The organism is Kitasatospora sp. CM 4170, assembly GCF_032110285.1.
GTDB lineage: Bacteria > Actinomycetota > Actinomycetes > Streptomycetales > Streptomycetaceae > Kitasatospora > Kitasatospora aburaviensis.
Genome location: NZ_CP134877.1, coordinates 508,800 through 620,895, shown reverse-complemented (window position 1 = coordinate 620,895; position 112,096 = coordinate 508,800). Strand labels below are relative to the sequence as shown.

Here is a 112,096-nt window from a genome sequence, read left to right as displayed (position 1 = left end):
GTCCGGGCCCGGCCCGGACACCCCCGGCGGCCGTCAGCGCCCGGGCCCGTGCGGGGTCAGTTCGGTGAGGGCCCGGTCGAGCGCGTCCGCGAAGAAGTCGGCGGCCGGGCGGTCGATGCAGAGCGGCGGCTTGATCTTCAGGACGTTCAGGTGGTCCCCGGTGGGCTGGACGACGACGCCGAGTTCGAGCATCCGGTCGCAGAGCTCCGCGGTCTCCTCGGGGGCCGGTTCGAGGGTGTCGCGGTCGCGGACGAGCTCCACCCCGAGGTAGAGGCCGGAGCCGTGCACCGCCCCGACGAGGGCGTGCCGGTCCGCGAGGGCGCGCAGCCGGTCCCGCAGGTGGCCGCCGACCCGGACGGCGTTGCCCTGGAGGTCCTCGTCGCGCAGGACGTCGAGGACGGTGAGCCCGGCGACGCTGGAGACCGGGCTGCCGCCGGTGGAGGAGAAGAAGTAGCCCTGGTCGCGGTAGCGGTCGGCGACGGCCCGCGAGGTGATCACGGCGCCGAGCGGGTGCCCGTTGCCCATCGCCTTGGCCACCGTGACGATGTCCGGGACGACGTCCTGCTGCTCGAAACCCCAGAACCAGGCGCCCAGGCGGCCGTAGCCGACCTGGATCTCGTCCGCGATCGCCAGGCCGCCGTGGCGCCGCACCGCCGCGTACACCTGCCGGAGGTAGCCGTCGGGCAGCGCGACCGCCCCGGCGTTGCCGTAGAAGGACTCGGAGACGAAGGCGCCGGCGGGGCGGCCGGAGGCGGCGAGCTCGTCGACGGTCCGGACGGCGTCGGCCGCGTAGCCGGCCGCGTCCGCGCCGCGCAGCCGCCCCCGGTACGGGTTCGGCGAGTCGACCGTGTGCACCCAACCCGGGCGGCTGCTCAGCGCGTTGGGGTTGTCGGCGATCGAGGTGGAGACGGCGTCGGAGGCGTACGTCCAGCCGTGGTAGGCCTCGTGCAGGGCGACCACGTCGTGGTGGCCGGTGGCGCCGATGGCCAGGCGGAGGGCCAGATCGACCGCCTCGGAGCCCGAGTTGACCAGGAACACGGTGTCGAGCGGGGCGGGCAGGAGGGAGGCCAGGCGCTCGGTGAACTCCACCACCGAGGCGTAGTGGAAGCGCGAGTTGGTGTTCAGCCGTCGCAGCTGCCGGGCGACGGCGCGCTCCACGCGCGGGTGTGCGTGGCCGAGGGGCGTCACGTTGTTGACCATGTCGAGGTAGGCCCGGCCGTCCGTGGACACCAGGTGGTGCCGCCAGCCGCGCTCGATCCGCGGCGGCTCGTCGTAGTAGTGCTCCTGCACGGTGGCGAACGAGGCGCCCCGCCGCTGGAGGAGCTCGGCGGGCGAGGTGGTGGCGCCGGTGGCGGGCAGGCCGAGCAGCCCGGCGGGGTCGGCGGTCAGCGCGAGCCACCCCGCCGCGTACTCGGGCCGGACCAGGGCCGGCACCTCGGGGCTGCGCCGGCGCCGGAGGGCGAGGCGGAGCCGGGTGCCGGCCGGCAGCGACGCCAGCAGGTCGCCGGCGTTCAGCGGAGAGCCCGCGGCCGTGGCGGGGGCGGCGGGCGTGGCGAGGGCGGCCGGTGTCGCGGGGGCGTTGGGCGTGGCGGAGCCGGCCGTGTCCGGGGCGTGGGACGTGGCGGTCCAGGACAGGTCGAGCAGGTGGAGGCCGCAGGTGAGGACCACACGGCCCGGGGCGGCGGCGACCAGCTCGCCGTCGCGGGGCGCCCGCAGCTCGGCCGGCGCGCCGAGCCAGAGGTCGATCCCGGTGGCCACGGTGGCGGGCGACTCGGCGGCCAGTGTGGTGGCGGCGGTGAGCCGGGGCTGGCCGTAGCGGGTGGCCACGGCGGCGCTGCCGCGTGCCAGCAGCGCGGCCGCGAGGCGGTCCTCGGCGCCCGGTTCCAGCCAGGCGCCGTGGTCCATCGCGTCGGACTCGGTCGACAGGTCGAGCAGCGCGATGCCGGCGGGGGCCAGGCCGGCGACGACCGGTCGGCCCACCGGCAGCGAGGGCGCCGGCCGCACGGGGAGGCCGAGGGTGTCGCAGATCAGGGCCGACATCACCGCGGACGGCACGGCGACGGCCTGCTCGAAGATCCGCCACTCACCCTCCAGGGCCGTGACGGCGTAGGCGTTGTCGGCGTCGACGGCCGCCTGCTGACGCCCGCTGACGACGAGTGCGGCGGCCCGGAGCACGACCAGCGGCCACAGGGCCGCCGCCTCGTCGGCGGAGAGCGGACGGACGGCGTGGAAGGCACGCACCGCGGGCAGGACGTGGTACGGCTCCGCGCCGGGGTGGCGCAGCACGGAGGAGAGGCAGACGGCCAGTTCCGCCACGGCCCAGCCGGTCGTGAGGTCGCCGAAGTCGATGATCCCGTCGGGGAGACCGAGCGGGCTGTCGGGGGAGCGGACGAGGTTGTCGTCGGTGAGGTCGAGGTGCACTGCCTGGCGGGGCAGAGCGTCGGCCACCGCACTGAGCTCCGCCCAGGCCGCGGCCGTGGCGGCCTCGACGGCGGCGCGCCGCTCCGGCTCGGCGACGTGGTGCGCCAGGTCTGCGACCACGCGGTCCGCGTGCTGCGGGTCCCACTGCAGCACGCGGTCCAGGCCGGGGTGGCGGAAGTCGCGCAGTGCGGCGCTGACCCGTCCGGCGATGGTGCCCATGGCCGCCACCGTGCGCGGAGGGAGGTGGTGCGGCCCCGAGAGGGCGCCGCCGGGCAGGTAACGCAGCAGCCGAGCGGTGACCCGACCGTCCGTGGTGGGGACGGTCACGCCGCGGCGGTCGCCGGCGTGGTCGCGCAGCACGGTCGCCACCCGCAGCTCCGGGTGGGCGGCGGCGATGAGGTCGGCTGCGGTGTCCTGGGCCTCGATCTCGGTGGGGCCGAACGCCGGGTTGGCGATCTTGAGCACGGCCGCGGGAGCGCCGCCGTCCTGGTGGCGGAGGAGGAAGTTGGTGTCCTGCTGGCTGCCGAGGGACTCCGCGCGGACGGTGAGGCCGAAGGCCTCGGCGGCGATGCGGCGGGCGTCCTCCTCGGCGATCCGCGGGGCCGGGAGGGCCTTGCGGGCGAAGAAGTCGACGCCGGCGGGGTGTGGGTGGGGGTGCTCGTGGGACATGCTGAGGGTCCTTGTCCGGGGCAGGCGCGGCGGCGGGCAGCGGGCGGAGGCGCGGCAGGTCGGCGTGCGGTGGGGGCGGCACGCCGGAGGCAGTGGCGGGGCGGGGTGGGGCGGACGAGGGCGGGGCCGTCAGCCGACGTCAGCCGACGTCCCACAGGAAGCGGTGCGTGTGGATCCCGAAGTAGGGGAAGTTCTCGACGGCCGTCACGCCCTCGACGGGGCGTACCACGTCGTTGATGAAGTCGAGCAGCTCGGCCGGGCTGGGGCAGACGACCTCGGTGAACAGGTCGAAGGTGCCCGAGGTCAGCACGGCGTAGACGACCTCCCCGTGGCGCGAGAGCGCATCGGCCACCGCACGCGGATCGCCGTCGACGCGGACGCCGAGCAGCGCCATCGCCTGGCCTCCCATCGCCATCGGGTCGGTGACCCCGACGACCTGGACCACCTTGGCGTCGATCAGCCGCTGCAGCCGCTGCCGGGCGGCCGAGGGCGACAGTCCGACCCTCGGCCCGAGGTCGGCGTACGGGATGCGGCCGTCGGCCTGGAGCTCGCGCAGGATCGCCCGGTCGATCTCGTCCACGGCCCTCACCGCCCCACGGGCCGGTCGGAGCGGCGGAGGGCGGCTGCCGCGGCGGCGGGCGACAGCAGGGGGAGGGATCGGTCCATGGCGAGTCCTTCGACGCGGTCCGGTTCGGCCTGGCTCGACTCTACGATCGATTCGAGCGTGATCGCAACGCTCAACGCTCGAATCGATCGCGACCCCGCGCACAACGAGGCCCTCCGCGGGCCGCCGCGCGCAGCAGGAGCAATGGTGAGAACGGGGTGGCGGCCGCCGGACAGCGCGTCGTGTCCGAGCGGTGTCAGCCCAGCTCGGCCTTCAGCCAGTGCCGGACCTCGGGGGTCACCGGGTCGGTGATGTCGGTGAAGTCGTCGTGCTTGGTGAGGAACTTGGCGACGTACGGGCAGATCGGCACGAGGTGGCGGCCGGTGGCACGCACGTCGGTCAGGGCCTCCCGGACCAGCACGGAGGCGAGACCGCGGCCCGCGTACTCCTCGTCGACCACGGTGTGGAAGAACACCCGCTGCGTTCCGTGGTCGCGGTACTCGGTGAACCCGGCGAGCTTCCCGTCGACGAGGATCTCGTACCGGTTGCGCTCCTCGGCGGGCTGGACGACGGGGGTGGCGGACGGCTGGGTCATGGTGGACCTTCCGGAAGTCTCGGGGCGCGGGGCTCGCGCACAAAGCGGCGTACTGCCGCCCATCATGCCCGAGCCCCGGCCGTGATGATCATCGACCGAAGGTCCCGTGGGTCCGCCGGGGGTCAGCCGGCCTTGGGCGGTCCGCTCTTCGTGTCGTCCGCCCCGCGGACGACGCCGAACCGCTCGTGGTGCACGTCCCCGCGCCGGGCGACGACGCGGTAGCTGAACTCGCTGCGGGCGGAGCCGACGGCCGCGCGCACGCCGAAGCCGGTCGGGGTCCGGTCCGCCACGTAGAGGCCGCTGCCGGCCTCGTACTCCGTCAGGAAGACGTGGTACGCGCCGTCCGCGGTGGCCGCGACGAAGTCCGGATGAAGCGTGACCTGGGCGCGGCCGTCCACGAGGCGACCGAAGCCGAAGTCCTCGAACCAGCTCTCCGGGGCCTCCACGGCGTACCACAAACGGTGCGTCCCGTCGTCCATCCGGAAGGCCGCGGCCTTGGTGCCCGTCACCTGGAAGTCCCCTTCCACGTGCACCTTGCCGGCGAAGCGGCCGGCGTAACCGCTGTTGGAGCGGGCCCAGAGGGCGTACGCACTCTGGCCGTTGTGGGCCTCGGCGATGATGCCGTTGCCGTTGACGGTGGTGGAGACCCCGAAGACGCCGGCGTTGCCCGTCCCGTTCCCGGTGCCCCTCACACCGTCACCTTCGCCGCCGCCCTCGCAGGTGCCGACCACGCCTCCGGAGGTGCCGCCGAACCGGGCGCCCAGCGGGAACGCCCCGGGCTCGGTCTCGAAGCCGGTCTCCGCCGGCCCGACGGCCTTCCAGTGACTGCCGTCCACCATGATCGACCTCCGTGCTGCCGGGTTGCGGTTCGGTCCGGGCGGACCGGGGAGCCGGGGGTACGCCACGGCCCCGCAGTCCGGGACCAGGTATAGCCCGAGTCCCGGTCGGGCCCATGACGGACGCGCGGTGCTCGACCTGATCGGCGTAGCCGACGTCCTACCACCCCGCCGCCCCGCGCAGGCGATGCCGGCGCCCGCCCCCGCCTGAGTAGGCGTACTCATGACAGCCGCCGTAACGGGAAGGGAGAATGCGGCCATGAAGATGATCAAGGGGGCGGGGATCCGGGTCGGGGTGCCGGCGGCGGTGGCGGCGATCGCGGTGCTGGTGGCCGGGTGCGGGACGCAGCGGGCGGGTGAGGTCGCCGGTGGGGGCGGGCCGGCGCGTACCGCGGCCGCGGCGCCGAGTACGCCGCTCGACCCGCCGTGTCCGGGCGAGACGCCCACGCCGACGCCGACGCGCACCTCCACCGGCTCCGCTCCGAACCCGGCACTCGGCGACCACTACGCCGAGAACAACGGATTCAAGGTCCCCCTCCCACTGCACGGCCAGCACCGCTGCGACGGGCTCGCGGCCGCGGCGCGCATCAAGAGCGCGCTCGAACCGCTCCGTCAGCGCGGCGACTTCACCCCCGAGAGCAGTCGCAACGCGCTCACGGCCCTCGGCTATGCCGCCGCGAAGGTGCAGGTGTACCAGAACGGGTCCACCGGGATCTCCTTCCTCGTCGACGCCTCACCGCTCTGCCTGGAGGGAAGGATGGACACGGCCGTCACCAAGGCGGAGCCCTTCGGCGGCTATCCCGACCACACGGGCTGCGACGTCCCCAGGGGCGGTCACTGACACCGTGTCACCCGGGGACGGCCGACGGCCGGCGTGCTCGTGGAACACGGGCTTCGCGGCAGGCTCGTGATGGCGGCGGCCGCTCCGGCCCGCACGCGGCGCGGGAGGCCGGTGAGCGCTACTCGCGCTCGGGGGCGAAGGGGCCCTCGTCGACGAAACGGCGCAGCTGACGGGCGAAGGCCCGGGCGTCCTCCGGCGGCCAGGAGGCGAGCGAGGCCTCGATGCCGTTGGCCAGCCGCTGCCTGGTGGCCGACACGACGCCGCGGCCCTCCTCGGTGAGTGCGAGCAGGGTCGCGCGGCCGTCGGCGGGGTCGGGCTGGCGCTGGAGCAGGGCGGCCCGCTCCAGCCGGTCGGCGCGGCGGGTCACCGTGGTGCGGTCCAGCCCGATCTCGCGGCCGAGGTCGGCCGCGCTGCACGCCCCGGTCCGGGCCAGGCCGCTGAGGACGGGGTAGGTGAGCTCGTCGACCGCCTCCCCGAGCCCGTCGGTCAGCCGGGTATAGAGGTGTGCGCGGGTGCTGCGCCTCAGGAGCAGGCCCAGTGCTTCGGCGATGTCGTGTCCGGTCGAGTTCTCCACCCCTCCAGATTAGCGTGCGCGGTGCACGCTTCTCCTGTCCGCACGGAGGTCTACCTCTTCGGCGAGTTCGCCTCCGACAGCCGCTTCCGTCGGATCGAGGGGACCAACCTCGTGCTCTGGCTGCGCTTCTCCCGCGTCCATCTCGCTGGCCTGTTCCCGTACCTGCCGCAGAAATCCGGCTATGACAAACGCCTGCGGGCGGCGCTGCTTCTGGTCAAGCGCGCGATCCGCGAACTCGCCCGGGACAGCGACTTCTGGACCGACACCGTGTGGATCACGGACTCCACGCCTGTGCCCTGTGGCGTTCGTTGATCCGTTTGTGACGACAGGCCTTGAGACCCTCTTGACGGCACTCTACGTGAAGTTCGACGACGAGATCGGCGGGACGCGTTGGATGGGCCGGCCACCTCGGCTCGGCGACTCCGAACTCGTCTGCCTGGCGGTGGCCCAGGCCTTGCTGGGCCACCGCTCGGAAGCCCGCCGTCCCGTCCCACCGTGCGCCGTTCCGACCCGGCCGGTTGGGCCGGCTACGGATACTGCGCCTCGCACTCCTGGTTCTTCTGGGGCCTGCGCCTGTACCTGATCTGCAGGGCCACAGAAGCGGCGAGCCGCGGCTCAAGAAGGTCCGCCAGCTGATCGAGTCGGTCAACGACACCCTCAAAGGCCAGCTCGACCTGGAACAACACGGCGGACGGACCATCGAAGGCGTCGCGATCCGGGTCGCCCGGCGAATCCTCGCCCTGGCAACCGGCATCTGGCACAACAACCGCATCGGTGCACCAGACACCCGGTCTCTGATCGCCTACGACCACTGATCACATCGGACTTACTCGTCCTAGGCGCCCGCTCCGTCCCGGTACGGGGCCAGGAACGCGGTCAGGGCGGCCAGCATCGCCTTCGGGGCCTCCTCGGCCGGGTAGTGGCCGCAGTCGGGGAGGACGAGGCCCTGCACGTCGTCGGCGGCGAGCTTCATCGTCTCGCTGACGGAGGCGCCCAGGTTCTCCGCCCCTCCGATCGCCAGGACGGGCAGGGTCAGCCGTCGGGTCCTGCGCTCCTGGTTCTGAGCGACGGTGGTGTCGAGTGCGCGGTAGAACTCGAAGCTGGCCCGCAGGGCTTCCGGGTCGGCGGCGAGGGTGTCGACGTAGTGCTGGACGGCGTAGTCGGGCAGTGCCTTCGCGGACTTCGAGGCGAACTGGCTGCCGAAGTAGACGTGTTCGCGTCCGCTGACCAACTGTTCGTTGACGTCGGCGAGGCGGTTGAAGGCGAAGTGCCAGAGGCGGTCGTTGGCCTCCCGGCTGCCGAGGAGTGGCGGTGAGGCGGACAGCCCGGGGATCGCGGCCTCGGCGACGGCCAGGCGGTCGAGCCGGTCAGGGTGGTCCGCAGCCAGGGCGTAACCGGTCCACATCCCGACGTCGTGGCCGACCAGGGCGAACCGCCGGTGCCCGAGCGCGTCCATCAGCGCCACCAGGTCGCGGGCGAGCGTGCCGGTGTCATACCCGCCCGGGGGCTTGTCGGACAGTCCGACGCCGCGCGGGTCGACTGCGACGACCTGGAAGTTCAGTGCGAGCGCCGGCATCAGGAGGCGCCAGGCGTACCACGTCTGGGGCCAGCCGGCGACCAGCAGCAGAGCAGGCCCTTCGCCGCCGGTGACGGCGTGCAGGCGCAGTTCGCCGGTGTCGACGTAACGGCTGGTGAACGTGTCGGCGAAGCCGGCCGGGAGGTTCGGCGCTTGGGAGACGGAACCGCGGCCTTCGGGCGTGGGTGGGTGGGTCGGCGGCAGACTCATGATCATCCTTCGGAGGCGCAGGGTTGACGGTTCCCCCGAGACGGCGGGAACCGCCCTGGTCCGGCTGGCGGCTGACGGCCGGGGTCAACACGCTAGCCATCTTGGACCGACCGGTCAAAGATGAACTGACCGATCGGTCCAAGATGCGGATAGGCTCGTCGCGAAGACGTGGGACAGCAGAGAAGCAGGAGAGGTGCACACCGTGTCCGGCCGGAAGCAGTTCGATATCAGCGCGGCACTGGACCAGGCCATGCAGGTGTTCTGGCAGCGCGGGTACGCCGACACCTCACTCGATGCCCTCGGTTCGGCCACCGGCCTGGGCCGCGGCTCGCTCTACGGCGCCTTCGGCAACAAGGACGCCCTGTTCGGCCAGTGCCTCGACCGCTACGCGTCGATCTACGGCGCGCAGCACGAGCAGGCCCTCGCTGCGCACCCCGGTGATCCGGTGCGCGCGGTCGAGGCGTTCTTCGGCGTCGTCCTGGACCGCATCGCCGACCCGTCGGTCCCCTCGGGGTGCCTCATCGCCCAGTCCGCCGCACAGTCGTCGACACTGAAGGACGAGAACAGCGCACAGGTGCGCGGCCTGCTCGACGTACAGCGCCAACGGGTGCGGACGGCTCTGGCGGACTCCTCGGCCGACACCCGGACGCTCGACGAGCTCGCCGTATTCGTCGTCGCCGTCAACCAGTCGCTGGCCGTACTCAGCCGCGCCGGCACCCCCGACACCGAACTGCGCTCCGTGGCCCGACTCGCCTGCGCGACAGTGGCCGACACCCTCACCCGGGCAGCGCCCGAGGACCTCACCCGCGGCTGACTCGACTCCACGGTCGACGCCGTCCCGGGCGAGGTCGACCTCGTCTCCTGACGCAGCTCCACCGGTGCTGTGACCGTATGGGTTCGCCGGGTTCGCTCCTTGGCCGCCGTGGGCGGATCAGTGATCCGTATCGAGGAGTGGGCCGACCCTGGTGATGACTCCGATTCACCAGTCCGGTCGATCGGTAGGCTGCCACGAGACTTCAAGATCCCGATGGGTGATCCCTTCGGCCCTGAGACGCAGAGCGACCTGTGATGGACGCGGGAGAAGCGCGGCCAGCGGGCTTCCGAGCGGTGGCCCAGCAAGGCCTGGGCCACCGCCAGGCAGACGAGTTCGGAGTCGCCGAGCCGAGGTGGCCGGCCCATCCAACGCGTCCCGCCGATCTCGTCGTCGATCTTCACGTAGAGTGCCGTCAAGAGGGTCTCAAGGCCTGTCGTCACAAACGGATCAACGAGGCCCTCGCCGCTTTCCCGGGCAAGACATCGGACTTACTCGTCCAGGCTCACGCCCCGGCCTACGCCTCGGCCCGCGCGCCGCCGTTCCTCCAGCGCCTGCCAGACGTGGTCCCGCAGGAACGGTGCCTCGGTGAAGCGGATGCCGGTGGCGTCGCGCAGCGCGTTGGCGAAGGCGGGCGGCACCGGGTTGAAGGGGCTCTCGGACATCGACTTGGCGCCGAGCGGGCCGATGGCGTCCGAGGTCTCCGAGAAGTGGACCTCGGTGCGCGGCACATCGGCGTAGGCGGGCAGCCGGTAGCGGCGGAAGGCGGCCGTGGTGACCTCGCCCCGCTCGTCGAGCAGCACCCGTTCGAACAGGGTGGCGCCGAGGGCCTGGGCGACGCCGCCCTCGACCTGGCCGCGGCACTGGAGCGGGTTCATGACCTTGCCCGCGTCGGCGCCGTGGACGCTGCGCAGGATCCGGATCTCCCCGGTGCCCGGGTCGACGGCGATCCGGAACCACTGGGAGTTGAAGGCCACCGACCGCGGCGAGCCGCCGAAGTGGCCGTCGGCTCTGAGCTCGACGCCCCGGCCGCGCGCGGCCTCGTGGATCTCCTTGAGCGTGACCACCCGGCCGTCGCACTCCACCGCGTCGGCGGTGAGCCGCAGCAGGCTGCGCGGGGTGCGGGCGTACTCGGCGGTGAAGGTGAGGATCTGCTCGGCGAGCGCGTTGGCCGCCTTCATCACGGCCTTGCCCGCGACGACCGTGCCGGCGGAGCCGAAGGCGCCGGTGTCGTGGCGCACGACGTCGGTGTCGGACTGCCGGATGCCGATCCGGTCGACGGTGGTGCCGAGGGCGCCCGCGGTGATCTGCTTGTGGACGGTGGTGGTGCCGTTGCCGAACTCCGCGGTGCCGACGGCGATGTCGTACGTGCCGTCCTCCAGCAGCTTCACCGTGGCGTCGGCGATGTGGCCGCCGGGCGGGCCGCAGGCGATGGCCGCCATCGCGAACCCCTGGCCCACCAGCCAGCCCTCGGGGGCGAGTTCGGCGCTGGTGTCGTCCGCGAGCGCGTTCCGGACGACGCCGAGGCACTGGTCGAGGCCGTAGCTGGCGATGTGCAGGTCCTCCTCCTCGCCGAGCGGGCCCTCCATGTGCTCGCCGGGGCCGATGATGTTCCGTTCGCGCAGCACGAGCGGGTCGATGCCCAGGCGCCGGGCGAGCTCGTCCATCGCCGACTCCACCGCGAAGGTGACCTGGCCGAGGCCGTAGCCGCGGAACGCGCCCGCCGGGACGGCGTTGGTGTAGACGGAGTACGCGTCGACCTTCTTGTGCGGGGCGCGGTAGACGCCCATCGACTCGCCGATGCTGTGGAACATCACCGCCGGGCCGTGGTTGCCGTACGCACCGGTGTTGGCGACGACGCGGAACTGCAGGGCCGTCAGCGTGCCGTCGCGCTTGGCGCCGAGCTTCACGGTGATCGTGAACGGGTGCCGGGTGGTGGCGCCGTAGAACTGCTCGGCGCGGGTGAACTCCAGCTTCACCGGCCGGTGCAGCCGCATCGCCGCGAGGACCACGATGTCCTCGGTGAGCATCTCCTGCTTGCCGCCGAAGCCGCCGCCGACCCGGCCCGCGACCACCCGGACCTTCTCCATCGGCAGGCCGTACAGGTCGCACAGCGCCCGCCGGGTGAGGAACGGCACCTGGGTGGAGGAGCGGACGACGATCCGCTCCCCGGCCGCGCCCTCGCTCCCTGCAGTCCCTCTACTCCCGTCGCGCTGCTCGCCCGGCTCGCCCGGCTCACCCGGTTCACTCGGCTCGAAGTAGGCGACGCAGCCGTGCGTCTCCAGGCTGGCGTGCTGCACCCGCTGGGTCCGGAACGTCTCCTCGTAGACCACGTCCGCCTCGCGCCAGCCCTGGTCGACGTCGCCCAGCTCGCCGTGGGCCTCGCCGCAGACGTTGTTCTCCGGGCGGGCGATCCGCGACTCGGGCCCCTTGGGGTGGATCACCGGGGCGCCCGGCGCCATCGCCTCCTCCGGGTCCAGGACGTACGGCAGCTCCTCGTGCGCGACGGCGATCCGGCGGCAGCCCTCCTCCGCCGCGCCCTCGCTCTCGGCGACCACCGCGGCGACCCGCTGGCCCACGAACCGGACCACGTCGTCCAGCACCCGGGTGTCGTCCGGGCCCTCGGTGGGGTGCTCGTGCCGGGCCGAGGAGTAGAGCCTGTCCGGCGCGTCGTGGTGGGTGAACACCGCGACCACACCGGGCACCCGCAGCGCGGCCGAGGTGTCGATCGAGACGATCCGGGCGTGCGGGTGCGGGGAGCGCAGCAGCTTCATGTGCAGCAGCCCCTCGACGTCGACGTCGAAGGTGTAGCGGGCGGTGCCGGTGACGACCTGCGGCCCGGCGGGCGCGCCGAGGCTGCGGCCGACCGCCTGTCCGGCGCACGGCCGCTCGGTGTGCCTGACCCCGCGGACGGCGTCCTCGATCGCGCGGTAGCCGGTGCAGCGGCACAGGTTGCCCTTCAGGGCCCGGGGCAGGTCGGCGCGCTTCTCCTCGTCGAAGGCCTCGGCGGAGGTGGTCATCAGGAAGCCGGCCGTGCAGAAGCCGCACTGGAAGCCCTGGGCGTCCAGGAACCGCTGCTGCATCGGGTGCAGCTCGCCGTCCTCGGCCAGCCCCTCCACGGTGGTGACCGAGCGGCCCTCGGCGCGCAGTGCCGGGTAGAGGCAGCTGTGCACCGGGTCGCCGTCGACCTGGACGGTGCAGGCGCCGCAGTCGCCCGCGTCGCAGCCCTTCTTGACGCCGAACCAGCCCTGCTCGCGCAGGTAGGTGCGCAGGCACTGCCCCGCTCGGGGCGCGCTGTCGTGGTCCTCGCCGTTGACCCGGATGGAGAAGCTCATCGTCCGGTCTCCTCGATCAGTTCGCGGCGGATCTCCTCGGCGAAGCGGTACGTCATGTGGCGCCGCCAGGCGGGGAGTCCGTGGATGTCGTCGAAGTACTCCGCGGGCCCGATCGCGTGGTCGAGGGCCTCGCGCACCGCCTCGGCGTTCGGCGGGACGGCGAAGCGCAGCTGGATCGGCCGCACGGTGGAGGCGGTGACGGTGAGAGCCAGTTCGCCGTCGATGGGGTCGCGTGCCCCGATCAGCAGGGCGCCGGAGCGGCCGAGCCCGTAGAGCGAGGCCTGCCGGAAGGCCGTCCGGCTCGCCAGCGCCCGGACGGGCAGGGTGATCGAGCGCAGCAGCTCGCCGGGCTGCAGGTCCTTGACGCCGGCGCCGACGACGAAGTCCTTCACCGGGACCTCGCGCACCTCCCCGGCCTGGGACAGCAGGGTGCACGTCCCGTCCAGGGCCGCGGTCAGCGAGATCATCGGCCCGGCGGGGAGCCCGTTGCAGAGATTGCCGCCGACGGTGGCCATGTTCCAGATCTTCCAGGAGGCCAGGAACGCCCGGCAGCACTGCTCGAACAGCGGTGCCGCCGGCCGGTCGACGGCCTCGGCGAGGCGGGAGAGCTGGGCGATGGTGCAGGTCGCGGCGATCTCCAGGTCGCCCGCGGCGGTCACCCGGACCGGCTCCCAGCCCATCCGGCTCAGGTCGAGCAGCCGGCGGATGTGCGGCTGGGGCTCGGAGAACAGGTACGTCCCGCCGCCCAGCCAGGCGTCGCCGGGCCGCCAGCTGTCGCGGCGCCGTGCGTCGCGCATCTCCACCACCGTGTTCAGGTCCACCTGCCACCACCGTCCTCGCCCGTTCAGTAGGGCGATTGAAGCAATGTGGGCGGGCGGGAACGAGTGGTTCCGCCTACCAGGTGTGAGCACGGTGGTTGGTGAATTCACCAGGCGCTCAACCTCGCAGATGCGACGGTATTACGAGTAGTGCCATTGCGTATGCGAGGAGCGACGTTCCGATCAAGGTGTGAGGACGGTTTGTGCCGGGTGTTGCGCGGAATGGAGAACGATCAAGCCATTCTGTCGCCCGGCACCGTGTGCACCGGGTGACCGTGATCGGTCACCGGCAGCGACCGGCCTCGTCCCCTCGATCCGGTCGCACGAATCGACCGATCCGCCCGGATCTTCACAACCCCTCCACAGAAGCTTCGTCAGTGCCCCACCTGCTGGCGGGCGGTCGGCCCGAGGTGGCCGCCCGCGGATGACCTCCGCACAGTCTGTGACGCCTGTTGCGCAATGTGACTGGAGGGGCTGGTGTGGTGGCTGAAATCCCTTCTGGCCAGGACGTGCCGGCTCTGCCAGTGTTGCGCCGCGCCGCCGAACAGCCTGGTGGGCTCGGCGGTGGGCGGCTTGGGAGGCGGGACGCCTCCGGATTCGGGTCCGCGTTCATGACCCGCACTGCGTCGACCGCGATCCCCGCCGCCATCGGACAGTTCTCCCTGGGGAAGAAGGCAATGGAACTCAAGAAATTCGTGGTCGCCGCTGCTCTCGGCGCCACCGTGCTCACCGCCGTGCCCGCACTGGTCGCTCCGCAGGAGGCGGCCGCCGGTTGCTGGGGCGATTCCTACTCCGACTGCACCCCCGACGACCCGGGCCCGGGCGATGGCGGTGGCGGCGACTGGGGTGGCGGTGGCGGTGGCGGTGACTGGGGTGGCGGCGGCGGTGGTGGCGGTGGTGGCGGCACCTACGGGCTCCCCAACGTCAGCGAGGGAGAGATCGGTGACTACCTCGCGGGCTCGGTCACCATCGTGGGGCGCCGCGAGGGGATCCAGTTTTACCCCGACGACCCGAGGCGGGAGACCGAGTTCTGGGGCGACGGCATCCAGCGCGGCGGAGGTGGCGGTGGCGGCGTGTCGGCGGGTGCCGTCGTCCACAGCCAGGGCCAGAAGTGGAACGAGCGGCAGAACTGCCTCAAGAACCCGGGCGAGGTGCCGACCAAGATCACCCAGGGCGTCAACTACCAGGTGTCCTTCAAGGCCAGCGCGAACCTCTCGGCCAAGGCGTCGGAGGTGCTCAGCGGCACCCTCAACGCCGAACTCAACTCTTCGATCACCCGCTCCTACAACTATGAGGTCACGATCAACCCGGGGCAGACCTGGGCGCTGAACGTGGAGTACCAGACCGTGACCTACGCGATCACGACGGCGAACTGGCTCGGCATGTACACCACCGACTATGTGAACGTCACCGGGCCGACCGGCACCGTGTTGTTCACCACCTGCAATTGATGCCCGACCGTCCCGTCACGACGGCGGTGCGACGGGTGCTTCCCGTCGCACCGCCGCTCGACGCCGTGGCCATCCCACCCGTCGACCGCCGCCAGGCACTCGACGCGCTCGCCGAACTGGCGACCGCCGCCCGCACGCACCTGGACGACCCCGACCTCTTCCACCGCCCCCGATGGCGACCCAAACTCCACCTGAAGCGCATCGCCGGAATCGACCCGGCGCAGCTGGCCGAGCAACTCGCCACCGCTGCCGAGAACCGCACCACGACCGGTCTCCTCGCCGTCCACTCGGTCCGCGCCGAGCTGCTCGAACACCCCGGCCGACGGCCCTGTTTCACCCCGGAGGCACTCGCCGAGCTGCACCGGCTGCTGATCGCGGGGGACCCCAACATCACCGCCCCGGGCGGGTTCCGCCGCGCGGCCTCCACCGTCACCTGGCCCGACGGCCGGGTCTTCGCGATTGCGACCGCGGCCGGTGCGCAGCTGCGGGAGCGGATCGAGTACTGGCACCACTGGGGTACCCGCACCACCGCGCCCCCGCTGGACGCCGCCGCGCTGGCCACGGCGGGGCTGCTGACGATCCATCCGTTCCCGGACGCCAACGGCCGCATCGCCCGCCTGCTCGGCCAGTGCGACCTGGTGGCGGCGGGCCTGCTGCCCGGCCTGCTGCTCGATCTGGACGGCTGGACCGAAGCGCACCACACCGAGCACGACCCGGCCCTGGTCGCCGCCGCCGACGGCGACCTCATGGCCTGGGGAGTCATGTTCGCCCGCGCGGTGACCGACACCGCCCGGCACCGCACCGGCACCGTCACGGCCTACGGCCGACTACTCGACGCCGCCCTCGCACAGGCCGCCGACGACCCCGCCGCCGTGGCCGTCCTCACCCAACTCCGCGCCGCCCCGGCGCTCTCGGCCGCCTGGCTGCGCGACCGCATCCCGCACGAGCCGCAGCCGGCGCTGAACCGCCTGCGCGCAGCGGGCGTCCTCACCGACCACCCCCGCCTCCCGGGAGCGCTGATCCACCCGCAGCTCATCGAGCTGCTCGACACCCCCTACCGGCCCGACCCGTGCCTCACGGGCTGAGCGTCGCTCCGGCACGGCGGAACGAATCGAGGGCGGAGACACCGCCGGTGTGCCTGCCCACGTTGAAGGGGGCTTGCGCCCCGACGCGAAACGGCCGCTCCCGGGGGCGGGAGCGGCCGTGCGGTAGAGCGGTGGAGCAGTGGGTGCGGCTCAGGCGGCCTGCTGCTCCTTGGCGGCGAAGCGGGCGGCGATGGCCCGGATGCGGCAGTAGACCGCCGCCGGGTCGTCCGTGTAGCGCCAGGGCAGCGCGCCGACGTAGCCGTCGACCAGCTTGAACTGGGCGAGCGCCTCGGCCGGCCGGTCGGTCATGGTGTAGCACCAGGCGAGCAGGTGGCGGATCTCCGCGGCCCGGGGGTGGTCCGCCGGGGCCGCGTCGACGGCGCGGCGGGCCGCGTCCACGGCCGACCGCGCGTACGGGGCGGACCAGTAGGCGCTCTCGTCGTCGTCGGGCTCGTGCTCGAAGAGCGCGACCAGCCGCATGCCGGCGAGCAGGGTGCCCTCCGGGGCGTCGGTGGCGGCGCGGTCGGCGAAGGCGTTGGCCTCCTCCTCGGAGCCGTGCCACTTGGCGGACTTGTACTGCACGGCGGCGTAGTGCGCCGGGTAGAGGTGCGGGTCGCGGGCGGTGAGCCCGGCCCAGACCTTGTCGAACTCCGCCGGCGGGTAGTTGAGGCCGAGGGCGATCCAGAGCTCGGTGGTCCACGGCAGCGGGTCTTCCGGAGCGAGCTCCTGCGCCTCGCGGGCGGCGGTGCGGGCCTCGGTGAGCATGCGGTGGAAGCCGCCGGCCTGCTCGTCGCTGGTGTGTTCGGCGTACGCGGCGCCGCGCAGGCGCCAGGCCAGCTTCACCAGCGCTTCGGCGTGGACGAGCGCGGCGTCCGGGTCGCCCGGCCGTTCGGCCCGCCAGGCCCGGAGCCAGTCGTCCTCCTCGGCGGCGACGTCGGCGAGTTCCCCGACGATGCGGTAGCGCCGGTCCCGGTCGCGGCCGGCCGCGGCGAGCTGGTCCGCGCAGGCGCGCCAGTCGCCGCCGGTGGCGGCGGTGCGCAGGGCGTCGAGCTCGGGGGAGGCACAGGCCCGGTCGGTCTTCTGCTGCTCCTCGGGCAGCATGCCGTGCTCGGTGACGACGCGCTCGTGCCAGGAGTCGAGTTCGGCCTGCTTCCCGGCCGTGTAGCGGTTGAGGGCCCAGGTGAGCAGCTTGAGTGCGCCGACGACGACGGCGCCGACGAGGATGACGATGACGGGGGCTGACATGGTGAAACCTTGTGGATCTCGGAGGGGGCCGGGTCAGGGGGTGGTGACGGTGGCCGTGGTGGCGGGGAGTCCGGCCTCGGCGAGCAGGGCGCGGACGGCGGCGGTGTCCGGGGTGTCGGAGCAGGCCGCGTCGAGGGAGGCCGTGAGCCGGTCGCCCAGGCCGTCGGGCAGCCGCAGGTGGGCCGGCCCGGACCAGGAGAGCTCCCAGCGGGTCAGGCCGGCGTCGACGAGGGCGAGTACGGCGAGCCGGGAGAGGGCGCCGCGCAGGACCGGTCGGGCCAGTTCGCGGGCGGCCCGGCCGGTCGCGGCGCGGGCCTCGTCGCTGAGCGGCAGCCGCTCGACGAGCTCCCGGGTGCGGCCGGAGTCGATCGCGTCCAGCGCGCCGCCGATGGTGGGCGGCAGGCCGAGGGCGGTCAGGGCCTCGCCCAGCGGGCGGGTGGACTCGCGGCAGTCGGCGAGCAGTGAGCGGTGCACCAGCTCCGGCCAGTCGACGCGCTCCTTGCGGGCCGCCTCGGGGACGAGGCTGACGACCTCCAGCGCGGCGAGGACCTGCTCGGCGTCGCGCAGCAGACCGAGGGCGGGGGCGGTGCTCCCGGCGCCCCGGCCGTCGTCGGGCAGCGCCTCGACGGCGGCGACCCGGCGGTCGATCGGCGGGTGCGAGTCGTACGGGTCGGGCTCGGTCTCGGGCAGTTCGAGGGCCAGGGCGTCGAGTTCCTTGCGGCGCTCGGGGTCCGCGAGCAGGTGGGCGAAGCCGCCGTACAGCTGCCCGGCCGGCGGCAGGAGGCCGGCCTCCCAGCCGAGGGTCGCGTAGTTGCCGAGGTAGAAGTCCTGCGCGGCGTCGAGCACGGGGATGCGGCGCAGCGCGGAGGCGGTGGCGTCGCGTCCGGCCAGCCGGGCGGCGACCAGGTCGGCGGCGTACTCCTGACGGCGTCCGACCGCCTCGGAGACGCGGAAGTAGAGCTTGCCGTACTGGGTGAAGATCTTGGCGAGCACCCGGTCGACACCGCCGGTGGCCTCCTCGGAGGAGGGCTTGCGGCCCTTGGCGAGCCGCTTGTCGGCCTTGGCCTGGAGCTTGGCGGCCTCCTTGGCCTTGTGCGCGTCGGCCCGCTGGTGCAGGCCGCCGACGGTGCGCAGGAGGGCGGTGCGACCGGCCAGGGTGACGCCGGCCAGGCGGACGTCCTGGTTGCTGTAGTGCCCGAACTCGTGGGCCAGCACGGACTCCAGCTCGGCTTCGGTGAGGCCGATCAGCAGGGGGACGCCGATCACCAGGTGCCGCTTGCCGGGCAGCAGGCCGAGGAGCCGGGTCTCCTCCCGCACGCCGGCGTTGACCTCGGGGATCAGCCGGATCTCGGCCGGGCCGCGGACGCCGGTGCGCTCGGAGATGCGGTCGACGACGGCCCACAGCGCCGGCTGCTCCTCGCGGGTGACCGGCAGTCCGGGCAGCTCGCCGTCGTCCTCGCGGTGGCGGGTGAGGAAGACGACCCGGACGACGGGGTAGGCGATGACGGCGCTGACGGCCCAGATCTTCACCAGCGCCGGGCGCAGTTCGCCCGAGGCCAGGTAGAGGCTGACGTCGACGGCGATCAGTGCGGCGACGATGCCGAGGGCGAGCAGGTAGAAGCCGGCGAGCATGGCGACGGCCGTCAGGGCCCTGACGGATGTGCTCATGCCGGAGGAGGGCCTGCCGACGGCAGGCTGGGACGCGCCCATGCGGGTTCCTTCATCGGGGGAGCGCCACTGGGGGAGGTGACGCCGGGGAACGGAGGTGCTGCTGAACGTGTGTTCGGCAGGTGAGCATGGTAGCTGCCGGGGGTGACGTTCCCCCACCTGTTTCCCGTCCGTGACCTGCGGCTTTCGACCCGGGCCCCCGCCGACCCGGGCCCCCGCCGACCCGGGCCCCCGCCGGGCCGGGCGCCGCCGACCGCCGGAGCCGGCCCGGCGCGGCGGGAGCCGGCTCCGGCCGCGCGGCGGCGCCCCGCTGCCCGCCCCGATGTCAGGTGTCAGCGCTGCGGGCCGGGCGGGGTCGTGGCCGGCGGGGTGGTGGCCGGCGGGGTGGTGGCGGTCTCGCCGGGGTTGCCCGGCTCGGGCTTCGGCGGGGCCGGGTCGGGGATGTAGGCCATCGGCAGGGGCTGCTTGGGCGCGCCGCGCAGGGCCTGGTTCATGGCGTCCCGCCAGATCGGCCCGGGGCCGTCGGCGCCGAACACCTCGTCGTGGTGCTTCCCGTTGATGGTGATGTCGCGCATCTCGACGCCGCCGTCGGGGCCGCCGAGCCAGACGGCGGTGGCGAGCTGCGGCGTGTAGCCGCTGAACCAGGCCGCCTTCTTGTGGTCCGAGGTGCCGGTCTTGCCGGCGATCTGCCGGTTGCCCTCCAGGTTGAGCGCGGCGCCGGTGCCGTTCTCGGCGGTCACGCCGTTCAGGATGGTGTTCATCGCCTGCGCCGTGGAGTCGGAGAACGCCTGCTGGCAGTGGCCGGCCGGGACGGGGACGTCCTTGCCGTCCACCGTGGTGATCCTGTTGATGGCGATCGGGGTGCAGTACTTGCCGCGCGCGGCGAAGGTCGCGTAGACGTTCGCCATGGTCAGGGGGCTCAACTCCTCGACGCCGAGGGCCATCGCGGGGACCTCCTCCAGCGGCTTGCCACTGGCCTTGGCGGTGATGCCGAGCTTGTTGGCCATCTGCTTGACGGAGCAGAGGCCGATCTCCTGCTCCATCTGCACGAAGTAGGTGTTGACCGAGAGGGCCATCGCCTTCTTGAGCTGGTACGGGCCCTTCTCGTTCGCGGATTCGTTGGGCACCACCGTCTTGGGCCGGGCCTCGTTCTTCCAGGTCCCGCCGCAGGTCTTCATCGTCGGGTATTCGAGCCGGTTCGGCGACGAGTACTCCTGGGTCGCCGGCAGGCCCGCCTCCAGCGCCGCAGCCGCGACGACGGGCTTGAAGGTCGAACCGGGCTGGAAGCCGTTGCCACCGCCCATCGCCTTGTCGACGTTGAGGTTGACCATGGTCTGCTTCTTGGCCGTCTCCACGCCGTACGGGCGGGTCTGGGCCATCGCCAGGATCTTGCCGGTGCCCGGCTCCATCATGGTCGCCGCGGCCGAGACCGGGTCGGTGACCCGCACGTTGCCGCTGACCGCGTTCTGTGCGGCGGCCTGCTTGTCCGGATCCAGGGTGGTGTAGATGTTCAGGCCGCCCTGGACCCAGAACGCCTTCCGCTCGGCGGCGGTCTTGCCGAAGACCGGGTCGTGCTTGACCACCTCGCGGACGTAGTCGCAGAAGAAGCCCGTGCCGGCGTTGGCGGTGATGCAGCCGTTCTGCGGCGCCTGGTACCTCAGGCCCAGCGGTGCCTCCTTCGCCTCCTTGGCCTGGTCCGCGGTGATGTGCCCGGCTTCGAGCATCTTGTCGATCACCACGTTGCGGCGGATCTGCGCCGCCTGCGGGTGCAGCTTCGGGTCGTACGCCGTGGGGTTCTGCACCAGACCGGCGACGGTGGCGGCCTCGGCGATGGTCAGGTCCTTGTTGGACTTGCTGAAGTACCGCTGGGAGGCGGCCTCCACGCCGTAGGCGCCGTTGCCGTAGAAGGTGATGTTCAGGTAGTTGGTGAGGATCTGCTCCTTGCTCAGTTCCTCCTCCAGTTTGATCGCGATCTTCAGCTCCTGGACCTTGCGGCCCAGGGTCTTGCGCTGGGCCTCGCGCACGGCGTCCGCGTCGTCGCCGGCCTTCTCGACGTTGACGTTCTTCACGTACTGCTGGGTCAGCGTCGAGGCGCCCTGCGAGGTGGTGCCGCTCTCCGCGTTCTTGCCGAGGGCGCGCAGGATGCCCTTGAGGTCGACGGCGCCGTGCTCGTAGAAGCGGGCGTCCTCGATGTCCACCTGCGCCTTGCGCATGTAGGGCGACATCTGGTCGGCGGCGAGAACGGTGCGGTCGCGCTCGTAGACCTTGCGATCAGCCCGCCCTTCGCGTCGAAGATCTGGGTCGCCTGGGTGAGCGGCGGGGTCTTGAAGTCGTCGGGGATGTTCTCGAAGCCCTCCGCCGTGTCCATGGCGGCCAGCCCGAGTGCACCGGCCGCGGGCAGGGCGATGCCTGCCAGCAGTGCGCCGGATACCACGCTGACGCCCAGGAAGGTCGCACCGTGGCGTGCCAGTCGAAGCGGCGACGTGCGAGCCGGGGGGAGGGCTGCGCCGGCCGCGTCGGCGGTGTCATCGGTGGAATGCGCTGTCGGCGGGATATGTGAGGCCATGTTCGAATGCTAGACCCCGAATTCCGGGCAGCGAACGAATTGCCGCCCGCCAATGTAGCGACCCTGTAACAGGTTCAGAAGGCTTGCCCTGAAGGGGTTGAGCGTATACGTACTCAATCACCGAAAGTGTCCTGAGTATTGGCTGTCGAAGAACCCTCATTGATGGAGTGTGCTCGAATCGACCATTTCCGGCGGGTGCTCCGCCCGCCGCCCGGCGGGTGCATGTCGCCCCTGCTCCGCACCTGTGCATCCGCGGCTCCGCGTCCGACGCCCCTCCCGTCGTGTGGCCCTGACACCCGTATAGATGCTGCGAGTGGGTCGAAATGTTGCGTGCACATCGCACCCGGTTGTGGAGCGGCCGGCCTCGGTTGCTGCGGAGGGTGCTGCGCCGCCCGCCCGGTCGGCCGGAGCCTCAAGTCGCGGGCCGCCGGGGTTCTTGCCGGTGCCTTGTGCGGCCCGCTCAACTAACCGGATTCCTATCCGGTAGTGCTAGCGTGTCCACCGATTCGGATAGCTATCCGATTTGGTCGGCACGGTTGTGGGAGGTCGAGGCTGTGGAGCAGCGGGCAGTGGTGACGGCGGGAACCGGCGGCATCGGGTTGGAGACCGCGCTGGGGCTGGCGGCGCGCGGGTTCGCCGTGACGGTGGTGGGTCGTGACGCGAGGCGCGGTGCCGGCGCGGTCGAGCGGATCGCGGCGGTGTCGACCGGGGGTGCACCCCGGTTCGTGGCGGCCGACCTGGCGTCGCTCGGCGAGGTGCGGGCGCTCGCCGTCCGGCTGGCGGCGGAGGGGCCGCTGCAGGTGCTGGTCAACAACGTCGGCGCGATGTTCGCCGAGCGGCGGCGGACGGTGGACGGGATCGAGGCGACCTTCGCGGTCAACCACCTGTCGCCGTACCTGCTGACCGAACTGCTGCTGGACCGGCTCCGGGCGGGCGGGCCGAGCCGGATCGTGAACGTCAGTTCCGCCGCCAGCACGCTCGCCAAGCGCACCTTCGCGGCCGTCGAACCGCCCGGCGGCTACTACGGCTTCCACTGGTACGGTCGCGCCAAGCTCGCGAACCTCGCCTACACCCTCGACCTGGCGGAGCGGCTGCGCGACAGCGGCGTGAGTGTCTTCGCGGCCGACCCGGGCGGCGCCGCGACCGACATGACCAACGGAACCATGACCTCGCCCAGGATCGTCTCCCCGCCCCTGCGCCTGCTCTGGCCGCTGGTGCGCCGGAGGTTCGAGCGCTCCACCGCCGGTCCCGCCTCCGAGGCCGCGCGGTCGTCCATCGCCGCCGCCACCGACCCCTCGCTCCACGGGCGGACCGGCCTGCTCATCGGCCCGCAGGGCCGGCCCGTCCCGGCCTTCCGCGGCGCGACCGACCCGAGGATCGTCTCCGACGTCCTCCGGCTCAGCCGGCAGCTCGCGGACCGGTGGGCGAGCGTGTGACGGGGGCGTCCGAAGCCATCGCGGTCCGGTCTTCCGCCCTGCTGCGAGGCGCTCGGGGGACCGCCGTCAGCGCGGCGGGCGCAGCCCCTCCAGCAGGATGCCGAGGTAGAGCTCCCGGCGGGCTTCGTCGCAGTCGCCGGAGCGCAGCGCGTGCTCGATGCCGCAGAGCAGCCGGCGCACGTCGCCGGGCCCGAGGTCCGGCCGGACGGCGCCGGTCAGGAGGGCGCGGTCGAGCAGCTGCGCCACGGCCCGGTCCAGCTCGGCCTTCAGGGCCGCCGTCTCCGGCTCGGCGTCACTGGCCGACTCCAGCACGGAGGCGAAGCCGGTGTCCTCCAGCGCTCGGGCGAGGGTGAACCGCAACAGCCGGTGCAGGCCGGCCAGGGCGTCCTCGTCCTCGGCCGCGGCCCGGGCCTCGGCCAGCAGCTCCCGGAACCGCTCGGCCGACAGCGCGGCCATCAGCGCGAGGCGGTTGGGGAAGTGCCGGTACACGGTCCCCACGCCCACTCCGGCGAGCCGGGCGATGGCGTTCAGCTGGAGCGAGTCGTCGCCGGCGGCCAACTGCTCGCGGGCGACCTGCAGCACCCGGGCGCGGTTGCGCGCGGCATCCGCCCTCAGTGCTGGCACCTGCTCGGCCTTCGACGTCATCGGCCCAGCATAATCGGCGCCTGCCCCCGCCCGGCCGTGAGCAACCGCACCCACCGGATCCTCCCCCTCCACCCCCTTCACGGCACCCCGGGACGCCGAGCGGGACCGCTTCACACCGGAGCCCGGGGCGGACCGGGGACGGCCCGGGGAGGGCCTGAGGGTAGCCCGGCGGCGACCCCGGCAGCCGCCCGACGCGCGCCGCGGCGCCGACGCCCGTGGGGCGCCGGCGCCGCCGCGAGGGCCCGGCCGGTCGGGTGCTTAATACAGGTGCTAGTGGACGTGGGGCTGCAGGACCGGGCCCCGGACGGCGCCCAGGTCGATCGCCTCGGTGAGCGCGTCGACGTTGGCCAGGAAGAAGCCGTTGCGCAGGCCGAGCAGCCGGTCGCGGACGTCCTGGCAGAAGGTGCGGCCGGGTTCGGGGTCGAGCAAGGACGCGTCGCCGCCCTCGAAGGCGGCGGCGGACGCCTCGATGGTGCCGAACAGCTCCTCGTTGGCGGTGGCGGTGAGGTCGGCCAGCGCCCGGCGGTACTCCCCGGTGCCGGTGAGCCCGGGAGCGAGGCGGCCGACCGTCTCGAACTCGTCCCAGGCCCAGTTGAGTTCGTGCGACAGCCCTTCGTCGCCCACCCAGTGGCCCGAGACGGCCTTCAGTCGGTGGTAGTAGTCGTTGAGCCGCGGGTCGAGGAAGTCGTAGTCCGGGCGGGTGACGTCGCCGCGCAGCCGGCCCTCCAGCTTGAGCCGGTCCCGGATCGGTGTTCCGCCGTAGGGCAGCATGCGGCAGAACGTCGCGGCCGCCGAGCCGTCGCCGACGATCTGGCGCAGGAAGCCGACGTTGGCCCGTACCGACTCGAAGGTGCTGGACGGGTCGAACAACATGAAGCCGTACGAGAAGAGCAGGCCGACGTCCTTGAGCACCCGGACGCCGGTGAGGTTCTGCTCGACCGTCATCTGTTTGAACAGGATCTCCAGCCCGGACTCGACGCCCGACTCGATGCCCATGTAGACGAGGAAGAGCCCGGCCTCCCGCAGCGCGGCGAACAGCTCGGGCTCCACGTACTCCGCCCGGCAGCTGATCTTCCAGATGGTCCGCTCGGCGAGGCCCGTGTCGTGCAGCCGTCCGGCGAGCTCGTCGACCCACTTGCGTCCGGCCCGGCCCCACAGCGGGAAGTCGTCGTCCTGGAAGAGGAACACCCGGACGCCCTGCTCGCGGTGGAGGAGCCCCATCTCCTCGACGACCGTCTCGGCCTTGCGGACCCGGACGACCTTGCCGGGGGCCGTGCGGTAGAAGGTGTGGATCGAGCAGAACGAGCAGCGGCGGGCACAGCCCCGGCTGGCCAGCAGCGGGGCGGTCGGGAAGCCGACGATGGTCTCCGGCGCGTGCGGCCGGTAGGGGAACGGCAGCGTGTCGAGGTCCTGGACGAGCGCGCGGGGCGGGCTCTCGGCCACCGCGCCGTCGCGCACGAACGCGAGACCGGGGGTGGAACGCCAGTCCGCGCCCTCGGCGAGACGGTCGACCAGCTCGGCCAGGGTGTGCTCGCCCTCGTAGCGGGCTACGGAGTCGAGCTCCGGCATCTGGGGCAGCAGCTCGTCGTGGCACAGGCTCGCGTAGTGGCCACCGATGGTGAAGTGGCTGGTCACGCCGGCCCGGCGGAGCTCGGCGGCGACCTCGCGGAACTGCGGCAGGAAGAACTGGAAGATCAGCGAGAAGCCGACGACCAGCGGCTGCGCCGCGGCCAGGCGGGCCGCGATCCGCTGCGGCCCCTCGCGGACGTCGATCAGGTCGACCGTGCGGCCGCGTTCCTGGAGGACGGCGGCCAGGTAGCCCATCCCGAGGTTGCCCTGGTCCTGGTAGCCGATCAGGACGACGTCGGGACCGGCGGACCGGTCGGGCCCGTGCAGCGGCCCGGCCGGTGCCGGCTCCGGGAGGACCCGTGAACTAGCCATTGGCGTCGGAGATGATCCGGGAGGCCCGGGCGGCGCCGTCCGCGATCGCCTGGTGGACCGCCGCGGAGGCCTCCAGCCGCGCCGCGATCAGGTCGTTGCGGACCTTCGGGGAGAGCTTGTCGAGGATGTACTCCATGTCGATCGGGTCGAAGATGGGGTGGCGGTGCCAGGCCAGCAGCGCGGGTAGGTCCTGGCCGGGCGGAGGGGTGGGGGCGTTCATGGCGACTCCTTGGGTCGGGTACGCACCAAGGTAGGTCACGGACGGTCGCCGGAAGTTGACGTGTGGTCACCTCCGGCGTGTCCGTGCCCCGGTCGTCGGCGGCCCGGCGCCGGTCGGCGGAACCGACCGGCCTCCGGTCAGCCGTCGTCCCCGGACCGCTGCACCGGGACGGACCGGCCCCGGTCGTGCTGCAGCGCGCGCAGGTCGGCGAACATCCCCGGAGCTGCGGCCAGCTCGTCGAAGCCGCCCTCCTGGATCACCCGGCCGTGGTCGAGCACCACGATGCGGTGCGCGACCCGGGTGTTCTCCAGGTTGTGGGTGACCAGCACGGTGGCGCAGTTCCTGGCGATCTCGGCGAGCCCGGTGAAGATCCGGTGCTCGGCGCGCGGGTCCATCGCGCTGGTGGGCTCGTCGAGGATCAACAGCGTGCCGCTGCGCGCCCGGTGGAAGGCGGCGGCGGTGACCACCCGCTGCCACTGGCCCTCGCTGATCTCGGCGCCGCCCCAGAACTCCTTGGCCAGCAGGGTGCCCAGGCCGTCGTCCAGCTCGGCGATCACCTCGTCGGCGCCGGTGGCGGCAGCGGCTTCCAGGACGGCCTCGTCGCCCTGCCCGCAGGGCTGTCCCAGGGTGATGTTCTGCCGCACGGTCAGCGGCCAGTGCGAGAAGTCCTGCTGCACCAGTGCGGTCTGCCGCCACAGCAGGTCCGGGTCCATCGCGCGGGTGGAGACGCCGTCCCAGGTCACCTCCCCGCCGTCGGGCAGGGTGAGGCCGCACAGCAACTTCATCAGCGTGGACTTCGCCGCCCCGTTGACCCCGACCACCGCGACGATCTCACCCCGGCGGACGCGGAAGTCCACCCCGCGCAGGGCGACCCGGTCCGAGTTCGGGTAGGCGAAGGTGACGCCCTTCGCCTCGATCACCGACGTGGCCGGCGGCGGTGCGGCGACGCCCCGGTCGAGGCGCTGCGCACGGGCCATCCCGGTGAACTTCTGCCAGTCCCCGACGTACAGCCCGGTGCGGTGGACGGCCGCCGAGTAGTTCGCGGCCGCGTGCAGGTCGGCGGCGGCCGAGCGCAGCGCGATGACCGCCGTACCCGCCGAGGCGAGGGTGACGTGGCCGTCGGCGAGGAGCCAGGCCAGGCCGCCCCAGACCAGGAACGCCCCGGCGCCGGACGCGACCGCCCCGTACAGGCCGAGCACCGCGCTGCGCTGCGCGGCGGTGTCCGTGGCGTCGGTGACCTTGGCGGCGGCCCGCCGGTAGATCCCCAGCAGGAACGGAGCGAGGGTGTTGGAGCGGACCTCGGCCGCCGAGCGGCGGTCGCACAGGTACCAGCGCAGGACGTTGGCCGCACGGGTCGCGCCGAAGGTCGCCATCATCGCCCGGTAGAAGGCGTTGGCCGCCGCCGTGCGTGCGAGGGCCTGCGGGATCACCGCGACCACGAGCAGCGGGAACAGCACGGGGTGGATCGTGGCGATCACGATGCCGGCCGCCGTCAGGTTGGCGGTGTAGCCGATGACGTCACGGGTCTGCGAGAGCAGGTCCCGGGTGGCGCCTGCGCCCCGGTCGCCGGCGTCCCAGGCGGCCTGGAACCTCGGGTTGTCGTAGGCGACGACCTCGGCGCGGGTGGCGGCGTCGATCAGCTCCAGCTCGGCGGCGCGCGCGATCTTGGGGCCGATCCGTTCGGCGGCCCACTCGCTCGCGATGCGCAGCAGGGCGGCCGTCCCGGACATCGCGGCGAGGAAGGCCACGGAGGGGATCGAGCGGTTGAGGCGGTCGGCCACGGAGCCGGTGCCGGCCACCAGCTGGGTGATCATGCCGGTGGTGGCCAGCAGCCCGAACGCCTGGGCCGCGGCCGACGCCACCGCGCAGCCGAGCAGCACGGCCAGGGCGCGCCGGTCGGCCTGCCGTCCGAGGCGCAGTGCCAGGGCCAGGAGCCTGGGGAGGGCGCGGGCGGTGGCCCGCAGGGTGGTCTTGCTGCCGTCGATGATCTCGGCGTCGCTGCCCGGGGGCTGCCACTCCATCATCGCGGAGTCGTCCGCGCCGTCCGTGCTGTCCGTGTTGGCGGCGGTGGCGGAGGTGTTGGCGGTGGCGGAGGTGTTGGCGGCGGCGGTGTTCAAGCGGCGACCTCCCCGGCGAGTGACCGCCCACGAGGTGCGCGAGAGGGTGAACTAGGTTGATTTGCAAGGGAGTTGGTGATGCTCCGAGGGTCTTCCATGGCGCTGCATCCTGCCCCTGTTCGATCGGGGCGTTCAACCCGGGCGGTTCCGGGCGAGCCTCGGCCGAAGGGTGGGTTTTCGATTCCGGGCGACTTCCGATCGCCGGTTGCCGGGCGGCGGTGGCTACGGCGGGCGAGCGGCTCGCGGGCGCTCCCCGGGGTGGCGCGAGGCCGTCCCCGCCCCCGAGGCGGGGATTCCCTCATCAGAAGGACCGACCGGCGCGGCGGCTGGCGAATGCCGCAGCTGCGGAATCAGAGGTGTGCTCCCCGCAGCTCACTCCGCCTCGCCCCCGTGCTCGCCGGCCCCCGACCCGCCGGTCCCCAGCTCGCCGGTCCCCAACTCCCGCAGCCGCTCGGCCGCGTGCGAGGCGGCCTCCCGTGCTCGGGCCGCCTCGCCGTCGGCCGTACGGACCTCCGCCCGGGCGGTCCGTACCTGCTCCTCGGTCCGCGCGAGGTCCTCTCGTGCACGCGCGTCACCTTCCTGCGCGGCGGCGAGCGCTGCCCGGGCCCGATCCGCCCTCTCCTCGGCCTGCTCCCGGGCCGATTCGGCGGCGCCCAGGGCGCGCCCGGCCGCATCGCGGCGGTCGGCCGCCTCGCGTACGGCCTGCTCCGTCCCGGCCACGTCCTGGCGGGCCTGCTCCAGTGCCCGCTCGTGCGCCCGAGCCTGCTCGCGCCGTCGCTCCTGCCGGGCCCCCGACTGCTTCCCCGTACCGGCCGGTGCGGCCGCCCTCCTTCCGCCCCTCGGCGCTCCGGCGGGGGTGTCCGCAGCCTCGCCCTCCGGCTCCCCGACCGCAGCCCCGGGCCAGAGCACCGGCTCCAGCGGAGCGGTCAGCCGGCCCTGGGCCAGTGCCCGTGCGGCGTTCGGGTCCGCGAGCGCGGCGCTCAGCGTCCGCTCCAGATCGGTGACGGCCTCGGCCCCCAGCGGGTGGCCGGCCCGAGCTGCCTCTCCCCGGGCCTGCTCGGTCAGCGCCCGCACCAGCTGCCGGCGCTGGTCGGTGAGGGCGCGAAGCTGTTCGCCGGCGAGGTGTTCCTGGGCGTCCCGCAGCGCCTGTCCCAGCTCCAGCAGCTGCTCCACCAGGTCGCCGTGGTGGTGGACGAGGAGGTTGGCGGCCCACGCGGCCAGGGTCGGCCGCCGCAGCGCCCGCACCTGCTTAGCGATCTGGGGGTCGGCCTTCCTGAGCCGGTCGGCGTGGCCGTTGCGGGCGGAGGTGAACTCACCGGGGGCGAGGGTGTAGAGCTCGTCCGCGATCCGGTCGAGGTCGGGAGTGCTGGCCATCGTCTCGCTTCCGCGTCAGGCACGGCGCCGGACGGGCCGCAGCGCGGCAGCGTCCGACTGGCCCGTACCGCCAGCCTCGCCGCGGCGACGCCACCCCGCACGCGCTGCTGGGCCGACCGACGCCGTCACGGGGCGCGCTCGGAGGCGACGACGGCGCCCTGAGCGGCTCCTGGCGCCGGCCGCCGGCCCGAACCCGGCTGCCCGCAGCGACTGTCCGCCACCACGGCGGGCGGGTTGCATCCGCCGAGCCCCGCGCGACAGGATCGGCCGGTGTTCGAACTCCTCCCCGGCGTCGGGGTCGTCCTGCCCGGCCGCGCGGGCGTGTTGCGCTTCGGCCTGGACGACCGGGCCACCGGCCGTGCCCTGGTCGCGCTGGACGACGCCCGAGCGGTCCCGATGCTGGACGCCACCTGGACCCACACCGCCCGCCACGCCGACGTCGAGCTGACGGCCTGCTCGAACGAGATCGACTGGGTGGCCCCCGAGCCCACCGAACTCGTCCTGCGCACCGTCGTGCTGAGCCGCGCCCGGCCGGCCTCCTGCGGGCCGGGTGTCACCCCGGTCGTCCTCGACGGCATCGACCTGTTCGGCCACCCCGCCGCCGACCTTCTGGAGGCCTTGGACCACAACCTGCCCCCGGGCCTCTGGCTCGAACTCCCACCCCGCCGTGGCTACCTGACGGCCCTCCGCCTCCGCGCCGCCGAGTGACCAGCGCGACCGGCCGGGCCGCGTGCTCTGAAGGCCGCGTCATCGGCGGCCGTAGTCGCCGAATCCCTCCTGGAGGTGGGTGAGGGCCGTCTCGCCGTAGCGGTGGGTGTCCTCGGCGAGCCGGGCGATGTCGTGGTCGCCCGCGAGGATCCGCCGTCTGACGTAGTCGATCAGTGTGCGGTGGACGCCGATGAGAGCGGCGGCGGTGACGGCCGGGCGGGGATCGTCGGCCGACGCGCGCGTTTCCGCCACGAGGAGTCGCGCCAGTGACTCGGTGTAGCGCGCGAGGATCTGCTGCTCGCGGGCGAGCAGGGCCGGGCTGCTGCCGATCATGTGCGACACGGCGAGAAGCTGCTTCGCGCTGCCCTGGTCGCGGGCGGCGAGGAGGCCGCGCGGGGTCAGGACGAAGCGGCCGAAGGCCGCGAGGACCGACTCGCCGGGGCCGCGGTCGTGAACAGCCTGCAGGAGCTCGGTCTCGAAGCGTTCAAGGCCGCTGTAGACGAGGTCTTCCTTGGTCGGGAAGTAGTTGAAGACAGTCCCCGCGGAGACGTCGGCGGCCTTGGCGACCTCGGTCACGCTGACCTGTTCGAACCCGCGCTCGGCGAACAGCCTGCGGGCGGTGTCGGTGATCAGCCGGCGGGTCCGCTGCTTCTTCCGCTCCCGCAGACCGGCTTCCTCTTCCGCATCGGACATATCAGGAATCCTAGCGCGACGTTTCATGTCGCTTGAAATTTGGGGTCGATGTAAAATTGTGGGCACAGCAGAATTTCGGAGGAGGCGACTCCCGTGACCACGTCGAACACTGAGGCTGTAGCCCCCCGGGCGCAGGTGCTGACGCGTGAGATCATCACGCTCGCCGCCGTGGTCGTGCTCGGCTCGATCATGACGATCCTGGACGCGACGATCGTGAACGTCGCCCTGCCCACGCTGGGGCGCGACTTCCACGCCTCGATCACCACGATCCAGTGGGTGTCGACCGTCTATCTGCTCGCCTTCGCGAGCGTGATCCCGCTGACCGGCTGGGCGAGCGAGCGTATCGGTACCAAGCCGCTCTGGATCGCCTCGCTCGCCGTCTTCATGGCGGGGTCGTTGCTGGCCGGGCTCTCCTGGTCGATCGGCGCGCTGATAGCGTTCCGGGTGCTCCAGGGCCTGGGCGGTGGGATGATCATGCCGCTCGGGCAGACCATCCTGGCCCGGGCGGCCGGCCCGCAGCGGATGGGGCGGGTGATGAGCATCGTCGGTGTGCCGATGCTGCTGGCCCCGATCTTCGGACCGGTCATCGGTGGTGCGATCGTCGGTAACGCCAGCTGGCGCTGGATCTTCTTCATCAACCTCCCGGTGGGCGCCCTCGCCCTCGCGCTCGCGGTGCGACTGCTGCCCTCCTCGCCGCGGCGCGGCGGAGGGCGGCTCGACGCGCTCGGTCTGGTGCTGCTCTCCGGGGGCGTCGCGACCTTCCTCTACGGGCTCGCCGAGGTCGGACGGGCCGGGACGCCCACGGCGGCCGGTCCGCTCGGCGCGCTCCTGCTCGGCCTCGCGCTGGTGGTCGTGTTCGTGGTTCACGCCCTGCGCGCGCCGAATCCGCTGATCGACGTCCGTCTGTTCGCCCGGCGTGGATTCGGTGCGGCGGCGGCGACCAACCTGGTGCTCGGTACGGCCCTCTTCGGCGTCGCGTTGCTGCTGCCGCTCTACTTCCAGCTCGTGCGCGGCCTGACTCCGCTGGAGACCGGCCTGCTGCTGATCCCCCAGGGGTTCGGGGCCCTGTGCGCCATCGGCGTCGCGGGTGCCATGACCGACAGGTTCGGCGCTCGGCGGGTCGTCCCCGTCGGCGTGCTGCTCGCGCTCGCCGGCACCGTCGCGTACGGCGGGATCGGTGCCCACGACCCGTACTGGTACCTCGGCGGTGCGCTCTTCCTCGTCGGCGCGGGTCTGGGGGCGACGATCACCCCGTCGATGGCCGCGGCCTTCGAGGGGCTCTCCCGTCGGGAGGTGCCGCAGGCGACGAGCGCGCTCAACGTGGTCCAGCGCATCGCCGGTTCGCTCGGCACCGCCCTGCTCGCGGTCGTCCTCCAGCGGTCCATCACGGCGGAGATTCCGGGACTGCACGGTGGCCTCGGCCAGGCCGCGGCACGTGTCGCCGCCGACCCGGCGCGCACGCAGCCGGCACTGGCGCACGCCTTCGGCGCCACCTTCTGGGTCGCCCTCGTGTTCACCGCGGCCGCTCTGGTGCCCGCACTCATGCTGCCGAAGCGGCAGCGGGCGGCACGGCCGCCGCACGGGGCGCCGGCGCCGGTCGCCGATCGGCACGGGTGACTCGACGGCTCCGGCCCGTTCGAGGCCTGCGCCCGGTGGTGACCGCGGACGGCCCGGGACCGCCGGGCGATCAGCCGGCGACGGCTGGGGCTCGGCGGTGGCTCCGGTTCAGTTCGCGGCGGGTCGGCTGGCCGGCTGGAAGCGGAAGGAGACGGCCTCCATCAGCGGCTTGCGCCGGGTCTTCTGGACGGCGGCGATCCGCCACCGGCCGTCGGCCTGGCGCACCACCGTGTACGTGGCGAGCTTGCCGAGCCTGCCCTGCCGGCCGTCCTTGCCACCCTTGCCGCCCTTGCCGTTCTGCTCCGCGGCGCCACCCTTGCGGACGTCGCCGCGGGTGACGACCACGGCCGCGTCGGTGCCGTAGAAGCGCAGGTCGGTGATGTCGAGGATCAGCCGGGTGTCCTTGAGGAAGCTGCCGAACAGGGCCTGGTGGGCGCGGCCGATCTCCTCGCCGCCGTGGTAGACGGTGCCGACGTAGGTGACGTCGGTGGCGTCCGCTGTGAAGCAGGCGCCGTACGCGGTGCCGTCGCCGTCGGCCCAGGCGGCGGCGCTGCGCTGCAGCAGGGCGCGGATCGCGGCGGCGTCGGTGGCCCCGGTGGTGGTGACGGTGCTCATGGTCTCCCCTTCCATGATAACTTCGTCGAAGAAGTTGCTTCGTTAAAGATTTCTCTTCGTTGAGGAAGAGATTAGGGAGTGGGGGAGCCCGTGTCAACGCCCGCCTTGCGATCGGATGCGAGCGAGGTCTACCGCCGGTACCTGAGCGCCGTGATGCTGCACGGCCATGCCAGCGCCAAGGCCTGCGAGCTCGGCGCCACCGACCTCTATGCGCTGAACATCCTTCAGCTCACCGGCCCGATGACCCCCGGTGAGCTGGGCACCCGCACCGGCCTCACCACCGGGCCGACCACCCGCCTCATCGACCGCCTGGAACAGGCCGGCTACGTACGCCGGGCCGCCGACCCCGGCGACCGGCGCAAGGTGATCGTCGAACCGATCGGCGAGCCCGCCGACCTCGACCGGGTCATGGCCCCGGCGCGGCAGCGGATCGGCGAGCTCCTGGGCGGCTACTCGCCCGAGCAGCTCGAAGTCCTCTTCGACTACTTCGCCCGTGCCACCGACGCCTACCAGGAGGCCGCCGACCAGCTGCGCGCCAAGAGCGCGGACTGACACGCGGGCGCAACGGGGTCGCGGGCCCCTCGCCCGGTTGCGAGGGGCCCGCGGGCCTGTGGGGCGGGGTGGGCCGTCGCCCCGGCGCTCAGAGGGGATCGAGGAGCATCAGGACCTCGTCCCGGGTGTCGCCGGGTGCGAGGCGGAGTGCCCCGGGCCAGCGACCGACCTCACGCCATCCGAGCCGGCTGTAGAAGCCCTCCAGCCCCTCGCCTCCCCGGGCCGCGAGACGGAGCTGTTCGAGCCCGAGTTCGTCGCGGGCGATCCTCCGCAGCTCACGCATCAGGGCGGAGCCGACGCCTCGTCCGCGGAAGTCCGGGTGGGTCTGGAGGTGGTTGACCGTTCCCCAGTGCCCGACGAGCCGGAAGGGGTCGCGGTTGAGGACGACCCATCCGGCCAGCACACCGTCGAATCCCGCGGTGAGGAGCCGGCAGTGCTGCGGGTGGAGACGGTCGACGAGCCCGTCCGTGACCGGCGCGACGTCGTCGACCCGGACGGGCGGGAAGGGGAAGCCGGCGGCACCGCCCGCGTTGGTGACGGCGATCCAACAGTCGGTCAGCCGGCGCCGGAGTTCGGGAGTGACCTCGGTGGCCCCGCTGAGCTGGGCGAGGGTGGGCGTGCTTCCGTGCGTCATGGAGACGAGCATGTCAGTGGGGCCCGGCGCGGGCGGTGCTCGCGTCGAACCCTCGGGCGCGCGTCAATGTGCGATGCGGGCCTCGATGCCGTCGAGGAGGAGGTCGAGGCCGGCCCGGAAGGTCTGGTCGGCGTCCAGGTGGGGGCCGTCGCGAACGACCCTCGCCAGCGCGGGGAACCGGCCCGTTGCGAAGGTCCGCTCCAGGTAGGGCCCGAAGGTGGCCTGCCACTGCCTCTTGTCCATCCCGGTGGCCCGCTCGGCGCGCCGCTCGGTGATCTCCCGGCGTACCGCGCCGATCACGTACGCGTTGACCGCGGCGATCGCCGGCACGGCGGCGTCCAGGTCGACGCCGCCCATCGCGGCCACCACGGCTTCGCCGCTCGCCAGCGTGTGCGGCCCGAGCTGCGGCCGCCCGCCGATCAGGTCGGCGAACCATTCGTGCCGGTGAACGGCGTGTCGGGTGGCTTCGGCAAGGGAGCACAGCGCCTCCCGCCAGCCGTCTCCGGTCGGCCGGATCTCGGCATGGACCGCATCGACCATCAGGTCGAGCAACTCGTCCTTGGTGGCGATGTAGCCGTACAGCCGCATCGGCCCGACGTTCAGCGCGGCGGCGACCTTGCGCAGTGACACCGCCTCCAGGCCGTCGGCGTCGGCCAGCCGGATCGACGCTCGTACGATCCCATCCCGGCTCAGCGGGGCCGGCGACGGTCGATCCAGCGGCTCCGGCCGCTCCCACACCAACATGCCGCCGACAATACATCGTCAGTGATACGGTGCCATCAGGGAATACAGTGTATCGGTCGATACGGTGAATCGGGGGGAAGTCGTGACCATGAACATCGCCATCGTCGGAGCCGGCCTGGGCGGCCTGGCGCTCGCCCGCGTGCTGCACGTGAACGGCATCGACGCCGTCGTCTACGAACGTGAACCGTCGCACGGCGCGCGCAGCCAGGGCGGCATGCTCGATCTGCACTCCGGGACCGGGCAGCGGGCGATGCGCGCGGCCGGCCTGATCGACGGGTTCCACGCGATCGCCCGTCGCGCAGGCCAGGACCTGCGCCTCCTGGAGCCGGACGGCACCCTGCTGCTGCAGGAGGACACGCCCGACGACGCCCCGCTCGACCGGCCCGAGGTCGACCGTGCCGATCTGCGCAACCTGCTGCTGGACTCGCTTCCCGAGCAGGCGGTGCGCTGGGGGCACGCGTTCGAAGCCGCCGACAACGGCCTGCTGCACTTCGCGGACGGCAGCAGTGCGACGTACGACCTCCTGGTCGGCGCCGACGGCGCGAACTCCCGCGTCCGCGGGCTGCTCACCGACGCCCGACCGGTGCACACCGGCCAGAACGTCGTCGAGCTCGGCATCGCCGACATCGACCGCACCCACCCCGACCTCGCGGCGACGGTCGGGCGCGGCAACTACTGGGTGCTCGGCAACGGACAGTCCCTGTCGGCGCAGCGGAACGGCGACGGCTGCGTACGCATCTACCTCAGCTTCCACCACACCGCCGAGGACTGGTTCGCCACCAGCGGGATCCCGTTCGACGACCCGGCCGGCGCCCGGGAGCGGCTGATCGAGCTGTTCCACGGCTGGGACTCGCAGGTCACCGCACTGATCGCAGCCGGTGACGACACGATCCTGCCGCGGCCGATCACCACGCTCCCGGTCGGCCTGACCTGGCGGTCGACGCCGGGCGTCACACTGCTCGGCGATGCCGCACACCTGATGCCGCCGGTCGGACAGGGTGCCAACATGGCGCTGCTCGACGGCGCCCTGCTCGGCCTCGCGCTGGCCGCGCACCCGGACGACTGCCCCGCCGCCGTCGAGGAATACGAACGCGAGATGTTCGAACGCACCGGCGCAGCCGCCCGGCAGTCCGCCTTCGTCCAGGAGGTCCTGGCCTCGCCGGACGCGGGCCGGAGAATGCTCGCCTTCTTCCAACCCGCCTGACGGCAACCGCTTGCGACGAGGCAGCCGGCCCGGGGCCCCCGACCGGCTCCCGGAGCTCACTCCGACCAGCCCGATGCAGGCCCGGTGCGCGCCCGGTGCGGGCCCGGTATGGGCTCCGGGACGCGTTCCGCTCAGATCGCCGGGGCAGTCGCCAGGGCTCGGGTGGTGGCGGAGAGGAGAGCTTCGCGAGGCACGCGCGCCGCGGTGGCCAGGGCGCGGCCCACCGGATAGGCGTGCGCGGCCATCGGGAGGAGGCCGGGGCGACCGCTGAGCACCACGTCGACGGAGCCCGGGCCGCCCCCTGCCTCCCCGGTGCGATCCGTCCGCCGCAGGACTTGGCGGGCGACTGCTTCCGCGCTGTCGTAAAGGGTGGTCCCGGCGGGCAGGCTCTGCAGAATCTGCTGAGCCACCAGGGGGTAGTGCGTGCACCCCAGCACCACGGCGTCGCAGTTCCGGGGGGTCCGCTCGGCTGCATCGGCGATCGCTTCCGCTGCGGCGGCCGTGTCACCGTGGTCGATCGCTTCGGCCAGGCCGGGACAGGCGACGCGCGCGACGGGCACGCCGCTCGCGAAGTCCGCGATCAGGCGCTCCTGGTACGCACTCGCCGTGGTCCGGACGGTCGCCCACACGGCGAGGCTCTGGCCGGTCGCCGCGGCCGGCTTCACGGCGGGGACGGTTCCGATCACGGGAATGCGGGGCTCGAAGGTCGCGCGCAGGGCGTCGATCGCGGTGACGGTCGCGGTGTTGCAGGGGACGACGATGGCCTCCGCGCCGCGTTCGGCGGCCAGGTGGGCGGCAGTGAGCAGGCGGTCCGTGACGAAGGAGGCGGACTTCGGCCCCCAGGGAGCGCCCTCGGGATCCAGCAGCAGAAGCAGATCGAGTTCCGGGGCGAGGTGCCGAAGCCAGCCGGCGGTCGAGAGGAGTCCGAATCCGGAGTCGATCAATGCCACTGTCATGCGGTCAACGTACCAGTCGGGTCTCGGCGCAGACCGTGCCGAGAATCTGCACCGGCCCCTCGTCAAGGCCGGGCGGGATCGTCGGGCTGCCCTCGATCTGCCGGCGCCCCGCAGGGCGGGTCGGTAGCAGGCGAAGCGAGGGCCCGGACGCCGGCCCGCCCGTCTCTTGGACTTCCACAAGTTCGTCACAAGAACACCGGCCCCCTCCCCTTGACGACCTCGCCCCTGGAAGCATCGTTGCCGGGCATCGGGGAGGTGCCCGGGGCGTGATCGAGGGGGGTTGCGATGAACGCGCTGATCAAGGACGCCAGGCCGCCCGGCGGATTCCGACGGATCGCCGGACCGGCCGTCCGCGTGCTGACCCAGGCCCTGGTCCTGCTGGCCGGGCTGGCCGCCACCGTGCTCGGCTTCACCTGGTTCGTCGACGCCTACGACGCGGTGGGCGCCTACCGGCACGCCCCGGTGTGCGGCACGGCGGCGGCCACGCCCGGCACGGACTGCCTCCTGCACGAGACCGGGAAGGTGACGGCGCGTGCCGTCCACAACAGCGACGACGGCACCAGTTACGAGCTGACCGTGGCGCGCGAGACGGCCCCCGAGCGCGGCTACATGGTCGGCGAGGCCTTCTACGACGACGCGCACGTCGGCGTGGACGTGGACCTGGCGCTCTTCCGGGGGCGGGTGGCCGAACTCTCCTACCAGGGGCACCGTGCGGAGAACACGATCACGCCGTGGAAGACCGCTGCGGAGGTGGCCCTGCTGGCCGGCCTGGGATCGGCCCTCACCGCCCAGGGTCTGACCTGGTGGCGTACCGGCCCGCAAGGGCTCCCCTTCGGCGTCGCCGTCTACACCGCCTTCTTCGCGTTCCTCGTCGGCCTCTTCCTCCTGCTGACGCAGTGGCCGCTCGCCGTCACCCTGGGCCTCCCCGTCGTCGGGTGGCTGGGCGTGACCGCCGCGAGCGTGGCGGGTTCCCTGGAGGACGCCTGACGCGCGCGGTCCCGGCCTCGACTCCGGGGGGCCTCCGGAAAGGGCGTGCTGCGATGCGGGATGCGAAGTTCGTACAAGGAGCGTGCCCATTCCGGACTGCCCGTCGGGTGGTCGATGCATCTCCGGCCGATGGCCTGTGTCGATCCTCAGGATGGTTCGTGGAGCGTCGCATACTCGGGGCAGCTGACGCGTGAACCCCGGCGACTACTGCATCCGGTCGACCGAAACGCCCTGTTCGGAGCCCCACCGGAGGAACCATGCCCACGACCGAGAACGGACCGCCCGTTGAACAAGTCGTTGCAGCGCCGACCTATATGGCGGACATTCGCTTCTTCTTCCGGCCCCAAGACGTGGAGCACATGGCCGCCAAGGGGGGAATCGAGCTCGGCACCTACGAGGGGGTGAAGGAGAATGCGCTCGCGATTGTCGCACACACCACTCCGCCGAACGGGGACATGCCCCCGGACGCGGAGGGGAAGTGGAGCGCCGAACGCTTGCAGACCTTCCGGAACTGGATCATCAACGGATACCCGGTCGGCGCGGCCACGCCGGTCGAGCCACCGCCGGCCGCGCAGCCCCCGATCCGGTTGCGCAAGGACATCACGACGCTGAGCGACGCCGAGTTCGACAAGCTGACGGCAGCGTTCAACGGCCTGATGGCCCGCGACCCGGGGGACCCGAACAGCTACTTCGCCCTGGCCGGGCAGCACGGGCTCCCGAAGAAGAAGTGCGCGCACCTCGAGGACCGCTTCAACCCCTGGCACCGCAAGTACCTGCGCGTCTTCGAGGACGCGCTGCGCTCCGTCCCCGGATGTGAGGAGGTGACGCTTCCCTACTGGGACATCGCGACCGCGCTGCCGGTCCGGCTGCAGAACCCGCCTCTCGACAAGTACGTCCTGCCGGCCGATCCCGGCGCCGCCGCGCATCCTCCCGTGACCGGATTCTTCCCGTACACGACCGAGCGCTTCCCGGCCGCCGACATCGCCCGGAACGTGACGGAATTCGGGGTCCTCGTTCAGGTCACCACGTCGCTGAATCAGTCGCTGTGGGGCTCCTTCAATGTGGGCGGCTACCAGAAGTTCTCGATCCAGGCCCACGACAACGGTCACGGATCGATCGGGCCGACGATGGGAAACCAGCGTGTCTCGGCCTTCGACCCGGTGTTCTGGTTCTTCCACTGCAACATCGACCGCCTCTGGCTGAGCTGGCAGACACGCGTCGGCGCGACCACGATCGCCGGATTCAAAACCACGCTGGGGGAGGGCGCCGGCTGGTTCACGGGCCCGCTGCGCAATCAACTCGATCCGTTCGGCGTGACCGTCGACCAGGTGATCGAGCCCCAGGCCTCGTACGACCGACTGGAACTCGTCAGCCCGGTGGAGGGCGCGATGGAGAATCTGACCGGAAACATCGACGCCGCCCGCACCTTCGCGTTCCGCAGCGACAGCCCGGTCTCGGTGCGGGTCAAGGGGATCGACCGGCTGAACATCCCGGGGTCGTTCATCGTGAGCCTGCTCGCCGACGGTGAGCCGGTCGCGAAGCAGTTCTTCTTCCAGTCCGACGAACCTCGGACCTGCGAGGGCTGCGTGAACCACGGCCTCGTCAACATCGACTTCCGGATGAGTCAGCAAAAGCTTCTCGACCGGACGCTGACCGTCCGTATCGACGTGCCCGGGCACACCGGGGAGATCGGTACGGCCTTCCCGCTCTCACGGGCGGGCAATCCCACCATCAACGCGCGGCTCCTGGTGCAGGAAGCCTAGCGGTCCCTCCGGAGGTACTCCCTCGGCACACCCGCCGCCGGGGTCGCCCGCGTGAGATGCGCGGCGGCCCCGGCGGCGGCGTTCGCCCGGAGATCGCCGGCCCGGCTCGTCGGGGGCTGCCGTCACAGGTTCAGCAGCAGGTCGCGGACCGCCGCCGGCCGGGACAGGAACGGGTGGTGGCCGGCGTCGAGCTCGACGACGCCGGCGGCCCGGCGGGCGAACTCGCGTTGCAGCCGCGGCGGGGTGCCCCGGTCCCGAGCGCAGACCAGGTACGTCGACGGCACCTGCTGCCAGGCGGCGGCCCGGACCGGCTGCCCGGTCACCCGCACACTCTGCCGGGCGAGGTGGTCCGCCGCCCGGGCCCGGACCTCGGGGTCGCAGTCGTGGAGGAACGTGTCCACGAGCAGGTCCGGGCGGACACCGAAGGTACCCGCGTCGGGGTCGACGTCGAGGAACGGGGCCGGGCTGCCGTCCCCGAACTCCGACAGGCTCTGTCCGACCTCGGGCAGGTAGCTGGAGATCAGCAGCAGGTGGCGCACGGACCCGATTCCCGCGGCGGCCTCGGCGGTGACGATCCCGCCGTAGCTGTGGGCGACCACGACGGTCGGCTCGTCGCTCGTCCGAAGCACTCGGCGCACCGCGGCGACGTCCTCGGGCAGCCCCGGACCGTCGAGGCCGCCGGGAAGGCCCGCCTCGCCGCAGCTCGGCAGCGCCGGGGTCACGCTCGGCACCCCCCGCTCCTGCAGCAGCTCGGCAGTGCGGTGCCACCACCACGAACCGTCCCGCACGCACGCCCCGTGCACGAACACGACCCTCATCGCCACCTCCACGCACCCGCCGATCGTGCCGCCGTCGACGACCCCGGCCCGCCACCCATGGTCGCCGAACCCGCGGCAGCCCGCGCGGAGTGTGGGGGGCGTTCCGTGCGTGGGACGTGAACCCACGGTGAGGCGGCCGGGCCCGGGGGTGTGTCAGAACCTCCAGGGGACCGGGCGGGACGTCGATCAAGCGGGGCGCCCGGGAGTCCACGGCTCCGCCGTGACGGAGGCGCCGGCTGCGCGCAGGTCCTCGGCATGCCGTCGCGCGGCATCCTCCTCGATCCCCGCGAAGAGCAGCACCGGAGGCGCGCCGGTCACAGTCTGTTTCGCGCGCCACAGCCCGACGCTGGTCATCGTGCGGAACCTCTTCGCGACCTCCAGCGGGCTCGGGCCCACGTCGAGGAGGAACACGTCGTAGGGGATGTCGTCGCAGACCAGTGTGAGGTAGGTGGTCACCTGCTCGCGCCCTGGATGCCCTCGTACCGGACGCCGGCAAGGGGGCCGCGCTTGGTCACCGCCGGGACACCCGGTGGCAGGGCGGCGTCCACGCAGGCGAGCTCCGTGGCGGTGAACTCGTGGAGGTCGGATTCGTCCGGCTCGTCGATCGCGAACCATGGGTGCTCGGGCATGGGTGAGGAGCCTAGGCTCGATGCCCGTCGCGGACCACCGGATTTCACAGGACCCCGCGTGTGCGGAAGTGCCGTGGCGTGCCGGATGGTCCGAAACGGTCCTGGTGCAAAGGTTTGTGTGATGGCGTCCTTGGGAAATCAGGCGCCGGAGTTGTCGACGAAGCCCACGATGTCGAGGTATTCGATCGTGGGCGGGGCGCCATAAACCCCCGTCACCTTGTCGATGAGCTCCTGCGTGAAGAAGGAGCGGCCCTTCTCCTCGTCGTCCCACACGTAGAAGTTCCTTGCCTGAACGCCGTCTTCGCCGAGCATGAAGCTCTTGAAGCGAAGGCCGGCCATGCCTTCGAACGGGCCGCGGAGTTCGCCGGCGATCTTTGCGAGATTTGAACGATCGAACTTGTCGGTCTGCGTGAAGGTCACGAGCACGCCGATCATCGGGCCTCCTGCCGATTGGGTGGAGCAGTGGTCGATCGAGTGATGCTAGCGACGGAGCCTAGTGCACGCCGCCGGGAATTCTCGTCGTTGGGCCGTGAGTCGGCGATGCGGGTCGGGAGCGCGTCAATATGTGCATGCATGGACGCCTGCTCGAATGGGTGGGTGATTTGACGTCCGTCATTCTGGCCGATTCTCGCGGCTCCACCGATCTGGCACGTATCGAGCCGTGACCTCGCGTTTCGGCATGGCCGCTGACCTGCCCGGATGTGGCTACAGAGGACTTGAGTCGAACGACTGTTCGAACTACCGTGGAGTGGTGACCTCCGCTGTTCCTTTCTCCCGTGCCGCTCGCCCCGGGGTGGCCCCCGGTGATGCCGAGCGTGCTCCGCGTGAGCTGATGACGCTGCCCGGCGCCTCCCGGGACGTGCGCCGGTGGCGCCTGGTGGAGATCCGGCTCGGCGGGCGGTGGCGGCCCGGGATGCTGACCGTGTGGCGCCGGCCGCCCGGCAGTGCGGTGTGGGTGGTGCACGTTCGCTGGGCCGAGGGCGGGGCCGCTCCGGGGGAGGAGGGCTGGGGCTGGTTCCTGTTCGACCCGCAGCGGATCCGCCCGATGCCCGAGCCCGCCGGCCCGGCGCCGACCGCCGCGCCCTATTCCGGTGCCTGGCAGGACGCGGTCGTGGTGCCCCGCGAACTCGCCGGTACGGCCGATCCGGACGGTGCCGACCGGTGCTGGCGCCTGGCCTGGCTCCGCATCGACGGCGGATGGCGTTCGGCTGTGGTCACGGCCCGGCGCCGCCCGGGGCCGGGACTGCCGTGGATCGCGGACGCCCGCTGGGGTGAGGACAAGTCGACGGCCTGGGTGATCACCGACCCCGCCGTCCTCAGGCCGCTCCGGCCGGCCGCCGACTGAGCGGGGCCGCTCGGCCGCCGGTGCCCGGACTCCACGCGCACGCCGCCGGTCCGCGCTCCCGCGGGTCGTGGCCGACGGGTGCGGTCCTGCCCTACGCCGTGGCCGCTTCGCCGGCCGGAGCCGGGCGGGCGCTCGGAGTGGCCGCCCCGGGGTGGGCCGGCGGGGCGGCCGGGAGGTGGTCGGCGGCCTCGGTCGCGGTGTAGGAGGACGCGAAGGTGAACGCGCGGGGGGAGGGCCCGTACGCCCGCAGGTCCGCCAGGCGGTCCATGGCCTCGTCGAGGCTCGGGCGGTGGCCGGCGGGGACCCACCAGAGGACCATGTGGGCTGCGACGTGCCGGGCGAACCATTCACGGCGTCGCCGCAGCGCCTCAAGGTGCCCGCTGCGGTAGGCGAAGTCCCACAGGGCTTCCTGGCTCTCCCACACCGACATGTTGACGATGACGTCCTCGCCCGCCGGGCGCAGGCCGGTGGCGTCCCCGGCGCCGTCCTCCACGAGGCGCCAGACGAAGCCCGGGGCGCCGTCCGCGGCGGCGTTGACCGGGTCCAGCAGCTCGACGAACGGCGCGATCCGGGGGTCGTCCATCGGGTGGAGGAGTGTGGCGACGTTGAGTTGGGCGAGGTGGAAGGCGTGCGGGGATGAGGTCATGGCGTCATCCCAGCACGGTCCGCGTTTCTATGTCAATCAATGTTGTTTTTAGACGCCTCGACAATCACGCAGCACTCGCCCGGCCGGGCGTCCATGCGGGCGCGAACCGGCCCGTCCGTGCCGAGCAGCCCCTCCAGCAGCGCGAGGTTCATGCCGCACACGAGCGGCGGGAAGCGCTCGGCGACGGCGTGGAACGGGCAGTTGCGCATCCGGACGACGCGTCCGGCCGCTCGGGGCGTCCCCTCCGCCGTCGGCCCCGCGTCACCGTCGTCATCGGCGCCCTCGGTGGCTTCCAGGTGCGGTTCGTAACCGCGGGCGGCCAGCAGCCCGATCGCCTCGTCGAGGTCGCCGCAGGGCGCTGCGGAGCCGCGCAGCGCCTCGCCCCGGCGGCGCGCGGCCGCGCAGAGCCCGACGTCCAGCCCGGCCTGCTCGGCGGCCTCGGCGAGCAGCTCGGCGGCGGTGCGGTAGTCGCGGGCGGGCAGTGACACCGACCGTTCGGCCGGCGACCGCGTGTACACCTTGGCGGGGCGGCCCGCCCCAGGCCCCGAGCGGCCCGTCAGGCGGCGGCTGGCGACGTCCAGCAACCCGGCCTCGGCCAGCCTGTCCAGGTGGTGCGCGGCCAGCGTGCGCGCCACCCCCGTCGCCTCGGCGGCCTCGTTGCGGCTCACCTCCCGGGCCTGCGCCGCCACGTACTCGTACAGGCGGCGCCGCACCGGATCCTGCAGCACCGCGATCGCGTCGATGTCCTCCATCGGGCCATTCTAGGAACAACGCAGGTTGGAGTTAGAAGGCCCGGCCCCGGTCGCCCCGCCCCGGCCGCCGTGCGCGTTCCGGCCCCGGTCGGCGCGGGGTTCGGAGGTTCGGTTTTCCGAACCCACAGGTCGGGGGCCTGCACGATCGATTCTCCCCCCGCCCGTGTCCAGGATGAAGCACATGGCTGAAACGACGACCGCGACAACTGCCGAGACAACGACCGCGATGACTGCCGCGACAACGGCGACGACCAGGACAGCGACCACCCCCGCCGCCGGGGCGGTACCGGCGCGGGCCGTCGACCTGCACCGCGACCACGGCCGCGGCGCCACCGCCGTCCGCGCGCTGCGCGGGGTGTCGGTGGCGTTCGCACCCGGCACCTTCACCGCGGTGATGGGGCCCTCCGGCTCCGGCAAGACGACCCTGCTGCACTGCCTCGCCGGCCTGGACCGCCCCACCCGTGGCAGCGTCCACTGGGGCGACACGGAGATCTCCCGACTGCCCGAACGCCGACTGGCGCCGCTGCGTCGCCGGCGCATCGGCTTCGTCTTCCAGGCGTTCAACCTGATGCCCGGGATGACCGTCGAGCAGAACGTCGAGCTGCCGCTCCGGCTGGCCGGCTCCCGCCCGGAGCGCGGGGCCGTTCGTACGGCGCTCGCCGAGGTGGGGCTGGCCGGGCGCGAACGGCGCCGCCCCGCGGAGCTGTCCGGTGGCCAGCAACAGCGGGTCGCGATCGCCCGCGCCCTGGTCACCCGGCCGGACGTGCTGTTCGCGGACGAGCCCACCGGGGCCCTCGACCGTGCCACCGGGCACGAAGTCCTCGCCCTCCTCCGCGCCGGGGTCGACCGCAGCGGACAGACCTGCGTCATGGTCACCCACGACCCGGTCGCGGCCGGGTACGCGGACCGCGTCCTGCTGCTGGCGGACGGGCTGCTGGTGGAGGAGCTGGAGCGGCCGACGGCGGCGCTGGTCGCGGACCGGCTCGGCCGGCTGGGCACGACCGGCGGACCGTTCCCGGCGAGCCGGACGGAGGTGTGAGCGCCGTGCCGCCGATCCCCGCCGTCGCACTCGGTCAACTGCGCCGCCGCCCCGCCGCCTTCGCCGGGCTCGCGGCCGCGCAGCTGCTCGCCCTCGCCACCGTCACCCTCTTCGGCTCGCTGCTCGCCGCCGACCTCACCGCTCCGGCCGGGACGCCCCGGGCCGCCTCCGGGCCGGGTGTGGCCGTCGTCGCGGCCGGGTTCGGCGAGATCGCCGTCCTGGTCGCCTTCTTCGTGGTGGCCAACGCGCTGGGCTTCGCCCTGCGCCAGCAGCACCGCGAGTTGGCGCTCCTGCGCGCCGCCGCCGCCACGCCACGGCAGATCCGGCGGCTGGTGCGCGGCGAGGTGCTGGCGACCACCCTGCTGGTCGCCCTCCCCGGCTGGGCGCTCGGGCACTTGGCCGCCGGGCGCTTCCTCACCGCACTGCAGCGGCGCGACATGGCCGCGCCCACCCTCGCTGTGCCGGGCTCACCGCTGCCGGGGCTGGCCGCACTCGCGGCGGCCCTGCTGGTCGGCCTGGCCGCGTCCGCGGTCGGGGCACGGCGGATCAGCCGCACGACCCCGGCCGCCGCCCTCACCGGGAGCGCCGCCGACCCCGGTCGGACGGGCGCGGTACGCCTGCTCGCCGGCGTGGCCGTCCTGGTCGGCGGCGGACTGCTGCTGCGACTCGCCGCGACCCGCCCCGCCGACCAGCTGGACAAGGCCGGGCAGGCGGCCCTGCTCGGCTCACTGGTCCTGCTGGTCGCCGTCGCGCTGCTCGGCCCGCTCGCCGCCCGGGCCCTGGTGGCCGGACTCGGCGCACCCCTCCGTGCGGCCGCGCCGCGCACCGGCTGGCTGGCCGACGCCAACCTGCGTGGCCACGCCCACCGGCTGGCTTCCGCGGTGGTGCCGGTGGCGCTGCTGACCGGGCTGTCCGGCACCATGACGATCATGACGACGACCGCCGAGCGCGCCGCCGAACGCGCCACCGCACACGCCGCGGAGCTCTCCGCCGAGCTCTCGACCGGGCTCACCACCGGTCCCGCGGCCTCCAGCGTGACGTCCGCCAGCGACATCTGGCTGCGCCAGGCCGAACTGGCCATGCTGGTCTGCTTCGCGACCGTGGCCACCGTCAACACCCTGGTGGCCCTCACCGTCGACCGCCGCCGCGAGTTCGCGCTGCTGCGGCTGGCCGGGGCGACCCGGCACCGGTTGCTGGCCGTGCTCGGCGTCGAGGCGGTACTCACCGCGGCGGTCGGGGTGCTGCTCGGCGCGGGCGTCGCCGCCGCGGCCTCGGCCGCCTTCAGCACGGCGGTCACCGGCACGATGGCGCCGGCCGTCCCGGCGGCCGCCTGCGGCTGGATCGCCGGCGGGGCGCTCGTGCTCACCCTGCCCGGAATCCTCGTGCCCGCCCTCTGGGCGACCACCGGCCCGGCAGCTGCCCTGGTGGCAGGGGGCGGGCGTGACTGACCGGCACCTGCCGGGGGCCGCCGGCGCCGCGGCGCCGGCGGCCGGGCGGCCGTACTTCTCGGTCCGCGGCGGCGAGCTGCTGTTCGCCGTCGCGGGCCTCCCGCCGGCCCTGGTCGGCGGCCTCTACGCCCTCGCCGTCCTGTACGCCGGCACGCTGCTCTCCCTCACCGTCCTCGGGCTGCCGTTCGTCGCCCTGGGCCTCACCGCCGCGCGCGGTCTCGGGGGGCTGCACCGCCGGCTGACGACCCGACTGCTCGGCGCCGTCGTCGAGCCACCCCGCCCACGGCACCGGCCGCTCGGCGCGCTCGCCCGCCTGCGCACCGCCCTGAGCGACACGGTGGCCTGGCGGGCCCTGCTCTACCTGCTGCTGCGCCTGCCGCTCGGGGTGCTGGGCTTCGCCGCCGCCGTCCTGCTGCCGCTCGGCTGCTGCTGGCTGCTGGGATTCCCGCTCTGGGCCCGGCTGCTGGAGCCGGGCCGGTCCGCCGACCGGCTGGACGTCGTCGCCGTCCTGCTCGGTGTCGCGCTGGCCGCCGCCGTTCCCGGCGCGATCCGCACGGCGAGCGCGGCCGAACGCCGCCTTGCCCGCGGACTGCTCGGCCCGGCCCGCACCGAGCAGCGGGTCACCCAGCTCGAACACGCCCGCGCCACACTCTCGGCCGCCAACACCGACCGGCTCCGCCGCCTGGAACGGGACCTGCACGACGGCACCCAGGCCCGGCTGGTGGCCCTCGCCATCACGCTCTCCCTGGCCGACGACGCCCTCGACCCCCCGGCGGCCGCCGCCCCCGACGCCGACCGGCTGCGCACCCTGCTCGACCGCGCCCGCACCCAGACCGACGAGACCATCGTCGAACTGCGCCGCCTCACCCGCGGCATCCACCCGGTCGCACTCGACGGCGGTCTCGCCCAGGCGCTTCCCGGCCTCGCCGACACCGCCCCGGTACCGGTCGCCGTCCGCCTCGACCTGCGGGAACGGCCCGACCCGGCGATCGAGGAGGCCGTCTACTACTGCGCCGCCGAGCTGATCACCAACGTCGCCAAGCACAGCGGCGCCCGCACCGCCGAGCTGACGGTGACCGCCGAGGCGGGGCGGCTGCGGCTCACGGTCCGCGACGACGGACGCGGCGGCGCCGCCGCGCTCGCCGCACCCGGCGCCCGCGCCGGGCAGGGCGGAGCCGCCCACGCCGGGGCGGACGGCGGCACGGGCCTCGCCGGCCTGCGCGAACGGCTGACCGCCGTCGACGGCTCCCTGCACATCGCAAGCCCGCAGGGCGGGCCCACCGTGGTCACCGCCGAACTACCGGTCTCACTCTGAGGCCGCCTCAGCTTCCGCTCTCGGCCAGGTAGGTGAGTACCGCCTTCACCCGGCGGTTGTCCCCGCCGTCCGCTGCCAGATCGAACTTGGTGAAGACGGCGGCGACGTGCTTCTCCACCGCCCGCTCCGACACCACCAGGCGGCCGGCGATGGCGCGGTTGGAGTGGCCCTGCGCCATCAGCTCCAGCACCTCGCGCTCCCGGGGGGTCAGCGCGTCCACCCGGCTGCGCCGGCCGCCGCCCATCAACCGGGTGACCACCTCCGGATCCAGCGCGGTCCCGCCCGCCGCCACCCGGCGCAGCGCCTCCACGAACTCCGAGGTGCGGGCCACCCGTTCCTTCAGCAGGTACCCGACGCCCGCCGCGCCGCCGGCCAGCAGCCGGGCCGCCCAGACGGTCTCGACGTACTGGGAGAACACCAGGATGCCGACCTCCGGCACGGTGGAGCGCAGCTCGACGGCGGCACGGATGCCCTCGTCCGTGTGGGTGGGCGGCATCCGGATGTCGACCACGGCCACGTCGGGCCGCGTCTCGCCGACCGCGGCCAGTAGTTCGGGTGCCGTGCCGCAGGTCGCCACGACGGTGCAGCCGCGGGCGGTGAGCAGCTCGACCAGGCCGTCCCGAAGGATCACGGAGTCTTCGGCCAGGACGACGCGCAGCGGGGAGTCGATCATGCACTCATTATTCGGTGGAGCGGCTCGGCCCCTGCAACCGGCTGCCCGGCCGGTCGCCGCCCGCCCCACCGGCGGGGCGACGGCCGGCCCGGCCCGTCGAGGGCGGCCGTCGCCCCGTGCTCCGCCCGGCCCGTGCTCCGCTCGGCCCGGACGGCCGCGGCCGGAGCCGGGAGCCGCCGGGCCGGGCGGAGTCGTCGTACGGCAGCGCCACCCTGCCTATCGGCACTGGCCGGATCGGGGTGCCCTGGTGGTGTTGCCGCTCTGGTGCAGCTCCGGTTCGTTGCCCTCGCACCGCAGGGGGCCGCTGACCGTGTTGGCCTGGAGCGTGGGGACGGCGTCGGTGGGGAGCAGGCCGCTGCCGCTGTTGTCGGTGATCCGGACGGGCGCCGTGACGGTGTTGCCCGAGATCCTGACGCCTCCGGTGTTGGCGTCGACGGTGAGCGGGCCGTGGATCTCGTTGCCGGCGCAGTCGTCGGTGTCGGCCGGGGCCGACCCGATGCGCACGTAGCCGGTGCTGCCCCGGACGGTGACGGCTCCCTGGACGGTGGCTCCGCAGACGGCGAGCGCCAGCGCGCCGTCCGAGGAGACCGGCCCGCGCAGGTCGGCGTCGGAGACGGCCAGGGCTCCGCCCGGGCGGACGGTGACCGGGCCGTCCTGGCTGCCGCCGGCCGCGATGCACAGCGCGCGGTCGGCCTCGACGGTCAGCGGTCCGTGGTGCGCGCCGGTCAGGCACGGCTCGCTGAACCCGACCGTGACGGCCAACGGCGTTGCGCCGCCCGGAGCGTGGCCCGGGTCGCCACCGTAGGTGGCGGTGATCGGGTGGGCGCCGGGCCGGAGGGCGGCGGTGGTGAAGCTCGCCCGGCCGTCGGTCAGCGGCACGGTGGCCAGCGCCGTCGTGCCGTCGGAGAAGGTGACCGTCCCGGACGGGGCGGGGGCCGTGGAGTTGGCGGGGGCGGCCGTTGCGGTGAGGGTGACGGGGTGTCCGAACAGCGGCACCGCCGTGTCGGCGGCCAGCGTGACGGTGGTGTCGTAGCGGAAGGAGACGACAGCCCGCCCGTCGCCGTGGTTGACGCCCTGGAGGAGCGAGACGTCGGTCGCGGTGGGCGCGGCGAAGCTGCTGCCGCCGCCCCCGCCCGCGCCGTAGAGGTTGCCGGGGTTGCCGCCGCCCGACCCGCCGGCGCCGCCGAACCAGCCGCCGCCCCCGCCGCCGCCGCCGTTGCCGCCGCGGGCGCCGTTGCCGCCGGAGCCGCCGCTGCCGGGGTTGTACAGGCCGGTCCAGTTGTCGTAGTCGCCGCCGGGGGTGCCCGGGCCGCCGAGCGCGGAGTTGGGGCTGCCGGTGCCGGGGGCGGTCCGGGTACCGCCGCCGCCGGCCACGCCGGAGCCGGTGGGGCCGCCGCCCTGGCCGCCGGACTCACCGACCGGACCGCCGCCGTCGCCGCCGTGCAGCAGGGGCCCGCCGTTGCCCGCGCCGCCACCGCCGCCCGCGACCAGCACCCGGTCGGCGCCACCGAAGGCGCCGGTGCGGACGTCGGAGCCGCCGCCGCCGGAGCCGCCCCCGCCGTGCGCACCGCCGCCGCCCGTACCGTGGCCGTAGCCGCCGGGGCGGGCGAACTCGCCGTGCCGCGAGCTGCCGGGGACGCCGGCGGCCCCCAGCGTGATCTGCAGGGTCTGACCGGGGACGACGGCCAGGGTCGCCCGGGGCTCGCCGCCGAGGCCGCCGGGCGCGCCGGCGTTCGGCGGGTTGGGGGAGACGAAGCCGGCCGCGCCGCCGCCCTCGGCTCCGAACAGGTCGACGGTGACGGCGGTGACGCCGTCCGGGACGGTGAAGGTGTCCGTGCCGGTGGTGGTGTAGGTGCAGGTGGGCGCGGCGGTGGTGAGGACCCCGCCGGCGCCGCAGGGCGACGCGCCGGTGGCCGAGGAGGAGTCGGTGGCCGGGGCGGGGGACCCGGTGACGGCCGAGTCGGCGGCCGAGGCCGGGGACGCGGCGGCGGGCACCAGGGCGGCGGCGAGCAGGCCGGTCGCACCGGCCAGCACCGTGAGGGTGGATCTTTTCATGGAGGTGTTGGTGCCTCTCCGGGCCGGGTGCGCCGGCCCGTGCGGGTGACGGTGGATCAGACGCCGTCGTTGGCGCAGAGCGCCCAGGCGTCGGAGTGGTTGCCGGACGACCCGGCGCCGCCGGTGTGGGTGTAGGCGGTCCAGTACGACGCGGTGGTGGTGCCGTCGGCGACCGGGTTGCCGTCCGCGTCGCTGGGGTAGCTGCCGTTGAGGTGGTCGCCGCCGGAGCCCGGGCCGGTGAAGTCGGTGCCGGTCACGTCGCCGCTGCTGATGGCCGCGCCGCCGCTGACCAGCTTGCCGTCGTTGCCGCCGCAGCCGACCGTCACCGTCTGGCCGCTGGTCGCCGTGTTCGGGCCGCTCGCCTCGCTGTTGCGGACGGTGACGGTGGCCCCGCCGACGTTGATGCCGGCGCCGCTGCAGACGGCGTAGGCGTAGGTCTCGTTGGTGGCGCCGCCGCCACCGCCGATGGCGAGCCAGTGCGTCACGTCGGTGCCGACGACCCCGGTCGAGCCGAGGTACTTGGTGGAGCCGTCGGAGCTGGGCCCGGTGCCGTTGACGTGGTTGCCGTTGGACGAGCTGCCGGTACCGATGGCCTGGTTGATGCCGCCCCCGGAGATCAGGCCGCCGGCGCAGTCGGCGTGCGTGGAGATCTCGGAGAACGTGGAGCCGGGGCCGGCCGTGGCGCCGGGCGTCTTCACCGTCACGCCGACGGTGTTGGCGTACGCGGTACCGGGCACCGCAATCGCCAGGACGGCGCCGACCGCGAGCGCCTTCACTGCGGCGGCACGCCGCACAAAGCCCTTGAACATCGACAACTTCCCTTCCGGTGGCAACGCGGCGACGACCGAGGCCGACGTTGCCGGGGATTCGGAGGATTCGGAGGATCGGGGGAGAGGAGCGCTGACATCCTGATCGCCGACCTGTGGGTAGACCACTGGTGATCCACACGGGTCGGCGACTCCTCGACTGGCTGGTCGCACAGTCGCCGACTCATCCCCGGAAGGGCCCTCCGACGCTCCGGTGAGTGTTCCCGCCCGGTCCGGTGAGCGGTCCGGGGCCGATGGTGTTGCGGGGCCGATGGTGTTGCGGGGCTCAGCGGAGCGGCAGGGTCAGGTCGGAGGGGTCCGCCGCGGTGGAGGTGAAGGTCACGGTGCTGCCGAGGGGGGTGGTGCCGCCGTAGAGGGCGTCGCGGGTGCCGAGGACCAGGGCGAGGCGGTGGCCGGCCGGGACGTCGTAGGCGGTGGCGAAGAGGGTGACGTCGAGTGGGAACGGCCGGCCCGGGGTGCGTCCGGTCCAGCTCTGCGGGCCGTGGGAGATCAGCCGGCCGACGCCGAGCGCGTCCACGTCGTACAGGTAGGCGACCGCCGTGCCGTCGGGGCTGGACGCCGTGACCGAGGTGTGCAGCCGGGCGGCGCCCCGTACCGCGAGGCCCTGCGGGTACGGCTGCGACTGCCGGACGGCGGCGGCCGGGCGGGCGAGCAACGGGACGACCACGGTCGGCGGCCGGTGCAGGTTCTGGTCGAGCGCGCCGGACAGCAGAGTGACCCCGGCGTTCGCACCGGACGGCAGGTCGCCGAGCACGGTCGTCCGCCATTCGCCGGCGGCCTCGCCGCCGAGGGTGTCGGCGCCGACGGCCAGGTGGTCGGTGCGGGTGGCGACGGACTGCCAGTCGGGATGGCTCTCGTGGCGACCGGTGGGGCGGACCTCCAGGTCGACCGGTCGGCGCTGGTCGGCCGGGGCCCCCTTGAGGTACTGGTCGAGCCAGGAACGGGCGCTGTCCCAGGCCGCGTTGGGGAGGCCGAGCAGACCGGTGAACTCCTGGCTCGCGTGGTCGCCCGGGCGCAGCTCCAGGCGCTTGGGCACGGTCAGCCGCTGGTAGAAGTCGATGATCTGGCCGGGGTTGAAGAAGCTGTCGCCCCAGGCGTTGGCCAGCAGGACGGCGGTGCCGTTGGCGTTGATCCGGTCCAGGTAGCGGGCCGGGGAGCGGGTGTCGGCCCAGCGGACGACGTCGGGCAGGTCGCGGTTGTCGAAGAGGTCGTCCAGCACCCGGGCGAACTCGGGGCTCCTGCGGCCGGTCGGGGCCTGGATCCCGGCGAGCACGGCGGCCGCCTGGAGGTGCCGGGTCTGCCCGCTGTACAGCGAGTCGGTCAGGTCGGCCCAGCCGCTGAGCGAGGCGACGGCCCTGATCCGCGGGTCGAAGGCGGCGCCGAGCAGGGTGAGTCCGCCGCCCAGGGAGAGGCCGACCATGCCGACGCGCTGCGGGTCGGCGGGGGTCCGGGCGAGCGCCCAGTCGATCACCGCGGAGATGTCGGCCACGTCCTTCGGCCCGGCCACGTCCACCTCGCCGCCGGAGGCCCAGAAGCCGCGCACGGTGTAGGTGACGACGACGTACCCGGCCTCGGCGAGCGCGTGGCCCTGGGCGACGTACTCCAGGTCGTTCTGCCCCCAGCTGGCGGGCTGCACCACCAGCGGGTAGCGCCCCTGCGGATCGGCGCCCGGGGTGCCGGGGGGCGGGGTGAAGACGTCGGCCTTGAGGACGACGCCGTCCTTCGCCGGGATGTCGGCCAGCCGGAACCCCGCGACGCCCTGCGCGGACTGCACCGGTCCGGCGGGCGCGGCGGCCGCGGCGGCCGCGGGCCGGGCGACGGCGCCCGCGCCGAGGGCGACCGCCGCAGCGAGCACCACGCTCACCGTCCGCTGTGCGCTGCTCCGCCTGGACCGTTCCATCGCTGCTCCCCTGCGTTCGAACCGCTCGGCGTTCGAACCACGTGACTCTCGTACCGCTCGACTGCGGGATCGTAGCGATCTGACGGGTCTTCAGGGGAGGCGATGACCAGCCAAATTACTGGCCGGTAGTGTCGGTGGAGGGGCGTCGGCCCCGGTCGGGGAATCCGGGTCGATGGGACTCCGGCTGGTGGCGACTCACGTTTCAAGGTGCTGCGTTCGCCCGTGGCTGCAGGGCACCAGGGGGTGCAGGGACCCCGGACCGGTCTCGGGGACGCGGATGAGCGTCGTGCAGGGCCCGCCGTCTCCGCTGTAGTTGCTGCATCCGCAGCGGGGGTACGGCGGGAAGGGCAGCTTGGCGTTGCACGGGTTCCCGAACCAGCCCGAGTCGGGGACCGGCTCCACCTTCGATCGCGTCAGGATCGCCGCGGCTTCGCACCGTGCGGTGATGATCAGGCGCGCGGCCTCCTCCCACGCCTGCGACTGCTCCTCGGTGAGGACATCCTGATGGGGAACGTCTGACATGTCGTCACTCCTCCGGACTGGGACGGCTGGGCCAGTCATATCCGAAGCCCGAGCGCCGTGTCCGGTGCGGCGCGCGCACGTTCCTCCGTATGCCGAGTTCCGGCCGGGCGGTTCGTTGCCGGTTCCGTCGCTCGGGTGCCGCACCTCCCCGGGACCTCGGCGGCCGGGCACGACGAGGCCCCGGCCGGCACCCGTGGTGCGGGCCGGGGCCTCGGGGTGCGGTGGTCAGCTGAGGGTGCGGAGCGCGGCGGCGTCGTAGGGGAGCAGGTCGGCGAGACGGCCGGCGAGGACCTTGGCGGCCCACTGCGGGTCCTGCAGCAGGGCGCGGCCGACGGCGACCAGGTCGAACTCGTCGCGCTCCAACCGGTCGAGCAGGTTGTCGATGCTCTGAACCTGGGCGCCCTCGCCCATGAAGGCGCGGACGAGGTCGCCGTCGAGGCCGACCGAGCCGACGGTGATGGCGGGGCGGCCGGTGAGCTTCCTGGTCCAGCCGGCCAGGTTGAGGTCCGAGCCGTCGAACTCCGGCTGCCAGTAGCGGCGGGTGGAGGCGTGGAAGGCGTCGACGCCGGCTGCGGCGAGCGGCGCGAGGATCGCCTCCAGCTCCTGAGGCGTCTCGGCGAGCCGGGCGTCGTAGTTCTCCGCCTTCCACTGCGAGTAGCGGAAGATCACCGGGAATTCGGGGGAGACGGCCTCGCGCACCGCGGCGACGAGCTCGGCCGTGAACCTCGTCCGGGCGACCGGGTCGCCGCCGTAGGCGTCGGTGCGGCGGTTGGTGCCCGCCCACAGGAACTGGTCGAGCAGGTAGCCGTGGGCGCCGTGCAGCTCGACGCCGTCGAAGCCGATCCGCTCGGCGGCCGCGGCCGCCTCGGCGAACGCGCCGATGACGGCGTCCAGGTCGGTCCGGGTCATCGCGCGCCCCGTCCCCTCGGTGCCGTCCAGCCTCACTCCGGACGGGCCGACGGCGGGGGCGTCGGCGACCGGCGGGTCGCCCTGCTTGCGCACCATGCCGATGTGCCAGAGCTGCGGAACGATGGTGCCGCCCGCCGCGTGGACGTCCTCGGCCACACGGGCCCACCCGGCCAGCTGCTCCTCGCCGTGGAACCGCGGGACGTCGTCGTGCTGGCCTGCGGACTCGTGGCCGACGTACGTCCCCTCGGTGACGATCAGGCCGACGCCCGCGGCGGCGCGGCGGGCGTAGTACGAGCGCACGTCCTCGCCGGGCACGCCGCCCGGCGAGAACCTGCGGGTCATCGGCGCCATCACGATGCGGTTGGGCACGGTCAGCCCGTTGATCGTGACGGGCCGGGACAGGATCTCGGCCGCGCGGGAGGCGGCGGGGACGGCGGAGGTGACGGGCTCGGTGACGGTCATGGGCTTCCTCGCGGGTGCCGGCGGTGTCCGCCGGGGCGGAAACGGTTGCCCGTGCCAACCGCCTCGACGTCATCCGCATTTCACCGGCCGCGCGAACCCCGCTGTGATCCGCGCCACTGCGCAGGGCGCGGTGATCGCCCTCCGCTGAACCGGCGACGCGCTCACGGCGTTGCGTTCACGGCAGGGCGTTCACGGCAGGGCGTTCACGGCAGGGCGTTCACGGCAGGGCGCTCACGGCGTTGCGGTCGGCTCCGGCCGGTCGGTGATGATCTCCTCCATGGCGATGAGGTCGCCGTACCCGACGCACCCGAGCTCCTCCCTGCCCGGGGCGCGTGGCGCCCCGAGGACGAGGGCCAGATCTCGGAGGCGCTGGCCGACCACGGGGACGGTGGGCTACCCGGCGCTGGCCAGCCGGGTGCTGGATTGCCACGTGCTGTGCCCGGCTTCGAGTTCCAGCTGGGAGCCGGTGAAGTCGGCACGCAGGCGGCGGTCGTGGGTGACGATGACCACCGCGCCCGGGTAGTCGGTGAGCGCTGCCTGGAGGTGTTCGACCAGGGCGGGTGAGAGGTGGTTGGTGGGCTCGTCCAGCAGCAGCAGGTCGACCGGTCCGCTGACCAGGCGGGCCAGTTCGATGCGTCGCTGCTGCCCGTAGGACAGGGCGCCGACCGTGAGCCGCAGATCCGACGGGTTGAAGAGACCGAGTGCGAGGAGCGCGTCGGCGTGGTCGTCCGGGGCCCCGGTGCGTCCGTGGGCGAAGGCCTGGAGCACGGTCAGGTCCGGAGCCCACGCGGTGGTGTCCTGCCGCAGGTGGCCGACGCGGCCCCGGGTGCGGACCGTGCCCTCGTCGGGCTGGAGTTCGCCGGCGAGGAGCCGCATGAGGGTGGTCTTGCCCGCGCCGTTGGGGCCGGTGACGAGCAGCCGCTCGCCGGCTGCGATGCGCAGGGAGGGGAGGTGGAGCCGGTCCGCGACGCGGATGCCGGTGAGTTCGGCCGCAGGCTGAACGGCCTGCACCGCGTGCCCGGCCTGCACTGGCCGCACCGCCTGCCCGGGCTGCCCGGCCTGTGCGGCCCGTGCAGGCCGGGCAGCGTCGACGGCGACCGTGCCGCCGAGGTCGGGAGTGAAGACGAGGGGTTCGGGCGGCGGGGCCACCGGGCTGGAGGTGAGCCGTTCGACGCGTTCCTTGGCATTGCGGACGCGGCTCATCGCACCGTGGCCGCGGCCGCGGCTGCGGAAGCCGCCGTGGCCGAACACGGACAGGGGCAGCTTGCGCGGGATTCGGTCGAGGCGGGCGACGTTGGTGGCGGCCAGCCTGCTGTTGCGGGCGAGTTCGGCGCGCCAGTCCTCGTACGCGCGCACGCGGTACCGGTGTTCGGCGGCCTTGGCGGCGAGGTACCCGGCGTAGCCGTCGCCGTGGCGGGTGACCTTGCCCTCGGCGACCTCCAGGATGGCCGTGGTGACGCGTTCGAGGAAGACCCGGTCGTGGGTGACGGCGAGCACGGTGCCCCGGTGCGCGCGCAGATGCTCCTCCAGCCAGACCAGTGCCTGGTCGTCGAGGTCGTTGGTCGGCTCGTCCAGGAGCAGCAGTTCGGGTTGCGAGGCGAGGGTGGCGGCCAGCGCCAGCCGTGACCGTTCGCCACCGGAGAGCGTGCCGAGGGCCCGGGTCCGGTCCAGGCCGGGCAGGCCGAGGCCGTGCAGCGCGACGTCCACACGGGCGTCCGCCTCGTAGCCGGCGCGGGACTCGTAGCGGGCGACCAGTTCCGCGTAGGCGTCCAGGGCCGCGGCGAGCTCCTCCGGCGCGAGGCCGCCGAGCGCGGCCTCGGCCCTGCGCATGCGTGCCTCCAGGTCGCGCAGGTCGGCGAGCGCGAGGTCGATCGCGCTCTGCACGGTGGCGTGCGGCGGAAGTGCCAGGGCCTGGGCGAGGTAGCCGACGCCTCCGGGTGCGATCGCGGTGACCTCGCCGTGGTCGGGCCGGTCGGCGCCGGCGACGAGCCGGAGCAGGGTGGACTTTCCCGCGCCGTTGTCGCCGATGATCCCGGCCTTCTCGCCGGGCTTGACGGTGAAGGACACGGCGTCGAGGACGGTGCGGTCGTCGTAGCGGCGGGTGACGTTCTGCACGGACAGTTGTGAGCGGAGCATGGGTGAGTCCCCCTGTTCTCGGCGTGGACGCCGGTGGTTTCGGGTGGTCAGGGCCTGTGCGTTCGGCGCGTCTTCCGCTGAACGGGGGCGCGCCGGGCGCCGGGACTGCACGACTGTCTGGCTGACGGGAACGGCCGGGGTGCGTATGGGTGGGCCTCCTTGAGCGGACCGGTGGGTACGGTGAGACGAACCGTCTCGTCTCGTGTTGCTCAACTCTGCAGCACGCGCCGCCTCACGTCAAGACGAACCGTTCCGTCTCGCGAAGCCACTGTGCGGCGGGCGCGGTGATCGCGCGTCGCACCGTCAGGTTGGTCGGCGACCGGATGCCGCCGCGGATGCCGGCATCCGGTCGGTGCCGCGCTTGGTGGCGCTTCGTCAGGAGACGGTGGTCTGACGGTGGGCCGGTGTCGAAGGCCCGTCCCCGACGCCAGCTGCTTCAAGCCGATGACATAGGCTGCCGAACGGCTGTGCGACCCGCACGGTGAGCCGAGAGACCCGATGGAACAGGAGCCGATGTCACCCCAACGAGACGCCGGACTGCCGGGGGCCGTCCCCGGCGCGACGGCTGGGCCCCGGGTCGGCGGCACCTGGTCCTCCGCCCTCTCGTCCGAGGAGTTCGCGGCGATCAAGGGCGTCGGGTTCGATCCGGTCGGGCAGGTGTTCGGCGCGGCCGTCTTCAGCATCGGGTACACCGGCGTTTGGGGCTGCCCGGGCGCGTGGTCGGCCACGGACGGCCGGAAGGCGCCGTCCTCGCCGTGGGACTCGTCCTACTCGCTGCTGGTGAAGACGCTGTACGCGGCGCGCACGCTGGCGCTGACGCGCGCGGTCGCCGAGTGCCGCGCGCTCGGCGGCGACGGCATCGTCGGGGTCGAGCTGCGGGTCGCGGAATTCCCGGCCGGGGGGATGGAGTTCACTGCGCGCGGCACCGCTGTCCGGGCCCGCTCGCGGATCCGCCCGCGCCGGCCCTTCACCGCGCACCTGGCCGGCCAGGACTTCGCCAAGCTCATCCACACCGGATGGGTCCCGGCCGGACTCGCCTTCGGCATCGCCGTCGAGACCCGGCACGACGACTGGCGCAGCCCCGGCCGGATCCGCTGGACCGCCCCGAACCAGGAGGTCGACGGCTACACCCAGCTGATCAACCAAGCCCGCCACAACGCCCGGGACCGGCTGGCCCTCGACGCGGCCAAGCACGGCGGTGACGGAGTAGTGGTGGACGACGTCGAGTTGACGGTGAGTCAGAATGAGTGTCCGGCATCCGTGGGCTCGCGCGACGTCATCGCGGAGGCGGTCTTCGTCGGCACCTCCATCACCCGGTTCGGCCGCTCCGGGCGGCCCGCCGGGCCCAGGCCACTGACCATCATGAGACTGGAGCGCGAGTACTGACATGACCGATCGAACGGGGTGGGAACCGGCCGGGGAAGCCGCGCGGCCGGCTGCGGAGGACGTGTCGAAGGACCTGCCGCAGGACGCGATGCGGCGGCTCGCGCAGCTCCAACCGGGGGAGAAGGGCTCGCTCTTCACCTCGGACCTGACGGTGAACGAGTTCCTGCTGGTGCGCGAGGCCGGCTTCCGCCCGCTCGGCCTCGTCCTCGGCTCCTCGGTCTACCACGTCGGCATCCAGCTCGGCCGGTGGTCGAAGAACCAGGAGCTGACCAAGCTCTCACAGGCCATGTACCACGCGCGCGAGCTGGCGATGAGCCGGATGGAGGCCGAGGCGAGCGCCTTGGGCGCGGACGGGATCGTGGGGGTGCGGCTGGACATCGAGTTCAAGGAGTTCGGCCAGGACATCGCCGAGTTCATCGCGGTCGGTACGGCGGTGAAGGCGGACGGCGCAGACCCGGGAACGGGCGGGACCTGGCGCAACAACAAGGGCAAGCCGTTCACCTCGGACCTGTCCGGCCAGGACTTCTGGACCCTGATCCGGGCCGGATACGCACCGCTGGACCTGGTCATGGGGTCGTGCGTCTACCACGTGGCACACCAGCGCTTCACCCAGGCGCTGGGCAACGCGGGCCGCAACGTCGAGATCGAGGTCTTCACCCAGGCGCTCTACGACGCGCGCGAGCTGGCGATGAGCCGCATGCAGGCGGAGGGGAAGGCCCTGGAGGCCGAGGGCATCGTGGCCGTCCGGCTGCAGCAGCACTCGCACACCTGGGGGTCGCACACCACCGAGTTCTTCGCACTCGGGACGGCGGTGCGCCCGCTTCGCGACGACCACGTCATCGACCGACCGACCATGGTGCTGAGCCTCGATGCCTGACATGGAAGTGGAACTGCTGGCCGCGGCGCTGCGCCAGGACAGCGCGGACCTGAACCTCTACGCCGAGGTGCTGTCGGCGAACCTGGTGGACTCGCTGCCACCCGGCGCCGTGCGGATCAAGCGCAGGCGTTCCGTCACGGACCGGCTGGCCGGGCGCGAGGGTTCGGTCGCCGAACTGGACGTCACGCTCGGGGAGCAGCGGCTCTCGCTGCGGATGGAGGGGGGCCGGGTCGCCGGGGAGATCTGCCACGAGGTGCGGGGCATCGTGCTCTCGCGGCGCCGAGCGGACCTGGGGGAGTGGATCGAGGCTCTGGCCCGGTCCCTGGCCGAGGCCGCTGCCACCAACGCCCGTGCCCGCGAGGCCGTCAGGCGCTTCCTGGCCTGACCACCGCCGACCGGCCCCTCGCGGCGCAGCCGGCCGGGGTGGCCGTCCCGGCTCGGGTTCTGCCTCACTTCCGTGGAGGGGCTGACTGAGCCGGGGCGGTCACTTCACTGAGGGGCCGACCCCGCACTTCGGGGCGGGAAGATGATCACGGGGAGGGGGGAACACACGCTCGAAGTACCATCCCTGCAAGGTTCTTCGGCCGATACGTCCCAACCCACCGTGGCGTGGTCGGGCGGAGACATCCCTGTAGAGAGGACGGAGGGCAAAGGGCGATGAGTGTGACTGAGAGTTGGTCGCGTGTGATGACTCTTCTTCGGGAGCACGCACCGGCCGATCACGCAGATCTGCCGGGGCCCGCTACGGAGCAGATGCTCGCGGCAGCCGAGGAACGGATGGGGATCTCCCTGCATGGGGACCTGCGGACGTGGCTGTTGCAGAACAATCTGGATCTGCCAGAGGGAGACGTCGACGACGAAGTGGCATGCTGCGGCTTCGACGGGTTCCCCGACGAGGGAAGCTTCTTTCTGGGCATCCGGGCGATGGAGAGGCTCCACGCGAACCGCTCCACGTCCTGCGGATTCGACCCTCCGGACCAGCCGGACTCCCCGTTCTGGCGGAATGAGTGGATCCCGTTCCTGTCGGACCAGGACGGCTGGAGGGGAAAGTTCGTCGATGTGCGGGACGGGCGCGTCGGCAGCTGGTTCGTGGGTGACCCCACGGTCACGGGCGAGTACGAATCGATGGCCCAGTATTTCGACTCCGTGGCGGAGACGCTGACGAGGATCGCCGATGGAAGCTCACCGGTCTGTCGGTTCACCGAAGGTCGACTTGTCTGGTCGTGAGACGGCTCCCAACTGGATGACGGCCATTACCAATCCGTCCTCACCCCGGAACGGCAATGGGATTCAGCAGCATTGACGTTCCAAGGTGAGGATGTCTGCGGCGATGAAGGTCATCCGGTTGGGGCTGCAGCGGGCCCGGCGGAGGATCTGCCAGGACTTGAGTCGCGCGATGCTTCGTTCGACCGGTGCTCGTGCCGCTGACAGGGCTCGGTTGATCGCCCGCTGGGTTGTGGTGAGGTCTTGGCCGGGAAGACGTCTGATGGGTGTGGTCACCCAGGGGCCGGCCCGGATGTAGGCACGGTCGGCGAGCACGGGAACGCCCTGGCGTTCGCATTCAGGGCAGTGGACCAGAACGGCCTTGAGCCGAAGGTGCTCCGTCTCGGTGAGGGTCTCCGGTCGGCGGAGGATCCATCCAGCGACGACCCGGGGTGACGGTGGCCGAGCCGTGACGGGCCCTGGCGAGAGCCGCTTCTCCCGGAAATGGGCGCGAACCCGCTGGTAACTGCCCTGATAGCCGAGCGGCACGATCTCCTCCCACACTCTCCAGGCGTTCGTGCAGCCTTGGTTCCAGCGGTCATCCAGGTAGGGCTTGAAGGCGTCGAGTTTGGATGGTCGGCCCTGCCACTGCCCCTGGAACAGGTCCTCCGGGGAGGCTGCGTCGGCGAGGAGCTTGACGGTGCGCATCACGTTGTCGCCGCTGCGCCTGGACGACGTCCAGGCACATCTCACGGGGGAGGACGAGCTGCTGGTCCGCTGGCTCAATCCGCCCAGGGCTCCACGGTCAGCGCCAGCGGCGCCGCACCGTCGTTCGTGACCAGCAACCGCGCGGTTCCCCCGACGAACATCTCCAGCACCTCGCCCTGCCTCTGCGGGCGATCTTTCAGGCACACCGTCCAGAGGTGCACATGACCTGCCGTCACACGGGCTCGGATCCGCCGGCGCTCGATCCGTACCACTCGCTTGAGTCAGCCCTTCTGATTCACCGCCCGGGAACGTTCGCTGCGCCGGTCTGGGGTTGGGTGACCGCTCAGGAGGAATTGGCGGTCGCCCAGGAGCGGAAGAGGGTGAGGGCCTCGGTGAGGTTGCCGGGGCCGCACGCGGCGTGAAACACCTTCTCTGCGGTCCACACCCAAACCCAGTCGTGCGTGCCGCGGTTGACGTTCTGGCGGGGGCACTCCCTGTCTTCCAGGTCCGTTTCCTCCAGGTCGATGGTGACGCTCCAGCCGGGGTTGTCGAGCGTCGCGATCTTCACGCCCCATTCGTGTTCCCAGTCGTCGTTGCACTGCGCGGCGTACCAGTCCTGCAGCCAGTCGAGGACGTGCTCCGAATCACTCATGGCAGGAGATGCTAGGCGAGCCGCCGATCGGGGCGAGGACGCGGCTGGTCCGACTGTTCGGAAGGAAGCGACGGCTGAGCCGGTACGAGCCCCGGAATCCGCACCGCCGGGCTCCGCCCCACCTCGGCCCTTCGTATGCGCTCACACACAGTAACCCTCGCAGTCGCGCACAGCCGGTACGATGCGCGCCGAACGAGTGGAGGAAGCTGCGGTGTACTGGGTCGGACTGTTGCTGTGCGTGCTGCTCGGCGGCGAACTCGGCGCGATCGTCGCCGGCATCTTCGCCTCCGACGTCGGCTGGAGCGTCTCACTGATCGTGATCGGCGCCAACCTCGCGCCGTGGACCGCGATGGCCGGTTTCGCTCTCCTGTTGCGCGGCCGTCGCCGTCCGCGCGCTCTGGCCGAGAAGCCGGAACCGCCCCGCCTGGAGCCCGCCATGGCCCGCATCGAGGCTTCCCGGGCCGTCGGCGAGGGGCCGGAGATACCGCTGCGCCTCGACCTCACCGTCGCCCCGACCGGCCGCTCCGCCTACCGCGCCCACGCCACCGCGGTGGTGAACCTGATGGACCTCGACCACTTCCGCGTCGGCCGCACCATCGTGGTCGACCACGACCCCGCCCGCCTCTGGGACGTCCGCGTCCACCGTCAACAGGGTGGCGGGTCCTCCGGACGGACCTCGCTCGCCAAGATCGACACTGCCCCGCCGGAGACCCGCCAGAGCGCTCCCGCCCGCCCGACCACGGCTGCCAACCTCACCCGCCGCGGAGGCGCCCTCCGCCCCGGCCTCCTCGCCGCCGCCGTGGGCGCCCTGCTCTCCGTCCTGCCGTTCCACACCTTCTACTGACCTCCCCGGCCGCGGCAGGCCGCACGTCGAGACCTCGGCATTCCGTGCCGGACCACCGGCGTGACGCCGCGCGCGGCGTCGTCGTCCGTAGCCTGCAAAGGCAGCCAGTGCCGGCCTCGCCGTACTGCTCCACGAACGGCCCGAACTGGTCACCGAGACGACCGCGCGCACCGCCCTGCTGGTCAACCGCCGCCTGCGCGGTGGCTTCCCCCGCGGCCAACTGCTCGCCGCGCTGCTCGCCGATCCGGGCTCCGCGCTGGCCGAGCGCCTGCTCGCCGCCACCGATCCGGGCGTGCGGCGGTTCACCCTGGACGCCACCGCGCACCGCGTGCGGCTGCGCGAACTCGCCATCCTCGCCGAGACCGACCGCGACCGCTCGGTCCGCACCCACGCCGCCGAAGCCGCGGCCCGGCAGGCGGTCTGGACCCACCAGATCGACCTACTGCACCGCCTCGCCCGCAGTCGCCACCCGGAGGTCCGCGCCGCCGGCCTGACCGGTCTGATGCGCACCGGCTCGCCGCAGGACGGACTACCGTTCCTCGACGACTCCTCCTCACTGCTCCGGGCGCTGGCCCGGGACGCGGCCCGCCGCACCGGCGTCGACGCCCTCGCCCACTACCGCACCGCCGTCCGGGAGACCAAGCCCCCCGTCGGCGCGATCGACGGACTCGCCGAGACCGGCACCCGCGCCGACGGCGCCCTGCTCACCGGCCTGCTGGACCACCCCACCCCGCAGATCCGCGTCCACGCGCTCCGCGCCCTGCGCGGCCTCGGCGCGCTACCCGTGGCCCGAGCCACGGACCTGCTGCGGGACGACTCGGCCGCGGTGGTCCGGGAAGTCGCCACCGCGCTTCTCCCCCACGCCGAGCACCTGCCCGTCGACCTGCTCTGGGACCTGCTCGCCGACCCCCGCCGGCCCGCGCTGCGCCACGCCGGCTACCGGCTGCTGGCCCGCCGCGACCGCGCCACCGCCCTGCGCGCCGCGCTCCTGCTCACCGGTGACCCGAACCCGCGCCTCGCGGTACGCGGCAGGGCCGACGCCACCGGCCGGATCCGCGCCCTTGCCCGGGAGCCCTGGCACACCCGCCCGGTCCCGTCCCTCGGGGCCGATCCCGCCCAGGCGGCCGACCTCCTCGCCCTCGCCCGGCAACACCGCGCCGAACTCACCGACGAGGTGGTCCACCGTCTGGCCGACGCCGTCGACGGGCCCCCGGCGACCCGCTGACCCCACCCGGCGGCCGCTCGGCCCCGCGGATCCCCGATGCGGCTGGCGGGTGCCTTCCCGACGGGTCGCCGGGCGAGGGAGGCCCGGGTGGGGCGGACCACCTTGGTGGACGTAGCGCCCGTCTGATCAATGATCACCTCGATGCTCCCGCCGGTCGGCCGAGCGACCGGCAGGCGGGGGTCCGACTGTGGCGGCGGCCGGGCCATGGGGCAGGATGGCAGTCCGTTCGGAATGCGTACATTCGCTCCAACGTGGCTGCGCACAAACACGACCTGACAGGCGACAAGGTGACCACACAGCACATACGGCGGCCGGCGCCGGCCCATTCCCTCGCCCTCCACGCAGCGGGGGCGGGACGGTGACCCGGGACCTGGTCCTGCACGACTGGGTGGTGGCCGGCATCGCGCTGGCCTCCGGCTGTGTGGCCGGTCTCGTGCTGCGGGCTCTGATGAAGTGGCTGGGCAAGCACGCGAGCAGGACCAAGTGGAGCGGGGACGACATCATCGTCGACGCGCTGCGCACCATCGTCCCCTGGGCGGCCGTGATCGCCGGGGCCGCGGTGGCCGCTTCGGCCCTGCCGCTCACCGCACGGATGGGGGGTCTGGTCGACCAGTCGCTGACGGCCGTGCTCATCGTCATCGCGACGCTCAGCGCGGCCCGGGTGGTGGCCGGGCTGGTGCAGTCGGTGGCCGCGTCCCGGACGGGCGTCGCGGCGTCCGCGACCATCTTCGTCAACATCACCCGGATCGTGGTGCTGGCGATGGGCGTCCTCGTAGCCCTGGAGACGCTCGGGGTGTCCATCGCCCCGCTGGTCACCGCCCTCGGAGTGGGCGGTCTCGCGGTCGCGCTGGCCTTGCAGGACACCCTTGCCAACCTCTTCGCGGGTGTTCACATCCTCGCCTCGAAGACGGTCCAGCCGGGCGACTACATCCGGCTCACCAGCGGGGAGGAGGGGTACGTCGTCGACATCAACTGGCGCAACAGCGTGGTGCGCAACCTGTCGAACAACCTGGTGATCATCCCCAACGGCCGTCTGGCACGGACGAACATGACCAACTACTCCCAGCCCGAGCAGAAGCTGTCGATCCTGGTCCAGGTCGGGGTCGGCTACGACAGCGACCTGGAGCACGTGGAGAAGGTCACCCTCGACGTCGTCGACAGCGTGATGGCCGACATCAGCGGTGGGGTGCCCGACCACGAGGCGGCCGTCCGCTTCCACACCTTCGCGGACTCCAGGATCAACTTCACCGTGATCCTGGGCGTCGGCGAGTTCAGCGACCAGTACCGGATCAAGCACGAGTTCATCAAGCGCCTGCACCAGCGGTACCGGACGGAGGGCATCTCGATCCCCGCGCCCACGCGCACGGTCACGCTCCAGCAGGACGGGCCGGACGCACCGTCGTCCCTCCCCCCGGTGCCGCACCAGTGGGACGCGTCGTCCGAAGCGCTGGCGGACCGGCGGTAGCCGCCGCCGGGGCTGGGCGGTCTCCTGGTTCCCCCTGCTGCCGGACCCGGTTGCGGCCCGGGTCCGGCACCGGGCCGGCACGCTGCCGGCGCCGGTCCGGTACGAGGCCGCAGTCGAGCCTTGCGGCGCAGGGTGGGCATGACGGAGGATCAGACCGACCCGCCATGATCGACTTCTGATCGGTCACGGCGTTCAGCCGATTCTCTTCCAACCGGGGGTACCGATGACCACGCACGCAGACCGGCAGCACGACGGTGGCATCGAGGATGCCGGCCGCCGGCCCGGCCGCCGGGCGCTGCTCGCCGGCATGACCGGCGCGGGGGCACTCGCGGGCGGCATCGCCCTCGGCACCCGCACCGCCTCGGCGGCGCCCGCGGCGGTCACCGCCGGCCCGGCCGACTACGTGGTCGACGTCATCGCCAACGGCGCCGACGCGACCGGCCGCACGCCCAGCGACGACGCGTTCCGCAAGGCCGCCCTGCAGCTGCTCGGGGGCGCCCCCAAGACCGGCTACTCGCCCAAGAAGGTGCTGCTCGTCCCGCCGGGCACGTACCTGCTGACCCAGCCCGACTCGCTGCTGCCGATCACCCACGGCACCGACAACCCGGGCGTGATCGACGGCATCTCCATCAGCGGGTACGGCAAGCGGCTCTCGCGCATCGTCTACGCGCCGACCACCCCGAACACGGTCTTCTGGACCAACGACGACCGCTACAAGAACATCCGTTTCAGTGGCCTGACGTTCGAGGGCCGCGACGCCACCGCTACCTTCAACCTCGCGCTCTCCTCCAAGGGCAAGGGCGTCCAGGACACCTGGTACACCGACGTCGAGTGGCACGGCACCTGGAAGGCCGGCATCGTCCTGGACGGCCCTGCCGGCACCTCCAACCTCAACAGCGAGATGGGCTGGGACCACTGTCAGATCAGCGGCTCCTACGCCGACGCCTTCCTGGTGATGGGCGGCAAGCCGGCCGAGGGCCAGCAGGACCAGTTCCTCAACTACTGGTTCCGTGACTGCAAGGTCGAGTTCCAGTCCGGGATCTTCGTGCGCAACGAGCGCGGCGGGTCGATGAACTTCATCGGCGGCTCGTACATCCTCGTGGACGAGGAATCGACCGGCACCTTCTTCAAGCTCAACGCCAACAGCCCGCGGAACGACTCGGTGATGCGGCTGTACGCGCAGGGCATCCGCTTCGAGGTGCGCGGCAAGGACCACAAGGTGATCGACTCGGCCTGGTACAAGGGCACCATCACCTTCGTCTCCTGTGACGACACGGCGAACTCCTTCAAGCCCTTCGCCCCCGGCGCCACCCCGCACGTCTACCGCTTCAACGCCGTCAACCCCTCGCGCGGGCCGATGATCCGTTACCAGGACTGCGCCCTGCTCGGCTCCCACCACGTGACGACGGCCACCGTCACCACGGCCGGCAAGGTGCTCTACGACGGCTGCCGTTTCGCCGACATGACCACCGCCGCCACCGCCCTGCGCTGGACCGGCCCCACCCCCTGGTACGAGTTCCGCGACTGCCTCGGCGAGGGCGTCCGCATCCCCGACGTCAAGGCGGCCCAGTAACCGCTCGGCCCGGCACTCACGGCCAAGGGCGTTGACGGTGACGCGCAGGCCGCAGCAGCTCGCTGCGGCCTGCGCCGCGGAGGAGCAAACGAGAGCCGGCCGGGTACGCAACGCCTTGGGGGAGCGCGGAGCGGCGGCCGGCGCCGTCGGCCCACCGCGCTCACGCGCGAACCAGGGTGCGCGGATCAGGGGGCTCGCCGTCCCAGCCGTGCGTGGAGAAGCCGCATCCTCCGGACAGGTAGAGCGGCCTGGCCCGGTTCGAAGGTGCGGCAGCAGCCGACGGCGCAGGCGGCGGCCCGGTCAGTCGAGATCGTTCTTGTGGACGACGCCGCCCTTGACGATGAGGCGCAGGTTGCGTTCGGGTTCGGCGAGGACGGACAGGTCGGTGGTCGGGTCGCCGTCGACGACCAGGAGGTCGGCCCAGGCTCCCGGCGTGACGACGCCGAGCGGCGCCGCTCGGTAGGGGTCGCGGCGGCCGGACAGACGGAAGAGCTCCGCGTTGCCGGAGGTGGCCAACTTCAGGGTCTCGACCGGGCTGAGGTACTTGCCGAGCCGGACGAGCATCCGGATCTGCCGGTCGGCCTGCGTCGGATCGAACACCAGGTCGGTCCCGAAGGCGAGTCGCACGCCGTGCCGGAGTGCCCAGCCGAAGGTGCGGGCGACGCCCTCGCACACCTCGCGGTTCTTGTGGGCGCTGTCCGGGGAGGCGTAGTGGTGGTCGTCGACCTCGAACGGCTGCGTGCTCAGCCACACGCCCCTCTCCGCGAGGTGGCGGACGGTGTCCTCGTCGACCAGGTGCCCGTGCTCGATGCAGCGCACCCCGGCGTCCACCGCGCGGCGCACGCCCTCGGAGGTGTAGACGTGCGCGGTCACGTAGGTGCCCCAGTCGGCGGCCGCGGCCACGGCGGCCTCCAGTTCCGCGGTGGTGAACTGCAGCACGTCCAGCGGGTCGAACTCGGAGACGACGCCGCCGCCGGCCATCAGCTTGATCTGCGCCGCGCCCTTCCTCAACTGCTCGCGCACCGCCGCGAGCACCCGTTCCGGCCCGTCGGCCACCCGGGTGAACCCGATCTGTTCGGTGCGGGCCTGCGGACCGCCGAACGCGGTCGGGGTGTCGTGGACGGCCCCGAAGTCGCCGTGCCCGGAGGTCTGGGAGACGGCGGCCTGGCTCGGGTAGATCCGCGGGCCCGGGAACAGTCCCCGGTCGAGGACCCGCCGCAGCGGCTCGGTGTCGCCGGCCATGTCCCGGACCGTGGTGAAGCCGCGCATCAGCATGTCACGGGCCGAGGCCAGAGCCTGGTAGTAGACGGTGCCGGTCGGTGCGAGCTGGAGGTCCGCCATGGTGCCGCCGACCGCGAACAGGTGGACGTGCGCGTCGGTGAGCCCCGGCATGAGCGTGCCGCCCCCGCCGTCCAGGACCGTCGTTCCCCGGGCGCTGCGCGGGGGCGGGGCACCCAGCACCACCTCCGCGATCCTGTCCCGCTCGACACGGACGTGTCCCGGCACCGCCTCGTCCCCGATCCCGTCGAAGACGCGCACGTTGGTCACCAGCAGCCCGGCTCCGGGGTGGTCGACATCCATGCCGCCATCCTCGACCGGCCGAGCGGCCCTCACCAGGGGGCACACGGGAGCCGAACGGGGCCACACCCCGGTGGAGCAGCGTCCGTGGAACTCCTGCGGGCTGCCGTCCGCACGGGCTGCCGAGAAGGCCGCCACTGCACGGGTCCTGCCGTGCACGGATCCTGCCGCTGCACGGATCCTGCCACTGGAGGCGGTCCGCCGCCTGCCGGGTGACATGGGAAGATCGTCACCGATGTGCGAGGCGTGCGGGTGCCGCTTGAAACGCGCCGCTGAAAGCGCGCTCCTTGAGGCGCGTTCGTTCAAGCGAGCCCCGTTCGCAGCGCGTTCTGCTCTGCGCCGTCCGCGCTCCGGTGTCAGGTGCACGAGGGATGGGGGCTTTGGGATGTGGCACAGCGCTTCCGCCGCCGACGCGGCGGCGGCGGACAGGTTCGAGTGGTTCGCCGACATCGTCGCCAGCTCCCTGATCCCCGTCTGGATGCGCAGCGACCATGCGGCCGACTTCGAGGCCGACGTTTCCGTGCTCGACCTCGGCGCGGTGCAGGTGTCGAGGTTCTCCCACGTGCCCCTCGACTCGAAGCGCACTGCCGCGCACATCAGGCAGGGGGATCCGGAGCAGTACCAGCTGGCCCTGGTGACCGGGAACCCGATGTGGATCTCTCAGCAGGGCAATGACTCGGGCCTGATCGCCGGCGACCTCGTGCTCTGGGACAGCTCCCGTCCCCAGGTGGCCGGTTGTGGCGACGAGGGCGGCCGGTCGAACTCCGTCATCCTGCACCTGCCCCGGACGGCCCTGCCCCTGCCGCCCAAGCAGATGGACCGCCTGCTCGCCACGCGCATCCCCGCGCAGACGGGCCTGGGCGCGATCCTCGCCGGCTACCTCACCACGCTGACCACCCACGGCCCCGACTGCCGGTCCGAGGACCTGGTCCGGATGGGGCGGATCGCCCTCGACCTGACCGCCGCCTGCCTCGCCGATCGGCTCGGCACCCCTGGCGACCTGCCGGCCGAGACGCGGGCGCAGGCCATGCGGGAGCGGATCGACGCCTTCATCGACGACAACCTCACCGACCCGGGGCTGACCCCGTCCGCGATCGCCGCCCACCACGGCCTCTCGCTGCGGACCCTGTACGAGCTCTTCCGCGACCGGGACGAAAGCGTCGCGGCGACCGTCCGCCGGCGCCGGCTCGAACGGTGCCGCACCGATCTCGCCCGTCCCGAGCTGCGCGGCCACCCGGTCCAGGCGATCGCCGCCCGCTGGGGCTTCACCAGCGCCTCCGGCTTCAGCCGGACCTTCCGCGAGGTCTACGGCCTCACCCCCACCGAGTACCGCGACCATGCCCTGCACGGTCTGCCGGACGACCGGTCCTGCCTCGCCGCACGCAATGCCGAGGAATCCCGCACGCTTCGGATACCCCGGCAGGTCAAGCGCTCGTAGGCTCCTGCCCCGCAGGCATCGGACGTGATCGGCGAGGGCGAGGGACTCCTCCGGAGCACAGCAGAAGGCGTCGACCGGCCGTCTCCGGGGCAACGCGCAGGAAGGCCCTGAGGGAGTGACACGTCCGGCCCACTCAAGGCCGCGACCGACCTGGCGCCGAGCAGAGTGCCGAAGCCCTTCGGATGATCCACTACGCTGATCCGCCGAGACCGGGTCCAGGGCGGCCGGTGCCGGGCTTCCACGGAGCCGGCGGTGCTGCCGCCGGGCAGGGCGCGGACGAGCGAACGCAGTCAGGTAGGAACGGGGGGCAGTTGTGGCGGGGTATACGGTCAGACCGGACGAGTTGGACGGTGCGGGCAAGGCGGGCAAGGAGGTCGCCGGGCAGATGCGCGGGGAGCTTCCGGCGTACACGCAGGAGCACTACTCGGACCCGAAGAGTGCGGACGCCCCGAGCAACGGGTTGTACGGCTGGAAGATCGGCAGCGCCGCCGACCGTTGCTGGGACGTCTGGCACACCCACCTGAACAACCTGGCCGGCCAGCTGGAGGGCGCGGCGGGCAACCTGATCACCACCGCCGAGAACTATCGCAAGGCCGAGCAGACCGGCGTGCTCCGGCTCGACGGCACGCCCGGGGGTGCGCAGTGAGCGAGGACGTGTACTGGAACAAGCTGCGTTCCGCCGACGTCAGCCACCTGCACGCCGCGGCCGACCGATGGGAGTCCGTCGCGCAGAAGCTCACCCACCATGCCGCCGACTGGCGGGTCAAGACTCATCAGCGGGTGCTCAACTCCGGCTGGACCGGCGACGCCGCCGCCGCGGCCGAGGCGCAACTGGGCGTGCTGGAAAGTCAGTTGAAGAACTGCCAGCAGGAGATCGAGAGCATCCGTCTGCGGTTCCGCGATGCCGCCGACGACCTCCTGCTCCTGAAGGCGGACCAGGCGGCGCTGAAGCACGACTGCGAGGCCCAGGGCTTCTGGCTGTACGAGCCGGACGGCCGGCTGCCGCAGGTCCGCATCAAGATGGAGGACGAGGCGAGCGGCTCCCCGGGCATGGTCGGCAACGACCCGGAGTTCCAGCGGCAACTGAGCGCTCTGAAGGCCAAGCGCCCGGAGATCGAGCAGAAGATCAAGGACTTCGACGAGCGGATCCGGAACTTCGACGAGCTCTGGGCGGGCAGCATCAACCACCTCGCCGACGTGGGCCAGAAGGACACGGTCGACGAACAGACCGCCGCGGACGACCTCCTCCACAGCCAGTGGAACAGCGTCATCCCGGCCGACATCCAGGACAACAAGGACCCGAAGGCCTCCGCCGACTGGTGGAACTCGCTGCCCGAGAGCACCCGACAGCAGCTGCTCAAGGACTTCCCGGGCGTGATCGGCAACACCGACGGCATCCCGGCACAGGACCGGGACGCCGCGAACCGGCTCTATCTCCCGCAACTGCGTGATCAGATGGCCACCCAGCTGGCCGGCGGGCAGCCCGACCCCGGGGTGACGCAGACCAAGCTGGACGGGCTGAACGCCCTGCAGAAGCAGCTCGACGCGCCGTCCAACCCGCCGATGATGCTGCTCGGGGTGGGGGGCAGGGGCCCGATCGTGTCCTACGGGAACCCTGACCAGGCGACGAACATCGCCAGCTACGTCCCGTCCAAGGGCGGACTGGACGAGACCTTCGTCAACGGCGACCTCGGCTACGGTCGCCAGCTCGCGGTGGCCGCCCACCAGGCCGACCCCAAGACGTCCACCGCCACCGTGGTCTGGATGAACTACGACGCGCCGCCCCGGGTGGCCGGCACCTCGATCTCGATGACCGGCGGGTCCGGTGGGGGCGACGACGGCAGCCAGCCGTTCAGCCAGTTCCAGAACGGCCTGAAGGTCACCCACGACGGCCGGCAGCCCAACCTCACGGCGATCGGCACCGGCTACCACAACGGCACGCTGATGGGCGCCACCCAGGGCACCAACTGGTCGGGCAACACCGTGGTGACCGGTGACAGCGGCTGGTCGGAGGACATGGACGTGAAGAACGTCGCGCTGCGCACCGCCGGCGACGCCGACCTCAGCGATCCCGCCACCCTCAAGGCCACCGCCAACGTGGTCACCGGGCACGGCGACCGCAACAAGCCGATGGCGCCGAGGTGAGCGGGGGTCGGGCCGTGCCCGGGGAGAATCAGGGGGTCGCGGACCAGGCGGGTGCCGCGAACCGCTGCGAGGCGCTGCTCCAGCACACTCTGGAGGCGGTACGGCCCGCGTTGACCTGGCAGCACGGTGTCCCGACCGCCGGCGAGGTGATGCTCGCCCACGGGACGACGGACGGCTCGGCCCGGTGGTACGTCAGCCGGAACCGCAACATCCTGACGGTGGTCTCGCCGGCCCGGCGCGGAGCCCTGCTCGGCGTGGTCGAGCGGCACTGGCGGCGCAGCGGACACATCATCAGTTCGGTCAACGCCGACCACGAGATGCCCGGGCTCTACGCCACCACCGTCGACGGCTACCGCCTGGGGCTGGACTTCGGAACCGCGGGCAACGCCTATGTGACGGCCACCTCGCCTCCGGTCGCCCGGACCGAGCGGATCAGCCATCCACCGGGGACTCCGGGCATCGCCCGGTACCCGGGCGGCCACGCGGACCTGGCGCCGCTGCCCTCGGCGTTCTGCCCGTTCTGGTCGGACCGCGACGGCGGCTGAGGTGGGCCCGGCGCCCGGCCGGGAACCACCATGGGCCGCGGACCTTGCGCGGTGCACCGGTTGCCCTCCCGCGCCGCACCCACCGCGGCCCCGGCCCACCTCGCGGTGGGCCGGGGCCGGGTGGTGTGCGTCAGGTGAGGGCCGGGGCTCAGCCCTCCTGGGAGGCGTCGGACGCGTCCCAGGGCTCCGGGCCGCGCGGGTCGCAGTCGATCCGGATCTCCAGGCAGTGCACCTCCTCCACGTTCTGCGCGTGGTCGTCCGAGCGGTACTCGACCTCGTGGCGGCCGTCGCCGCTCACCGTGAAGGGCCCGGTGTAGCGCGTCCACTCGCCGCCGTCGACCCGGTAGTCGGTCATCGCGACGCCGCTGATGTCGTCGGTGGCGTCGAGGGTGACCTGGACGTCGGAGTGGTAGACACCGTGCCGGTCGGGCTGCGGGTGGGTGCGCGCGGTGGTGACCGGCGGCTGGGTGTCGAGCGGCAGCTCCATCGCGGCCTCTTCGAGGTCGACCTCGTTCTCCTCGGTCGGGGCCGGAACCCCGGTCGCACCCGAGTGGGCGATCGAGCCGCCGCGCAGCTGGATGCTGCCCCAGTCGTCGTGACCGTTCAGCGCGGTCTGGAACCCGTCGTTGTTGGTGTCGAACGCGACGGTGTTCTGGTTGATCATGCCGTCACAGTTCCAGTCGACCTGGGCGGCGCTGGCCTGGACGGTGACGAAGCGGGAGCCCTGCTTGGTGTTCGGGCACCAGTGGGTGACGTCGTAGCCGGCGGTGCTGGCGGGGAACTGGCGCTCGTTCAGCGTCGGTTCGTTCAGCGAGCCCACCGCCCGCGAGTAGTCCATCACGCCGGTGGTGGTGCCGATCGACAGGCCGCCCATCTGGTAGGAGTAGTTCATCACGCTGAAGTACTGCGGCTGGTGGTTGGGCGTGTCGGCGTTACCGGCGTGCTTCAGGCCCAGGTCGTGCCCCAGCTCGTGCATCAGCGTGCCGGCCTGCTGGTTGGTGCTGCCGACCCGGTTGTCGAAGCTGCCCAGGCTGACGATGAAGTCGCTGCCCGGCACGCCGGCGGCGACGCCGGAGTAGGTGACGCCGGGCTGGAGGTTGTGCGCCGCGATGGCGTAGTGGAAGATCGAGCTCCGCCCGGTGCTGATGAAGCCGCCCGTGGCCGTCTTGATCTTGGTGAACTCGTCCCAGAGGTAGCGGCCGTTGGAGTCCACCGTCCCGAGGTTGGCCACCTCGGTCTGCTTCTTCGCCTTGCTGAGCGTGCCCCAGGTGGTGTTCTTGGTGTAGTCGAGGATGCTGTCCGGCCCCGCGTCGACGTGCAGGTTGATCCCGGTGGTGGGGCTGTGCCGGTTGAACGGGGAGTTCTTGAAGGCGTCGACGACCTTCCGGATCGCGTCGTTGGTGAGCGCGTGGTTGTGGGTGTCGTCGGCCATCCAGTCGACCTGGACGAAGATGTCCGGCTTGTTCACGTCGGCGCCCATCGCCTTGAGGTCGATGAACTGGTCGGGGCTGCCGTCGCTGGGCTTGATCGTGACGCCGTTGCGCTTCCAGTCGTCCGGGATCCCGTCGCAGGTGGTGGAGTTGCAGTCGACGGTGAAGACGACGGGGGTGAACGAGTCGGTGCCCCCGGTGTGGCTCGCCACGTAGCCCATGGGCGCGGTCTCGGTGAAGGTGTTCGGCTCGTCGAGCGGGGCGGGGACGTTCCAGCCGAGCGTGATCACGGTGCCCTGGCTCTCACCGCTCACCTGGTAGCTGACGGTCCCCGACGCGCCGTTGGAGCCCTCGCACACGCCGACGTTGAACTGCCCGGTTCCGCCGAGGGCGGCGAGGCGCGCCGGCGGGTTGGTGTAGGCGCACCCGTTGGTGACCTGGAGGTTGGCGAAGGTCAGGTCGCGGTCGCTGCTGTTGACGAGGTTCACCCCGAGCACGCCGCCCGCCCGGCGCGCGGCCGCGGCGGGGGTGATGGCGGCGACGAGGGTGAGCAGGGCGAGGGCCAGTACGAACAGTGGCGCCAGGCCGCGGTGCCGGGTGATCCGCGGGAGCGCGGCGACACCGGGGGAATGATCTGTGGTCATGCGGTCACGCTAAGTGCCCGCCCGCCGCGAACCTGTCATGACCCGTCGAACAGTCACCCCGTCGGAGGCGCACCGGTCACACTGCCGGCGCCCGACCGGTTCGCCGAGCGGGGCTACCCCCGCGGTACGGCGAAGTGGGTCAGCCGGGCCGTCCCCGGACGCAGCTGCGGCCAGGGCTCGGCCGTCGCGAGCACCGCGATCGCGCTGGTGGGGAACTTCTCCCGGATCCGGTCGAGGTCCGCGTCACGGGTCGCGGCGCCGGGGGCCGCGGGATCGCGGTCGGCCAGCGCCAGCACCAGCTCCGCCAGGACGGGCTGGTGCCCGACCAGCAGGACCGTCCCCACCGTGGGGGACACCTCGCGCACCACGTCGACCAGGCCGTCCGCGTCGGCCTCGTACACCCGGGGGTCGTGGACGACCGGCGGCACCTCCGGCCACTCGGCGGAGGCCAGCTCCCAGGTTGCGGCGGCCCGGCGGGCGGGTGAGCAGATCGCCCGGTCCGGCACCAGCCCGTGTTCGCGCAGCCAGCGCCCCGCCGCCGGCGCGTCCCGGAGGCCGCGCGCCGCCAGCGGCCGCCGCAGGTCGGGGACGTCGGGCCACGCGGACTTCGCGTGCCGCACCACGATCAGCCGCCACATGTCCGTGCCCCCCGTCGCCATACCCCTGCCCCCGTCGTCCCGGTGATGCCCACCCGACCAGTAGGCCACCGCGAGCGCCGGGCGCGCCAGCACGGCGGTCTGCTTGTCACCCGGAGGAGGCGCGGGCGGTCGTGGGGCGCAGCCGGCGGCCCGGACGGTGCCTGCCGGGCCGGTCGTCGACCGGCCCGGCAGTGATCGGGGCCCGTGCTCCGGACTCGGGCCGGATTCATGCTGGACTCAGGCTCCAAGCTGGACTCAGGCCCGTTCCCGGTGCGTGCCCGCGGTCAGGGCCCAGATGACGAAGACGTCGATGGCGATCATGATGATGGACCAGAACGGGTAGTAGGGCAGCCACAGGAAGTTGGCGATCATGTTGAGACCCGCGGCGATGACACCGAGGATCCGTGCCCACACCGCCCCGGTGAAGAGCATGAAGCCCGCCACCACGATGATGAGACCCAGGATCAGGTGCACCCAGCCCCAGCCGGTGACGTCGAACTTGTAGACGTAGTTGCCGGTGATGACGTAACGGTCGTCGTTGACGATGGCGCCGATCCCCTGGAGGACGGCCATCGCCCCGCCGAAGATCATCAGGCAGGCTGCGAAGGCGGTCCAGCCGGTCGCGAACGGCTTCCGGCTGACACCCGCCGATCCACTGCTGACGTTGCTGGCCATGCTCTGGCTCCCTCGGAGAGATGCGTCGCCCGTTTCCGGGCCACCCGGTCGGAGGCCTCCCTCACCAAAGTGCCACGACCGCGATACGGCTGCTACTCGGAGTTCGCAGCCCCGGCTCGTCGCCCCCACAGGGGGTGGCCCACCGGGGCCGTCCGCCGGGGTCGTCCGCCGGGCCGTCCACCCGGGCGGCTCACTGTCCGTGCGGCCCCTGCGGCGGTTGCCTACGGTCGGACACGGCGCCCCGCACGGACGTTCCCCGCCTCGTACGAGGCGCGCACTCCCGGCCTCGCACGCACGAGGCACGGACTCCCGGCCTCGCACGAGGCACGGACTCCCCGCCTCGTGCGAGGCACGGATTCCCCGCCTCCTGCGAGGCACTCACCGAGCATGACGACACCTGGAGATGACCGGACATGCCCACTACCTCCGAGACCCCCGTCCTCGACACCCTCATGGCCATGACCGCCGACTCGATCGAGCGGTGCGGCATGGCCCCCGACATGCTGATCCTCACCCGGATCGCCGCGCTGGCGGCGATGGACGCCCCGGCCGTGTCCTACCTCGCGCACGTCGAACCGGCGATGAGGGAGCACATGACCGCCAGCCAGCTGCAGGACGTGCTGGTCGCCATCGCGCCGATCGTCGGCACCGCCCGGGTGATGTCGGCCGCGACCCACATCACCGAGGCACTCGGTGTCGCCATCGCCGTGGCCGAGGCCGAGGTCCAGAACGGCATGTAGAACGCCGCCACCCGGTCCGGCGCGACCCGGTCCGGCGCCTCCCGGGCGCGTGAAGCCCAGGGGCGCGCCGGACCGCTGTCGCGCGCCGGACCGCCCGTGGCGAGCGGTCCTCCGCCACATCCTCGGATTCCGACGGCTCCGGGGCTCATTCCGGCTGCGCTCCGAGCCGCTCCGCCAGGAAGGCGATGATCTCGTCCCGGGCCCGCACGGTGGGGTGGCCGTCCTGGTCGACGAGGTGCGCCGTGACGACGCTGTGGGCGCAACCGACGACGTCACGGAAGAAGGGCGGCGGGTCCGTGTTCGCCGCATCGGCGTCGATGACCCGACCGTCGAAGGCGTCCCCGAGCAGCGCCCGGTAGGCCGCGAACCGCCGGCCGGTGCACCACCTGTCGCCGGCGAAGCGGTAGGCGAGAACCTTCAGCCCGTCCCGTGCCACGCGCTCGGCCACGGCAGCCGCGTCCTCGTCGCTGATCTCCAGACCGCCGGGGTCGTCGAGCGGCAGCGACGGATGGTTGACCACCGGTGCGACGACGGCGGGTTCGAGCGCCATCGTCAGCGCGAAGTTGCCGGTGAAGCAGAGACCGACGGCGCCGACGCCCGGCCCGCCGCACTCGGCGTGCGCCAGGCGGGCGAGGCCACGCAGCCACGCCACGACGGGGCTGGTGCCACCGCCGGCGAACGCCCGGAACTCGGCGCTGACGCAAGCGCGTCGAGCGATGCTCCCGCCCGCCTCGGCCTCCGGATAGGCGCCGTCGACGCCGAACAGGGAGGGCAGGTACACGGAGAAGCCGGCGTCACGCACCCAGCGCGCGAACCGCGCGACGTCGGGGCTGATGCCCGGCATCTCGGGCATCAGGACGACCGCCGGACCCGACCCGGCGACGTACACGGTCTTGTCGACGCCGTCGATGCCGACCGATCTCGGGGAGAAGTCGTCCAGGGCGTCGCGCTGTCCTCGCATGAGTGTCATGACCGAGATGGTGCCGAGTGGCCCGCCCCTGCGAGAAGCGGCGGCATCGCCAGGTGTCCCGGTAATATCGCCATCCGTCCAGAGGCGCCGGAGGAGCCGTATGAGCCCGCTGCGAGTCGGCGTCCTCGCCTACCCCGGCTGCTTCGCGTCGGAGGTGTACGGCGTCCCCGACCTCCTCGTGATGGCGACTCACGTCGCCGCGGCGCAGGGGGCGGTCCAGCCGTCCTACGAGACGTCGGTCGTCTCGCCCCGGCGGCGGGTGATCGCGTCCGGCGGCTCGGCCCTCGACGTCTCGGCGGTCCGCCCGGTGGACGTCCTGATCGTGCCGGGCTTCGAACTCTCCCCGACGCTCGACCTCGACGCGACGCTCGCGGACCTGCGACCGGAAGTGGCCTCGATCCGGTCGCAGGCGGACTCGGGAACCGCGGTCGTGTCGATCTGCGTGGGCGCCTTCCTGGTCGCCGAGGCCGGGCTGCTCGACGGGCGCGAAGCGACCACGTCCTGGCTGTTCGCCGATCGGTTCGCCCGCCGCTACGCCGACGTCCGCCTGCGCCGCGAGAGCCTGGTCGTGACCGACCGGGGGGTGACGACCACGGCGGCCTTCAGCGCCATGTACGACTTCGCGCTGCAGTTCGTCCGGGAGCACGACGGTCCCCGCATCGCCCGCAGTACCGCGCGGATCGCCCTGGTCGACGACGCGCGCTCCACGCAGACGCCCTACGTCGACCCGGCGCTCATGCCCACCGTGGGCAGGGAGTTCTCACTCGGCGTCAAGCGGTGGCTCGACCAGAACCTCGGCGCCCGCTACGACCTGCCCGCCCTCGCCCGGGAGTTCCACGTGAGCACCCGAACCATGCTCCGCCGCTTCGCGGCCGAGGCCGGCGAGACGCCACTCGCGTACCTGCAGGCGGTCCGGGTGCGCCGCGCCCGGCACCTGCTGGAGACGACCGACCGGACCGTCGCCGGCATCGCCGCGGACGTCGGGTACCGCGACCCCGGGACGTTCAGCGGAATCTTCGCCCGACACACGGGCCGGCGGCCGGGGGAGTACCGGGCGCAGTTCCGCCGTCGCTGAGCCGACCCGGCTCCTGCACGGTCGAAGTGAATTCGCCGAAGAATTCGTTGCGAATTGCGTCCGGACGTGATCTGCGGTCATCCGAATCTCCTCCGTCGAGGCGAGGGACACATTCACCGCGGGAAAGTCAACATTTACTTTCGCGGAATAGGCCTGCATAGTGTCGGGGCGAACCACGAAGGGGGATCTTCCTTGTCGCAGATCAGTGACGACGCCGCACAGCAGGTGGAACTGGAGCGGGCGCAGGTTTCCGTCATCGGCGAGCTGTTCGACGAGCGGCTCGCCGGGGCGCGGGCGCAGCTGGGGCGGGTGCTCGCGTCGCGGGCGGACAGCGCGGGCGAGGTGTACGAACGGGAGGTGGCCGCCGGGCGGCTGGCGGGGGAGGTGCGTCGGCTGGAGGGCGCCGAGGGCGGGCTGGTCTTCGGCCGGATCGACCTGGCGGACGGGACGGAGCTGCGGATCGGGCGGCTGGGCCTGCAGCGGGACGAGGACGAGCTGCCGGTGCTGGTGGACTGGCGGGCGGAGGCGGCCCGGCCCTTCTACGAGGCGACGCCGGTCCACCCGATGGGGCTGCGCCGCCGCCGTCACTTGAGCATGACGGGCCGCACGGTGGTCGGGGTGAGCGACGAACTGCTGGACGGCTCCGCTCCCAGGACCGGAGACGTCGTCGGTGACGGCCCGCTCGCGGCGGCGCTCCAGGCACGGCGGACGGGGCGGATGGGGACGGCGGTCGCGACGCTCCAGGCGGAGCAGGACGCGATCGTCCGGTCGCCGCACCGCGGGGTGACGGTGGTGCAGGGCGGTCCGGGTACCGGAAAGACGGTGGTGGCGCTGCACCGGGCCGCGTACGTGCTGTACGCGTTCCCGAGGGCGGCCGAGCGCGGGGTGCTGGTGCTGGGGCCGAACGCGCGGTTCCTCGACTACATCTCCCAGGTGCTGCCCTCGCTCGGGGAGAACGACGTCGTCCTGGCGACGTGCGAGGAGCTGGCCGGTGTCGTGCCGGGCGCCGTGGACGGCTTCGATGCCGCCCGCCTCAAGGGCGGTGCGGTCCTGGCGGACGCCCTGGCCGAGGTGATCCGCTCGCAGCAGGCCCCGGGCGGGGAGTTCACGGTCCGGGTCGGGCAGGAGTGGGTCCGCCTGGAGGAGTGGGAGGTCGCCGAGGCGCGGAAGGCGGCGCAGGCGAGCGGTCTCGCACACAACCCGGCGCGCCGGCTGTTCCGGGAGTCGCTGGTCGACGCCCTGACGGACGCGCTGGCGCGCGGCATGGCCGAGACGCTGGAGCGCATCGACGCCGAGGTCGCGCAGCTCACCGGGGTCGACCTCGACCGTCTGGCGGCACGGGACCTGCGCAACCTCGGCATCGACGACGCGCCCGCCACGGGGGCCGAGGAGTTCGACGCCGACGCCGTCCGCGCCGCCCTCCTCGACGACCCGCACGTCGACCGGGCCGTCGAGGACCACTGGCCGCGGCTCGTGCCCGGAGACGTCGTCAGCGCCCTGCTGTCCGACGCCGATGCGCTGGCCGTCCACCTGCCGCAACTCACCGCCGACGAGCTGGCCCTGGTGCTGCGTACGCCCGGTGCGCCGTGGTCCGACGCCGACGTGCCGCTCCTCGACGAGGCGGCGAGCCTGGTCGACGGCCCGCCCGAGCAGGTCTTCGGACACGTCGTCGTCGACGAGGCGCAGGAGCTGACCGCCATGCAGTGGCGGATGATCGTGCGCCGGTGTCCCGGCAGGTCGATGACACTGGTCGGCGACTTCGCCCAGGCGGGCCCGGCCACGGCCGCGCGGGACTGGAACGAGGCGCTCGCCCCGCACGTCGGCCGGCGCTTCGACCTGCGGACGCTGACCGTCAGCTACCGGACCACGCAGGAGATCCTGGCCACCACCGGGGAACTGCTGAGCCGGATCGCCCCGGGTCAGCCGCCGGTCCGCTCGATCCGGCACGGTGACGCGCCCCGCGCCGTCGCGACGGCGCCGGAGCGGCTCGTCCCCGATCTCGTCCGGGAGCTCCGGGCGCAGGCCGCCGCACACCCGGGCGAGTTGCTCGGGGTGGTCTGCGCGGACGGCAGGACGGAGGAGCTGGCGGCCGCGGGGGTCGAACGGTACGCCCGGCTGGTGCCGGCCTCCGAGGCGCGCGGTCTGGAGTTCGACGAGGCCGTGGTGGTCGACCCGGAGGGGATCGTCGCGGCCCGCCCCGCCGGCGAACGAGATCTCTACGTCGCCCTCACCCGCGCCACCAAGCGCCTGTGCACGGTCACCGTCCACACCGTCCACCCGGCCGGCGTGTAGCAGCGCAGGGCTTTGCGCAGGAAGTCGGCCCGCCCGACTTCCTGCGCAGCGCTCATCGTGCCCGGGGGCGAGTGGCGGTCCGGTCCAGGTGGGCTTCGATCAGCAAGGCGGCCCCGATTTCCTTCCCCTTCCTCCACTGCCCGACCTGGCCCTTCCCGACCCGGCCCTTCCCGGGTCGGGTCGGGAAGGCCGAGGGTGGGACGGACGTCACGGACGTCACCAGTGCATCAGCGCGGCCTCGCCGGCTCCCCAGGCGGAGTAGATGCGCGCCCGCAGGAGGTAGTTGCGCCCCTTGAAGAGCTTGACGCCCAGCTGGGCATTGCGGTCCTCGCCGCTGTCGTCCTCGGCGGTGACGTACCGCAGCTCGCCGTTGACCCGCTCGAACAGGGCCATCACCACGTCGGTGTCCCCGAAGGTGCCGATGACGTACTTGCGGGTCTCGGCCGGTGCGATCGCGAAATCGACCTGGCCACCGACCCGCGTCGGCAGCGGGACGGATTCGTGGGGCTTGAGGAGGTGGGGCTGCGCCACGAGCGCCGGGTACCAGGCCAGAACCTCCTCCTTGTCGGTCGCCGACAGGGACAGCGGCTCGGGAATGCCCTGCAGACGGAGTTGCTTCGGCCGCCGGATCCATCCGGGCGCGATCGGGTACTCCATGACCGAGTCCTTGTCGAACATCGAGCCCTCGACCTCGGCCGGGTCCAGCTTGCGGATGATGTTGAAGAAGGTCGTGGCGCGGTCCCACCTGTTGGGGGGCTGGGCGAGGGCCGCGTAGACCACCTCGTCGTTCCAGTCGATGCCGGCGTTCGGGTTCTGGTGCTCGTGCTCGAAGCCCAGGACGTGCCCGAGCTCGTGCAGGGCGGTGGCGTGGCCGGAGGCGTCGGTCAGGTCCCAGCCGTAGCTGGTGGTGGGCTCGCGGCGCGGGACCTGCAGCACGTCCCGGCCCACGGCCGACTCCGACTTGTCCCCCTTGAAACTGATCCGGACCTCGGCCTCCGAGCGGTCGTCCACCTCCCGGAAGTCCAGGCCGATGCCGAGATCCTTCCACTCCGTGAAGGCGTTGCGAACGGCGTCCGGCTGGCCGGGCGGGCGATCGGGGCCGCCGGTGTCGAGGAAGCAGTAGTGCAGGACGGTTCCGTTCAGCCACTTCTTCTGAACGGTGCGTAGCGCGCTGGCGCGAGCCGGCGCCAGGCCTAACCGGGGAGCGGGCGTTGCGGACGGTTTTACGGAACAGTACTGCGGCGCCGGGTAGGCCGCCGCCTTCTTGCCACCAGCCATGAGGGGACCCTCCCATCTGCGAACCACCGCACGAACGCGGGCGGTTGAGGTCGCTGAGCTGGCTGTCGGGCCTTTGGGAAGTCTTTCCATCATCGTCTCGCCGCCCGGGCTCTACCACAACCCTCGGTCGGCGTCCAGATGGGGCGAAGAGCCGGAATGCGGAGCCGGCGGCCGCCGTGACACCCCATCGGGCACGCTCCGAAGTCGAGCGACTACGCGCGACGCCGTGTCACCACTCCACTCCGGTGGGTGGTTGCGGCTCGGGTTGCCGGCGAGGGGCCGGAAGCGCGCGGAGGTCCGTCCGGGGCGGCAGGGGCCCGGTCGGTCCGACGTGCTGTCAGCCGCCGCTCGGGGATGCGGGTTCCCACGGCTGGAACCACGGGTCGGGCCACGCCTCGGCCGTGGCGAGCAGCGGGTAGAGGGTCGCGCCGTCGATGCTCTCCCGGATGACGTCGGCGTGGCCCCCGTGCCGTGCGATCTCCTCGATCAGGTGCAGCAGGACCCAGCGGACCGACCATTCCTTCACCTCGGCCGGAAACCAGGGCAGACCCTGCGGCACCGGTACGGCCTGCCCGAGGTCGGGGATGCCCGCGATCACCGCGTCGGTCCGCTCGGCGGCCTCCGCGTGCGCTGCCAGGACCGCCGCCAAGGTCTCGTCGGGGCCGAGCCGGAACTCGTCGGAGTCCGACTCGTCCGCCTTCCGCTGTGGCCCGCGCTGCTGCTGGAGGATGAGGTCGGTCCAGAAGGCCTCGCATCGTGCGGCGTGTTTGATCAGACCGCCGATGGTCAGCTCGCTGGCGGAGGCCGCCGTGCGCGCCTGCTCATCGGTCAGGCCGTACGCGGTGACGCGCAGCGCGCGCCGCTGGTGGGCGAGGTAGGCGGTCAGTGCCGTGCGCTCATCGGCGACGGGCGGGGCGAATCCCGGCATGGCTGGACCCTCTCGGCGTGCAAGGTCTTGCAGCAAGTTTCAGTGGACTCTACTGCCGTCCGCTGCTCCCCGGAACCGCGGGCTCGCGTCGGATCGGACCGCCGCACGGCCGGAGCGCCCGCGGTCCGGGCAGGTGGGAGGGTGCGGTCGTGGTCGGTGTCGCAGCCGGGGCCCCGCACCTTCGTGGCAGAACGGTTTTGCCTGCAGAGCTCGCCAGGCTGTACTGTTGCTCATGCCGACGCGGGGTGGAGCAGCTCGGTAGCTCGCTGGGCTCATAACCCAGAGGTCGCAGGTTCAAATCCTGTCCCCGCTACGAGAAGAACGGCCCGGAACGAACTGTTCCGGGCCGTTCTGTTTGCGCGCGCGGGGTCCGCATTCGGGAGCCCCGGTGGCTTCGGGTTCCGATCACCGACGCGTCGCGGTCAGCTGCGGCTCGACGGCATTCCATGCGAAACCCAGCCGCACCGCGTTGAAGCCGTTCTCCGCCAGGAACCGGGCGTCCCTTTCGCTGAATCCTCCCGCCGCGGGTCAGTGCGGCGGTTTCTTGTAGGCCGTATTCACGCCGTGACGCACCTGCCCGGCGCTGCTCGGGGCCGAGAATCCGCCCTGGTCACTGGAAGACGGCGACCGGGTGGATGTCCAGGGCGCCGTCGTCGGCGTTCCAGCCCTTGATCTTTCCCAGGCAGCTGCCAGAGAACTCGGTGCCGGGAGTGTTCTGGCGCAGGCCCGAGTTGGCGCAGGCCAGGCGGATGCGGGCGGAGGGGACGGCGGAGCCGGCGCCGGCGTAGGAGGCGATGAAGACGGTGGTGCCGCTCGGGTCCTCGGAGGTCCGGGCGGCCAGCCGGAACCTTCCCTTGATCAGCACGTAGTCCTCGACGTGGCTCAGCAGGGTGCTCTTGGGCAGCGGGTCGGACTGGCCGAGGTCGCTCAGCAGTTTGACGAGCGCCGCGTTCTTGCGCAGGGTGCCGGTCTTGAGGTTGGCGTGGACGATGCCGTTGCCCTTTTCGATCGCGTCGACGAGGACTCCGATCACCTCGATGGGGGTGTGGGTCCGGACGTAGTTGGTGATCAGCTGTTCCCCCCGGGTCTTCTCGAAGCCGAGCGTGCCGTCCGGGGTGGCGGCGCTGACCGTGTAGCTGCCATTGGTCTGGTGCTCGACCGCCTGGACGAGGGCCGCGGAGTGACGGCCCATCTGATAGCTGTCGGTGATGGTGCAGTCGTCCAGGTAGACGCAGATGCCCTGGGTGAGGTCCAGGCCGGTGATCCGTTGGGCGCGCAGTTCCAGGGAGCAGTACACGACGAGGAAGACCAGGCTCGCCACGGCGGCCGCCCAGGCGGACAGGGGGAGCCACCACTCGTCGAACCAGAGCTTGGACATGGCCGTCGCTTCCTTGTCGCAGGGGCGGTCAGGAGAGGATGCGCCTGCAGCCGGCGACGGTCTGGAGGACGGTCTCCAGGACCTCGGGCGGGGGCAGGAGCGCGCGGGTCCGGTTGGCCGTGGCGGGTACGGGCAGGTTCTGGGCCTCCAGGAACGTCCGGAGCGGGTCCTGGCCGTGGGCGTCCTGCCCCACGTGGAAGCCGAGCTCGGTCGCCCGTTCGCGCAGCTCGGGGTCGGACTCGATGAGGTCGGCCAGTTTGTCGGCCCGGGGCTTCAACGCGATGATGCGCGGCTCGGTCAGGAACGTGCTGTCCGGGTAGAGCAGGACGCGCGTGGTGTCGGGTCCGCCCTTCGCCGCCTTGTGGCGGAGCTGGTAGGCGAGGTACTGGTGCTCGTAGACCACCGGCGTGGGCGCGGCGTCCTCGCCGTTGACGAAGGAGTCGAATCGGTCGCTGGCCGGGCGTCCCTGGGCTTCCAGCAGTGGTTTGACGGCCTCGCCCACGGCGGCGGCGGACTCGTCGTCCAGCGCCCGGTCGCCGTGCCGGGTGAAGGCGACCTGGCTGACGTAGGTCTCCGCGGAGTTCGAGTCGCAGTACGGGGAGGTGTAGGCGGCGACGACGTTGTCGTTGTTGATCCTGCCCGGATCGATGCCGAGGTCGTTCCAGGTCGTGCTGGTGCGGGCGAGGTCCAGGAACTTGGCCAAGTCGAGGTCGTAGTACAGGGTGGCGGCGGAGGACGTGCCCTGGGGTGCCGCAACCCCCTTGCGCACCAGGGCCTCGGCATAGGGCCGGTAGGTCGCGATGACGAGCGGGCTGGTGAACGGCAGCTTGATCCTGGCGTACGCGTGCGCCTCTTCCCGGCGGTACTTGATGGTGTCGGCCGTCGCCTGCCCGGACGGGAAGACGAAGTCGTACGGATCGAGGTCGCCCTCCGCGACCTGGCGCGACCCGGCGACGTCCACCGTGACCTTGATCCGGTGGCTCATCAGGATCCGCTGGACCTCCGGATCGGTGAAGAGGTCGGCCTTGGAGGCCACGCGCCCCCTCAGTTCGACCACGGGTAGCCCCGGGAACGGGAGGTTACCGGTGAGGGCGAGTCCCGTGGTGGCGAGCACGAGTACGGCGAAGGGGATGGCGACGATCTGCCGGAACCGCCGCCGGGCCAGGAAGAACGGGCGCTTGCCCGCGATTCTGAGTGGAGGCTCTTCGAACGCATTGGCGGGAACCACGTATGACAGGGTGTCAGGAACGCGGCGAGCGGGCGAGACTGCCGACAGGTGTTCACCAACCAGTTGCGGTTCCGTTACTCCTCGCCGCGAGGGCGGGCCGCGCCGGTGGTTCGCCCTTTGGTCAGGAGGCGCCGGGCGCTGACCACCCGGCGGCGCCCGGCGCGGCTGGGCGCGCGGATCCTACGAGTCGTCGAGCGGCCCGATCAGCGCGTCGACGGCCAGTGCCCCCAGCGCCCAGACTGCTGCGAACAGCACGGCGCAGGCCACCGCCGAGATGGTGAACTGCCCCGCGACGCTTCGTGCGAACCGCTTCATGGTCCCCGCCCCTCCCCGTCGGACGCTCCAGGTCCACGATAGCGCCAGCGCGCGCCGGGGACTGCGCTCGACCGGCAGGAGCACGGGCGCTCGGCACGGAGGAGGAGTTCGCGGGCGCCGGTCGCGCCGGGGTCGAGCAGTCTGGCGTACCGGTTGAGGGCCGCCGCGGCGACCACACCGCCGGGACGGACGACGCGGCGGGCCTCCTGCCAGGCGCGTGCCCGGTCGGCGGCGTCCGGCAGGTGGTAGAGCGGACCGAGGAGCAGGACCGCATCGAACGAGCAGTCCCCCTGGGTGAGTTGCCGCGCGTCGCCGGCGGTGGCGGTCAGACCCTGGTCGCGGGCCTGGCGGACGTGCTGTTCCACCGCGTCGACGACGGCCACGTGGTAACCGCCGTCGGTGAGCCACCGGGCCTGCCCCCGGCCCGCCGCCGACGTCCAGGACCGCTGCGGGTGGGGGCGGGAGGTGGGCGCGCAGGATCTCCCGGGTGCGAAGCAGTTCGAGGGCCCCGATCGTGCGGCCGGAGGTGAGGCGGCCGGCCTCGTCACCGCCCGCGTAGAACGCGGCGAGGCCGAGAAGCGGCGCGTCGGTCGGTCGGTCGGCCGCGCGGCGCGTCGGCCGGTACGTCGGCCGGCACGTCGGATCGATGCGGCGTCATCGGCGTCCCTTCGTGGCACTCTCGGTCGCGGACGGGGGATCCGCCGGTCCGGCGACGCGTGGGACCCGACCCCGGGCGCCCCGTCCCGTCGCGTCCTGTCCCGTCCTGTCTCGTCCCGTCGAAGGCATACCCCGCCGTACCGCTCGGGAGTCGGCGGCTCGGGCCACCGGCTCAGGTCACCGCCTCACCCGGGCGGGTCAGGTTGGTGCCGCTGCGGGGGTCGAAGACGTGGATGCGGGACGTGTTGATCCACAGGTCCTGCCGGGCCCCCTCGGTGGCGCGGGTCGCGGTGTTCAGGCGGGCGACCAGGCGGTGCTCGCCCATGCCGGTGTCCGCCCGGCCGGAGTCCGCGGCGATCTCGGCGAGCTCCTCGGAGTGTGCCGGGCCCCCGGTCTCGGTGAAGTGCACGTACACGTCGGAGCCGACGGACTCACGGACGTCGACGGTGACGGTACAGACGGGACTGTCGCCGTGATCGTCGACGAGAGCGGCGTCCTCGAAGTCCTCCGGGCGGATGCCCACGATGACGTCGCGCGGCGTGTTCGCCTGCTCCAGGGCGCGGCGCGTGCGGTCGTCGACCGGAAGGTCGCCGAGGGAGGTGCGCAGGGAGCTCTGTTCCAGCGTGGCGGCGAGGAAGTTCATGCCGGGCGAACCGATGAAACCGGCGACGAAGAGGTTCACCGGTGCGTCGTAGAGGTGCTGCGGCGAGCCGACCTGCTGGACGACGCCGGAGCGCATGACGACGACGCGGTCGCCGAGGGTCATCGCCTCGACCTGGTCGTGGGTGACGTAGACCGTGGTGGTGCCCAGGCGTCGCTGGAGCGCGGCGATCTGGGTGCGCATCTGGACCCGGAGCTTGGCGTCGAGGTTGGACAGCGGCTCGTCCATCAGGAACGCCTTGGGGTCCCGGACGATGGCGCGGCCCATCGCGACCCGCTGGCGCTGGCCGCCGGAGAGGTTGGCCGGCCGGCGTTCGAGGTGCTGGGTCAGGTCGAGGATGCGGGCGGCCTCCTCGACCTTGGCCGCGATGGTGGCCTTGTCCACCTTGGCGAGGCGCAGCGCGAAGCCCATGTTGTCGCGGACGCTCATGTGCGGGTAGAGCGCGTAGCTCTGGAACACCATGGCGATGTCGCGGTCCTTGGGGGCACGGTCGTTGACGACCTGTCCGCCGATGCTCAGGGTGCCCTCGGTGATGTCCTCCAGGCCCGCGATCATGTTGAGGGTGGTGGACTTGCCGCAGCCGGAGGGGCCGACGAGGATGACGAACTCGCCGTCGGCGATGGTGAGGTTGAAGTCGCGGACGGCGAGCGCGCCGTCGGGGTAGCGCTTGGTGATGCCGTCGAGGACGATCTCGGCCACGGTTCGCCTTCCTGGTCCCGCCCGGTTGTGGGCGGTCTCATCCCTTGACTGCGCCGGCGGTGAGGCCGGCGACGATGCGGCGCTGGAACAGCAGGACGAAGATCACGATGGGGATCGTGATGACCACCGCCGCGGCGGCGATGGATCCGGTCGGCTGCTGGAACTGCGAGCTGCCGGTGAAGAAGGCGATGGCCGCCGGTACCGTCCTGGCCGAGGTGGTCGAGGTCAGGGAGATGGCGAACAGGAAGTCGTTCCAGCAGAAGATGAAGACCAGGATGCCCGTGGTGAACACGCCGGGCGCGGCCAGCGGGGCGATGACCAGGCGGAAGGCCTGCCACGGGGTGGCGCCGTCCACCTTGGCCGCCTTCTCCAGGTCCCACGGGATCTCGCGGAAGAACGCCGACAGCGTGTAGATCGCCAGCGGCAGCGAGAAGGTCATGTACGGGATGATCAGACCGACCCAGGTGTCGAAGATGCCCAGTGCGCGCTCGATGTTGAACAGCGGTGAGACCAGCGAGATCGGTGGGAACATGGCGATCAGCAGCGAGACGCCGATCAGCAGCCGCTTGCCGGGGAACCGCAACCGCGCCACGGCGTAGGCGGCCATCGTGCCGAGGACGACGGCGATGGTGGTGGCGATCACCGAGATGCCGATCGAGTTGACCAGCGCGCGGGTGAACTCGGAGGTCTGGAAGATGCCCCGGTAGTTCTCCCACGTCCACTCGCGCGGGATGAAGTCACCGTCGGTGAGGGTGCTCGGGTCCTTGAACGAGAGCGCCACGATCCACCACACCGGGAACAGTGCGTACAGGATGACGATCAGGTTGGCGACGCCCCAGCTGGTCAGGGTACGGGTGCGGCTGCTCATCGGCGCTCCGGCTCGCCACCCGGCGCGGCGGCGCCGAAGACCTTGATGAAGACGAAGGCGATGACCGCCACACAGAGGAAGATCAGCACCGAGATCGCCGACCCGATGCCCAGGTTCAGGGCGGTGAACAGGTTGTCGTAGCCGAGGATGGACACCGATCCGGTGTCGTTGGCACCGCCGGTCAGCACGTAGATGTTGTCGAAGATGCGGAACGCGTCCAGGGTGCGGAACAGCAGGGCCACCAGGATCGCCGGCTTCATCAGCGGCAGGACCACCAGCCGCAGCCGTTGCCAGAACGTCGCGCCGTCCACCATCGCCGCCCGGACGGTCTCCTCCGGCACCAGGGCCAGGCCCGCGAGCAGCAGCAGGGCCATGAACGGCGTGGTCTTCCACACCTCGGCCAGGATGATCAGGCCGATCGCCTGCCACTGGTCGGTCAGCGGGGCGCTGCCCTCCGGCAGGAGCGCGGCGAGGTAGCCGACGCCGGGCGTCCAGGCGTACTGCCAGGAGTAGGCGGCGACCACGGTGACGATGCCGTACGGGATCAGGACCGCGGTGCGGACGGTGCCGCGGCCGAACACCGCGCGGTGCATCACCAGGGCGAGGGCCATGCCGAGCACCAGCTCGATCGCCACCGAGACCACGGTGATCAGCACGGTGACCCAGAGCGCCTGCCACCAGAACGGAGAGGTGAGGACCGCGCCGTAGTTGGCGAGTCCCACCCAGTGCGCCTGCTGCGGGAACCGCAGGTCGTAGCGCTGCAGCGAGAGGTAGATCGCGTAGGCGATCGGGTAGGCGGTGACGGCCAGCATCACGACGGCGGCGGGAGCGCACAGCAGCAGGCCGAGCCGGCGTTCCTGGCGGGCGCCCTCGGAGAGTTCCGCGGTCTTCTTCCCGGCCCGGTCGCCGAGTGCGGTGGCAGGCGTCACGGGATCAGCCCCTTGGAACCGAGGGCGTCCTGGATCTGCCCGCGGAGGTCGGCCACGGTGCGCTCCGGATGGATGTCGGCGGGCGGCGAGAGGGTGTGCGAGATCGCGATGGACACGTTCTGGTACGCGGGGGTCTGCGGGCGCACGCTGGCGTTCTCCAGCGCGGCCAGCACGTCGGCGGCGAACGGGTAGCTCTCGGTGAGCTCGGCCGCCTGGTAGAGGCTGCGCAACGACGGCGGCAGGCCGCCCTTCAGCGCGTTGGTGAGCTGGTTCTCGCGGTCCCGCAGGCACAGGGTGGCCTCGAACGCGAGGTCCGGGTGCCGGCTGTACGCGCCGACGGCCAGGTCGATCCCGCCGATGGTGACGGTCGCCGGCCGGTCGGGCAGCACCGACGGGTACGGTGCCCAGCGGAAGTGCTGGAACAACTCGGGCTGGTTGGCCTTCATCGACGGGTAGACGAACGGGTAGTTGAGCTCGAAGGCCGCCGTTCCCGACTCCATCGCCAGCCGGTTCTGGTCCTCCATCTGGTTGGGCAGCGAAGGATCGGCGGCCGCCGACGTCGCGGTGTCGTGCATCACCTGCGCGGCCACCACCGCGGGCGGACCGAGCGAGGGCGCCTGCGCGTCCGGCGTGAGGATGGAGCCGCCCGCACTGGTGACCAGGGTGTTGAACCACACCGTCAGGCCCTCGTACTGGGCGCCCTGGATCTCCACGTAGTGCGGCTTGCCCTGCTTGGCCAGCGCGTCCGCCTGGGCGAGCATCTCCGCCCAGGTCTTCGGCGGGCTCGGCACCAGGTCGTCCCGGTACCAGAGCAACTGCGTGTTGGAGTTGTACGGCGCCGCGAACAGGCGCCCCTGCCAGGTCGCGGTCCGCACCGCCGCGTCGAGGGTGTCCGCGGTGGCCTGCTCCCTCATCGCCCCGGTCCACTCGCGGATCCAGCCGGCCTCCGCGAACTCCGCCGGCCAGGTCACGTCCAGACCGAGGATGTCCACCTCGGCGTCGTGCGCGGCCATCCGGCGCACCAGCTGCTGGCGCTGCCCGTCGGCGCCGCGCGGCAGCTTGTTGTAGTGGATGGTGTACCGGCCGCCGGACTGCTGACCGCAGCGGTCGGCGGCCTGTTGGAGAGCCCCGGAGTCGTCCGGGAAGTTGTACCAGTTCAGCGTGACCGGTCCGCCCTGCCCGCTGCTCCCGCAGCCCGTCAGGGCCTGGGCGAGCACGAACAGGCCCGCAGCGGCGGTGAACCACCGCGAGCGGATCCCGCGGATACCCGGCATCGCTCTCCCGGAACTGTGACGGACGGACTCGTCGACGCTAGCCGGGCGCGGCGCGCCGCCGCTTCATCGGCGGGCCCGCCACGCGGGGCGGCCAGCCGAATGGCGGAGCCTCCGGCAGGGGGTGACGCGGTCAGTACTCGTTCTTCAGGACGAAGTAGGACCCGCGGATGGTGCCGGCGAGCTTCGAGCGCTGCCGTGCGAACTTGAACCGTGAGGCGAGCTCCTCCGGGATCTCCATCCCGTCGGAGAGCTTGAAGCCGACGGCCCGCTTCTTGGGGTCGTCGACGGTGTACATGACGTTGACCGACAGACCGCTCTCGTAGAAGACGTAGGCCATGCGGATGTTGTCGACCTGGAAGGCCGTGGCTTCGAGGGGCCGGGACGAGATGACGATCTCGCGTTCCTCGCTGAGGATCCGGTGCACCCAGGCGACGACCGTCGTGGCCTCGCTCGCAGGCTCCACCGTGAAGACGTGGTCGTACTTGTTCCTGAAGTAGCGGGCCTCGTTCGCCCGCAAACCGGCGAGCGCGGCCGCGACGGGCGACGACTCCAGACCGACGGTCGAGACGGTGTCGAAATCCACGGTGTAGGACATGGCGGATCCTTTCTCGTTGACGCGGGTGGCTGACTGGATCGCCGGCCGGGCGCCGAGTGGTGAAGGCCGGGGTCCGCCCGTCGAAGTGCTGGAAGGCGCGATGCGGTGATCGTATGCGGCGTCGGCGGCGATGGCCGGTCGGCAGGGCGGGCGCCTTCCGGGATTCCCCTGGGGGCCACACCGTCCGTCCGAAGCGAATGACGTGACGGCGGGTTGTTCCCTCCCACCGTGCCGCGCATTGGCCGGTTCTCGACGGCCTGGTGTGTGGGGGCGCCGGCAAACGCTGCGTAGAGGGCGGAGATCTCCGGCATTTCAGGAGCCGGGCGGCGGGGGGATCGGCGGAATTCGGACGATCGGCCGCCGGCTGTTTGAATCCACGGGGACTTCGGCAGTGTGAATATTGAATGCTCTACTGCGGTCCCCGCCCGCCGACCCTATCTCGGTGGCCGAAGGCAGGAAAGAGATGCCATGGACGATTTCGACGGCGAGACCTCCAAGCGCAACCCGGTCTTCTGCACCCTCGTCAACGCCTCCCTCGACCTCGACCGCGACGACCTCGGCCACCCCGGCCACCCGGGCCTCTGGCAGCGGCTCCTCGCCGACCGCCGGCCCGTTCACCGGCGCGGGCTCTACTGTCCGGACTGCCTGACCGTCCGAGGCGTCTCGGCATGGATGTACGTCTACGAACGCCGGGGGACGCGCATCGCCGCGCACCACAACCCCCACCACGACAGCCACCACGGAGAAAGCGACGAGCGCAAGGCGTACAAGGAGCGCTACGCCCGCGCGGCCGAGAGCGCCGGCCACACCGCCGAGGTCGACGCCGTCGGGGCCGACGGCAGGAGGCGTACGGACGTCCTCGTCACGGGCGCCGGCGGAAGGCAGTACGGGTTCGAGGCGCAGCTCTCCTACATCACCGCGGCGACCGCGCGCAGCCGCGACGCCGCGGCGAGCGCCGACGGGATCACCGCGGTCTGGCACACCGTCGACCCGAAGTCCCCGCTGATCGACGTCGTCCGCTGGACCCGCGCGGACGACCTGCCGGCAGCGGCGATACGTGACGACCGCGACCTGCTGGTCCGCGGCGGGGTGCGGACCCTCGACCTGCAGCTCTGCGAGCGCATGCCCGCGCCCTGTCCGCAGCGCCGACAGGGGAGCTGCGGACGCCGCCACCCGCGGTGGAATCCGCGTCCGCGGCAGTTCGACGAGCTCGTCCGGGACATCGCGGACGGCTCCTACGTCCCCCTCACGGTGCAGGCGGGCCGTGCGCTGCACCGGTTCTGGGCACCCGCCCCGGACCTGGCGACGTACCTCGACAACGGCGGCACCCTCGCCGAGGACGACCACACGAGACAGGCGCCGGCGCCCCGGAGGGCCACCCACCGGGGGCGGCCGCGGGACGCGCAGTGTGCGGTGGACCGGGCCGAGCGACGCAGGCGGCGTTTCGAACACGTGCCCCCGCGGGACCGGGGCGAGGCCATCTGGCTTCCCGAGACAACCATCCCCGTGCCGATCCCCCGACCGCCCCTGGTCTCGGTCCGCGAAGGCGTCTGTTCGGCGGGCCGCACGCACTGCGGGGCGGAGGCCCGGCTGTACGCCGCCGGTTGGCTGTGCGATGCGCACCGACCGGGTGCGAATCGGCGGTAGCCGGTCGGCGGGCCGGGCCGGGCCGGGCTCCGGCTCCGGTGTTCGGGGGCTCGTTCTCGGTCGGGACGGCGTCGGCGTGGGCGTCACCGGCCGAGGGCGGCGGCCTTGCGGAGGAGGACGGCGCGCTCGCGGGTGTTGAGGCACAGGCGGGCGGCGAGCTCCAGCTCCGCCCGGGCCTCCGCGGTGCGGCCGAGCCGGGCGAGGAGCTCTCCGCGCACGCTCGGGAGCAGGTGGGAGCCGGAAAGGCGGCCGGCGGCGACCAGCTCGTCGACGATGACGAGCGCCTCCTGGGGGCCGGCCGCCATGGCGACGGCGACCGCCCGGTTGAGCTCGACGACGGGGGAGGGGGCGACGCGGCCGAGCGCCTCGTAGAGGAGCACGATCCGCTCCCAGTCGGTCTCCGCGACCGACGGGGCCTCGGCGTGGCAGGCGGCGATGGCCGCCTGCAGGCCGTAGGGGCCCAGGCCGCGCCCGGCCGCCGTCGCGCGGCCGATCGCCGCCAGGCCGCGCCGCACCGCGGAGCGGTCCCACAACCGTCGGTCCTGGTCCTCCAGCAGGACGGCCTCCCCGTCGGGACCGGTGCGCGCGGGGAAGCGTGCGGCGGTTAGCTCGAACAGCGCGAGCAGCCCGAACACCTCCGGTTCGTCGGGCAGGAGCGAGGCCAGCGTCCGGGCCAGCCGGATCGCCTCGTAGGCGAGATCGGGCCGCAGGAGCCGATCGCCAGCCGTCGCCGTCGAGCCCTCGGTGAAGATCACGTACAGGACGCTCAGGACGCCGCCGAGCCGTTCGCGCCGCTCCGCCTGCGGCGGCAGCTCGAACGGCACCCCGGCCGCGGAGATCGTCCGCTTCGCCCGGGTGATCCGGGCCTGGACGGTCGGCACGGGCACGAGGAACGCGCGGGCGATCTCCGCGCTGGACAGGCCGGCGACCACGCGCAGGGTCAGCGCCGCGCGCGCCTCGGGCGAGAGCACGGGATGGCAGGACACGAAGATCAGCGCGAGGACGTCGTCCTCGATCCGGTCCGGGTCCCAGGGCAGGTCGTCCGACCGGTCCGCAGCGGGTTCCGCGCCGGAGCTCGCCTCGCCCTCGACGAGCCGGCCCGCCAGGGCGGCGTACCGGTCGTCGAGGGCCCCGCGGCGGCGGAAGTGGTCGATGGCGCGCCGCCGGGCGGTGGCCAGCAGCCAGCCCACCGGGTTGGCGGGCCGGCCGTCGCGCGCCCAGGCCACCAGGGCCTGGGCCACGGCCTCCTGCGCGACGTCCTCGGCGAGGTCGAAGTCCCCGGTGTAGCGCGTGAGGGCGCCGACGATCCGCGCGGACTCGATCCGCCAGAGGGCGTCGACCGCCCGCCGGGCCGATTCGGCATCCGGCGGGCGGTGACCCGGCGTGCCGGGGCCCTGCGGGTCGTCGCCCGGCGAGCTGCGGTCCTGCGGGTCGTGGGCAGGCGAGCCGTTCGCCGTCACGGGTGTCAGAGCTGGCCGGTCCGCTCGCGCCATGCCCGCTCCCTGACGATCCACTCGTTGTCCTGCGGGAACTCGTCGATCCCCGGCACGCGCCGGATCTCGATCTTCGTGCCGGGGAAGGGCGGCAGCCGCTTGGCCCACTCGACCGCCTCGTCCTTGGACGCCACGTCGAGGATGTAGAAGCCGCCGAACAGCTCCTTGGTCTCACCGTACGGGCCGTCGGTGACGACCGGGGTCTCCCCGCCGAGGTCGACCACCACGCCCTGCGCGGCGTCGTCCAGACCCTCGGCGGCGACGAGCACGCCCGCGCGGATCAGCTCGTCGTTGTAGCGGCCCATCGTTGCGAGCATCTCCTCGAAGGGCGTCTCCACCATCTTCGCGAGTGACTCGTCGGTGCCGCGCATGATCAACATGTACTTCGCCATGGCTGTTCTCCTTCGTCCGGAGGGCGCTGTCCGACCCTCTCTATCCCAGGTCGAACGGCGCGGCCGCGGATCGACACGACGGAGGAACCCGGAGCCACCTGTTTTCCGCCCGCGAGCCCGCGAGCCCGCGAGCCCGCGAGCCGTCAGCCCCCGGGCCCCACCCGGAGACGGGCGCTGGCTCGGGCACGCCGGCGCCGGCGTGCCCGAGCACAGCCCAGCGGGCGACGGCGTCGTGCTACCGGGGTCTCACGCCGACTCCGGGCGCCACTGCGGGTCGCGGCCGGTGAAGGCGAGCAGCCGGTCGGCCCGACCGGCCTCGGCGGGGACGTCGACGGCGGGGCCGTACTTGCCGAAGTTGTCGCGGACGAAGTCGACGGTCTGCCCGGCCGGGGTCTCCAGGCGCTCGGCCATGGACTCGGTGAGCGGGAGGTCCTGGCCGGTGGCCCGCGCGATGTCCCACGCGTGGACGGCGGCGTCGAGCGCGGCGACCGCGGTGCCGGCGTTGGCGGGCATGGGGCCCATCGGGGTCGGCACGCTCTCGGCCTCCCGCACCGACTCCCACGCGGTCATCGCGGCACTCAGCACCGCCTCCAGCTGCGCCGCGGCGTCCCGGCCGTCGGACGACAGCGCGTCCTCGGGCTCGAACGGGTCGCCCGCCGGCGGCTCCCCGGTGATCTGCATGACCAGAGCCTGCTGGTCGAGCCGTGCGTGGTGCAGGATCTGACGAACGGTCCACTCACTGCACGGCGTCTTCGCGCCCCAGGCCTGCTCGGGCACGCCGCGCACCACGGCCAGCAGGTACTCGTGCGCCTCGGTCAACAGCTTGAACCCGTCAACGGACATGCGTTGCCTCCCCCGATGTCGAGATGGTCGAAACCACAGCGGTAACGAGAACGTTCACCCTCACCTTAGGGCTCACCACTGACATTGATGTGGGAGGGCGTCCGCCGATCGCGTTGGACGCCGAACGTTCATGTGGTGAAGGCTATCTGATGATCATTTAGAACCATCCGGAAGTCCGTGGGGGCCGGCGGCCGAACCCGGCACGGTGGGCGACGAGGGCCGCGCCACCGCCTTCGGGCGTCACCTTCCCCCCTTGTCGGTGGCGCCGCGTATGGTCTGCAGACGGACGATCAGCAGTCGCCTCCCGGTCCGAAGGGATTGCACGTGAAAGGAGTGCCGGTGCACCAGGCAGAGGACGTACGACGGGCGTGGGGTCGGGTCACGGCGTGGTTCGAGTCCCACGACCCGGACGTCTTCGCCGCCCTCGGCGGTGCGGGGAGCGCGACGGCCGTCAGCGAGGCCGAAGCGCGCATGGGCATCGAGCTGCCGAGGGAGATGCGGCAGTGGCTCCTGGCGAACGACATCGATGCCGGTGGGCGACCCGAACGATCGACCCTGGTGACGCTGGGGTGTGCGGGAGCGATTCCCGGCGGCGGACTCCTTCTCGGTCTCACGGACATCGAGCGCGTCCACGCCCACATGCTGGCCGTCGAGGAGATGGAACCGTCCGGAGACCCCGACCACCCGTCCTGGCGGCGCGAGTGGGTTCCGATCTCCTCGGAGACCGACGGCTTCTACGGGAGGTTCGTCGACACGCGCACCGGAGCCGTCGGGTCCTGGTCGGAGGGGAACCTGCCCTCGGAAGGCGAACACCTCTCGTTGTCCGCATTCTTCCGGGCCGTGGCGGACCAGCTGGAGACGGTGTTCCCGGGCAACGCGGGGGAGGCGGGGGAGAGCGCCGGGCGCCGTGTGCCCGATCGCAGCCCGAAGGACGAGGCGATCCGCGTCTGGGCCCGTGCGAACGGCTACGTCGTGCACGACCGCGGGCGTGTGCCCGCCGTCATCCGTGAGGCGTACGAGGAGGCGACGGGAGCGTAGCGTTCCGCCGAGTTCCCCGACCGGCGGGTCGGGGGCCAGTGGCCTCGGCACACCGAGCGCCGCCGCGGACCGACCCCCGGGGAGGCGCTGGCCCGCAACCCTGCCAGGTCGCCCCGATTCGCCGCCTCGGCGCCCGGGAAGACCACGGGCTACGGGGCCGATCGAAGGGCGCGTTCAGTGGGCCGACTGCGAGCGTTGCCGGGGTTCGCCGCCTTCGGGGTCTTCTGGGGCACCTGGGGCGCCGTCATTCCGGAGGTGCAGCAGCAAGCCCGCGCGAGCGACGGCGAGTTGGGCGTCGCGGTACTGATGATCGGCCTGGGCGCGCTCTGCTCGATGCGCGCGGCCGGAGCCGCCGTCGACCGTTACGGGCGGCCGGCCGCCGCGCTGTGCGTCCTGGCCATGGCCGCGGCCGGATCACTGCCGGTGTTCGCGCACACCGAGACGCTCCTCGTTCTGTGCCTCGCGGTGGTGGGCGCCGCCTCCGGGGCGATGGACGTCGCGGTCAACGCCCTGGCCGCCGAGGAGGAGCGCCGGTCGGGCCCCCTCATGAACCTCGCCCACGCGTGCTTCTCCGCGGCCGTGGTGGCCGCGGCGGTCGCCGCGGGCCTCGCGCTCGGTCACGGCGTACCGGCCGGGGCGCTGCTTGGGGGTGCGTCCGCCCTGATCGCCGCCGTGGCCGTCGGGATCCAGACCCTCGACCGCGGGGCGGCGCCGGCCCGTTCCGCGCGGGGGCCCCGCACGGTCTCGGTCGTCGATCGGCGGTTGCTCCTCCTCGGGGTGCTGTGCGCGCTGGCCTTCCTCGTGGAGAACGCGTGGCAGAGCTGGAGCGCGGTCATGCTGCGCTCCGGCTTCGGGCTCGGTCCGGGCGCGGCCGCGCTGGGGCCGGTACTCTTCGCGGCCTCGGCCGCCGCCGGACGCCTCGCGGGGCACCGGCTCACGTCCCGGCTGCCGCGCCGTACCCTGCTGGCCGGCGGCGCCTGCGTCGCCGCGGCGGGCACCGCGGCGGCCGCCCTGGCCGCCTCCCCTGCGGCGATGCTGGCGGGCGTCGTCGTCGCGGGGCTCGGGACGTCGGTGTGCGCGCCGACGATCCTCTCCCTGGCCGGCGACCGGTCCGCGCCGGAGCTCCGTGCGTCGTCCATCTCGGTCGTCACCACCCTGGGGTACGGCGGGTTCGTCCTCGGCCCCGCCGCGGTCGGACTCACCGCATCGGCGACCAGCCTCCGCACCGCCTTCTACGGCGTCGGGGTGGTGGCGGCGGCTCTCGCGATCGCCGCCGTGACCGTACTGCCCTCCGACCGGGCGGCCCACCGTAGGGCCGGGACGGCACCGGGCGCACCGGGGTGACCCGGGCGGCACCGACGTCCGCCCGGTCCGCCGGGTGGCGCGATGTACGTCGAGGGTGTCGCCGTGGCGGCTCGCCGTCCGTAGGATCGGGCCTGCCGCGCAGGGGAGGCGGGCCTCGCAGGCCGCGCCGGTGGAGGGAGGGCGCCGCAGTGCGATTCGCCGGTGTGGGTCTGACGCGCGACGGCTACCGGATCGCCGTGGCGGACGCCGACGGACGACCGGCCGGTCCGGTCGAGGCGTACCGGCACTGCGCCGTGGAACGGCCGGTCGCCCGGCTGGTCGAGCTGGCGCGACTGGCGCCCGACGGGTTCGCGGTGGTGGTCGACAGCGGTAACGGCATCCTCGACAGCTCCCTCACGGCGGCCGGCGTCGCCGTCCTGCGCGCCGACCCGCCGATCCTGGCGGACGGTCGTGTCACAGCGGAATCCCTCGCCGAACTGGGCGCCTCACGGCTGGAGTTGCTGGTGATGCTAGGGGGCGGCGGCTGGACGATGAGCGGGCGCGAGGAGGAGATCCGCACCGCGGAGGAGGCCTCCGCGCCGGTCGAGCGGCGGCTCGCCGCGCAGGGGCGGCTCCTGCGCGGCGGGGAGGGGACGGCGCCCGTGGTGGCGCTCACCTTCGACGACGGTCCGCACCCCGAACACACCCCGCGGATCCTGGAGGTGCTGCGCCGCCACGACGCCCCGGCCGCCTTCTTCTGCATCGGCCTGCACGCCCTGGCGTACTCCGGCGTGGTGCGCCGAATCGCCGACGAGGGCCACACACTGGGCAATCACACCTGGTCGCACGCCTACCTCCCGGACCTCGGCCCGATCGAGCTGCACCGTCAACTGTCCTTCACTGCTGAGGCGATTGCGGCGGCGGCCGGGGGCGGCCCGGTGCCGTGGCTCCGGCCCCCGTACGGCGGGCGCAGCCCCGAACTCCTGGAGCGGGTGGCGGAGTCGGGGCTGACGACGGTGCTGTGGGACGTCGAGACCAACGACTGGGCCCGGCCCGGGCCGGAGGTCGTCGCCGAACGCGTGCTGAGGCGAGTCCGGCCGGGCTCCATCGTGCTGATGCACGACGGCGGCGGCGACCGGTCCCAGACCGCGGCCGCCCTGCCCGCGGTGATCACGGGCCTGCGCGACCGCGGCTACCGCCTGGTCGCACTGGAACAGTTGGCAGCCGGGCGCGCCGAAGCGCGCCGCTCCACGGCCGGTGCACCCACGAGCCATTGACGGCGGCGGAGGTGGCCCAGGATATCGCCCTGAGACCAGCTTGATGGCATCGGTGAGCCACCGATGTCATCGTCCGCTACGAGGCCGTCGGATGCTCTGACGCACCAATGTGCACCAGTGCTATGTTCCCATCGCGGGTCCAACGGCAGTTGCTGGGCACGGGGGCTGGGGTGGCTTTGCTGGAAGCGCTGATCACGACCGTTACGGGTGCGGCCTCGGCGACCGTGGGAGTGCTGGTGGGCGGGATCGTTACGAGACGAGGCCAGGACCATCAGTGGTCGCGGGATCAGCAGTTGGTTGCCTACCAGGAACTCCTCAGTCACTACGCCAAGTTCACGATGGTGATCAAGCGCGCACACGCCGACCGTCGCGGCTGGGACTACGACTGGGCCGAGTGGAGCGCCGTTCTGACGCGGGTCAGCTTGATCGCTCCCTCAGAGGTCGCGGTAGAGGTCGACCGCTTCGGGCAGTCGGTCGATCGCTTCTTGGACCGCGTCGCGCGAGAGGTCGATCCGGTCCGTACTCCGCTCGGCGAAGAGGAGTTCCGGGAGGCCGGCGCGGAGGTGGCTCAGAAAGTGTTGGGTAATTGATCAACTTCATGGCGTGATCCACTGGTGGTGATCTTTGCGTTGCCCTGTCCGCGAAGATCACCGCCATGTGTGTCTGTGCGTGCAAGCCGTCCTATGACTCGTCGTTGACGGACGCTCAGTGGGCGGCGATCGAGCCGCTGCTGCCGGTGCGGGATCTGCGCCGGGCCGGCCGTCCGTTGAAGTTCCCGCGTCGGCTGGTCGTGGACACTGTGCTGTACGTGCTGGTCAGCGGCTGTGCGTGGAGGCTGGTGCCGCATGATCTCGCCCCGTGGGACGTGGCCTACCGCTGGTTTCGCGCGTGGACGGCGGACGGCACCTGGGACCGGGTTCACGACACGCTGCGCGAGCGGGTCCGGGTGGCGGACGGCCGGGACCCGCAGCCCTCGGCGGCGGTGCTGGATTCGCAGTCGGCCCGCAGCCACCAGGGCGGGCAGGCGATCGGCTACGACGCGGGCAAGCGGGTGCGGGGCCGTAAGCGGCACCTGCTGGTGGACACCTGCGGGCTCGTGCTGCGGGCGGTGGTGCACTCGGCCTCGGTGCAGGACCGGGCGGGCGCGAAGCTGGTCCTCAGCGGGATCCGGAACCTGTTTCCGCAGGTCGGGCTGGTCTGGGTCGACGGCGGCTACGTGAATGTGGTCGACGCGGGCCTGGTCGGCTGGGCGGCCGAGCACGAGAACCTGGAGATCGTCGCGGTGCCGCGCAATGCGGATGTGAAAGGGTTCCAGGTGCTGCCCCGCAGGTGGGTGGTCGAGCGGACATTCTCCTGGCTGGGACGGTGCAGACGGTTGGCACGGGACTACGAGCGCAAGACCGCGCACGCCGAAGCGATGATCAAGGTTGCGATGATCCGGCTCATGGCCGCCCGCCTCGCCGGCGAGGAGGTCGAACCGCGCGGCCCCATCGAGACCGAAGCAGCCCGCCGCCTCGCCGACGACCTCAAGAACCAGTAATCATCCGATTACCCAACACTTTCTCAGTCGCAGATACGCCTGGTCAATGCGATGCGGCTTTCGCTGGGAGGTGGAAGGAAGACGCTGGCCTTCTGGATTGGCGGGTCACCGGCTGGCCCGGAGACTCGCGGATCGTTGTAGCGGTCACAGCCATTCGTTGATGACGGCGATGGTGACCGTGGCCTCGTAGCGGACGGCCAGTTCTTCCTCGGCCGCAGCGAGCGCAACCGCGAGCGTGACCCCGACGCCGACCGCCACGCCGACCCCGACGCCGACCCCGACCGTGACCGCCACGGGCGCTCCGGTCGACGCCTCCGGCGCGTTCGACCCCGCGGTGGCCTTGGCACAGGCTGACCGGACGCCGTATGCCGCGACGGTGACCATGAAGACGACCGCGACGGCGGACGGCCAGGGGTCCGTCATTACCGCGACCGGCCGGGCCAACTTCAACACGCCGGGGCACGAGAGCCGCCGCGAAACGAAGATGATGCTCAGCAACAGCGACGAGCCGATGTTCTGGATGGAGTCGGTGAACACCGGTTACGGCATCTTCATGCGGGACAAGTCCAAGCCGGGCAGCACCTGGAGCCGGAGCCCGTCGGCTCGCAGCGAAGACGCCACGGACGACGATGGCGCCGGCACCTACGCCAAGGCGCTCACCGAGGCCGGCCCGGCCGCCCGCAAGGGGATGGAGCAGAAGAACGGGGTGTCGGCCTACCACCTCGGCGCTCGCCTGACGGCCGCCCAGCTCAAGGTGATCGACCCCAAGGACTACAAGAAGATGTCCGACCAGGGCGTCAGCGCCAAGGACTACGACGTCTGGATCGACCGGGCCGGGCGCATCCTGGCCCAGACGCAGTCCATGGAGGTGCCCAAGGACGGCAGCATCGTCACATCGGTCATCACCGTGACCTACACGGATTTCGGGCCCCGCGAGACCTTCACCGTGCCGACCATCACCGTCAGCTGACCCACGACCCGACGCCCCCTGAGCCGTCCCGCCCGAGTCCGGTGCTCGGGCGCGACAGCTCAGCCGCACAGGCCCCGTCACACCAGTTGCCGTAGCCGGCCCCGCCTGGCCCTACTCATTGACATCGCGAGTTCGGCCGGAGTACCTGCCGCGACCTCCCCACCGGGTGACCGCCCCCGCTGCTCCGTCAGGCGGTCTGCCGGGCCGGTCGCTAGCATGAGAGCCGCCGAACGAACGGCATGAATCGGGCCCTTTCCTCCGGGAACGGGCCCGCCCCAACAGGTGGTCCGCCGCAGCCGACGCGCCGAGGCGCGGATGCACCCCGGAGGGAAGACCGAACCGTGAGCACTGCTCCCGCCACCGGATCCTCGCGCTACCTGGTGCTGGCGGCGATGATCTTCGCCGTCGCGATGACCTTCATCGACCAGACCATCGTGTCGATCGCCGTACCGAACATCCAGCAGGAGCTGGACCTCACCAGTACGGGGGTGCAGTGGGTGGTCAACGCCTACCTGCTCACCCTGGCGGCGTTCTTCGCCTTCGGCGGCCGGCTCGCCGACACGGTCGGTCACCGCAGGATGGTGACACTCGGGGTGCTGGTCTTCGCGGGTGCCTCGGCCTGTTGCGGCTTCACCCCCACCGGGAGCCTGGCCGAGGCGTGGCTGGTCGTCTTCCGCGCCGTCCAGGGCTTCGGCGGCGCCATCATGTTCCCGGCGGCCCTGGCGATCGTGGTGCAGAACTTCGCGCTGCGGGAGCGGGGGAGGGCGCTGGCCCTGTTCTTCGGCGTCGCGGGCGGTCTGACCGCGATCGGACCGGTCCTCGGCGGCTACCTGACCGAATGGACCTGGCGGGCCATCTTCTGGGTGAACCTGCCGGTGGCGGCGGTCGCGCTGGTGCTGATCGCGATCTCCAAGCCGGTGACGGAGAGCCGGCCGGCGCCCATGGACTACCGGGGCCTGGCCCTGATCGCCGGCGGCGTCGCGCTGAGCGTCTTCGGGTTCCAGCAGTCCCAGGTCTGGGGCTGGTCGAATCCGGCGATCTGGCTCTGCATCGCGGCCGGTGTCCTGCTGCTGGTCGTCTTCGTGGCCGTGGAGAAGCGCACCCCCTCACCGCTGATCCAGGTGGACATCTTCCGCATCCGTGCGTTCTCCGTGCAGAACCTGGTGCTCGGCATCTCGATGCTGGTCTTCGTCCCGGTGTTCTTCTTCTCCAGCGAGTACGCGCAGATCGCACTGGGCGACTCCTCCTCGGAGGCCGGGGTCTTCCTGCTCTACTTCTTCATCGGGTTCGTGATCGCCTCGCAGATCGGCGGGCGGATGCTCGACCGGGGCGGCGCGAAGCGACCGGTGGTGCTCGGGTGCGTCCTGGCCGCGGTCGGGTTCTACCTCTGGGCGGGCGACGCGACCACGCTGGACTTCAGCGACCAGCAGTGGGACGTGGTGCTGGCCGGCGCGGGCATGGGCTTCATGCTCAGCCCCTCCAGCACCGACGCGGTCAACCGCGCCTCGCGGTTGTCCTACGGCGAGGCGACCGGCATCACCCAGACGGTCCGCAACTACGCCGCGAGCCTGGGACTGGCCGTGCTGGGCACCGTCCTGGTGACCGAACTGCGGTCCCGGCTGACCGACTCCCTGGTCGCCCAGGGCCTGCCGCACGAGCAGGCGGTGTCCACGGCCGCCCACCTCTCCCAGGTCCAGGCGCAGAGCGGTGGGAACACCGCGGACATCCCGCCGTTCTTCCGGGCCGACTTCGCCGAGGCCACCCAGACGGTCCTCTACTGGATGGCGGCCATCATGGCGGTGGCCGCCGTGGTGGCGATGGTCGGTCTGCGTCCGGGCGTGCAGGCCGAGACCGCGGCCGAGGAGCAGGAGCCCCTGCCGACCGGCGACAGACCGGGCCAGGTCTAGGGCGACGGGCGGACCCCGGCCCGTGTGGGCTCCGGGCCGTCCGACCGGACGGCCCGGAGCCACGGCGTAGCAAGTGGTCGAGCGAGCGATCGACCTGGGGCGGAGCGGGGCTAACGGGGGCTGAGCAGGCAGAACTCGTTGCCCTCCGGGTCGGTCAGGATCCGCCACGAGATGGCGGACTGGTCGATGCCCGGGTCGGAGGCGCCCAGAGCGCGCAGCCTGGCCTCCTCGGCTGCCGGGTCGTCACCGCGGTAGGGGCTGATGTCCAGGTGGACGCGGTTCCACCCGCTCTTGGTGTCGGGGGTGCGGACGAACTCCAGGTAGGGGCCGACGCCGTGGGCGGAACGCATGGTCGCGTGGTCGTCGGCGACCTCGTGCACCGTCCAGTCCATTGCCTCGCCCCAGAACCGGGCCATCGCCCGCGGGTCGGTGCAGTCGACCACCACCGCGGCGATCGGCCCGGTGTCCCGGTAGATCTCCCGGGGCTCCAGGACGCAGAACTCGTTCCCCTCCGGGTCGGCCATGACCGTCCAGGGGACGTCGCCCTGCCCCACGTCGGCGAGCGTCGCGCCGAGGTCCTTCAGACGGGCGACGAGCTCCGCCTGGTGGGCCGCCGAGGTGGTGGCCAGGTCGAGGTGCACCCGGTTCTTCACCGTCTTGGGTTCCGGGCGGGCGATGAGGTCGATGCAGACGGCCGTGGGGTCGGGGTAGGTGAAGCCGACCGGTTCGAGGTTGGTCACGCCGGGGCCCTCGCTGTCGACCCCCCAACCGAGTGCCTCAGCCCAGAACCGGCCGAGCGCGTCGTCGTCCTGGGCCTTCATGTTGATCTGCACGAGTCGTGTTGCCATGCCGCAGATTCTAGATCTTGAGCCGGCCGGTTTCAGCGGGGTTCCAGGGCGTCGGGCCACCTGCCTGGCCCGAAGGTCCGACCCGTACTCCGGCCACCCGTCACCCGGCGGTCCCTGCTGCCCGGTTGCGGCCGCCGATAATTCGCTTGCGTCCGGCTCGGGACCGGATATGCTGTGCCAGTCCTCGTGATTGCCGTGGTCGGAGCCCCTCTCCACGCGGTGCCGGGCGAGGTTTTGACGAAGAGGAGGTGTGTACGAGTGGTTGCCGCCCTGTCGCGGCGCGCCTTCGTGTGCGCGCCCTACGCCGTTCTCTTCCGTCATTCGCCCACCGGCTGACGACGCGCCAGTATCGGCGCCACGGTGGGCCGTTCCTCTGGAGCCACCGCAGTGCGCGAGCGTTACACCGACAGCGATTCCTTCTCCCGTATCCGCCCCAAGGGCGCTCCTCGGCGCGGCCGCCGGTCCGACCGGTTCGACGACGCCGAATCCCAGTACCCCGAATTCGCCTCCTTCGAGGCCGAGTTCACGCAGTTCAACGACTACACCGAGGCCGCCGAGGCCGCCGAATCCCACGAATACTCCGAGTACCCCGGGTACTCCGAGTACTCCGCCTACCCCGAGGACGCCGGCGTCCTCCCCGCCCCGGCCACCGACGGTCCGGCCGAGGGTGACCGCTGGTCCACCTGGGACCAGTCCACCCCCACCGAGAAGGGGCCGGAGCCGCGCCCCGACTGGGTGGTCACCGAGCTGGCCGCCGTCGACACCGAGCTCGGGATCGTCAAGACCGGCAAGGAGGCCGACGTCTTCCTGCTGGAGCGCGGCGTCCCGGGTACCGAGCGGCGCACGCTGATGGCCGCCAAGCGCTACCGCGACGCCGCCCACCGGATGTTCCACCGCGACTCCGGCTACCTGGAGGGCCGTCAGCACAAGGAGTCCCGGGTGTCCCGGGCCATGGCCAAGCGCACCGCCTTCGGCCGCGAGGCCATCGCGGGCCAGTGGGCGGCCGCCGAGTTCGGCGCGCTGTGCCGGCTCTGGTCGGCCGGCGTGGCCGTCCCCTACCCGGTGCAGATCACCGGCACGGAGATCCTGATGGAGTTCGTCGGCACCGCCGACGGCACGGCCGCGCCCCGGCTCGCGCAGCTGCGCGCCGAGGAGGCGGACGTCGAGGACCTCTGGGAGCAGCTCGGCCGCAGCCTCTCGGTGCTCGCCGCCGACGGCTACGCCCACGGGGACCTCTCCGCCTACAACATCCTGGTCCACGAGGGCCGGCTGGTGATCATCGACGTCCCGCAGATCGTGGACGTGATCGCCAACCCGCGCGGGCGCTCGTTCCTGGAGCGGGACGTGCGCAACGTCGGCGCCTGGTTCGTCTCCCGGGGACTGGCCGAGCGACGCGTCGACGAGCTGGTCGGCGAACTGGCCTTCGACGCGCGGCTGGGGTGAGCCGGTGCACGCGTGAGCGGGCGGGCGGGCCGGTCCCCGGTGAGGGGACCGGCCCGCCCGCCCCCGGCCCGGCCGGCATCACGCCGTACCGGACCGGGGGCCGCGGTGTCCTGCCCGCCGAGCGCCCTCAGGCGAGGTCGACGAGGCTGCGGTAGTCCTCGCTCCACAGGTCCTCGTCCGCTTCGGGCAGCAGCAGGGCGCGGTCCGGCCGCAGCGCGTCGATCGCCCCCGCGTCGTGGGTGACCATCACGATCGCCCCCGGGTACGTGCCGACCGCGGCCAGCACCTCGCCCCGGGAGGCGGGGTCGAGGTTGTTGGTCGGCTCGTCCAGCAGCAGGACGTTCGCCCCGGAGTGGACCAGCCCCGCCAGGGCCAACCGGGTCCGCTCCCCGCCGGAGAGGACGCCGGCCGGCTTGTCGGCGTCGTCCCCGGAGAACAGGAACGCGCCGAGCACGTGCCGGGCCTCGCCGTCGCTCAGGTGCGGTGCGGCGGCTGCGAGGTTCTGCCGGACGGTGCGCTCCCGGTCGAGGGTGTCGTGCTCCTGGGCGAAGTAGCCCAGGCGCAGACCGTGCCCGTGGACCACCCGGCCGCTGTCCGGCCGTTCCGCCCCGGCCAGGAGACGCAAGAGCGTGGTCTTGCCCGCGCCGTTGAGCCCCAGCACCACCAGTCGGCTGCCGCGGTCCACGGACAGGTCCACCCCGGTGAGGACGGGGCGGCCGCCGTAGGACTTCGCCAGGCTGATCGCGCCCAGCGGCGTCCGACCGCACGGGGCCGGCTCGGGGAGCCGGATCCGGGCCACCTTCTCGGTGCGCCGCACCGGTTCCAGGTCGGCGACCATCCGGTCCGCGCGGCGGGCCATGCTCCTGGCCATGACGGCGGTGGCCGAGCGCGCCTTCATCCGGTCCGCCTGGGTGTGCAGCGCGGCGGCCTTGCGCTCGGCGTTCGCCCGCTCCCTGGCCCGGCGGCGGGCGTCGGCGTCCCGCTGCGCCAGGTAGCCGGGCCAGTCGGTGTTGTGGATGTCGATCGCCGCCCAAGTGGCGTCCAGATGGAAGACCCGGTTGGTGAGGTCGGCGAGCAGCCCGGTGTCGTGGCTGATCACCACCAGGCCGCCCCGGTGCCGCAGCAGGAAGGTGCGCAGCCAGGTCAGCGAATCGGCGTCCAGGTGGTTGGTCGGCTCGTCCAGCAGCAGGGTTCCGCCCTGGCCGGCGAACAGGATCCGGGCCAGCTCCGCCCGGCGCTTCTGACCGCCCGACAGGGCGCCGACCGGTTCGCCCAGGGCGTGCTCCGGCAGCCCGAGGCCGGCGGCGACCCGGGCCGCCTCGGCCTGGGCGGCGTACCCGCCGCCGGCCTGGAACGCGGCCTCGGCGCGCGTGTAGGCGTCCATCGCCCGCTCCAGCGCCCCCGCGCCGCGGGCGTCGGCCATCGCGGCCTCGGCGGCGCGGAGCCGGCGCAGGCTCTCGTCGAGCCCGCGCGCGGACAGGATCCGGTCGAGGACGGTGACGGACGTGTCGGCGGCGTGCGAGTCCTGGGGGAGGAAGCCGACCGGCCCGGTCCGGGTGATCGCCCCCGCGGCGGGCGCCGTGTGGCCGGCGAGGGCGGTCATGAGGGTGGTCTTGCCCGCCCCGTTGCGGCCGACCAGGCCGATGCGGTCGCCGGGGGAGACGGTGAAGGAGATGTCGGACAGCAGCAGGCGCGCGCCGGCGCGCAGCTCGACACCGCGAACGGTAAGCATGGGGTAACGCTCCGAAATAGCAAGAGGACACACTTCTGGCGTGGAAGCGGGTCCTCAGCTAGGAGATTCGGGGCGTAGACATGCGGTCACGGTAACAAGCGGGCGTGGCGCCGTGCACCTGCTTTTCCCGCGGTTGCCGTTGCTGCTGTTGCTGCTGCTGGGGCGCGGCGGCTCCGACCCGCCGGGGCGCACCTCACGTCCGGCGGTCGGCCGAGCGCGGTCGCCGTGCCGGTGAGGCCGGGCGGTGTCGGGTGAGGCCGGGCGGTGCCGGGTGGTGCCAGATGGGGCCGACCGGCCCTGTCGACCCTGGTGATCCGCCCGCACTCGGATGAGGGTCGAAGCACCTGTGGGAGCGCGCGAGTGCCCTCACCCGAAGCGGCGGGGGAGGAGCGATGAAAGAGATCACACGAACGGAATGGTTCGCCCTCGGTGTCGTCACCATGACGGCGGCCGGGGCGGCACACGCCGTCGCGGGCGCGGCCAACATCGCCCGGGACATGATGCGACCGCAGCCGGCCGGCGGCTCCGCAGGGCCCGGCGGGGCGGTGCCGCTGCCGGTGAGCGGACGCAGCGGGTGGATCCTCTTCGGCGCGATGGTCCTCGCCGGGAGCCTGGTCTACCACATCGCCTCCGACACCGAACAGATCCTGAAGGAGATCCTTGGCGCCACCCGCTCCGTGCGCTGACCCGCCGCCACCGGCGGCGCAGCACGCGACCGCCTCGGCCGCCCACCGCTCCACCGCGAGCCGTGCGACCTCCTGCGGACACCCTCGGGATCGCGCCGGCACACCGGTGTGAGAGGGTCGGCGCCCGGACACGAGGAGGCGCCGATGCAGGGGAGCGGGTCCGGGGCCGTGGGCGGCCCCGGCAACGGGACGGGCCCGGGGGGTGCCTCCGGGCCGGCGAGCGGGGCACTCCCGGTGAGCAGCGCCGCGCCGGGCGGGCGGGTCCTGGTGGTGGACGACGACGCGGCGATCCGGCGCAGCCTGGAGCGCGGCCTCCGACTGAGCGGCTTCTCGGTGTCCCTCGCCGAGGACGGCGAGACCGCGCTCGCCCGGATGCCCACCGACGCGCCGGACGTCCTGGTCCTCGACGTGTCGATGCCCGGCGTCAGCGGCGCCGAGGTCTGCCGCAGCCTGCGCGCCCGCGGCGACGACATCCCCGTACTGATGCTCTCGGCGCTGGACGAGCCCGCCGACCGGGTCGCCGGACTGCAGGCCGGCGCCGACGACTACCTCGTCAAGCCGTTCGCGCTGGAGGAGCTGGTCCTGCGGCTGCGGGCCCTGCTGCGCCGCCGCCCGCCGCAGCCGGACGACCGCGTGGTCGCCGGACCGCTCACCATCGACCCGGGCACCCGTCAGGCCCGCCTGGACGGTGAGGAACTCCGGCTCACCCGGCGGGAGTTCGAGCTGCTCACCCACCTCGCCCGGAACACCGGCCTGGTCCTCTCCCGGGAGCTGCTGCTGGAGCGCGTCTGGGGCTACGACTTCGACGTCCGCAGCGACGCCGTCGACACCTTCGTCAGCTACCTGCGGCGCAAGACCGAGGCCGGCGGACGGCCCCGGCTGATCCACACCGTCCGGGGTGTCGGCTTCGTGCTGCGGCTGCCGGACGGAGCCGCCCGCCCGTCCGAGGGCGCCGCCCCGGCGCCCGCCCCGACCCGGCCCGGTCCGCGGTGAGGCTCTCCACCCGGATCGCCCTCTGGGCCGCCGCCGTGGTGCCACTCCTGGTGGTGCTCGCCGGCCTGCTGCTCCTGCCCCTGGTCGGCCGCGACCTGCGGCACCAGCAGGACGCCCGGCTCAACGACCGCGCGGCAGCCCTCCTGCCGGGCGTGCGGGCGCTGGTGGCCGCCGACAGCAAGGGCCGCCCCAAGGTCGAACAGAACCAGCAGCGCAAGGTGGTGGACGCCGCCCTCGACCTGGGCGTGCGGGTGACCGGCGCGGACGGCACGGTCCTGCTCTCCGTCGGCCCGCAGCCCGACGGCCCCGGGGCCTTCCCGGCCGTGCCCGGCGGCCCGGTCACCGTACGGGAGCACGGCACCGCCTGGCGGGTCCTCACCGTCGCCGTCACCACCGCCGGCGGAACGAACGGCGGCACCGGCGCCGGCGTCAACGGTGGCGCCGGCCTGCTCTGGGTGGTCACCCCCACTGGGCCGGCGGACCGCGAGGCGGCCGTGGTGCGGCGGCGCGTCCTGCTGGTGGCCCTGGTGTCGGCGCCGGTCTCCGCAGTCATCGGCTTCGCGCTCGCCGAGCGGGCCACCGCCCCGCTGCGCCGCCTCAGCCGCCGCGCCGCCGTCCTGGACCCGGCGGCACCGGCCCCGTCCGGCGGCACCGGGCCCGCAGACGGGAGCGCCGGCAGGCCCGTAGGCGGGTCCACTGGTGGGCCGGGCGACGGCCCCGGCGGTCACGGCTTCGCCGCCGAGCGGACCGGGACCACCGAGGTGGACGAGCTCTCCGCGGCCCTCGCCCTGCTGCTGACCCGCTACGACGAGCAGGCCCGGCGCACCGCTCAGGCCCTGGACACGGCCCGCTCGTTCTCCGCCGACGCCTCGCACGAGCTGCGCACCCCGCTGATGAGCCTGCGCACCAACCTCGACGTGCTGGCCGCCCACCCCGACCTGTCCGCCACCGACCGGGCGGAGATCGTGGCCGAGCTGGGGGAGGACCACACCCGGCTGCTCGACCTGCTCACCGCGCTGAGCACCCTGGCCCGGGGCGACCTCGTCCAGCTGGACGCGTTCCACCCGGTCGACCTCGCCGAACTCGTAGACGCGGCAGCGGACGAGGCCCGGCGCCGCCACCCGGGGGCCGGGTTCACCGTGGATGCCCCGGAGGAGATGAGGGTGTTCGGCTGGGAGTCCGGCCTGCGGATCATGCTCGCCAACCTGCTCGGCAACGCCGCCGTGCACGGCCGCACCGGCCACGCCCCGGCACGCGTCACGGTGCGGCTCGCCGCCGAGGGCGCGGTGGCGCGGCTCACCGTGGACGACACCGGCCCAGGGGTCCGGCCCGAGGACCGGGAGACCGTCTTCCAGCGGTTCCACCGCCGGCGCGACAGCCCCGGCTCGGGCCTCGGGCTCACCCTCGTCGCCCAGCAGGCCGCCCTGCACCGCGGAACGGTCGGCATCACCACACCGCCCGGTGGCACCGGCTGCCGGGTCGAAGTGACGCTGCCGCTCCCGCGCCCGGACGCGCCGACCGTCGAGCTGCCGGCCCGCCGGGACTGGATCGCCGCCCGGAGCCGCTGAGCACCTCGTCGGCCACGGCGGCGGGCCGTCCCCGTTCCACAGGGATTCCACAAGAAGCATCCCTACGCTCCTGGCCACCACCTCCGGTCGGCCGGGCCCGTAACCGGCCGACCGGGGGTTCTCGACGGAGAAAGGACGATGCCTCATGCCCGCTGCCAACCTCCTCCCCGCCGGCCGCCGGATCGCCGCGCTCGGCGCCCTCGCCCTGGCCGGCTCGCTGCTCGTCGCCGCGCCCGCCCAGGCCGACGGTTCGCCGTCGGGCGCCCCGGCCGCCGCGACGACCCCGAAGGGCGACGGGGCCAAGGGCATCTGCAAGCGGCTGCCCAAGACCGAGGACCGCGTCACCAAGGCGCTGAACCGGCTCAACGGCGACGCCACCGTGGTCGGCTCGGTCGCCCGCCTGGAGCAGCGGGTCGCGAACGCCAAGTCCGCCGGCCACGCCGAGATCCAGACCTACCTCAGCGACCGCCTGACCGCCCGCAAGGCCATGGTCACCACGCTGCAGACCCGGCAGAAGGACCTCAAGTCCGTGGCG

Annotated in this window: 102 protein-coding genes, 1 tRNA gene and 3 pseudogenes (1 of these 106 running past the window's edge); 47 read left to right on the top strand and 59 right to left on the bottom strand. The window is 72.7% G+C overall.

The window, feature by feature from the left end; genetic code table 11:
• Positions 1-33 precede the first annotated feature (33 nt).
• The 4 genes from RMN57_RS02760 to RMN57_RS02745 form a co-directional block, all read right to left on the bottom strand.
• Positions 34-3,090, bottom strand: coding sequence for an aminotransferase (locus tag RMN57_RS02760; protein ID WP_313761732.1), 3,057 nt, complete (start codon positions 3,088-3,090; stop codon positions 34-36).
• Between the two features lie 139 nt (positions 3,091-3,229).
• Entirely contained in the window at positions 3,230-3,670 is a 441-nt protein-coding gene (locus RMN57_RS02755; RefSeq protein ID WP_313761731.1) for an Lrp/AsnC family transcriptional regulator, read from the bottom strand.
• A 280-nt stretch (positions 3,671-3,950) separates the two neighbouring features.
• Positions 3,951-4,289, bottom strand: coding sequence for a GNAT family N-acetyltransferase (locus RMN57_RS02750; RefSeq protein WP_313761730.1), 339 nt, complete (start codon positions 4,287-4,289; stop codon positions 3,951-3,953).
• A gap of 122 nt (positions 4,290-4,411) precedes the next feature.
• The gene (locus tag RMN57_RS02745; RefSeq protein ID WP_313761729.1) at positions 4,412-5,128 is read right to left on the bottom strand and encodes a hypothetical protein; all 717 of its coding nucleotides are present in this window, start codon (positions 5,126-5,128) and stop codon (positions 4,412-4,414) included.
• A 256-nt stretch (positions 5,129-5,384) separates the two neighbouring features.
• Between RMN57_RS02745 and RMN57_RS02740 the strand changes: the two genes are divergently transcribed.
• Positions 5,385-5,966, top strand: a complete 582-nt coding sequence (locus tag RMN57_RS02740; RefSeq protein ID WP_313761728.1) for a hypothetical protein — start codon at positions 5,385-5,387, stop codon at positions 5,964-5,966.
• 118 nt (positions 5,967-6,084) lie between these two features.
• Here the strand turns inward: RMN57_RS02740 and RMN57_RS02735 are convergent, their stop codons facing one another.
• Positions 6,085-6,540, bottom strand: coding sequence for a MarR family transcriptional regulator (locus RMN57_RS02735; protein ID WP_313761727.1), 456 nt, complete (start codon positions 6,538-6,540; stop codon positions 6,085-6,087).
• Positions 6,541-6,561: 21 nt separating this feature from the next.
• On the opposite strand from RMN57_RS02735, the gene RMN57_RS36985 reads away from it, so the two are divergent.
• Complete coding sequence (locus tag RMN57_RS36985; RefSeq protein ID WP_380234434.1) at positions 6,562-6,852, top strand: hypothetical protein; 291 nt, start codon at positions 6,562-6,564, stop codon at positions 6,850-6,852.
• Between the two features lie 171 nt (positions 6,853-7,023).
• A pseudogene (locus RMN57_RS02725) lies at positions 7,024-7,355 on the top strand (IS982 family transposase); the annotation flags it as partial.
• A 20-nt stretch (positions 7,356-7,375) separates the two neighbouring features.
• Here RMN57_RS02725 and RMN57_RS02720 read toward each other — a convergent pair.
• A complete protein-coding gene (locus tag RMN57_RS02720) occupies positions 7,376-8,326 on the bottom strand; it encodes an alpha/beta hydrolase (RefSeq protein ID WP_313761726.1) in 951 nt (316 codons plus the stop codon).
• Between the two features lie 202 nt (positions 8,327-8,528).
• On the opposite strand from RMN57_RS02720, the gene RMN57_RS02715 reads away from it, so the two are divergent.
• Positions 8,529-9,140 carry a TetR/AcrR family transcriptional regulator gene (locus RMN57_RS02715; protein ID WP_313767695.1) on the top strand — a complete coding sequence of 204 codons (612 nt, stop codon included), beginning with the start codon at positions 8,529-8,531 and terminating at the stop codon, positions 9,138-9,140.
• Positions 9,141-9,628: 488 nt separating this feature from the next.
• Here RMN57_RS02715 and RMN57_RS02710 read toward each other — a convergent pair whose 3' ends face one another.
• Together RMN57_RS02710 and RMN57_RS02705 are read right to left on the bottom strand one after the other, a co-directional pair.
• On the bottom strand, positions 9,629-12,472 hold the full coding sequence (locus RMN57_RS02710) for a molybdopterin cofactor-binding domain-containing protein (protein WP_313761725.1): 2,844 nt from the start codon (positions 12,470-12,472) through the stop codon (positions 9,629-9,631).
• On the bottom strand, positions 12,469-13,293 hold the full coding sequence (locus RMN57_RS02705) for an FAD binding domain-containing protein (protein ID WP_313761724.1): 825 nt from the start codon (positions 13,291-13,293) through the stop codon (positions 12,469-12,471). Before RMN57_RS02705 ends, RMN57_RS02710 begins: the two co-directional genes overlap by 4 nt.
• Before the next feature lie 674 nt (positions 13,294-13,967).
• On the opposite strand from RMN57_RS02705, the gene RMN57_RS02700 reads away from it, so the two are divergent.
• Together RMN57_RS02700 and RMN57_RS02695 are read left to right on the top strand one after the other, a co-directional pair.
• Positions 13,968-14,741: a DUF6426 family protein gene (locus tag RMN57_RS02700; RefSeq protein WP_313761723.1), complete on the top strand. Its 774-nt coding sequence runs from the start codon at positions 13,968-13,970 to the stop codon at positions 14,739-14,741.
• Entirely contained in the window at positions 14,741-15,826 is a 1,086-nt protein-coding gene (locus RMN57_RS02695; protein ID WP_313761722.1) for a Fic family protein, read from the top strand. Before RMN57_RS02700 ends, RMN57_RS02695 begins: the two co-directional genes overlap by 1 nt.
• 150 nt (positions 15,827-15,976) lie before the next feature.
• Here RMN57_RS02695 and RMN57_RS02690 read toward each other — a convergent pair whose 3' ends face one another.
• The 3 genes from RMN57_RS02690 to RMN57_RS02680 form a co-directional block, all read right to left on the bottom strand.
• Positions 15,977-17,071, bottom strand: coding sequence for a hypothetical protein (locus tag RMN57_RS02690; RefSeq protein WP_313761721.1), 1,095 nt, complete (start codon positions 17,069-17,071; stop codon positions 15,977-15,979).
• 33 nt (positions 17,072-17,104) lie between these two features.
• Positions 17,105-18,781 (bottom strand): M48 family metallopeptidase, encoded by a 1,677-nt coding sequence (locus tag RMN57_RS02685; protein ID WP_313761720.1) that lies wholly within the window; start codon positions 18,779-18,781, stop codon positions 17,105-17,107.
• A gap of 290 nt (positions 18,782-19,071) precedes the next feature.
• Positions 19,072-20,952, bottom strand: a complete 1,881-nt coding sequence (locus RMN57_RS02680; RefSeq protein ID WP_313761719.1) for a transglycosylase domain-containing protein — start codon at positions 20,950-20,952, stop codon at positions 19,072-19,074.
• Positions 20,953-21,859: 907 nt separating this feature from the next.
• On the opposite strand from RMN57_RS02680, the gene RMN57_RS02675 reads away from it, so the two are divergent.
• Positions 21,860-22,741, top strand: a complete 882-nt coding sequence (locus tag RMN57_RS02675; RefSeq protein ID WP_313761718.1) for an SDR family NAD(P)-dependent oxidoreductase — start codon at positions 21,860-21,862, stop codon at positions 22,739-22,741.
• Positions 22,742-22,807: 66 nt separating this feature from the next.
• Here RMN57_RS02675 and RMN57_RS02670 read toward each other — a convergent pair whose 3' ends face one another.
• From RMN57_RS02670 to RMN57_RS02650, 5 genes are all read right to left on the bottom strand, one after another.
• Positions 22,808-23,386 carry a helix-turn-helix domain-containing protein gene (locus RMN57_RS02670; RefSeq protein ID WP_313761717.1) on the bottom strand — a complete coding sequence of 193 codons (579 nt, stop codon included), beginning with the start codon at positions 23,384-23,386 and terminating at the stop codon, positions 22,808-22,810.
• Between the two features lie 270 nt (positions 23,387-23,656).
• Positions 23,657-25,327 carry a B12-binding domain-containing radical SAM protein gene (locus RMN57_RS02665; RefSeq protein ID WP_313761716.1) on the bottom strand — a complete coding sequence of 557 codons (1,671 nt, stop codon included), beginning with the start codon at positions 25,325-25,327 and terminating at the stop codon, positions 23,657-23,659.
• Complete coding sequence (locus tag RMN57_RS02660) at positions 25,320-25,547, bottom strand: hypothetical protein (protein WP_313761715.1); 228 nt, start codon at positions 25,545-25,547, stop codon at positions 25,320-25,322. Before RMN57_RS02660 ends, RMN57_RS02665 begins: the two co-directional genes overlap by 8 nt.
• Positions 25,548-25,684: 137 nt before the next feature.
• Entirely contained in the window at positions 25,685-27,664 is a 1,980-nt protein-coding gene (locus RMN57_RS02655) for an ABC transporter ATP-binding protein (protein ID WP_313761714.1), read from the bottom strand.
• Positions 27,665-28,036: 372 nt separating this feature from the next.
• The gene (locus RMN57_RS02650; protein WP_313761713.1) at positions 28,037-29,038 is read right to left on the bottom strand and encodes a hypothetical protein; all 1,002 of its coding nucleotides are present in this window, start codon (positions 29,036-29,038) and stop codon (positions 28,037-28,039) included.
• Between the two features lie 270 nt (positions 29,039-29,308).
• On the opposite strand from RMN57_RS02650, the gene RMN57_RS02645 reads away from it, so the two are divergent.
• Complete coding sequence (locus tag RMN57_RS02645; protein ID WP_313761712.1) at positions 29,309-29,746, top strand: hypothetical protein; 438 nt, start codon at positions 29,309-29,311, stop codon at positions 29,744-29,746.
• Between the two features lie 39 nt (positions 29,747-29,785).
• Here the strand turns inward: RMN57_RS02645 and RMN57_RS02640 are convergent, their stop codons facing one another.
• Positions 29,786-30,439, bottom strand: coding sequence for a TetR family transcriptional regulator (locus RMN57_RS02640; protein WP_313761711.1), 654 nt, complete (start codon positions 30,437-30,439; stop codon positions 29,786-29,788).
• 93 nt (positions 30,440-30,532) lie between these two features.
• Between RMN57_RS02640 and RMN57_RS02635 the strand changes: the two genes are divergently transcribed.
• On the top strand, positions 30,533-32,056 hold the full coding sequence (locus RMN57_RS02635) for an MDR family MFS transporter (protein WP_313761710.1): 1,524 nt from the start codon (positions 30,533-30,535) through the stop codon (positions 32,054-32,056).
• A gap of 108 nt (positions 32,057-32,164) precedes the next feature.
• Here the strand turns inward: RMN57_RS02635 and RMN57_RS02630 are convergent, their stop codons facing one another.
• Positions 32,165-32,671: an SgcJ/EcaC family oxidoreductase gene (locus tag RMN57_RS02630; protein WP_313761709.1), complete on the bottom strand. Its 507-nt coding sequence runs from the start codon at positions 32,669-32,671 to the stop codon at positions 32,165-32,167.
• Positions 32,672-32,761: 90 nt separating this feature from the next.
• Between RMN57_RS02630 and RMN57_RS02625 the strand changes: the two genes are divergently transcribed.
• Positions 32,762-33,223 carry a MarR family transcriptional regulator gene (locus RMN57_RS02625; protein ID WP_313761708.1) on the top strand — a complete coding sequence of 154 codons (462 nt, stop codon included), beginning with the start codon at positions 32,762-32,764 and terminating at the stop codon, positions 33,221-33,223.
• Positions 33,224-33,311: 88 nt separating this feature from the next.
• Here RMN57_RS02625 and RMN57_RS02620 read toward each other — a convergent pair whose 3' ends face one another.
• The gene (locus RMN57_RS02620; RefSeq protein ID WP_313761707.1) at positions 33,312-33,857 is read right to left on the bottom strand and encodes a GNAT family N-acetyltransferase; all 546 of its coding nucleotides are present in this window, start codon (positions 33,855-33,857) and stop codon (positions 33,312-33,314) included.
• A 63-nt stretch (positions 33,858-33,920) separates the two neighbouring features.
• Complete coding sequence (locus RMN57_RS02615) at positions 33,921-34,601, bottom strand: TetR/AcrR family transcriptional regulator C-terminal domain-containing protein (protein ID WP_313761706.1); 681 nt, start codon at positions 34,599-34,601, stop codon at positions 33,921-33,923.
• A gap of 88 nt (positions 34,602-34,689) precedes the next feature.
• On the opposite strand from RMN57_RS02615, the gene RMN57_RS02610 reads away from it, so the two are divergent.
• A complete protein-coding gene (locus RMN57_RS02610; RefSeq protein ID WP_313761705.1) occupies positions 34,690-35,805 on the top strand; it encodes an FAD-dependent monooxygenase in 1,116 nt (371 codons plus the stop codon).
• Between the two features lie 131 nt (positions 35,806-35,936).
• Here RMN57_RS02610 and RMN57_RS02605 read toward each other — a convergent pair whose 3' ends face one another.
• Entirely contained in the window at positions 35,937-36,761 is an 825-nt protein-coding gene (locus tag RMN57_RS02605) for an aspartate/glutamate racemase family protein (protein ID WP_313761704.1), read from the bottom strand.
• Positions 36,762-37,046: 285 nt separating this feature from the next.
• On the opposite strand from RMN57_RS02605, the gene RMN57_RS02600 reads away from it, so the two are divergent.
• The gene (locus RMN57_RS02600) at positions 37,047-37,748 is read left to right on the top strand and encodes a hypothetical protein (protein WP_313761703.1); all 702 of its coding nucleotides are present in this window, start codon (positions 37,047-37,049) and stop codon (positions 37,746-37,748) included.
• A 257-nt stretch (positions 37,749-38,005) separates the two neighbouring features.
• Positions 38,006-39,511 (top strand): tyrosinase family protein, encoded by a 1,506-nt coding sequence (locus RMN57_RS02595; protein ID WP_313761702.1) that lies wholly within the window; start codon positions 38,006-38,008, stop codon positions 39,509-39,511.
• Positions 39,512-39,633: 122 nt separating this feature from the next.
• Here RMN57_RS02595 and RMN57_RS02590 read toward each other — a convergent pair whose 3' ends face one another.
• The 4 genes from RMN57_RS02590 to RMN57_RS02575 form a co-directional block, all read right to left on the bottom strand.
• On the bottom strand, positions 39,634-40,329 hold the full coding sequence (locus RMN57_RS02590; RefSeq protein WP_313761701.1) for an alpha/beta hydrolase: 696 nt from the start codon (positions 40,327-40,329) through the stop codon (positions 39,634-39,636).
• Between the two features lie 186 nt (positions 40,330-40,515).
• Positions 40,516-40,785: a ribosomal protein L7/L12 gene (locus RMN57_RS02585; RefSeq protein WP_313761700.1), complete on the bottom strand. Its 270-nt coding sequence runs from the start codon at positions 40,783-40,785 to the stop codon at positions 40,516-40,518.
• Positions 40,782-40,958, bottom strand: a complete 177-nt coding sequence (locus RMN57_RS02580; RefSeq protein WP_313761699.1) for a hypothetical protein — start codon at positions 40,956-40,958, stop codon at positions 40,782-40,784. Before RMN57_RS02580 ends, RMN57_RS02585 begins: the two co-directional genes overlap by 4 nt.
• 138 nt (positions 40,959-41,096) lie before the next feature.
• Positions 41,097-41,393, bottom strand: a complete 297-nt coding sequence (locus RMN57_RS02575) for a hypothetical protein (protein WP_313761698.1) — start codon at positions 41,391-41,393, stop codon at positions 41,097-41,099.
• 397 nt (positions 41,394-41,790) lie between these two features.
• On the opposite strand from RMN57_RS02575, the gene RMN57_RS02570 reads away from it, so the two are divergent.
• Positions 41,791-42,303 (top strand): hypothetical protein, encoded by a 513-nt coding sequence (locus RMN57_RS02570; protein ID WP_313761697.1) that lies wholly within the window; start codon positions 41,791-41,793, stop codon positions 42,301-42,303.
• A gap of 91 nt (positions 42,304-42,394) precedes the next feature.
• Here the strand turns inward: RMN57_RS02570 and RMN57_RS02565 are convergent, their stop codons facing one another.
• Together RMN57_RS02565 and RMN57_RS02560 are read right to left on the bottom strand one after the other, a co-directional pair.
• A complete protein-coding gene (locus RMN57_RS02565) occupies positions 42,395-42,949 on the bottom strand; it encodes a DUF3291 domain-containing protein (protein ID WP_313761696.1) in 555 nt (184 codons plus the stop codon).
• A 32-nt stretch (positions 42,950-42,981) separates the two neighbouring features.
• Positions 42,982-43,701, bottom strand: a complete 720-nt coding sequence (locus tag RMN57_RS02560) for a helix-turn-helix domain-containing protein (RefSeq protein ID WP_313761695.1) — start codon at positions 43,699-43,701, stop codon at positions 42,982-42,984.
• Between the two features lie 226 nt (positions 43,702-43,927).
• Here RMN57_RS02560 and RMN57_RS02555 point away from each other — a divergent pair, with 226 nt between their 5' ends.
• From RMN57_RS02555 to RMN57_RS02545, 3 genes are read left to right on the top strand one after another with little or no spacing between them, the layout of a single operon-like run.
• Positions 43,928-44,740: an ABC transporter ATP-binding protein gene (locus RMN57_RS02555; protein WP_313761694.1), complete on the top strand. Its 813-nt coding sequence runs from the start codon at positions 43,928-43,930 to the stop codon at positions 44,738-44,740.
• Positions 44,741-44,745: 5 nt separating this feature from the next.
• Positions 44,746-46,188 (top strand): FtsX-like permease family protein, encoded by a 1,443-nt coding sequence (locus RMN57_RS02550; protein WP_313761693.1) that lies wholly within the window; start codon positions 44,746-44,748, stop codon positions 46,186-46,188.
• Positions 46,181-47,503 carry a sensor domain-containing protein gene (locus tag RMN57_RS02545; RefSeq protein ID WP_313761692.1) on the top strand — a complete coding sequence of 441 codons (1,323 nt, stop codon included), beginning with the start codon at positions 46,181-46,183 and terminating at the stop codon, positions 47,501-47,503. The genes RMN57_RS02550 and RMN57_RS02545 overlap by 8 nt, the downstream gene beginning before the upstream one ends.
• A gap of 7 nt (positions 47,504-47,510) precedes the next feature.
• Here RMN57_RS02545 and RMN57_RS02540 read toward each other — a convergent pair whose 3' ends face one another.
• From RMN57_RS02540 to RMN57_RS02510, 7 genes are all read right to left on the bottom strand, one after another.
• Entirely contained in the window at positions 47,511-48,176 is a 666-nt protein-coding gene (locus RMN57_RS02540; protein ID WP_313761691.1) for a response regulator transcription factor, read from the bottom strand.
• Between the two features lie 216 nt (positions 48,177-48,392).
• On the bottom strand, positions 48,393-50,231 hold the full coding sequence (locus RMN57_RS02535) for an Ig-like domain-containing protein (RefSeq protein WP_313761690.1): 1,839 nt from the start codon (positions 50,229-50,231) through the stop codon (positions 48,393-48,395).
• A gap of 56 nt (positions 50,232-50,287) precedes the next feature.
• The gene (locus RMN57_RS02530) at positions 50,288-51,040 is read right to left on the bottom strand and encodes a hypothetical protein (RefSeq protein ID WP_313761689.1); all 753 of its coding nucleotides are present in this window, start codon (positions 51,038-51,040) and stop codon (positions 50,288-50,290) included.
• A gap of 283 nt (positions 51,041-51,323) precedes the next feature.
• On the bottom strand, positions 51,324-52,958 hold the full coding sequence (locus tag RMN57_RS02525; RefSeq protein ID WP_313761688.1) for a CocE/NonD family hydrolase: 1,635 nt from the start codon (positions 52,956-52,958) through the stop codon (positions 51,324-51,326).
• Between the two features lie 195 nt (positions 52,959-53,153).
• Positions 53,154-53,480: a DUF6422 family protein gene (locus tag RMN57_RS02520; RefSeq protein ID WP_313761687.1), complete on the bottom strand. Its 327-nt coding sequence runs from the start codon at positions 53,478-53,480 to the stop codon at positions 53,154-53,156.
• A gap of 225 nt (positions 53,481-53,705) precedes the next feature.
• A complete protein-coding gene (locus tag RMN57_RS02515; protein ID WP_313761686.1) occupies positions 53,706-54,851 on the bottom strand; it encodes an NADH:flavin oxidoreductase in 1,146 nt (381 codons plus the stop codon).
• Positions 54,852-55,244: 393 nt separating this feature from the next.
• Positions 55,245-56,987: an ABC-F family ATP-binding cassette domain-containing protein gene (locus tag RMN57_RS02510; protein WP_313761685.1), complete on the bottom strand. Its 1,743-nt coding sequence runs from the start codon at positions 56,985-56,987 to the stop codon at positions 55,245-55,247.
• 513 nt (positions 56,988-57,500) lie between these two features.
• Between RMN57_RS02510 and RMN57_RS02505 the strand changes: the two genes are divergently transcribed.
• The 4 genes from RMN57_RS02505 (at position 57,501) to RMN57_RS02490 (ending at position 60,477) form a co-directional block, all read left to right on the top strand.
• Entirely contained in the window at positions 57,501-58,373 is an 873-nt protein-coding gene (locus tag RMN57_RS02505) for a heavy metal-binding domain-containing protein (RefSeq protein WP_313761684.1), read from the top strand.
• Positions 58,374-58,434: 61 nt separating this feature from the next.
• Positions 58,435-59,250: a heavy metal-binding domain-containing protein gene (locus RMN57_RS02500; protein ID WP_313761683.1), complete on the top strand. Its 816-nt coding sequence runs from the start codon at positions 58,435-58,437 to the stop codon at positions 59,248-59,250.
• Entirely contained in the window at positions 59,243-59,635 is a 393-nt protein-coding gene (locus RMN57_RS02495) for a hypothetical protein (RefSeq protein ID WP_313761682.1), read from the top strand. Before RMN57_RS02500 ends, RMN57_RS02495 begins: the two co-directional genes overlap by 8 nt.
• Positions 59,636-59,907: 272 nt before the next feature.
• A complete protein-coding gene (locus RMN57_RS02490) occupies positions 59,908-60,477 on the top strand; it encodes an SMI1/KNR4 family protein (RefSeq protein WP_313761681.1) in 570 nt (189 codons plus the stop codon).
• Between the two features lie 63 nt (positions 60,478-60,540).
• On the opposite strand, the pseudogene RMN57_RS02485 reads toward RMN57_RS02490, so the two are convergent.
• The 3 genes and pseudogenes from RMN57_RS02485 to RMN57_RS02475 all read right to left on the bottom strand — a co-directional run.
• Positions 60,541-60,810 (bottom strand): annotated as a pseudogene (locus RMN57_RS02485) (transposase family protein); the annotation flags it as partial.
• Between the two features lie 425 nt (positions 60,811-61,235).
• Positions 61,236-61,433, bottom strand: coding sequence for a hypothetical protein (locus tag RMN57_RS02480; RefSeq protein WP_313761680.1), 198 nt, complete (start codon positions 61,431-61,433; stop codon positions 61,236-61,238).
• Between the two features lie 71 nt (positions 61,434-61,504).
• Entirely contained in the window at positions 61,505-61,813 is a 309-nt protein-coding gene (locus RMN57_RS02475) for an immunity 53 family protein (protein ID WP_313761679.1), read from the bottom strand.
• Between the two features lie 181 nt (positions 61,814-61,994).
• Between RMN57_RS02475 and RMN57_RS02470 the strand changes: the two genes are divergently transcribed.
• The 4 genes from RMN57_RS02470 to RMN57_RS02455 all read left to right on the top strand — a co-directional run bounded on the left by RMN57_RS02470 (position 61,995) and on the right by RMN57_RS02455 (position 66,920).
• Positions 61,995-62,657, top strand: coding sequence for a hypothetical protein (locus RMN57_RS02470; protein ID WP_313761678.1), 663 nt, complete (start codon positions 61,995-61,997; stop codon positions 62,655-62,657).
• Positions 62,658-62,949: 292 nt separating this feature from the next.
• The gene (locus RMN57_RS02465; protein WP_313761677.1) at positions 62,950-63,882 is read left to right on the top strand and encodes a HEAT repeat domain-containing protein; all 933 of its coding nucleotides are present in this window, start codon (positions 62,950-62,952) and stop codon (positions 63,880-63,882) included.
• Positions 63,883-64,240: 358 nt separating this feature from the next.
• Positions 64,241-65,347 (top strand): mechanosensitive ion channel family protein, encoded by a 1,107-nt coding sequence (locus tag RMN57_RS02460; RefSeq protein ID WP_313761676.1) that lies wholly within the window; start codon positions 64,241-64,243, stop codon positions 65,345-65,347.
• A 223-nt stretch (positions 65,348-65,570) separates the two neighbouring features.
• Entirely contained in the window at positions 65,571-66,920 is a 1,350-nt protein-coding gene (locus RMN57_RS02455; RefSeq protein WP_313761675.1) for a hypothetical protein, read from the top strand.
• 300 nt (positions 66,921-67,220) lie between these two features.
• Here the strand turns inward: RMN57_RS02455 and RMN57_RS02450 are convergent, their stop codons facing one another.
• Positions 67,221-68,501 (bottom strand): amidohydrolase family protein, encoded by a 1,281-nt coding sequence (locus RMN57_RS02450; RefSeq protein ID WP_313761674.1) that lies wholly within the window; start codon positions 68,499-68,501, stop codon positions 67,221-67,223.
• Positions 68,502-68,883: 382 nt separating this feature from the next.
• Here RMN57_RS02450 and RMN57_RS02445 point away from each other — a divergent pair, with 382 nt between their 5' ends.
• The 4 genes from RMN57_RS02445 (at position 68,884) to RMN57_RS02430 (ending at position 72,626) form a co-directional block, all read left to right on the top strand.
• The gene (locus RMN57_RS02445; RefSeq protein ID WP_313761673.1) at positions 68,884-69,936 is read left to right on the top strand and encodes a helix-turn-helix domain-containing protein; all 1,053 of its coding nucleotides are present in this window, start codon (positions 68,884-68,886) and stop codon (positions 69,934-69,936) included.
• Positions 69,937-70,249: 313 nt separating this feature from the next.
• Positions 70,250-70,582, top strand: a complete 333-nt coding sequence (locus tag RMN57_RS02440) for a type VII secretion target (RefSeq protein ID WP_313761672.1) — start codon at positions 70,250-70,252, stop codon at positions 70,580-70,582.
• Positions 70,579-72,081 (top strand): alpha/beta hydrolase, encoded by a 1,503-nt coding sequence (locus RMN57_RS02435; RefSeq protein WP_313761671.1) that lies wholly within the window; start codon positions 70,579-70,581, stop codon positions 72,079-72,081. The genes RMN57_RS02440 and RMN57_RS02435 overlap by 4 nt, the downstream gene beginning before the upstream one ends.
• Before the next feature lie 14 nt (positions 72,082-72,095).
• Positions 72,096-72,626 carry a hypothetical protein gene (locus tag RMN57_RS02430; protein WP_313761670.1) on the top strand — a complete coding sequence of 177 codons (531 nt, stop codon included), beginning with the start codon at positions 72,096-72,098 and terminating at the stop codon, positions 72,624-72,626.
• 148 nt (positions 72,627-72,774) lie between these two features.
• Here RMN57_RS02430 and RMN57_RS02425 read toward each other — a convergent pair whose 3' ends face one another.
• The 3 genes from RMN57_RS02425 to RMN57_RS02415 form a co-directional block, all read right to left on the bottom strand.
• Positions 72,775-74,700, bottom strand: a complete 1,926-nt coding sequence (locus tag RMN57_RS02425) for an OmpL47-type beta-barrel domain-containing protein (RefSeq protein ID WP_313761669.1) — start codon at positions 74,698-74,700, stop codon at positions 72,775-72,777.
• A gap of 113 nt (positions 74,701-74,813) precedes the next feature.
• Entirely contained in the window at positions 74,814-75,359 is a 546-nt protein-coding gene (locus tag RMN57_RS02420) for a histidine phosphatase family protein (RefSeq protein ID WP_313761668.1), read from the bottom strand.
• A 234-nt stretch (positions 75,360-75,593) separates the two neighbouring features.
• On the bottom strand, positions 75,594-76,013 hold the full coding sequence (locus RMN57_RS02415; RefSeq protein WP_313761667.1) for a hypothetical protein: 420 nt from the start codon (positions 76,011-76,013) through the stop codon (positions 75,594-75,596).
• 413 nt (positions 76,014-76,426) lie between these two features.
• On the opposite strand from RMN57_RS02415, the gene RMN57_RS02410 reads away from it, so the two are divergent.
• Positions 76,427-76,753: a carboxymuconolactone decarboxylase gene (locus RMN57_RS02410; protein ID WP_313761666.1), complete on the top strand. Its 327-nt coding sequence runs from the start codon at positions 76,427-76,429 to the stop codon at positions 76,751-76,753.
• A 145-nt stretch (positions 76,754-76,898) separates the two neighbouring features.
• Here the strand turns inward: RMN57_RS02410 and RMN57_RS02405 are convergent, their stop codons facing one another.
• The gene (locus tag RMN57_RS02405; RefSeq protein ID WP_313761665.1) at positions 76,899-77,723 is read right to left on the bottom strand and encodes a dienelactone hydrolase family protein; all 825 of its coding nucleotides are present in this window, start codon (positions 77,721-77,723) and stop codon (positions 76,899-76,901) included.
• Between the two features lie 100 nt (positions 77,724-77,823).
• Between RMN57_RS02405 and RMN57_RS02400 the strand changes: the two genes are divergently transcribed.
• Together RMN57_RS02400 and RMN57_RS02395 are read left to right on the top strand one after the other, a co-directional pair.
• Entirely contained in the window at positions 77,824-78,798 is a 975-nt protein-coding gene (locus tag RMN57_RS02400; protein ID WP_313761664.1) for a helix-turn-helix domain-containing protein, read from the top strand.
• 192 nt (positions 78,799-78,990) lie between these two features.
• Positions 78,991-81,090: an AAA family ATPase gene (locus RMN57_RS02395; protein ID WP_313761663.1), complete on the top strand. Its 2,100-nt coding sequence runs from the start codon at positions 78,991-78,993 to the stop codon at positions 81,088-81,090.
• A 216-nt stretch (positions 81,091-81,306) separates the two neighbouring features.
• Here the strand turns inward: RMN57_RS02395 and RMN57_RS02390 are convergent, their stop codons facing one another.
• Complete coding sequence (locus RMN57_RS02390; RefSeq protein ID WP_313761662.1) at positions 81,307-82,368, bottom strand: M12 family metallopeptidase; 1,062 nt, start codon at positions 82,366-82,368, stop codon at positions 81,307-81,309.
• 337 nt (positions 82,369-82,705) lie between these two features.
• Positions 82,706-83,296 carry a DinB family protein gene (locus RMN57_RS02385; protein WP_313761661.1) on the bottom strand — a complete coding sequence of 197 codons (591 nt, stop codon included), beginning with the start codon at positions 83,294-83,296 and terminating at the stop codon, positions 82,706-82,708.
• A 239-nt stretch (positions 83,297-83,535) separates the two neighbouring features.
• Here RMN57_RS02385 and RMN57_RS02380 point away from each other — a divergent pair.
• Positions 83,536-83,609 (top strand) — tRNA-Met (locus RMN57_RS02380).
• 297 nt (positions 83,610-83,906) lie between these two features.
• Here RMN57_RS02380 and RMN57_RS02375 read toward each other — a convergent pair.
• From RMN57_RS02375 to RMN57_RS02335, 9 genes are all read right to left on the bottom strand, one after another.
• Positions 83,907-84,674, bottom strand: coding sequence for a hypothetical protein (locus RMN57_RS02375; RefSeq protein ID WP_313761660.1), 768 nt, complete (start codon positions 84,672-84,674; stop codon positions 83,907-83,909).
• Positions 84,675-84,702: 28 nt separating this feature from the next.
• Entirely contained in the window at positions 84,703-85,902 is a 1,200-nt protein-coding gene (locus RMN57_RS02370) for a hypothetical protein (RefSeq protein ID WP_313761659.1), read from the bottom strand.
• A 180-nt stretch (positions 85,903-86,082) separates the two neighbouring features.
• A complete protein-coding gene (locus RMN57_RS02365; RefSeq protein ID WP_313761658.1) occupies positions 86,083-86,217 on the bottom strand; it encodes a hypothetical protein in 135 nt (44 codons plus the stop codon).
• Positions 86,214-86,600 carry a class I SAM-dependent methyltransferase gene (locus RMN57_RS02360; RefSeq protein WP_313761657.1) on the bottom strand — a complete coding sequence of 129 codons (387 nt, stop codon included), beginning with the start codon at positions 86,598-86,600 and terminating at the stop codon, positions 86,214-86,216. The genes RMN57_RS02365 and RMN57_RS02360 overlap by 4 nt, the downstream gene beginning before the upstream one ends.
• A gap of 446 nt (positions 86,601-87,046) precedes the next feature.
• Positions 87,047-88,234: a sn-glycerol-3-phosphate ABC transporter ATP-binding protein UgpC gene (locus RMN57_RS02355; protein WP_313761656.1), complete on the bottom strand. Its 1,188-nt coding sequence runs from the start codon at positions 88,232-88,234 to the stop codon at positions 87,047-87,049.
• A 37-nt stretch (positions 88,235-88,271) separates the two neighbouring features.
• Positions 88,272-89,102, bottom strand: a complete 831-nt coding sequence (locus RMN57_RS02350; RefSeq protein ID WP_313761655.1) for a carbohydrate ABC transporter permease — start codon at positions 89,100-89,102, stop codon at positions 88,272-88,274.
• Positions 89,099-90,031 (bottom strand): sugar ABC transporter permease, encoded by a 933-nt coding sequence (locus tag RMN57_RS02345; RefSeq protein WP_313761654.1) that lies wholly within the window; start codon positions 90,029-90,031, stop codon positions 89,099-89,101. Before RMN57_RS02345 ends, RMN57_RS02350 begins: the two co-directional genes overlap by 4 nt.
• A complete protein-coding gene (locus RMN57_RS02340; RefSeq protein WP_313761653.1) occupies positions 90,028-91,305 on the bottom strand; it encodes an ABC transporter substrate-binding protein in 1,278 nt (425 codons plus the stop codon). Before RMN57_RS02340 ends, RMN57_RS02345 begins: the two co-directional genes overlap by 4 nt.
• Before the next feature lie 130 nt (positions 91,306-91,435).
• Positions 91,436-91,900 carry a phage tail protein gene (locus RMN57_RS02335; RefSeq protein WP_313761652.1) on the bottom strand — a complete coding sequence of 155 codons (465 nt, stop codon included), beginning with the start codon at positions 91,898-91,900 and terminating at the stop codon, positions 91,436-91,438.
• Between the two features lie 468 nt (positions 91,901-92,368).
• On the opposite strand from RMN57_RS02335, the gene RMN57_RS02330 reads away from it, so the two are divergent.
• Positions 92,369-93,547: a hypothetical protein gene (locus RMN57_RS02330; protein WP_313761651.1), complete on the top strand. Its 1,179-nt coding sequence runs from the start codon at positions 92,369-92,371 to the stop codon at positions 93,545-93,547.
• An 83-nt stretch (positions 93,548-93,630) separates the two neighbouring features.
• Here the strand turns inward: RMN57_RS02330 and RMN57_RS02325 are convergent, their stop codons facing one another.
• The 3 genes from RMN57_RS02325 to RMN57_RS02315 all read right to left on the bottom strand — a co-directional run bounded on the left by RMN57_RS02325 (position 93,631) and on the right by RMN57_RS02315 (position 96,275).
• On the bottom strand, positions 93,631-95,040 hold the full coding sequence (locus RMN57_RS02325; RefSeq protein WP_313761650.1) for a sigma-70 family RNA polymerase sigma factor: 1,410 nt from the start codon (positions 95,038-95,040) through the stop codon (positions 93,631-93,633).
• The gene (locus tag RMN57_RS02320; protein WP_313761649.1) at positions 95,013-95,432 is read right to left on the bottom strand and encodes a YciI family protein; all 420 of its coding nucleotides are present in this window, start codon (positions 95,430-95,432) and stop codon (positions 95,013-95,015) included. The genes RMN57_RS02325 and RMN57_RS02320 overlap by 28 nt, the downstream gene beginning before the upstream one ends.
• Positions 95,433-95,678: 246 nt before the next feature.
• Positions 95,679-96,275: a TIGR03086 family metal-binding protein gene (locus RMN57_RS02315; protein ID WP_313761648.1), complete on the bottom strand. Its 597-nt coding sequence runs from the start codon at positions 96,273-96,275 to the stop codon at positions 95,679-95,681.
• Between the two features lie 177 nt (positions 96,276-96,452).
• On the opposite strand from RMN57_RS02315, the pseudogene RMN57_RS36980 reads away from it, so the two are divergent.
• The 6 genes and pseudogenes from RMN57_RS36980 to RMN57_RS02290 all read left to right on the top strand — a co-directional run.
• Positions 96,453-97,049: pseudogene (locus RMN57_RS36980) on the top strand (SMI1/KNR4 family protein); the annotation flags it as partial.
• Between the two features lie 66 nt (positions 97,050-97,115).
• Entirely contained in the window at positions 97,116-97,313 is a 198-nt protein-coding gene (locus tag RMN57_RS36975) for a histone-like nucleoid-structuring protein Lsr2 (RefSeq protein WP_345328630.1), read from the top strand.
• Between the two features lie 177 nt (positions 97,314-97,490).
• Positions 97,491-98,657 carry an MFS transporter gene (locus RMN57_RS02305; RefSeq protein ID WP_313761647.1) on the top strand — a complete coding sequence of 389 codons (1,167 nt, stop codon included), beginning with the start codon at positions 97,491-97,493 and terminating at the stop codon, positions 98,655-98,657.
• A gap of 164 nt (positions 98,658-98,821) precedes the next feature.
• Positions 98,822-99,874: a polysaccharide deacetylase family protein gene (locus RMN57_RS02300; RefSeq protein ID WP_313761646.1), complete on the top strand. Its 1,053-nt coding sequence runs from the start codon at positions 98,822-98,824 to the stop codon at positions 99,872-99,874.
• Between the two features lie 170 nt (positions 99,875-100,044).
• A complete protein-coding gene (locus RMN57_RS02295) occupies positions 100,045-100,464 on the top strand; it encodes a hypothetical protein (protein WP_313761645.1) in 420 nt (139 codons plus the stop codon).
• A gap of 65 nt (positions 100,465-100,529) precedes the next feature.
• The gene (locus RMN57_RS02290; protein ID WP_313761644.1) at positions 100,530-101,414 is read left to right on the top strand and encodes an IS5 family transposase; all 885 of its coding nucleotides are present in this window, start codon (positions 100,530-100,532) and stop codon (positions 101,412-101,414) included.
• A 144-nt stretch (positions 101,415-101,558) separates the two neighbouring features.
• On the opposite strand, the gene RMN57_RS02285 is transcribed toward RMN57_RS02290, so the two are convergent.
• Entirely contained in the window at positions 101,559-101,951 is a 393-nt protein-coding gene (locus RMN57_RS02285; RefSeq protein WP_313761643.1) for a hypothetical protein, read from the bottom strand.
• On the opposite strand from RMN57_RS02285, the gene RMN57_RS02280 reads away from it, so the two are divergent.
• On the top strand, positions 101,944-102,384 hold the full coding sequence (locus RMN57_RS02280) for a hypothetical protein (protein ID WP_313761642.1): 441 nt from the start codon (positions 101,944-101,946) through the stop codon (positions 102,382-102,384). The genes RMN57_RS02285 and RMN57_RS02280 overlap by 8 nt on opposite strands.
• Before the next feature lie 392 nt (positions 102,385-102,776).
• Complete coding sequence (locus tag RMN57_RS02275; RefSeq protein ID WP_380237295.1) at positions 102,777-104,291, top strand: MFS transporter; 1,515 nt, start codon at positions 102,777-102,779, stop codon at positions 104,289-104,291.
• Between the two features lie 110 nt (positions 104,292-104,401).
• On the opposite strand, the gene RMN57_RS02270 is transcribed toward RMN57_RS02275, so the two are convergent.
• Positions 104,402-105,139: a VOC family protein gene (locus RMN57_RS02270; RefSeq protein WP_313761640.1), complete on the bottom strand. Its 738-nt coding sequence runs from the start codon at positions 105,137-105,139 to the stop codon at positions 104,402-104,404.
• A 387-nt stretch (positions 105,140-105,526) separates the two neighbouring features.
• On the opposite strand from RMN57_RS02270, the gene RMN57_RS02265 reads away from it, so the two are divergent.
• Positions 105,527-106,582 (top strand): RIO1 family regulatory kinase/ATPase, encoded by a 1,056-nt coding sequence (locus RMN57_RS02265; RefSeq protein WP_313761639.1) that lies wholly within the window; start codon positions 105,527-105,529, stop codon positions 106,580-106,582.
• A gap of 127 nt (positions 106,583-106,709) precedes the next feature.
• Here the strand turns inward: RMN57_RS02265 and RMN57_RS02260 are convergent, their stop codons facing one another.
• Positions 106,710-108,314 carry an ABC-F family ATP-binding cassette domain-containing protein gene (locus RMN57_RS02260; protein WP_313761638.1) on the bottom strand — a complete coding sequence of 535 codons (1,605 nt, stop codon included), beginning with the start codon at positions 108,312-108,314 and terminating at the stop codon, positions 106,710-106,712.
• A 392-nt stretch (positions 108,315-108,706) separates the two neighbouring features.
• On the opposite strand from RMN57_RS02260, the gene RMN57_RS02255 reads away from it, so the two are divergent.
• The 4 genes from RMN57_RS02255 to RMN57_RS02240 form a co-directional block, all read left to right on the top strand.
• On the top strand, positions 108,707-109,000 hold the full coding sequence (locus RMN57_RS02255; RefSeq protein ID WP_313761637.1) for a hypothetical protein: 294 nt from the start codon (positions 108,707-108,709) through the stop codon (positions 108,998-109,000).
• A 234-nt stretch (positions 109,001-109,234) separates the two neighbouring features.
• Positions 109,235-109,993: a response regulator transcription factor gene (locus RMN57_RS02250; protein WP_313761636.1), complete on the top strand. Its 759-nt coding sequence runs from the start codon at positions 109,235-109,237 to the stop codon at positions 109,991-109,993.
• The gene (locus RMN57_RS02245; RefSeq protein ID WP_313761635.1) at positions 109,990-111,561 is read left to right on the top strand and encodes a HAMP domain-containing sensor histidine kinase; all 1,572 of its coding nucleotides are present in this window, start codon (positions 109,990-109,992) and stop codon (positions 111,559-111,561) included. Before RMN57_RS02250 ends, RMN57_RS02245 begins: the two co-directional genes overlap by 4 nt.
• A 145-nt stretch (positions 111,562-111,706) precedes the next feature.
• On the top strand, positions 111,707-112,096 hold the 5' portion of the coding sequence (locus tag RMN57_RS02240) for a hypothetical protein (RefSeq protein WP_313761634.1). Its footprint extends 39 nt past the window's final position; the window shows 390 of its 429 coding nt (coding positions 1-390); its start codon is at positions 111,707-111,709; its stop codon lies beyond the right edge, outside the window.

Bases quoted from the DNA above. Each gene is read 5' to 3' on its own strand.
- RMN57_RS02750 (WP_313761730.1), bottom strand. From the start codon at position 4,289: ATGACCCAGCCGTCCGCCACCCCCGTCGTCCAGCCCGCCGAGGAGCGC.
- RMN57_RS02665 (WP_313761716.1), bottom strand. From the start codon at position 25,327: ATGGCTAGTTCACGGGTCCTCCCGGAGCCGGCACCGGCCGGGCCGCTG.
- RMN57_RS02490 (WP_313761681.1), top strand. From the start codon at position 59,908: ATGAGTGTGACTGAGAGTTGGTCGCGTGTGATGACTCTTCTTCGGGAG.
- RMN57_RS02385 (WP_313761661.1), bottom strand. From the start codon at position 83,296: ATGCCGGGATTCGCCCCGCCCGTCGCCGATGAGCGCACGGCACTGACC.
- RMN57_RS02570 (WP_313761697.1), top strand. From the start codon at position 41,791: ATGACGCTGCCCGGCGCCTCCCGGGACGTGCGCCGGTGGCGCCTGGTG.
- RMN57_RS02330 (WP_313761651.1), top strand. From the start codon at position 92,369: ATGGACGATTTCGACGGCGAGACCTCCAAGCGCAACCCGGTCTTCTGC.
- RMN57_RS02405 (WP_313761665.1), bottom strand. From the start codon at position 77,723: ATGACACTCATGCGAGGACAGCGCGACGCCCTGGACGACTTCTCCCCG.
- RMN57_RS02560 (WP_313761695.1), bottom strand. From the start codon at position 43,701: ATGGAGGACATCGACGCGATCGCGGTGCTGCAGGATCCGGTGCGGCGC.
- RMN57_RS02700 (WP_313761723.1), top strand. From the start codon at position 13,968: ATGGAACTCAAGAAATTCGTGGTCGCCGCTGCTCTCGGCGCCACCGTG.
- RMN57_RS02580 (WP_313761699.1), bottom strand. From the start codon at position 40,958: ATGCCCGAGCACCCATGGTTCGCGATCGACGAGCCGGACGAATCCGAC.
- RMN57_RS02510 (WP_313761685.1), bottom strand. From the start codon at position 56,987: ATGCTCCGCTCACAACTGTCCGTGCAGAACGTCACCCGCCGCTACGAC.
- RMN57_RS02425 (WP_313761669.1), bottom strand. From the start codon at position 74,700: ATGACCACAGATCATTCCCCCGGTGTCGCCGCGCTCCCGCGGATCACC.
- RMN57_RS02450 (WP_313761674.1), bottom strand. From the start codon at position 68,501: ATGGATGTCGACCACCCCGGAGCCGGGCTGCTGGTGACCAACGTGCGC.
- RMN57_RS02690 (WP_313761721.1), bottom strand. From the start codon at position 17,071: ATGTCAGCCCCCGTCATCGTCATCCTCGTCGGCGCCGTCGTCGTCGGC.
- RMN57_RS02445 (WP_313761673.1), top strand. From the start codon at position 68,884: ATGTGGCACAGCGCTTCCGCCGCCGACGCGGCGGCGGCGGACAGGTTC.
- RMN57_RS02470 (WP_313761678.1), top strand. From the start codon at position 61,995: ATGCGCGCCGAACGAGTGGAGGAAGCTGCGGTGTACTGGGTCGGACTG.
- RMN57_RS02710 (WP_313761725.1), bottom strand. From the start codon at position 12,472: ATGAGCTTCTCCATCCGGGTCAACGGCGAGGACCACGACAGCGCGCCC.
- RMN57_RS02315 (WP_313761648.1), bottom strand. From the start codon at position 96,275: ATGTCCGTTGACGGGTTCAAGCTGTTGACCGAGGCGCACGAGTACCTG.
- RMN57_RS02525 (WP_313761688.1), bottom strand. From the start codon at position 52,958: ATGGAACGGTCCAGGCGGAGCAGCGCACAGCGGACGGTGAGCGTGGTG.
- RMN57_RS02660 (WP_313761715.1), bottom strand. From the start codon at position 25,547: ATGAACGCCCCCACCCCTCCGCCCGGCCAGGACCTACCCGCGCTGCTG.
- RMN57_RS02505 (WP_313761684.1), top strand. From the start codon at position 57,501: ATGTCACCCCAACGAGACGCCGGACTGCCGGGGGCCGTCCCCGGCGCG.
- RMN57_RS02685 (WP_313761720.1), bottom strand. From the start codon at position 18,781: ATGGGCGCGTCCCAGCCTGCCGTCGGCAGGCCCTCCTCCGGCATGAGC.
- RMN57_RS02475 (WP_313761679.1), bottom strand. From the start codon at position 61,813: ATGAGTGATTCGGAGCACGTCCTCGACTGGCTGCAGGACTGGTACGCC.
- RMN57_RS02335 (WP_313761652.1), bottom strand. From the start codon at position 91,900: ATGTCCTACACCGTGGATTTCGACACCGTCTCGACCGTCGGTCTGGAG.
- RMN57_RS02605 (WP_313761704.1), bottom strand. From the start codon at position 36,761: ATGACAGTGGCATTGATCGACTCCGGATTCGGACTCCTCTCGACCGCC.
- RMN57_RS02400 (WP_313761664.1), top strand. From the start codon at position 77,824: ATGAGCCCGCTGCGAGTCGGCGTCCTCGCCTACCCCGGCTGCTTCGCG.
- RMN57_RS02590 (WP_313761701.1), bottom strand. From the start codon at position 40,329: ATGAGGGTCGTGTTCGTGCACGGGGCGTGCGTGCGGGACGGTTCGTGG.
- RMN57_RS02535 (WP_313761690.1), bottom strand. From the start codon at position 50,231: ATGAAAAGATCCACCCTCACGGTGCTGGCCGGTGCGACCGGCCTGCTC.
- RMN57_RS02515 (WP_313761686.1), bottom strand. From the start codon at position 54,851: ATGACCGTCACCGAGCCCGTCACCTCCGCCGTCCCCGCCGCCTCCCGC.
- RMN57_RS02365 (WP_313761658.1), bottom strand. From the start codon at position 86,217: ATGAAGCGGTTCGCACGAAGCGTCGCGGGGCAGTTCACCATCTCGGCG.
- RMN57_RS02530 (WP_313761689.1), bottom strand. From the start codon at position 51,040: ATGTTCAAGGGCTTTGTGCGGCGTGCCGCCGCAGTGAAGGCGCTCGCG.
- RMN57_RS02415 (WP_313761667.1), bottom strand. From the start codon at position 76,013: ATGGCCAGCAACGTCAGCAGTGGATCGGCGGGTGTCAGCCGGAAGCCG.
- RMN57_RS02565 (WP_313761696.1), bottom strand. From the start codon at position 42,949: ATGACCTCATCCCCGCACGCCTTCCACCTCGCCCAACTCAACGTCGCC.
- RMN57_RS02620 (WP_313761707.1), bottom strand. From the start codon at position 33,857: ATGACGCACGGAAGCACGCCCACCCTCGCCCAGCTCAGCGGGGCCACC.
- RMN57_RS02520 (WP_313761687.1), bottom strand. From the start codon at position 53,480: ATGTCAGACGTTCCCCATCAGGATGTCCTCACCGAGGAGCAGTCGCAG.
- RMN57_RS02540 (WP_313761691.1), bottom strand. From the start codon at position 48,176: ATGATCGACTCCCCGCTGCGCGTCGTCCTGGCCGAAGACTCCGTGATC.
- RMN57_RS02630 (WP_313761709.1), bottom strand. From the start codon at position 32,671: ATGAGCACCGTCACCACCACCGGGGCCACCGACGCCGCCGCGATCCGC.
- RMN57_RS02255 (WP_313761637.1), top strand. From the start codon at position 108,707: ATGAAAGAGATCACACGAACGGAATGGTTCGCCCTCGGTGTCGTCACC.
- RMN57_RS02680 (WP_313761719.1), bottom strand. From the start codon at position 20,952: ATGCGCAAGGCGCAGGTGGACATCGAGGACGCCCGCTTCTACGAGCAC.
- RMN57_RS02650 (WP_313761713.1), bottom strand. From the start codon at position 29,038: ATGGCCAGCACTCCCGACCTCGACCGGATCGCGGACGAGCTCTACACC.
- RMN57_RS02270 (WP_313761640.1), bottom strand. From the start codon at position 105,139: ATGGCAACACGACTCGTGCAGATCAACATGAAGGCCCAGGACGACGAC.
- RMN57_RS02420 (WP_313761668.1), bottom strand. From the start codon at position 75,359: ATGGCGACGGGGGGCACGGACATGTGGCGGCTGATCGTGGTGCGGCAC.
- RMN57_RS02720 (WP_313761726.1), bottom strand. From the start codon at position 8,326: ATGAGTCTGCCGCCGACCCACCCACCCACGCCCGAAGGCCGCGGTTCC.
- RMN57_RS02640 (WP_313761711.1), bottom strand. From the start codon at position 30,439: ATGTCCGATGCGGAAGAGGAAGCCGGTCTGCGGGAGCGGAAGAAGCAG.
- RMN57_RS02350 (WP_313761655.1), bottom strand. From the start codon at position 89,102: ATGAGCAGCCGCACCCGTACCCTGACCAGCTGGGGCGTCGCCAACCTG.
- RMN57_RS02745 (WP_313761729.1), bottom strand. From the start codon at position 5,128: ATGGTGGACGGCAGTCACTGGAAGGCCGTCGGGCCGGCGGAGACCGGC.
- RMN57_RS02740 (WP_313761728.1), top strand. From the start codon at position 5,385: ATGAAGATGATCAAGGGGGCGGGGATCCGGGTCGGGGTGCCGGCGGCG.
- RMN57_RS02610 (WP_313761705.1), top strand. From the start codon at position 34,690: ATGAACATCGCCATCGTCGGAGCCGGCCTGGGCGGCCTGGCGCTCGCC.
- RMN57_RS02600 (WP_313761703.1), top strand. From the start codon at position 37,047: ATGAACGCGCTGATCAAGGACGCCAGGCCGCCCGGCGGATTCCGACGG.
- RMN57_RS02555 (WP_313761694.1), top strand. From the start codon at position 43,928: ATGACTGCCGCGACAACGGCGACGACCAGGACAGCGACCACCCCCGCC.
- RMN57_RS02495 (WP_313761682.1), top strand. From the start codon at position 59,243: ATGCCTGACATGGAAGTGGAACTGCTGGCCGCGGCGCTGCGCCAGGAC.
- RMN57_RS02595 (WP_313761702.1), top strand. From the start codon at position 38,006: ATGCCCACGACCGAGAACGGACCGCCCGTTGAACAAGTCGTTGCAGCG.
- RMN57_RS02340 (WP_313761653.1), bottom strand. From the start codon at position 91,305: ATGCCGGGTATCCGCGGGATCCGCTCGCGGTGGTTCACCGCCGCTGCG.
- RMN57_RS02260 (WP_313761638.1), bottom strand. From the start codon at position 108,314: ATGCTTACCGTTCGCGGTGTCGAGCTGCGCGCCGGCGCGCGCCTGCTG.
- RMN57_RS02375 (WP_313761660.1), bottom strand. From the start codon at position 84,674: ATGTCCAAGCTCTGGTTCGACGAGTGGTGGCTCCCCCTGTCCGCCTGG.
- RMN57_RS02275 (WP_380237295.1), top strand. From the start codon at position 102,777: ATGATCTTCGCCGTCGCGATGACCTTCATCGACCAGACCATCGTGTCG.
- RMN57_RS02325 (WP_313761650.1), bottom strand. From the start codon at position 95,040: ATGGCGCGAGCGGACCGGCCAGCTCTGACACCCGTGACGGCGAACGGC.
- RMN57_RS02290 (WP_313761644.1), top strand. From the start codon at position 100,530: ATGTGTGTCTGTGCGTGCAAGCCGTCCTATGACTCGTCGTTGACGGAC.
- RMN57_RS02760 (WP_313761732.1), bottom strand. From the start codon at position 3,090: ATGTCCCACGAGCACCCCCACCCACACCCCGCCGGCGTCGACTTCTTC.
- RMN57_RS02410 (WP_313761666.1), top strand. From the start codon at position 76,427: ATGCCCACTACCTCCGAGACCCCCGTCCTCGACACCCTCATGGCCATG.
- RMN57_RS02670 (WP_313761717.1), bottom strand. From the start codon at position 23,386: ATGACGTCGAAGGCCGAGCAGGTGCCAGCACTGAGGGCGGATGCCGCG.
- RMN57_RS02320 (WP_313761649.1), bottom strand. From the start codon at position 95,432: ATGGCGAAGTACATGTTGATCATGCGCGGCACCGACGAGTCACTCGCG.
- RMN57_RS02575 (WP_313761698.1), bottom strand. From the start codon at position 41,393: ATGATCGGCGTGCTCGTGACCTTCACGCAGACCGACAAGTTCGATCGT.
- RMN57_RS02615 (WP_313761706.1), bottom strand. From the start codon at position 34,601: ATGTTGGTGTGGGAGCGGCCGGAGCCGCTGGATCGACCGTCGCCGGCC.
- RMN57_RS02695 (WP_313761722.1), top strand. From the start codon at position 14,741: ATGCCCGACCGTCCCGTCACGACGGCGGTGCGACGGGTGCTTCCCGTC.
- RMN57_RS02455 (WP_313761675.1), top strand. From the start codon at position 65,571: ATGACCACGCACGCAGACCGGCAGCACGACGGTGGCATCGAGGATGCC.
- RMN57_RS02390 (WP_313761662.1), bottom strand. From the start codon at position 82,368: ATGGCTGGTGGCAAGAAGGCGGCGGCCTACCCGGCGCCGCAGTACTGT.